Source organism: Sphingomonas sp. P4_D12 (assembly GCF_056401895.1).
In genome coordinates this window covers 1-108,850 of the sequence record NZ_JBFUIL010000008.1, presented here as the reverse complement: position 1 = coordinate 108,850, position 108,850 = coordinate 1, and the positions used below count along the sequence as shown (strand labels likewise).

117 protein-coding genes, 4 tRNA genes and 1 pseudogene (1 of these 122 cut by a window edge) are annotated in these 108,850 nt (G+C 64.9%); 43 read left to right on the top strand and 79 right to left on the bottom strand.

Annotated elements, in window-relative coordinates; all coding sequences use genetic code 11:
- The 8 genes from dnaN to AC1DSD_RS16805 form a co-directional block, all read right to left on the bottom strand.
- Nucleotides 1-1,269 carry the 5' portion of a DNA polymerase III subunit beta gene (gene dnaN / locus AC1DSD_RS16840; protein WP_478031708.1) on the bottom strand. It extends 24 nt beyond the left edge of the window, so only the first 1,269 of its 1,293 coding nucleotides appear in the window; it begins with the start codon at nucleotides 1,267-1,269; its stop codon lies beyond the left edge, outside the window.
- Nucleotides 1,259-1,552, bottom strand: a complete 294-nt coding sequence (locus AC1DSD_RS16835) for a hypothetical protein (RefSeq protein WP_478031707.1) — start codon at nucleotides 1,550-1,552, stop codon at nucleotides 1,259-1,261. Before AC1DSD_RS16835 ends, dnaN begins: the two co-directional genes overlap by 11 nt.
- Nucleotides 1,549-2,016: a DUF4326 domain-containing protein gene (locus AC1DSD_RS16830; protein WP_478031706.1), complete on the bottom strand. Its 468-nt coding sequence runs from the start codon at nucleotides 2,014-2,016 to the stop codon at nucleotides 1,549-1,551. Before AC1DSD_RS16830 ends, AC1DSD_RS16835 begins: the two co-directional genes overlap by 4 nt.
- Nucleotides 2,013-3,152 carry a hypothetical protein gene (locus tag AC1DSD_RS16825; RefSeq protein WP_478031704.1) on the bottom strand — a complete coding sequence of 380 codons (1,140 nt, stop codon included), beginning with the start codon at nucleotides 3,150-3,152 and terminating at the stop codon, nucleotides 2,013-2,015. Before AC1DSD_RS16825 ends, AC1DSD_RS16830 begins: the two co-directional genes overlap by 4 nt.
- A complete protein-coding gene (locus AC1DSD_RS16820) occupies nucleotides 3,149-3,322 on the bottom strand; it encodes a hypothetical protein (RefSeq protein WP_478031702.1) in 174 nt (57 codons plus the stop codon). Before AC1DSD_RS16820 ends, AC1DSD_RS16825 begins: the two co-directional genes overlap by 4 nt.
- A 58-nt stretch (nucleotides 3,323-3,380) precedes the next feature.
- The gene (locus AC1DSD_RS16815; protein ID WP_478031700.1) at nucleotides 3,381-3,689 is read right to left on the bottom strand and encodes a hypothetical protein; all 309 of its coding nucleotides are present in this window, start codon (nucleotides 3,687-3,689) and stop codon (nucleotides 3,381-3,383) included.
- An 83-nt stretch (nucleotides 3,690-3,772) separates the two neighbouring features.
- Complete coding sequence (locus AC1DSD_RS16810; protein ID WP_478031699.1) at nucleotides 3,773-4,270, bottom strand: phage regulatory CII family protein; 498 nt, start codon at nucleotides 4,268-4,270, stop codon at nucleotides 3,773-3,775.
- A 34-nt stretch (nucleotides 4,271-4,304) separates the two neighbouring features.
- Entirely contained in the window at nucleotides 4,305-4,592 is a 288-nt protein-coding gene (locus AC1DSD_RS16805; RefSeq protein WP_478031697.1) for a hypothetical protein, read from the bottom strand.
- A 101-nt stretch (nucleotides 4,593-4,693) separates the two neighbouring features.
- On the opposite strand from AC1DSD_RS16805, the gene AC1DSD_RS16800 reads away from it, so the two are divergent.
- Entirely contained in the window at nucleotides 4,694-5,437 is a 744-nt protein-coding gene (locus AC1DSD_RS16800; RefSeq protein WP_478031696.1) for a S24 family peptidase, read from the top strand.
- A 1-nt stretch (nucleotide 5,438) separates the two neighbouring features.
- Here AC1DSD_RS16800 and AC1DSD_RS16795 read toward each other — a convergent pair whose 3' ends face one another.
- Nucleotides 5,439-5,825 (bottom strand): hypothetical protein, encoded by a 387-nt coding sequence (locus tag AC1DSD_RS16795; protein WP_478031694.1) that lies wholly within the window; start codon nucleotides 5,823-5,825, stop codon nucleotides 5,439-5,441.
- Nucleotides 5,826-5,967: 142 nt separating this feature from the next.
- Here AC1DSD_RS16795 and AC1DSD_RS16790 point away from each other — a divergent pair, with 142 nt between their 5' ends.
- The 5 genes from AC1DSD_RS16790 (at nucleotide 5,968) to AC1DSD_RS16770 (ending at nucleotide 9,790) form a co-directional block, all read left to right on the top strand.
- Nucleotides 5,968-6,402, top strand: a complete 435-nt coding sequence (locus AC1DSD_RS16790; protein ID WP_478031693.1) for a hypothetical protein — start codon at nucleotides 5,968-5,970, stop codon at nucleotides 6,400-6,402.
- Between the two features lie 145 nt (nucleotides 6,403-6,547).
- Nucleotides 6,548-6,763, top strand: a complete 216-nt coding sequence (locus AC1DSD_RS16785; protein ID WP_478031692.1) for a hypothetical protein — start codon at nucleotides 6,548-6,550, stop codon at nucleotides 6,761-6,763.
- Entirely contained in the window at nucleotides 6,763-7,509 is a 747-nt protein-coding gene (locus tag AC1DSD_RS16780) for a hypothetical protein (RefSeq protein WP_478031690.1), read from the top strand. Before AC1DSD_RS16785 ends, AC1DSD_RS16780 begins: the two co-directional genes overlap by 1 nt.
- Nucleotides 7,499-7,984, top strand: a complete 486-nt coding sequence (locus AC1DSD_RS16775) for a hypothetical protein (protein ID WP_478031688.1) — start codon at nucleotides 7,499-7,501, stop codon at nucleotides 7,982-7,984. The genes AC1DSD_RS16780 and AC1DSD_RS16775 overlap by 11 nt, the downstream gene beginning before the upstream one ends.
- Nucleotides 7,985-8,071: 87 nt before the next feature.
- On the top strand, nucleotides 8,072-9,790 hold the full coding sequence (locus AC1DSD_RS16770; protein WP_478031828.1) for a recombinase family protein: 1,719 nt from the start codon (nucleotides 8,072-8,074) through the stop codon (nucleotides 9,788-9,790).
- On the opposite strand, the gene AC1DSD_RS16765 is transcribed toward AC1DSD_RS16770, so the two are convergent.
- From AC1DSD_RS16765 to AC1DSD_RS16750, 4 genes are all read right to left on the bottom strand, one after another.
- Nucleotides 9,747-9,823: transfer RNA gene (locus AC1DSD_RS16765), tRNA-Met, on the bottom strand. The genes AC1DSD_RS16770 and AC1DSD_RS16765 overlap by 44 nt on opposite strands.
- Nucleotides 9,824-9,878: 55 nt before the next feature.
- The gene (locus tag AC1DSD_RS16760) at nucleotides 9,879-10,391 is read right to left on the bottom strand and encodes a 2'-5' RNA ligase family protein (protein ID WP_478031687.1); all 513 of its coding nucleotides are present in this window, start codon (nucleotides 10,389-10,391) and stop codon (nucleotides 9,879-9,881) included.
- A gap of 8 nt (nucleotides 10,392-10,399) precedes the next feature.
- Nucleotides 10,400-12,337, bottom strand: coding sequence for a potassium transporter Kup (locus tag AC1DSD_RS16755; RefSeq protein WP_478031686.1), 1,938 nt, complete (start codon nucleotides 12,335-12,337; stop codon nucleotides 10,400-10,402).
- Nucleotides 12,338-12,476: 139 nt separating this feature from the next.
- Complete coding sequence (locus AC1DSD_RS16750; protein WP_478031685.1) at nucleotides 12,477-12,920, bottom strand: Lrp/AsnC family transcriptional regulator; 444 nt, start codon at nucleotides 12,918-12,920, stop codon at nucleotides 12,477-12,479.
- A gap of 126 nt (nucleotides 12,921-13,046) precedes the next feature.
- Here AC1DSD_RS16750 and ald point away from each other — a divergent pair, with 126 nt between their 5' ends.
- On the top strand, nucleotides 13,047-14,153 hold the full coding sequence (ald, locus tag AC1DSD_RS16745) for an alanine dehydrogenase (RefSeq protein ID WP_478031684.1): 1,107 nt from the start codon (nucleotides 13,047-13,049) through the stop codon (nucleotides 14,151-14,153).
- 40 nt (nucleotides 14,154-14,193) lie between these two features.
- On the opposite strand, the gene AC1DSD_RS16740 is transcribed toward ald, so the two are convergent.
- Nucleotides 14,194-14,838 (bottom strand): tetratricopeptide repeat protein, encoded by a 645-nt coding sequence (locus AC1DSD_RS16740; protein ID WP_478031683.1) that lies wholly within the window; start codon nucleotides 14,836-14,838, stop codon nucleotides 14,194-14,196.
- Nucleotides 14,838-15,215, bottom strand: coding sequence for a cytochrome c-type biogenesis protein (locus AC1DSD_RS16735; RefSeq protein ID WP_478031682.1), 378 nt, complete (start codon nucleotides 15,213-15,215; stop codon nucleotides 14,838-14,840). Before AC1DSD_RS16735 ends, AC1DSD_RS16740 begins: the two co-directional genes overlap by 1 nt.
- Before the next feature lie 69 nt (nucleotides 15,216-15,284).
- On the opposite strand from AC1DSD_RS16735, the pseudogene AC1DSD_RS16730 reads away from it, so the two are divergent.
- A pseudogene (locus AC1DSD_RS16730) lies at nucleotides 15,285-15,593 on the top strand (GIY-YIG nuclease family protein).
- A gap of 47 nt (nucleotides 15,594-15,640) precedes the next feature.
- Here AC1DSD_RS16730 and AC1DSD_RS16725 read toward each other — a convergent pair.
- From AC1DSD_RS16725 to AC1DSD_RS16700, 6 genes are all read right to left on the bottom strand, one after another.
- Entirely contained in the window at nucleotides 15,641-16,168 is a 528-nt protein-coding gene (locus AC1DSD_RS16725; RefSeq protein WP_478031680.1) for a redoxin family protein, read from the bottom strand.
- Complete coding sequence (locus tag AC1DSD_RS16720) at nucleotides 16,165-18,096, bottom strand: heme lyase CcmF/NrfE family subunit (RefSeq protein ID WP_478031679.1); 1,932 nt, start codon at nucleotides 18,094-18,096, stop codon at nucleotides 16,165-16,167. Before AC1DSD_RS16720 ends, AC1DSD_RS16725 begins: the two co-directional genes overlap by 4 nt.
- Nucleotides 18,093-18,527, bottom strand: coding sequence for a cytochrome c maturation protein CcmE (ccmE, locus tag AC1DSD_RS16715; RefSeq protein WP_478031678.1), 435 nt, complete (start codon nucleotides 18,525-18,527; stop codon nucleotides 18,093-18,095). The genes AC1DSD_RS16720 and ccmE overlap by 4 nt, the downstream gene beginning before the upstream one ends.
- Nucleotides 18,528-18,633: 106 nt before the next feature.
- A complete protein-coding gene (gene ccmC, locus AC1DSD_RS16710) occupies nucleotides 18,634-19,356 on the bottom strand; it encodes a heme ABC transporter permease CcmC (protein WP_478031677.1) in 723 nt (240 codons plus the stop codon).
- 272 nt (nucleotides 19,357-19,628) lie between these two features.
- Entirely contained in the window at nucleotides 19,629-20,681 is a 1,053-nt protein-coding gene (locus AC1DSD_RS16705; RefSeq protein ID WP_478031676.1) for a Leu/Phe/Val dehydrogenase, read from the bottom strand.
- Between the two features lie 103 nt (nucleotides 20,682-20,784).
- Nucleotides 20,785-20,861: transfer RNA gene (locus AC1DSD_RS16700), tRNA-His, on the bottom strand.
- Nucleotides 20,862-20,942: 81 nt separating this feature from the next.
- On the opposite strand from AC1DSD_RS16700, the gene AC1DSD_RS16695 reads away from it, so the two are divergent.
- From AC1DSD_RS16695 to arsH, 6 genes are all read left to right on the top strand, one after another.
- A complete protein-coding gene (locus tag AC1DSD_RS16695; protein WP_478031675.1) occupies nucleotides 20,943-21,623 on the top strand; it encodes a prolyl hydroxylase family protein in 681 nt (226 codons plus the stop codon).
- A gap of 293 nt (nucleotides 21,624-21,916) precedes the next feature.
- Nucleotides 21,917-24,559 carry a TonB-dependent receptor gene (locus AC1DSD_RS16690; protein ID WP_478031674.1) on the top strand — a complete coding sequence of 881 codons (2,643 nt, stop codon included), beginning with the start codon at nucleotides 21,917-21,919 and terminating at the stop codon, nucleotides 24,557-24,559.
- A gap of 127 nt (nucleotides 24,560-24,686) precedes the next feature.
- On the top strand, nucleotides 24,687-25,034 hold the full coding sequence (locus AC1DSD_RS16685; protein WP_478031672.1) for an ArsR/SmtB family transcription factor: 348 nt from the start codon (nucleotides 24,687-24,689) through the stop codon (nucleotides 25,032-25,034).
- Between the two features lie 35 nt (nucleotides 25,035-25,069).
- Nucleotides 25,070-25,501 (top strand): arsenate reductase (glutaredoxin), encoded by a 432-nt coding sequence (arsC, locus tag AC1DSD_RS16680; RefSeq protein ID WP_478031671.1) that lies wholly within the window; start codon nucleotides 25,070-25,072, stop codon nucleotides 25,499-25,501.
- Nucleotides 25,498-26,166, top strand: coding sequence for an aquaporin (locus AC1DSD_RS16675; RefSeq protein ID WP_478031670.1), 669 nt, complete (start codon nucleotides 25,498-25,500; stop codon nucleotides 26,164-26,166). Before arsC ends, AC1DSD_RS16675 begins: the two co-directional genes overlap by 4 nt.
- 90 nt (nucleotides 26,167-26,256) lie before the next feature.
- On the top strand, nucleotides 26,257-26,979 hold the full coding sequence (gene arsH, locus AC1DSD_RS16670; protein WP_478031669.1) for an arsenical resistance protein ArsH: 723 nt from the start codon (nucleotides 26,257-26,259) through the stop codon (nucleotides 26,977-26,979).
- Nucleotides 26,980-27,015: 36 nt separating this feature from the next.
- On the opposite strand, the gene AC1DSD_RS16665 is transcribed toward arsH, so the two are convergent.
- The 14 genes from AC1DSD_RS16665 to lon all read right to left on the bottom strand — a co-directional run bounded on the left by AC1DSD_RS16665 (nucleotide 27,016) and on the right by lon (nucleotide 39,013).
- The gene (locus AC1DSD_RS16665) at nucleotides 27,016-29,376 is read right to left on the bottom strand and encodes a hypothetical protein (protein ID WP_478031668.1); all 2,361 of its coding nucleotides are present in this window, start codon (nucleotides 29,374-29,376) and stop codon (nucleotides 27,016-27,018) included.
- Between the two features lie 41 nt (nucleotides 29,377-29,417).
- Nucleotides 29,418-29,735 (bottom strand): hypothetical protein, encoded by a 318-nt coding sequence (locus AC1DSD_RS16660; protein ID WP_478031667.1) that lies wholly within the window; start codon nucleotides 29,733-29,735, stop codon nucleotides 29,418-29,420.
- Nucleotides 29,732-30,925 (bottom strand): hypothetical protein, encoded by a 1,194-nt coding sequence (locus AC1DSD_RS16655; RefSeq protein WP_478031666.1) that lies wholly within the window; start codon nucleotides 30,923-30,925, stop codon nucleotides 29,732-29,734. The genes AC1DSD_RS16660 and AC1DSD_RS16655 overlap by 4 nt, the downstream gene beginning before the upstream one ends.
- A gap of 13 nt (nucleotides 30,926-30,938) precedes the next feature.
- Nucleotides 30,939-31,292 carry a hypothetical protein gene (locus AC1DSD_RS16650; protein WP_478031665.1) on the bottom strand — a complete coding sequence of 118 codons (354 nt, stop codon included), beginning with the start codon at nucleotides 31,290-31,292 and terminating at the stop codon, nucleotides 30,939-30,941.
- 19 nt (nucleotides 31,293-31,311) lie between these two features.
- Nucleotides 31,312-31,881, bottom strand: a complete 570-nt coding sequence (locus AC1DSD_RS16645) for a RebB family R body protein (protein WP_478031663.1) — start codon at nucleotides 31,879-31,881, stop codon at nucleotides 31,312-31,314.
- A 1-nt stretch (nucleotide 31,882) separates the two neighbouring features.
- Entirely contained in the window at nucleotides 31,883-32,092 is a 210-nt protein-coding gene (locus AC1DSD_RS16640; RefSeq protein WP_478031662.1) for a RebB family R body protein, read from the bottom strand.
- A 32-nt stretch (nucleotides 32,093-32,124) separates the two neighbouring features.
- The gene (locus tag AC1DSD_RS16635) at nucleotides 32,125-32,403 is read right to left on the bottom strand and encodes a RebB family R body protein (RefSeq protein WP_478031661.1); all 279 of its coding nucleotides are present in this window, start codon (nucleotides 32,401-32,403) and stop codon (nucleotides 32,125-32,127) included.
- Between the two features lie 82 nt (nucleotides 32,404-32,485).
- Nucleotides 32,486-32,737: a RebB family R body protein gene (locus tag AC1DSD_RS16630; RefSeq protein WP_478031660.1), complete on the bottom strand. Its 252-nt coding sequence runs from the start codon at nucleotides 32,735-32,737 to the stop codon at nucleotides 32,486-32,488.
- 44 nt (nucleotides 32,738-32,781) lie between these two features.
- Nucleotides 32,782-33,063, bottom strand: a complete 282-nt coding sequence (locus AC1DSD_RS16625) for a RebB family R body protein (protein WP_478031658.1) — start codon at nucleotides 33,061-33,063, stop codon at nucleotides 32,782-32,784.
- Nucleotides 33,064-33,141: 78 nt separating this feature from the next.
- Nucleotides 33,142-33,444, bottom strand: a complete 303-nt coding sequence (locus tag AC1DSD_RS16620; RefSeq protein ID WP_478031656.1) for a RebB family R body protein — start codon at nucleotides 33,442-33,444, stop codon at nucleotides 33,142-33,144.
- 197 nt (nucleotides 33,445-33,641) lie between these two features.
- A complete protein-coding gene (locus AC1DSD_RS16615) occupies nucleotides 33,642-35,267 on the bottom strand; it encodes a helix-turn-helix domain-containing protein (protein WP_478031654.1) in 1,626 nt (541 codons plus the stop codon).
- 639 nt (nucleotides 35,268-35,906) lie between these two features.
- Nucleotides 35,907-35,981, bottom strand: a tRNA-Val gene (locus tag AC1DSD_RS16610).
- Nucleotides 35,982-36,100: 119 nt separating this feature from the next.
- Nucleotides 36,101-36,373, bottom strand: coding sequence for an HU family DNA-binding protein (locus tag AC1DSD_RS16605; protein WP_066585106.1), 273 nt, complete (start codon nucleotides 36,371-36,373; stop codon nucleotides 36,101-36,103).
- Between the two features lie 243 nt (nucleotides 36,374-36,616).
- A complete protein-coding gene (gene lon, locus AC1DSD_RS16600) occupies nucleotides 36,617-39,013 on the bottom strand; it encodes an endopeptidase La (protein ID WP_478031652.1) in 2,397 nt (798 codons plus the stop codon).
- 94 nt (nucleotides 39,014-39,107) lie between these two features.
- Between lon and AC1DSD_RS16595 the strand changes: the two genes are divergently transcribed.
- Both AC1DSD_RS16595 and AC1DSD_RS16590 read left to right on the top strand, forming a co-directional pair.
- Nucleotides 39,108-40,805: a M1 family metallopeptidase gene (locus AC1DSD_RS16595; RefSeq protein ID WP_478031826.1), complete on the top strand. Its 1,698-nt coding sequence runs from the start codon at nucleotides 39,108-39,110 to the stop codon at nucleotides 40,803-40,805.
- Between the two features lie 41 nt (nucleotides 40,806-40,846).
- The gene (locus AC1DSD_RS16590) at nucleotides 40,847-41,452 is read left to right on the top strand and encodes a methyltransferase family protein (protein ID WP_478031650.1); all 606 of its coding nucleotides are present in this window, start codon (nucleotides 40,847-40,849) and stop codon (nucleotides 41,450-41,452) included.
- Between the two features lie 278 nt (nucleotides 41,453-41,730).
- Here AC1DSD_RS16590 and AC1DSD_RS16585 read toward each other — a convergent pair whose 3' ends face one another.
- From AC1DSD_RS16585 to clpP, 5 genes are all read right to left on the bottom strand, one after another.
- Nucleotides 41,731-42,312 carry a GNAT family N-acetyltransferase gene (locus AC1DSD_RS16585; RefSeq protein ID WP_478031648.1) on the bottom strand — a complete coding sequence of 194 codons (582 nt, stop codon included), beginning with the start codon at nucleotides 42,310-42,312 and terminating at the stop codon, nucleotides 41,731-41,733.
- Complete coding sequence (locus AC1DSD_RS16580) at nucleotides 42,309-42,554, bottom strand: DUF1272 domain-containing protein (protein ID WP_478031646.1); 246 nt, start codon at nucleotides 42,552-42,554, stop codon at nucleotides 42,309-42,311. Before AC1DSD_RS16580 ends, AC1DSD_RS16585 begins: the two co-directional genes overlap by 4 nt.
- A gap of 133 nt (nucleotides 42,555-42,687) precedes the next feature.
- Nucleotides 42,688-43,959, bottom strand: a complete 1,272-nt coding sequence (gene clpX / locus AC1DSD_RS16575) for an ATP-dependent Clp protease ATP-binding subunit ClpX (protein WP_478031644.1) — start codon at nucleotides 43,957-43,959, stop codon at nucleotides 42,688-42,690.
- Between the two features lie 104 nt (nucleotides 43,960-44,063).
- Entirely contained in the window at nucleotides 44,064-44,375 is a 312-nt protein-coding gene (locus tag AC1DSD_RS16570) for a ribosomal protein L7/L12 (protein WP_478031642.1), read from the bottom strand.
- Between the two features lie 21 nt (nucleotides 44,376-44,396).
- Nucleotides 44,397-45,074 carry an ATP-dependent Clp endopeptidase proteolytic subunit ClpP gene (clpP, locus tag AC1DSD_RS16565; protein WP_478031640.1) on the bottom strand — a complete coding sequence of 226 codons (678 nt, stop codon included), beginning with the start codon at nucleotides 45,072-45,074 and terminating at the stop codon, nucleotides 44,397-44,399.
- A 164-nt stretch (nucleotides 45,075-45,238) separates the two neighbouring features.
- On the opposite strand from clpP, the gene AC1DSD_RS16560 reads away from it, so the two are divergent.
- Both AC1DSD_RS16560 and AC1DSD_RS16555 read left to right on the top strand, forming a co-directional pair.
- A complete protein-coding gene (locus AC1DSD_RS16560) occupies nucleotides 45,239-46,264 on the top strand; it encodes an SDR family oxidoreductase (RefSeq protein ID WP_478031639.1) in 1,026 nt (341 codons plus the stop codon).
- Entirely contained in the window at nucleotides 46,261-46,650 is a 390-nt protein-coding gene (locus AC1DSD_RS16555; RefSeq protein WP_478031637.1) for a DOPA 4,5-dioxygenase family protein, read from the top strand. Before AC1DSD_RS16560 ends, AC1DSD_RS16555 begins: the two co-directional genes overlap by 4 nt.
- Before the next feature lie 89 nt (nucleotides 46,651-46,739).
- Here AC1DSD_RS16555 and AC1DSD_RS16550 read toward each other — a convergent pair whose 3' ends face one another.
- From AC1DSD_RS16550 to AC1DSD_RS16535, 4 genes are all read right to left on the bottom strand, one after another.
- The gene (locus tag AC1DSD_RS16550) at nucleotides 46,740-47,195 is read right to left on the bottom strand and encodes a hypothetical protein (RefSeq protein WP_478031635.1); all 456 of its coding nucleotides are present in this window, start codon (nucleotides 47,193-47,195) and stop codon (nucleotides 46,740-46,742) included.
- A 69-nt stretch (nucleotides 47,196-47,264) separates the two neighbouring features.
- Nucleotides 47,265-48,191 (bottom strand): glycosyltransferase family 2 protein, encoded by a 927-nt coding sequence (locus tag AC1DSD_RS16545; protein ID WP_478031633.1) that lies wholly within the window; start codon nucleotides 48,189-48,191, stop codon nucleotides 47,265-47,267.
- A gap of 224 nt (nucleotides 48,192-48,415) precedes the next feature.
- Nucleotides 48,416-50,074, bottom strand: coding sequence for a trigger factor (tig, locus tag AC1DSD_RS16540; RefSeq protein ID WP_478031631.1), 1,659 nt, complete (start codon nucleotides 50,072-50,074; stop codon nucleotides 48,416-48,418).
- Nucleotides 50,075-50,136: 62 nt separating this feature from the next.
- Nucleotides 50,137-50,221: transfer RNA gene (locus AC1DSD_RS16535), tRNA-Leu, on the bottom strand.
- A 108-nt stretch (nucleotides 50,222-50,329) separates the two neighbouring features.
- Between AC1DSD_RS16535 and AC1DSD_RS16530 the strand changes: the two genes are divergently transcribed.
- Nucleotides 50,330-50,497, top strand: coding sequence for a hypothetical protein (locus AC1DSD_RS16530; RefSeq protein ID WP_478031630.1), 168 nt, complete (start codon nucleotides 50,330-50,332; stop codon nucleotides 50,495-50,497).
- 5 nt (nucleotides 50,498-50,502) lie between these two features.
- Entirely contained in the window at nucleotides 50,503-50,721 is a 219-nt protein-coding gene (locus tag AC1DSD_RS16525; protein ID WP_478031629.1) for a hypothetical protein, read from the top strand.
- 23 nt (nucleotides 50,722-50,744) lie between these two features.
- Here the strand turns inward: AC1DSD_RS16525 and AC1DSD_RS16520 are convergent, their stop codons facing one another.
- The 6 genes from AC1DSD_RS16520 to AC1DSD_RS16495 all read right to left on the bottom strand — a co-directional run bounded on the left by AC1DSD_RS16520 (nucleotide 50,745) and on the right by AC1DSD_RS16495 (nucleotide 55,687).
- Nucleotides 50,745-51,602 carry a hypothetical protein gene (locus AC1DSD_RS16520; protein ID WP_478031627.1) on the bottom strand — a complete coding sequence of 286 codons (858 nt, stop codon included), beginning with the start codon at nucleotides 51,600-51,602 and terminating at the stop codon, nucleotides 50,745-50,747.
- A gap of 8 nt (nucleotides 51,603-51,610) precedes the next feature.
- Nucleotides 51,611-52,225, bottom strand: a complete 615-nt coding sequence (locus AC1DSD_RS16515; protein WP_478031625.1) for a hypothetical protein — start codon at nucleotides 52,223-52,225, stop codon at nucleotides 51,611-51,613.
- A gap of 102 nt (nucleotides 52,226-52,327) precedes the next feature.
- Nucleotides 52,328-52,981, bottom strand: coding sequence for a peptidylprolyl isomerase (locus AC1DSD_RS16510; protein ID WP_478031624.1), 654 nt, complete (start codon nucleotides 52,979-52,981; stop codon nucleotides 52,328-52,330).
- Between the two features lie 95 nt (nucleotides 52,982-53,076).
- Complete coding sequence (gene gatB, locus AC1DSD_RS16505) at nucleotides 53,077-54,564, bottom strand: Asp-tRNA(Asn)/Glu-tRNA(Gln) amidotransferase subunit GatB (protein ID WP_478031622.1); 1,488 nt, start codon at nucleotides 54,562-54,564, stop codon at nucleotides 53,077-53,079.
- A gap of 39 nt (nucleotides 54,565-54,603) precedes the next feature.
- Nucleotides 54,604-55,218: a hypothetical protein gene (locus tag AC1DSD_RS16500; protein WP_478031621.1), complete on the bottom strand. Its 615-nt coding sequence runs from the start codon at nucleotides 55,216-55,218 to the stop codon at nucleotides 54,604-54,606.
- Nucleotides 55,219-55,249: 31 nt separating this feature from the next.
- On the bottom strand, nucleotides 55,250-55,687 hold the full coding sequence (locus AC1DSD_RS16495; RefSeq protein WP_478031825.1) for a response regulator: 438 nt from the start codon (nucleotides 55,685-55,687) through the stop codon (nucleotides 55,250-55,252).
- A 133-nt stretch (nucleotides 55,688-55,820) separates the two neighbouring features.
- On the opposite strand from AC1DSD_RS16495, the gene AC1DSD_RS16490 reads away from it, so the two are divergent.
- Together AC1DSD_RS16490 and rsmD are read left to right on the top strand one after the other, a co-directional pair.
- On the top strand, nucleotides 55,821-57,149 hold the full coding sequence (locus AC1DSD_RS16490) for a pseudouridine synthase (RefSeq protein ID WP_478031620.1): 1,329 nt from the start codon (nucleotides 55,821-55,823) through the stop codon (nucleotides 57,147-57,149).
- Nucleotides 57,150-57,686 carry a 16S rRNA (guanine(966)-N(2))-methyltransferase RsmD gene (gene rsmD, locus AC1DSD_RS16485; protein WP_478031619.1) on the top strand — a complete coding sequence of 179 codons (537 nt, stop codon included), beginning with the start codon at nucleotides 57,150-57,152 and terminating at the stop codon, nucleotides 57,684-57,686.
- Nucleotides 57,687-57,842: 156 nt separating this feature from the next.
- Here rsmD and AC1DSD_RS16480 read toward each other — a convergent pair whose 3' ends face one another.
- The 4 genes from AC1DSD_RS16480 to AC1DSD_RS16465 form a co-directional block, all read right to left on the bottom strand.
- Entirely contained in the window at nucleotides 57,843-59,306 is a 1,464-nt protein-coding gene (locus AC1DSD_RS16480) for a flavin-containing monooxygenase (protein WP_478031617.1), read from the bottom strand.
- A gap of 213 nt (nucleotides 59,307-59,519) precedes the next feature.
- Nucleotides 59,520-63,728 (bottom strand): translocation/assembly module TamB domain-containing protein, encoded by a 4,209-nt coding sequence (locus tag AC1DSD_RS16475; RefSeq protein WP_478031615.1) that lies wholly within the window; start codon nucleotides 63,726-63,728, stop codon nucleotides 59,520-59,522.
- Nucleotides 63,728-65,944: an autotransporter assembly complex protein TamA gene (locus tag AC1DSD_RS16470; protein WP_478031613.1), complete on the bottom strand. Its 2,217-nt coding sequence runs from the start codon at nucleotides 65,942-65,944 to the stop codon at nucleotides 63,728-63,730. Before AC1DSD_RS16470 ends, AC1DSD_RS16475 begins: the two co-directional genes overlap by 1 nt.
- Nucleotides 65,945-66,018: 74 nt before the next feature.
- On the bottom strand, nucleotides 66,019-66,480 hold the full coding sequence (locus AC1DSD_RS16465; protein WP_478031611.1) for a MarR family winged helix-turn-helix transcriptional regulator: 462 nt from the start codon (nucleotides 66,478-66,480) through the stop codon (nucleotides 66,019-66,021).
- 131 nt (nucleotides 66,481-66,611) lie between these two features.
- On the opposite strand from AC1DSD_RS16465, the gene hppD reads away from it, so the two are divergent.
- Both hppD and hmgA read left to right on the top strand, forming a co-directional pair.
- Entirely contained in the window at nucleotides 66,612-67,676 is a 1,065-nt protein-coding gene (gene hppD / locus AC1DSD_RS16460; protein WP_478031610.1) for a 4-hydroxyphenylpyruvate dioxygenase, read from the top strand.
- Nucleotides 67,677-67,833: 157 nt separating this feature from the next.
- Nucleotides 67,834-69,117, top strand: a complete 1,284-nt coding sequence (hmgA, locus tag AC1DSD_RS16455) for a homogentisate 1,2-dioxygenase (protein ID WP_478031609.1) — start codon at nucleotides 67,834-67,836, stop codon at nucleotides 69,115-69,117.
- Between the two features lie 9 nt (nucleotides 69,118-69,126).
- Here the strand turns inward: hmgA and AC1DSD_RS16450 are convergent, their stop codons facing one another.
- The 7 genes from AC1DSD_RS16450 to AC1DSD_RS16420 all read right to left on the bottom strand — a co-directional run bounded on the left by AC1DSD_RS16450 (nucleotide 69,127) and on the right by AC1DSD_RS16420 (nucleotide 73,779).
- On the bottom strand, nucleotides 69,127-70,644 hold the full coding sequence (locus AC1DSD_RS16450) for a hypothetical protein (RefSeq protein WP_478031608.1): 1,518 nt from the start codon (nucleotides 70,642-70,644) through the stop codon (nucleotides 69,127-69,129).
- A gap of 82 nt (nucleotides 70,645-70,726) precedes the next feature.
- On the bottom strand, nucleotides 70,727-71,155 hold the full coding sequence (locus AC1DSD_RS16445; protein WP_478031607.1) for a hypothetical protein: 429 nt from the start codon (nucleotides 71,153-71,155) through the stop codon (nucleotides 70,727-70,729).
- Between the two features lie 82 nt (nucleotides 71,156-71,237).
- On the bottom strand, nucleotides 71,238-71,636 hold the full coding sequence (locus tag AC1DSD_RS16440) for a DUF1801 domain-containing protein (RefSeq protein WP_478031606.1): 399 nt from the start codon (nucleotides 71,634-71,636) through the stop codon (nucleotides 71,238-71,240).
- Between the two features lie 20 nt (nucleotides 71,637-71,656).
- Nucleotides 71,657-71,884 carry a hypothetical protein gene (locus tag AC1DSD_RS16435; RefSeq protein WP_478031605.1) on the bottom strand — a complete coding sequence of 76 codons (228 nt, stop codon included), beginning with the start codon at nucleotides 71,882-71,884 and terminating at the stop codon, nucleotides 71,657-71,659.
- Nucleotides 71,885-71,918: 34 nt separating this feature from the next.
- Entirely contained in the window at nucleotides 71,919-72,329 is a 411-nt protein-coding gene (locus AC1DSD_RS16430; RefSeq protein WP_478031604.1) for an SRPBCC family protein, read from the bottom strand.
- The gene (locus AC1DSD_RS16425) at nucleotides 72,326-72,649 is read right to left on the bottom strand and encodes an ArsR/SmtB family transcription factor (protein ID WP_478031602.1); all 324 of its coding nucleotides are present in this window, start codon (nucleotides 72,647-72,649) and stop codon (nucleotides 72,326-72,328) included. Before AC1DSD_RS16425 ends, AC1DSD_RS16430 begins: the two co-directional genes overlap by 4 nt.
- A 56-nt stretch (nucleotides 72,650-72,705) precedes the next feature.
- On the bottom strand, nucleotides 72,706-73,779 hold the full coding sequence (locus AC1DSD_RS16420; protein WP_478031601.1) for a winged helix-turn-helix domain-containing protein: 1,074 nt from the start codon (nucleotides 73,777-73,779) through the stop codon (nucleotides 72,706-72,708).
- A gap of 86 nt (nucleotides 73,780-73,865) precedes the next feature.
- Between AC1DSD_RS16420 and AC1DSD_RS16415 the strand changes: the two genes are divergently transcribed.
- Nucleotides 73,866-74,462, top strand: coding sequence for a hypothetical protein (locus tag AC1DSD_RS16415; RefSeq protein ID WP_478031600.1), 597 nt, complete (start codon nucleotides 73,866-73,868; stop codon nucleotides 74,460-74,462).
- A 71-nt stretch (nucleotides 74,463-74,533) separates the two neighbouring features.
- Here the strand turns inward: AC1DSD_RS16415 and AC1DSD_RS16410 are convergent, their stop codons facing one another.
- Both AC1DSD_RS16410 and AC1DSD_RS16405 read right to left on the bottom strand, forming a co-directional pair.
- Nucleotides 74,534-75,589 carry a serine hydrolase domain-containing protein gene (locus AC1DSD_RS16410; RefSeq protein ID WP_478031599.1) on the bottom strand — a complete coding sequence of 352 codons (1,056 nt, stop codon included), beginning with the start codon at nucleotides 75,587-75,589 and terminating at the stop codon, nucleotides 74,534-74,536.
- A gap of 263 nt (nucleotides 75,590-75,852) precedes the next feature.
- Nucleotides 75,853-76,188, bottom strand: a complete 336-nt coding sequence (locus AC1DSD_RS16405) for a hypothetical protein (protein WP_478031598.1) — start codon at nucleotides 76,186-76,188, stop codon at nucleotides 75,853-75,855.
- A 201-nt stretch (nucleotides 76,189-76,389) separates the two neighbouring features.
- Here AC1DSD_RS16405 and AC1DSD_RS16400 point away from each other — a divergent pair, with 201 nt between their 5' ends.
- Complete coding sequence (locus AC1DSD_RS16400; RefSeq protein ID WP_478031597.1) at nucleotides 76,390-77,847, top strand: amidase; 1,458 nt, start codon at nucleotides 76,390-76,392, stop codon at nucleotides 77,845-77,847.
- A 37-nt stretch (nucleotides 77,848-77,884) separates the two neighbouring features.
- Here AC1DSD_RS16400 and AC1DSD_RS16395 read toward each other — a convergent pair whose 3' ends face one another.
- Entirely contained in the window at nucleotides 77,885-78,229 is a 345-nt protein-coding gene (locus tag AC1DSD_RS16395) for a DUF2794 domain-containing protein (RefSeq protein WP_478031596.1), read from the bottom strand.
- On the bottom strand, nucleotides 78,229-78,918 hold the full coding sequence (epsC, locus tag AC1DSD_RS16390) for a serine O-acetyltransferase EpsC (protein WP_478031595.1): 690 nt from the start codon (nucleotides 78,916-78,918) through the stop codon (nucleotides 78,229-78,231). Before epsC ends, AC1DSD_RS16395 begins: the two co-directional genes overlap by 1 nt.
- Nucleotides 78,919-79,079: 161 nt before the next feature.
- Between epsC and AC1DSD_RS16385 the strand changes: the two genes are divergently transcribed.
- On the top strand, nucleotides 79,080-79,850 hold the full coding sequence (locus AC1DSD_RS16385) for a sulfite exporter TauE/SafE family protein (protein WP_478031824.1): 771 nt from the start codon (nucleotides 79,080-79,082) through the stop codon (nucleotides 79,848-79,850).
- A gap of 5 nt (nucleotides 79,851-79,855) precedes the next feature.
- Here AC1DSD_RS16385 and AC1DSD_RS16380 read toward each other — a convergent pair whose 3' ends face one another.
- On the bottom strand, nucleotides 79,856-80,368 hold the full coding sequence (locus AC1DSD_RS16380; RefSeq protein ID WP_478031594.1) for a MarR family winged helix-turn-helix transcriptional regulator: 513 nt from the start codon (nucleotides 80,366-80,368) through the stop codon (nucleotides 79,856-79,858).
- A gap of 99 nt (nucleotides 80,369-80,467) precedes the next feature.
- On the opposite strand from AC1DSD_RS16380, the gene AC1DSD_RS16375 reads away from it, so the two are divergent.
- The 8 genes from AC1DSD_RS16375 (at nucleotide 80,468) to AC1DSD_RS16340 (ending at nucleotide 90,433) form a co-directional block, all read left to right on the top strand.
- Nucleotides 80,468-80,950, top strand: a complete 483-nt coding sequence (locus tag AC1DSD_RS16375) for a DUF3237 family protein (protein ID WP_478031592.1) — start codon at nucleotides 80,468-80,470, stop codon at nucleotides 80,948-80,950.
- Between the two features lie 9 nt (nucleotides 80,951-80,959).
- A complete protein-coding gene (locus AC1DSD_RS16370; protein ID WP_478031591.1) occupies nucleotides 80,960-82,627 on the top strand; it encodes a CocE/NonD family hydrolase in 1,668 nt (555 codons plus the stop codon).
- The gene (locus AC1DSD_RS16365; RefSeq protein WP_478031589.1) at nucleotides 82,624-83,073 is read left to right on the top strand and encodes a DUF3237 domain-containing protein; all 450 of its coding nucleotides are present in this window, start codon (nucleotides 82,624-82,626) and stop codon (nucleotides 83,071-83,073) included. Before AC1DSD_RS16370 ends, AC1DSD_RS16365 begins: the two co-directional genes overlap by 4 nt.
- Before the next feature lie 42 nt (nucleotides 83,074-83,115).
- Entirely contained in the window at nucleotides 83,116-83,895 is a 780-nt protein-coding gene (locus AC1DSD_RS16360) for an IclR family transcriptional regulator (protein WP_478031588.1), read from the top strand.
- A 132-nt stretch (nucleotides 83,896-84,027) separates the two neighbouring features.
- Nucleotides 84,028-86,499 carry a TonB-dependent receptor gene (locus tag AC1DSD_RS16355; protein WP_478031587.1) on the top strand — a complete coding sequence of 824 codons (2,472 nt, stop codon included), beginning with the start codon at nucleotides 84,028-84,030 and terminating at the stop codon, nucleotides 86,497-86,499.
- Between the two features lie 63 nt (nucleotides 86,500-86,562).
- Complete coding sequence (locus AC1DSD_RS16350) at nucleotides 86,563-87,516, top strand: TauD/TfdA dioxygenase family protein (RefSeq protein WP_478031585.1); 954 nt, start codon at nucleotides 86,563-86,565, stop codon at nucleotides 87,514-87,516.
- A complete protein-coding gene (locus AC1DSD_RS16345; protein ID WP_478031583.1) occupies nucleotides 87,513-89,141 on the top strand; it encodes a thiamine pyrophosphate-requiring protein in 1,629 nt (542 codons plus the stop codon). The genes AC1DSD_RS16350 and AC1DSD_RS16345 overlap by 4 nt, the downstream gene beginning before the upstream one ends.
- The gene (locus AC1DSD_RS16340; RefSeq protein ID WP_478031581.1) at nucleotides 89,138-90,433 is read left to right on the top strand and encodes a spinster family MFS transporter; all 1,296 of its coding nucleotides are present in this window, start codon (nucleotides 89,138-89,140) and stop codon (nucleotides 90,431-90,433) included. Before AC1DSD_RS16345 ends, AC1DSD_RS16340 begins: the two co-directional genes overlap by 4 nt.
- A 4-nt stretch (nucleotides 90,434-90,437) precedes the next feature.
- Here AC1DSD_RS16340 and ahpD read toward each other — a convergent pair whose 3' ends face one another.
- Together ahpD and AC1DSD_RS16330 are read right to left on the bottom strand one after the other, a co-directional pair.
- On the bottom strand, nucleotides 90,438-90,959 hold the full coding sequence (ahpD, locus tag AC1DSD_RS16335; protein ID WP_478031580.1) for an alkylhydroperoxidase, AhpD family: 522 nt from the start codon (nucleotides 90,957-90,959) through the stop codon (nucleotides 90,438-90,440).
- Nucleotides 90,960-91,125: 166 nt separating this feature from the next.
- Complete coding sequence (locus AC1DSD_RS16330) at nucleotides 91,126-91,671, bottom strand: peroxiredoxin (protein ID WP_478031579.1); 546 nt, start codon at nucleotides 91,669-91,671, stop codon at nucleotides 91,126-91,128.
- A gap of 156 nt (nucleotides 91,672-91,827) precedes the next feature.
- Here AC1DSD_RS16330 and AC1DSD_RS16325 point away from each other — a divergent pair, with 156 nt between their 5' ends.
- A complete protein-coding gene (locus tag AC1DSD_RS16325; protein WP_478031578.1) occupies nucleotides 91,828-92,730 on the top strand; it encodes a hydrogen peroxide-inducible genes activator in 903 nt (300 codons plus the stop codon).
- A gap of 97 nt (nucleotides 92,731-92,827) precedes the next feature.
- Nucleotides 92,828-93,457: a fasciclin domain-containing protein gene (locus AC1DSD_RS16320; protein ID WP_478031577.1), complete on the top strand. Its 630-nt coding sequence runs from the start codon at nucleotides 92,828-92,830 to the stop codon at nucleotides 93,455-93,457.
- Between the two features lie 208 nt (nucleotides 93,458-93,665).
- On the opposite strand, the gene AC1DSD_RS16315 is transcribed toward AC1DSD_RS16320, so the two are convergent.
- From AC1DSD_RS16315 to pgsA, 3 genes are read right to left on the bottom strand one after another with little or no spacing between them, the layout of a single operon-like run.
- Nucleotides 93,666-94,106: a molybdenum cofactor biosynthesis protein MoaE gene (locus AC1DSD_RS16315; protein WP_478031575.1), complete on the bottom strand. Its 441-nt coding sequence runs from the start codon at nucleotides 94,104-94,106 to the stop codon at nucleotides 93,666-93,668.
- A complete protein-coding gene (gene moaD / locus AC1DSD_RS16310) occupies nucleotides 94,103-94,363 on the bottom strand; it encodes a molybdopterin converting factor subunit 1 (protein WP_478031573.1) in 261 nt (86 codons plus the stop codon). Before moaD ends, AC1DSD_RS16315 begins: the two co-directional genes overlap by 4 nt.
- Complete coding sequence (pgsA, locus tag AC1DSD_RS16305; RefSeq protein WP_478031571.1) at nucleotides 94,363-94,914, bottom strand: CDP-diacylglycerol--glycerol-3-phosphate 3-phosphatidyltransferase; 552 nt, start codon at nucleotides 94,912-94,914, stop codon at nucleotides 94,363-94,365. Before pgsA ends, moaD begins: the two co-directional genes overlap by 1 nt.
- A 419-nt stretch (nucleotides 94,915-95,333) precedes the next feature.
- Here pgsA and AC1DSD_RS16300 point away from each other — a divergent pair, with 419 nt between their 5' ends.
- Complete coding sequence (locus tag AC1DSD_RS16300) at nucleotides 95,334-96,620, top strand: MFS transporter (RefSeq protein WP_478031570.1); 1,287 nt, start codon at nucleotides 95,334-95,336, stop codon at nucleotides 96,618-96,620.
- A gap of 24 nt (nucleotides 96,621-96,644) precedes the next feature.
- Here the strand turns inward: AC1DSD_RS16300 and AC1DSD_RS16295 are convergent, their stop codons facing one another.
- Both AC1DSD_RS16295 and AC1DSD_RS16290 read right to left on the bottom strand, forming a co-directional pair.
- Nucleotides 96,645-96,809, bottom strand: a complete 165-nt coding sequence (locus tag AC1DSD_RS16295; RefSeq protein WP_478031569.1) for a hypothetical protein — start codon at nucleotides 96,807-96,809, stop codon at nucleotides 96,645-96,647.
- 112 nt (nucleotides 96,810-96,921) lie between these two features.
- Complete coding sequence (locus AC1DSD_RS16290; RefSeq protein ID WP_478031567.1) at nucleotides 96,922-97,983, bottom strand: ornithine cyclodeaminase; 1,062 nt, start codon at nucleotides 97,981-97,983, stop codon at nucleotides 96,922-96,924.
- Nucleotides 97,984-98,102: 119 nt separating this feature from the next.
- Here AC1DSD_RS16290 and AC1DSD_RS16285 point away from each other — a divergent pair, with 119 nt between their 5' ends.
- Nucleotides 98,103-98,522: an Lrp/AsnC family transcriptional regulator gene (locus AC1DSD_RS16285; protein ID WP_084250018.1), complete on the top strand. Its 420-nt coding sequence runs from the start codon at nucleotides 98,103-98,105 to the stop codon at nucleotides 98,520-98,522.
- 466 nt (nucleotides 98,523-98,988) lie between these two features.
- Here the strand turns inward: AC1DSD_RS16285 and AC1DSD_RS16280 are convergent, their stop codons facing one another.
- Genes AC1DSD_RS16280 through AC1DSD_RS16265 form a run of 4 tightly spaced genes read right to left on the bottom strand, consistent with a single transcriptional unit; the run spans nucleotide 98,989 to nucleotide 102,909 of the window.
- Nucleotides 98,989-99,381: a cupin domain-containing protein gene (locus AC1DSD_RS16280; RefSeq protein WP_478031565.1), complete on the bottom strand. Its 393-nt coding sequence runs from the start codon at nucleotides 99,379-99,381 to the stop codon at nucleotides 98,989-98,991.
- Nucleotides 99,378-100,739 carry an NAD-dependent succinate-semialdehyde dehydrogenase gene (locus tag AC1DSD_RS16275; RefSeq protein WP_478031564.1) on the bottom strand — a complete coding sequence of 454 codons (1,362 nt, stop codon included), beginning with the start codon at nucleotides 100,737-100,739 and terminating at the stop codon, nucleotides 99,378-99,380. Before AC1DSD_RS16275 ends, AC1DSD_RS16280 begins: the two co-directional genes overlap by 4 nt.
- Entirely contained in the window at nucleotides 100,736-101,776 is a 1,041-nt protein-coding gene (locus AC1DSD_RS16270; protein ID WP_478031563.1) for an isocitrate/isopropylmalate dehydrogenase family protein, read from the bottom strand. Before AC1DSD_RS16270 ends, AC1DSD_RS16275 begins: the two co-directional genes overlap by 4 nt.
- Nucleotides 101,773-102,909 (bottom strand): PepSY-associated TM helix domain-containing protein, encoded by a 1,137-nt coding sequence (locus tag AC1DSD_RS16265; RefSeq protein WP_478031562.1) that lies wholly within the window; start codon nucleotides 102,907-102,909, stop codon nucleotides 101,773-101,775. The genes AC1DSD_RS16270 and AC1DSD_RS16265 overlap by 4 nt, the downstream gene beginning before the upstream one ends.
- Nucleotides 102,910-103,079: 170 nt before the next feature.
- Between AC1DSD_RS16265 and AC1DSD_RS16260 the strand changes: the two genes are divergently transcribed.
- Nucleotides 103,080-104,531, top strand: coding sequence for a serine hydrolase domain-containing protein (locus AC1DSD_RS16260; protein WP_478031561.1), 1,452 nt, complete (start codon nucleotides 103,080-103,082; stop codon nucleotides 104,529-104,531).
- A gap of 12 nt (nucleotides 104,532-104,543) precedes the next feature.
- On the opposite strand, the gene AC1DSD_RS16255 is transcribed toward AC1DSD_RS16260, so the two are convergent.
- Nucleotides 104,544-105,338: a class I SAM-dependent methyltransferase gene (locus tag AC1DSD_RS16255; protein ID WP_478031559.1), complete on the bottom strand. Its 795-nt coding sequence runs from the start codon at nucleotides 105,336-105,338 to the stop codon at nucleotides 104,544-104,546.
- A gap of 140 nt (nucleotides 105,339-105,478) precedes the next feature.
- On the opposite strand from AC1DSD_RS16255, the gene AC1DSD_RS16250 reads away from it, so the two are divergent.
- Nucleotides 105,479-106,153 carry a hypothetical protein gene (locus AC1DSD_RS16250; RefSeq protein WP_478031558.1) on the top strand — a complete coding sequence of 225 codons (675 nt, stop codon included), beginning with the start codon at nucleotides 105,479-105,481 and terminating at the stop codon, nucleotides 106,151-106,153.
- A 409-nt stretch (nucleotides 106,154-106,562) separates the two neighbouring features.
- On the opposite strand, the gene AC1DSD_RS16245 is transcribed toward AC1DSD_RS16250, so the two are convergent.
- Nucleotides 106,563-107,210 (bottom strand): TetR/AcrR family transcriptional regulator, encoded by a 648-nt coding sequence (locus tag AC1DSD_RS16245; protein WP_478031557.1) that lies wholly within the window; start codon nucleotides 107,208-107,210, stop codon nucleotides 106,563-106,565.
- Between the two features lie 106 nt (nucleotides 107,211-107,316).
- Between AC1DSD_RS16245 and AC1DSD_RS16240 the strand changes: the two genes are divergently transcribed.
- Together AC1DSD_RS16240 and AC1DSD_RS16235 are read left to right on the top strand one after the other, a co-directional pair.
- The gene (locus AC1DSD_RS16240) at nucleotides 107,317-108,210 is read left to right on the top strand and encodes an NAD(P)/FAD-dependent oxidoreductase (RefSeq protein ID WP_478031555.1); all 894 of its coding nucleotides are present in this window, start codon (nucleotides 107,317-107,319) and stop codon (nucleotides 108,208-108,210) included.
- A 22-nt stretch (nucleotides 108,211-108,232) separates the two neighbouring features.
- Nucleotides 108,233-108,706: a methyltransferase family protein gene (locus tag AC1DSD_RS16235; RefSeq protein ID WP_478031553.1), complete on the top strand. Its 474-nt coding sequence runs from the start codon at nucleotides 108,233-108,235 to the stop codon at nucleotides 108,704-108,706.
- Nucleotides 108,707-108,850 lie beyond the last annotated feature (144 nt).

The following is a 108,850-nucleotide window of genomic DNA, read 5'->3' as shown; positions in this document are numbered from 1 at the left end:
GTACAGCCCGCGCGCGTCGTCATTGGCGTCGCGGATCAGCACCGGGCCCGCCGCGTCGCTCAGCTCGAACCGCGCGGTGTCGCCCTGGATGCGGCCGAGCATCTCGACCAGATACTGGCCGTTGAACCCGACGGTCAGGTCGGCGCCGTCATGGTCGCACGGCGATTCCTCGCTCGCCTCGCCCATCTCGGGCGACCGGCAGCTGATCGTGACCAGGTCGCGCGTCAGGTCGACGCGGATCCCGCGTTCCTTGCCGCTGGTCATCACCATCGCCCGGTCGACCGCCGCCGCCAGCGTCTTCGGGTCGATCAACAGGATATTGCCGTTCGCGCTGGGGATCACGCGCGTGTAATCGGGGAACTGGCCGTCGATCAGCTTGGTGGTCAGCACCACCTCGCCGAAATCGAACACCGCCTTGCCGGTGCCGATCGCGACGTCGACCGGGCCCTCTACCCCATCGAGCATCTTGTCGAGCACGCCGATCGCCTTGCGCGGGATGATCACCCCGTCGAGCGCACCGGCGCCGTCGGGCTGGGGCAGGTCGAACCGCGCCAGGCGATGCCCGTCGGTCGCCACCCCGCGCAGCACCATGACGACGCCCTCGCCGTCCCCGGTCGGCCCGCGCGCCTCGGTCGCGTGGAGATAGATGCCGTTGAGATAATAGCGCGTTTCCTCGGTGCACATGGCGAAGCGCACGCCGTCGATCAGCGCGGCCAAGTCGAACGCGGCGAGCTCGAACTGGTGCGCGAAGGCATCGGCGATCATCACCGGGAAATCCTCGATCGGCAGCGTCGGCAAGGTGAAGCGCGCGCGGCCGGCGGTGACCAGCATCTTGCCGGGCGTCAGGGTCAGCGTGACCAGCGCCTCGGCATCGATCTTCTTGACGATCGCCTCGAGCGTGGCCTCGTTGACCGTGGTGGCGAACGCGGGCGCATCGCTATCCTGCTCGACGTCGATCATCCGCACGCATTGGAGGTCGAGGTCGGTGCCGGTCAGCGACGCCCGCCCGTGCACCGCCTCGATCCGCAGGTTGGACAGGATCGGGATGGTGTTACGCCGCTCGATCACCGCGCCGATCCCCGCCAGGGCCGCCTTCAGCGTGCCCGCGGCGACCGAGATGACGCGGGGCGGGCCGTCGGGCGCGGGCGGCGTGTCGGCCTTGCGGCTCCGCTTGGGCTTGGGCGGATCGGACGGGGTTTCCGTCTCGACCGTGTCGGCATTGTCCTCGGGCGCGGTGGGGGCGTCGGGCGCCAGCGGTTCATCGGTCATGTTGGTCTCCATCGGAATCGGCGAGGCCGGCGCGGATCGATTGCGCCAGGCCGATGATCAGTTGCCCGGCGTTGCGGGCGAAGTCGGGATCGTGCTGGTGCTGGCTGATCGGTGCTTCCCACGACTCGCGCTTGCGCGGGCCGGCGATCAACCGCGCGGCGAAAGCGTCGAGATAATCGGCATCGCGCCGCCGCTGCGCCGCCTCGCCCGCGGCGAAGGCGTCTGTCAGATCAGTGTCGCGATCGAGCGGACGCGACGATGCTGCACAGCCGCCGTCGGTCATGGCTGCACCGGCGCGTTGGCCAGCGCGCCCAGCACGTCGACATGGCAAGGCGAGCAGTCGGCGCACTCGACCCCGAACGGCTTGCCCTCGGCATGCGCCGGACACAGCCCGCACCAGCAAGCGAGGTCGCGCCCGCGCAGATCGTCGATCGCGGGAGGCGTCGGGACGGCGATGGTGTCGCCGTGCAGCATCACGTGCAAGTTGCCGGCAAGGACCTCGACCCCGGACGGCGCCAGCGGCCCCGCCAAAGGATCGAGGCCTCGCCAGCGCCGGTAGAGCTCGACCGCGCACGCCGTCCGCCCGACGCGATCGCCGCGAAAGCCCAGCGACACCGCGATCCAGGTCAGGTCTTTCTCGCGGAACGGATTGCCCTGCTTACCCGGCCGCGCGCAATTGACCGCGCCCGCGGGAAGCCGGAACCCCTTCGCGCGCGACAGGCGGATGCGTTTCGGCGCGCCGGTCATGGCTGCACCGCCGACAGACCCGCCTCGATCACGCGGACCAGCATCGTCGCCGGGGTGGTCTCAGCCGCCCGCGCCTGGCCAATCACCCCGCGCAGCAGCTCGGGCCACTTGCGCCGCAGGAACACGAACGCATCCTCGGGATCGGCGAGCAGCGCCGCCTGGAGCCCGACGACATTGGCCGACAGCGGTGCCTTGACCGTGCCCGTGCATTTCGCTTGCCGCCGCCGCGCCCCCATCGCCACCGCCTCGGCATTGATCTCGTCGATCAGGTTCGAGCGCCGAACCTCGTCCGGCGTCGTCCAACCAGCCGAAACGTCCCCCGGCGCCGCGGCCCGCGACGCTGCCGCCATCTCGGCCGCTTCGCGCTCGGCAAGCTCCAGGTCAGACGCATGCACCTGGTCACGCGTCGTGCCGTCCGGCCAACGCGCCATGAACGCGCGGATCATCCGCGCCGTCTCGGGGCGCGCCGTCCGCCGTGCGCGCAGCGCGCCGACAAAGCCGTAAGTGTTCAAGGGCACCGCGCCCGCGACGTCCGCCGTCGGTCGCAAAGCGGACACGGCGGGATGGGTGTGGCCGGGGACTTCCAGGAGGGGGGAGGAGTCCCCGGCCGCCGCGACGTCACCCTGCTCGCATCCGGGGTGGACGAAGGGCTCGGTCGCGGGTTCGATTGCTGGCGGTTTTACGGGTCTGCCAACCGTGCCGTCTGTTTTGTGCGCTATTGCCTGCCGGGCCGCGCGACCCGACTCACGCTGGGGAGGACGGCCCCGCCCCGCTGCCTCGGAAACTGGTGCAGTCTCTCCCGCTGTCGCGTCCATAAGCTCAGACGTTGCAGCCGATGTCCGGGCATCGGCACCCCTACTCACGGGCTCCACGGGGGTTTCGGCGCTGTTGGCAACAGCCCCCGCTTCATCACCCGCTTTCGCGCGGTATTCCTCCATCATCGACGCGCTCAATTCGAGCGTGCCGAACTTGATCTTGCCGGCGTTGCGCAGCGACCGGATCGCCTCGTTCGCCTGCCCGCTCGACAGCCGGCTGTGCTTGGCGACCAGCGTCACGGTCCAGCGATCCCCGCCATCGGGCGGCGGCAGACGCAGCGTCGCGACGACGGTGCGCTGGTTGGCCTGGGCCGCGCTCATGCCCGCAACCCCTTGGCCAGCCGCCACAGCAATATCGGCGCGACCGTGATGCACAGGATAAGCAGCACGATCAGCGCGAGCGCGATCATCGCCATGTCGGCCAGCCAGGCGCGCGCCCGGCTCACCACCGCGGCACGCCGAACGAGCGCCACCACGCGGCGATCGCGCACGCCGCCTTCGCCGCGCTGACGGCGACCAGCAGCACGATCATGGCGAGCAGCCAGCCCATCACGCGCCAACCCGCACATACGGGCGCTTCGCCGACGGGTCCTTCTTCGGGTCGGTCAGCGGGCGCGACGATCGCTCGGCGAGGTAGAGAAACTTGTGCGGTTCGAGCCGTTGCTGCTTGAGATAGACGAAGCCCAGTGCCTCATAGTCGCGCAGCGCCTGGGCGACCCCGGGACCGGCGAACATCTCGGCATTGTAGCCGACTGCGTAGGGCACCACCGCGTGTGGCTGCGCTTCCGCGATCCAGGCACGCAGATCGGCCGGAGTCATGCGGTAATGCGCGCCCTTGACCGCCGGGAGCGTCGGCATCGTGCTTGCGATCTCTTCCCCACTCACCCCGATAACCCCTTATGCCAGATGGAATTTGCTGCCCGCTCGATCGCTGCGCCCGATCAGCCGGGCGGCGGGGGCGGTCGCAGCTTCGCCAGCGCACGCCTCAGGCTGGCGACCACGTCGGCCAGCTCGTCGGTCTCGCGCATCGCGTCCTCGATCTCGCGTGGCGCCATATTGGTCGACGCCGCCATCCGGCTCGCCAGCGCCTTGATCACGTCGCCCGCCTCGGCCGCGATGCTGCCGACCAGCATCGGCAGGCTCGCCTCGTCGCCGGCATCGCCCGCCGGGACCAGCACGAACCCCTGCCGCCGCGCCAGCGCGCGGGTGATATGCGGATGGCCGGGCCGCCCGGTGCCGTGATCCTCGATCGTCGCGACCTGATCGATGCGAAGGAACACGCGGGTCGTGCGCGAACAGGCGTCCGACAGGACCGACTGCAGCGCCACGCCGGCGCGGTACATGCGAGACTGCCCGCCAGCGGCGTCCATCGCCGAGTCGGTCGCGATCTTGAGGTCGAGCTCGTCGTGGCTCAGCGTCTGGGTGCGGTCGATCGTCATGAGCGGTTCTCCGCGGATGCGAGATCAAGGAACGTCATGCCGCCTCTCCCATCCGGTTGATGGCCGGACTGGAGCTATCGGGCGACGTCGCCCCGCCCTCCCCGCTATTCGCCGCATCCTGTTCGGCGATGAACCCGAGCAGCTTGTTGGCCAGCGTCAGGCTGACCGACCGGCCGCCGCGAAGATTGGTCAGCAAGGCGCCGTCGCCGGTCGCGTCGAGGCCAAAGCGAGTCGCCGACATGCCGGGCGTGCGCTCGAGGAAATCCTCGATCTTCTGCAACAGCGCCTTGTTGGGGTCGGAACTGGGAAGGATATTGGTCATGGGAGCGGTGGCTTAATGAGATATTTCCAATGACGCAAGTGGCCATTGCGGAAATTTCTTCACCTGCCCCTGTGGCGGCGCATGGGATATTCCCAACGCCGATGGCGGACCTCCCCACTTCCAACGACCCGTCGCGGCTGTGGCAGCTGTTCGATTCGATCAAGCCGGCCGAGCTGAGCTGGGCCGAATGGGCGCGGCGATCGCGCGTCTCGGCCTCGTTCTTCACCGACATCCGCCGCAAGGGCACCACCCCGGGCTATGCCACGCTCGGCCGCGTGCTCGGCGTCGTCGGCATGACGCTGTCCGACTTTCACACGCTCGAGCAGGAACGCGACGGTGCCCCGCTGATGGCGCTGCATTCGCCGCGCACGCCGTTCACGTCACCGGGCGATCCGCGCGACGTGCCAATGCTCGGCACCGCCCAGGCCGCCGATTTCCAGGTGCTGGCCGACGGCACGCCGCTGTTCGCCGAACAGATCGACGTCCACCTCGACGAGGTGATCGACATGGTCCGCCGTCCGCCGGCGCTGAAGGATCGCAAGGCGGTCTATTCGCTGACCGTGCGCGGTGTCTCGCTCAAGCCCAAGTTCGAGGATGGCGACCCGATCTATGTCGACCCCGAACAGCGCCCGGCGATCGGCGACATCGTCATCGTCCAGATGATGACGCGCGACGAGGATGGCGAAGGCCGGGTCGCCAGCGTGCTGATCAAGGAACTGGTGCGCCGCGCCGCCGACTATATCGAGCTCGAGCAATATAACCCGCCGCTGCGTTTCCGCGTCGCCGCGCGCGATGTCGCCGCGATGCACCGCTGGGTGCCATGGCGCGACCTGGTCAGCTTCTAGCCTAGAATTTTGTCCGCACCTCGGGGAAGCCGGTGAACGGGCCCGCCTCGCACCGCCCGGCCGACTTTGCATAGAAGCGCGCGCCGTCGCGTCCGCTCGCCGTCAGGATCGTCTGCTCGCCGCTGTCGCGCTCGATCACGTTGATCGAATAGTCGGTCGCGCCCGGCGCGGGATTGCCCCGCTGGTCGAGCGTGATCCGTGCCGGCTGCACCTCGTAGATCTCGCGCACCAGCCGGCACGCATCCTCGCAATAAATGCCGTGCGCGAGATCGACCCGATAGACGATGCGATAGGGCGTCGATCCGTCCTGTGCACCGCCCTGCACCGTCGCGATACCCGTGCACACCAGATTGAACGCGGACCCTGCCGCCACCGCCGCAAGCCACATGGCGCGCCTCTCCAACACTGTCCCGCGGCGAGAGACTAGCACGGCGCCCCCAGAACCTCGTCGCAGACTTTTCCAATGTCGTAGTTGACGCATTGGATATTTCTCATTATCCACCGCTCCCGTTGAACCAACGGAGGGCATCATGCTCAAGGCATCCGCAGACTTTCCCTATCCCGGCAGCGAGGCGTTGCTCGGCGATCGCCGCGTCAAGATCATCCGCACCGAGCGCGACGGGCGCCGCCTCGTCCAGGGCATCGGCCGCCCCCAGCTGACCCGCACGGTCGAGCTCGACCAGCTGAGCGATGCCAGCCTGCCCGACGATCCGCTCGGCCGCTGGTATGGCGAGCGCGTCACCAGATCGGTCGGCGACCAATTGCCGACCCCGACCGCCGACCTCTATCGCGACTTCGCCGGCTTCCTCCGTGCCCGCGGCGTCGACGACACCCGCATGCCGACCCGCCACGCCTTCGCGCATTTCCTGTCGCTCAAGGGGCACACGACGACCGTGCGCCGCGTCGACGCCGGCAATCACCGCTGCGTCGACCTGCAATTGCTCCCTCTCCTGGTGGCCGCGTGATGGCGAATCACATCGTCGGGCTCGGACGCTACTTCGTCTACATCGCTTGGCACGGACGCGCCGCACCGATGCGTAATTGGGGGTATCAAGGGCCCTGCGATGGCCTGCGCATACGGTCGCTCCTTCTGTTCTGGACAGAGATCAGTTGGGGACGGCAATGACCGCGCTCGACCTCCCGCCGCGCGAGCGCCCGGCCGATGCGCCGGCGCTGACCCCGATCCGCCCTTGCCGCCTGCGCCAGCCCGACCTGCCGTCGCTCGCCGAGGTGATCGTCGACCGCGTGACGCTCGGCGTGGTCGCGGCGATGGCGCTGATGTTCATCGCCCAGGGCGCCCGCGCCCTGCTCGCGGGGTGGCTGTGATGGCCGCCGAGCCCGACGCCACCGCGCCCGCCCGCCAGGCGATCGCCGAGGCACTGACCGCCATTGCCACCCGCGAACCGCAGCGTGCCGCCTATATCGCCGGCCTCGCGACGCAGATCCGCGACGGCAAGCCGTGCCTGCTGCCGTCGTGGCTGGTGGTGGAGATGGCGGCGTCATTGACCATGATCGCGACAGACAGCGCGCCCAGTTTAAAAGCCGGTGATCGCGTCAGCCACCCCGAATTCGGGCTGGGAACGATCGACCATCTCGATCAGTACGAGTCACCCGTGGTGCTATTCGACGGGCGAAGAAGCTTTCCGGACGAAACGCGGATGGTGATCTTCGTCGGCTGCGCATGTGATGAACTTGCGATCGCGGAAATGACCACCGTTGAAGGGCTGGGCGCGGACGTGCGGGCGCGGTTGCTCAACCTTGAAGATGCCGCCGAACATGCGTCCGAGCCGCTGTCCAGCGAATTGCTGGCGATCATTGACGCCGTTCGCGCCGAACCCGCCACCGCGCAGGGGGATGTACGGGGGCTAGACGTTCGCCAGATCGCAGCGATCAACGAAGCTGCCGAGTTCCTTGATTCGTGCGCTGGCGAGGAACTGGAAGTCGACGGCAAATGCGCGCTTGCCTTGGTGGAGGAATTGCAGGCCGCTTTCTTCGACGAGGACCAGCATGATTGCTTCCATCTGGAAGTGCGCGCCGCCCTCGCAACACTCGGAGCGCCCCATGCAGCATGAGGCGCCGGCAGGCCACAGCGATTGGTCCGATCTCGCCAAGGTCGCCGCGCGCCTCCACGCCGATCGCGCCGGCGTACTCCCCGCCGATGACCCCCGCGTCGAGCGTATGGCGATCGTCGCCGCCGTCTGGCGCGCCGTCACAACCCGCGCGCCGATCGACGCCCCCGCCGCCGACTGGCCCGCGATCCGCGCCGACCTGGCCGAGACCTTCCACCGCGCCGCCGACCGGGCCACGCGCGCACCAGGTGACCTCGCCATCCACCACACCCGCGATGCCATCGCCGCGATCGCCTGGCATTTCGATCCGGTCTCGCCGAGGATCGACACTCCGCAGATCGTCTTCTGCCACACCACCACCCTGGCAATCCGCGCGCGCATCGCTGCCGCGCGCCGCGCGCCGTCGTCGCCAGCGCTTCCCCAGTCCGTCCGCCAACGCAGCCAGCCCGCCGGCCCATTGTTCGGCGCCGCCGCGTGACCTTCGCCTTTGCGCCTCCGTCGTTATCGGGTGACCTGATCCTCGATCTCGCGCTAGCCATTGCCGAGGACATGGCCGCCGAGGATCATGCGGCCGAGTCGAAACGCCATGGAGCCGTTCCGCATGCCGCCCAAATCAGCCCCGCGCGTCGCGATCTACGCCCGCTTCTCCACCGACCTGCAGAACGCGCGATCGGCCGAGGATCAGCTTCGCGTCTGCCGTGATCATGCCGAGCGCCAGGGCTGGCAGGTCGTAGAGGTCTATTCCGACCTCGCCATTTCCGGCACCACCAACAACCGCCCCGGGCTCAATGCCCTGCTCGCCGCCGCCGACGCCCGCGCGTTCGACGTCGTGCTAGCCGAGGCGCTCGACCGCGTGTCGCGCAACCAGGCCGACACCGCGCATATCTTCCAGCGGCTGCAATTCGCCGACGTCCGGCTGTGCACGATCAGCGAAAGCGAAGTGACCGAGCTCCACGTCGGCATGCTCGGCACGATGAACGCGCTGTTCGTCAAGGAACTGGCCAGCAAGATCCGACGCGGCCAGCGCGGCGCGGTGTCGCGCGGACGCGTGCCGGGCGGGCTGTGCTACGGCTATCGGCCGGCGCCGGTGCTCCACGCGGACGGCAGTGTCGAGCGCGGCCACCGCGTGATCGTCGAGGCGGAGGCCGCAGTGATCAGGCGCGTGTTCGCCGAGTCGCTGGCTGGCGACAGCGCCAAGGCGATCGCCAAGCGCTTCAACCGCGAGGGCCTGCCGGGGCCCAGGGGCGGGCAATGGTCGGCATCGACGATCAACGGCTCGCGCGGCCGGGCAAACGGCATCCTGCACAACCCGGCCTATGCCGGCCGCATCCATTACAACCGCGTCCGCATGGTCAAGGACCCCGAGACGCGCCGCCGCATCAGCCGGGTCAACAAGCTCGAGGACCGCGTCGAGGAAATCGCCGAGCATCTCCGCATCGTCGCCGAGGCCGACTGGCTGGAAATCCAGCGCCGCCGCGAGGCGCGGTCGCATATCCCGTTCAACCGCCAGGTCCGCCCGCGCCACATGCTGTCGGGACTGGTCACCTGCGCGCGCTGCGGGGGCAGCTATTCGGTCGCCAGCAAGGATCGCTGGGCGTGCCGCAACCTGCGCGAGACGGGCACGTGCGACAACCGCCGCCGCATCGCCACCGCCGACCTCGAGCGGCGCGTGCTGGCCGGGTTGCAGGATCAGCTGCTCGCCCCCGATGTCCTTGCCGCGGTCGTCAAGCGCTATCACGACAAGCGTGCCGAACAACGCCGCGCCATGGCGGGCGGGCTGCGCGCCGCCGAACAGGCCGTCGCCGATCAGCAGTCCGCGATCGCGCGCCTGGTCACCGCGATGGCCGACGGCATGGACATGGACGTGTTCAAGCCCGAGCTGGCCAGGCGCCGCGAATTGCTGGCGATTGCCGAGGCGCAACTCGCCGAGCACCAGGCGCTGGCCCCGATCATCCTCCACCCGCAGATCGTCGCGCAATACAAGCGCCGCATCGACATGATCGGCAGCGCCATCGTCAAGGGAGATCGCGCCGCACGCTTCGTGCCGGTGATCCGCAGCCTGATCGAGCGCGTGACGATCGACGACGACCCGGCCGCCCCCAACGGCGCGCGGGTCGAGGTCCTCGGCAGCCTCGCCGCGGTGCTCCGCATCGCGGCCGGCGAACAAGCACCAGAACGCCACGCCATCGTCATGGAAAAGGGCCCCAAGGCCCGCCGGACGTCCTCCCGGACTGTCCAGGTGGTAGCGGAGGAGGGACTTGAACCCCCGACCCCAGGATTATGATTCCCGTGCTCTAACCAGCTGAGCTACTCCGCCCCGAAAGGCCCGCGTTGCCGCGAGCGGCGGCCTATAAGTAGCGCTCCCGACGCGGTCAAGCGACCATGTGGCGAGAGAGCTTTTCCCAGGGTCCGCCGCGATAATACCAGCTGGCGAAACCCGCGATCTCGAGCGACCGGGGTCGGAAGTCGGCCTTGAGCCGGTCGAGCAACGCCCTCGCCTCGCTCGGCTCGACCTTGTTCTGGATCGTGACATGCGGGCGCCACGGCGTGCGGTCCTGCGGCGTCAGCAGGTCGGCCCAAAGATCGGCAAGCCAGGCACGGCGGTCCTCCAGTTCGGCGGAGTCGATGCGATAGGCAACGCCGCGGCCGAGCGAGATCGGTCCGGCGATCCGCGCGGCCGGCGCCCCTTCCCGCGCCAGCTCGCCCAGCCGCTGCCGCACTTCGTCCGCCAGCGACGGCGGCAGATGGTGGAACATCGTCAGATGGGCGGGGAGCAGATTGCGCTCGGGCGGAAAATGCGCGCGGCGCTGCGCGTCGAGCCACGCCTGGTCCTCGCGTCCGATCACCGCCGTGACGATGATCGGCGCGGGCGCCGGCGCGGTCATTAAGCCGCTCAGATCTCGACCTGGCTCCCCACCTCGACCACGCGATTGGTCGGCAGGCGGAAGAATTCCATCGCGCTTTCGGCGTTGCGGAGCATCCAGGCGAACAGCTTTTCGCGCCAGATCGCCATGCCGGGCTTGCTCGACGGCAGCAATGTCTGCCGCGCGAGGAAGAAGCTGGTGTCCATCATCTTGAACTTGTCGCCGCAGCCGGTGACCAACGCCAATGCCGCTGGCACGTCGGGCTCCTCCATGAAGCCATAGCGCAGCACCAGGCGGTGGAAGCCGTGTCCGAGATGATCGAGCTTCACCCGCTCGGCCTGACGCACGAACGGCACGTCGGCGATCTTCACCGTCAGCAGGATGATGCGCTCGTGCAGCACCTTGTTGTGCTTGAGGTTGTGGAGCAGCGCGTGCGGCACGCCATCGGCCGTCGAAGTCATGAACACTGCAGTGCCGGGCACGCGCGTCGCCGAAGTGGCGGCCGACGAGATGAACACCTTGATCGGCATCGCCGCCTCGCGCAGCCGCGCCATCATCAGCTGCCGCCCCTTGGCCCAGGTCGTGAGGATGGTGAAGACGATCAGCCCGACCAGGAGTGGGAACCAGCCGCCGTCCGGGATCTTGGTGAGGTTGGCAGTCAGATAGGCGCCGTCGACCAGGAAGAAGAGCCCGAGCAGCGGGATCGCCGCCCATTTCGGCCAATTCCACAAGCGGAACAACACGACCGCCAACAGGCAGGTATCGATCGTCATCGCGCCGGTGACGGCGATGCCATACGCGCTGGTCAGGTTGGAGGAGGTGCGGAAGAACAGCACCAGGATGATGACCATCGTCATCAGCATCCAGTTGATCAGCGGGATATAGATCTGTCCGGCCGTCGCCGCGCTGGTATGCTCGATCCTGAGGCGGGGCACGAAACCGAGCTGGATCGCCTGCTGCGTCACCGAGAAGGCGCCCGAGATCACCGCCTGCGACGCGATCACGGCGGCGGCGGTGGCCAGGATGACCAGCGGTAGCTGCAGCCAGACCGGCGCGAGCAGATAGAACGGACTTTCCAGTGCCTGCGTCCCGTCGCGCGTCAGCAGCGCCGCCTGCCCCATATAATTGAGGATCAGCGCCGGGAGCACGAAACACAGCCACGACATGCCGATCGGCTTGCGTCCGAAATGCCCCATATCGGCATAGAGCGCCTCTGCACCGGTCACCGCCAGCACCACCGACCCCAGCGCGAGGAACGCGCGGACGGGATCGAGCAGGAAGAATTCGACCGCATAAGTCGGTGAGAATGCCCACAACACTTCGGGCGTCTCGGCGATGCTGAGCGCGCCGAGCAGCGCGATCGTCAGGAAATAGAACAGCATGATCGGGCCAAAGAACAGCCCCACCCGCGCCGTGCCGCTCTGCTGGATCGCGAACAGGAAAATCAGGATCGCGATCGCGATCGGCAGCACGAAATGCGCCATGCCGGGCTGCGCCACCGCAAGGCCCTCGACCGCCGACAGCACCGACACCGCCGGGGTGATCATCGAGTCGCCATAGAAGAGCGAGGTCGCGAATACGCCGAGCAGGACGATCCCCGCGGTCCATCTCTTGGTCTGCGCCTTGCTGGAAATGAGCGCGAGCAGCGCCAGGCTGCCCCCCTCGCCCTTATTGTCGGCGCGCATGATGATCGCGACGTACTTGATCGTCACCACCACCATCATCGACCAGAACATCAGGCTGGTGACGCCCATGATGTGGGCATGATCGAGGCTGAGCTTGTGATGCCCGGCGAAGGTCTCGCGGAAGGCATAAAGCGGGCTGGTGCCGATATCGCCGAACACGATGCCGATCGCGCCGACGGCGAGCTTGATCAGCCCGTCATTGCCATGCGCATGCGCGTGCCCGGCGTGCGCGTCATCGGCGTGCCCGTCGGTTACTGCGATGGAAGGAGTGGCTGCGCTCACGGCAGTCGCCGCGCGTTCGCACGAAAGGTCATGATGACCGTATGAAGCCCCTGTTTACGGTGGCGGCGCCCTAGCATTGCACAGGAACGCCCGCAACGACGCATTGGATGCGCTGGCTCGTTATGGGTCAGCCGGCCGCTCACGGGCGACGGATAACCTCGCGAATGACGAAATGCGACGCCAGCCGCGTCACGCCCGGCAGGCGCGACAGCGTCTCGCGGTGGATCCGCTCGAAACTGTCGTCGCGCGTCACCTCGACATGGAGCATGTAGTCGGCCTCGCCGCTCATCAGGAAACAATCGCGTACTTCCGGACATTCTTTAATCTCTGCCTCGAATGCCGCCATCGTCTCCTGCCGCTGGTCGCGGAGCGTGACGTTGACCATGACCACCGCGGGGTGCCCCCGCGCCTCATGCGACAGCACCGCGCGAAACCCAGCGATCAGCCCGCGGTCGCACAAGCTGCCGACGCGGCGATGCGCCGCGCTTCCCGACAGGCCTACCGCCTCGCCGAGTTCCGCACTTGTCAGGTCCGAATTGACGACGAGTTGTTTGAGGATCTTGCGATCGAGATGGTCGAGCATTTTTCTCTCACAGGTATATAATCACGCAAACATATCCTGCCAGGGGCCGCATCTGTCAAAAAAATTGCGAACCTCTCTCGGCTTTTCGGCGCTATTTGCATGACAACCCCTTTCAGGAGAGTTCGCATGCGAGTCGGTGTCCCCAAGGAAATCAAGAATCACGAATATCGCGTCGGCCTGACCCCGTCGTCGGTCGCCGAGCTCCACGCCGCCGGCCACGAGGTGATCGTCGAGACCAAGGCCGGCATGGGCATCGATTTCGAGGACCAGGCCTATATCGACGCCGGCGCGCGGATCGTGCCCGACGCCAAGACCGTGTTCGCCGAATCGGACATGATCGTGAAGGTCAAGGAGCCGCAGCCGCAGGAAGTGGCAATGCTCGAGCCTCGCCACGTCCTCTTCACCTATCTCCACCTCGCCGCCGACAAGCCGCAGGCCGAGGGCCTGATGAAGTCGGGCGCCACCTGCATCGCTTACGAGACCGTCACCGCGGCGCGCGGCGGCCTGCCGCTCCTGAAGCCGATGTCTGAGGTCGCCGGCCGCATGTCGATCCAGGTCGGCGCGCATTATCTCGAAAAGGAACAGGGCGGCCGCGGTGTGCTGCTCGGTGGTGTTCCGGGCGTGGCGCCGGCCAAGGTCGCGATCCTCGGTGGCGGCGTGTCGGGCATCAATGCCGCGCAAATGGCGGTCGGCATGCGCGCCGACGTTACCATCTACGACATCAACAATGACCGCCTGGCCGAGCTCGACATGTTCTTCTCGAGCCAGATCAAGACGCAGTACGCGTCGAAGGCGGCGATCGCACAGGCCGTCCGCAACGCGCATCTGGTGATCGGCGCGGTGCTGGTCCCCGGGGCGGCGGCGCCCAAGCTCGTCACGCGCGACATGGTCAAGACGATGAAGCGCGGCTCGGTGCTGGTCGACATCGCGATCGACCAGGGTGGCTGCTTCGAGACCAGCCATGCCACGACGCATGAGGATCCGGTGTTCGAGGTCGACGGCGTGATCCATTATTGCGTCGCCAACATGCCCGGCGCGGTCGCGCGGACCAGCGCGTTCGCGCTCAACAACGCCACCCTGCCCTTCGCGCTCAAGCTCGCCAAGCTCGGCGCGGAAGGGGCGATGAAGGCGGACCCACACCTCGCCAACGGCCTCAACGTCTATAAGGGCAAGATCACGCACGAAGCGGTGGCCGAAGCGCTCGACCTTCCGTTCGAGGCCTGGCACGCCTGATCGGGCGAACAAGCCCGCTTTGACGATCCGCCCCGCGCGCTCAGCGTTGGGCGGATTGCTCGCGGGCGATTTCGGCGAGCAGCATGTCAAGCAAGGCCAGCCGCCGCACGATCTCGTCGCGATAGCTGGCATTCTTGGGGGTCAGATCCAGCGCGTGCTTCCATAGCGGTCGCGCCTTGGCGAATTCACCGGCGCGAATATAGGCCAGGCCGAGGAACAAGGGCGGCCCCGGATTCTGCGGTGACAGCATCATCGCGCGGCGATAGGCGAGCAGCGCCGCGGGCGACACCACGCCGCGATCGTGCAGCGCGATGACGTTGCCGAGTTCGCTCCACATCGCCGCATTCCGCGGGGCATAATCGACCCCGCCGGTCAGCGCGCGCGCGGCGAAGTCGGGATCGCCATTGGCCAGCGCGACGTCCGAAATCCCGAAATACATCGACTCGCCACCGAAGCGGCCGAAGAAGGTATCGCGCAGCCTCTTATAGGCTTCGCTCGGCGGCAACTTGACCGCATCGGCCGCCACGGGTTGCGCCGCGAGGTCGGGCTGCCCCTGCCAGGCATAACCGGCCGCGCCCAGCATCAGCGCGGCACCGGCCAGCGGCCACAGCATCCGCGGCAGGCGCAACACGGCAAGCAATGCCGCCGTGGTCAGCCCGATCAGCGCGAGCATGATCCAGCCCATCAGCGCTTCCTCCTGAAGCTCGACCGCGCGATCGCGATTCCGATCGCGAGCAGCACGAACGGCGCCGCCCAGAGCGGCCAGGTCGCGCCGCCCAGTGGCGGGTCATAGCTGATATAATCGCCATAACGCTGGATCAGCCAGGCACGCACCTGCTCCGGACTCTCGCCGCTCTTGATCCGTTGCCGGATCAGCGAGCGCATATTGGCGGCGATGTCGGCATTGCTGTCGGCGATCGATTGCCCTTGGCATTCGACGCAGCGGATCGTCCCCATCAGCGCCTTGGCCTGCGCCTCCTGCGCGGGGTCGCTGAGCTGGGTGTCGGCGAGCGGCGCCAATTGGGCGAGCGCCGGTGTGGCGATCAGAAGAGCCAATATCATCTCGGATCGCTCTCCTCCATCGTCATGCCGGGCTTGTCCCGGCATCCACCGTGCCGCAGATTCACGGCCATGCGAGAGCGCGATCCCTGCGTTTACATCATGGCCAGCGGTTTCAACGGCACGCTGTATATCGGCGTGACGTCGAACCTTATCGGCAGGGTCATGCAGCATCGCGACGGGATCTTCGAGGGTTTCACCAAGCGATACGGTGTCAAACGCCTCGTCTGGTTCGACACGGCCGACACGATGGAGGTCGTGATCGCCGCCGAGAAGCGGATCAAGAAGTAGCCGCGCGACTTCAAGAAGAACCTTATCGAGCGCGACAATCCCAGATGGGAGGATCTCGCCGTCGGACTCGGCCTCCCGCCCCTGGGATAGTGGCGCGGTGGATGCCGGCACAAGGCCGGCATGACGGTTGGAGAGACTCATCGCATCCCCCGCCACGTCTTGAGAATGTCGTCGACCTGATCCGGCTGCAAATTGCTGACATATTGCCGCACGATCCGCCCGCGCCCGTCGACCAGGAAGGTCTCCGGCACGCCCGACGATCCCAGGGCGATCTGCACCTGGCTGGCCTTGTCGTTGCCGATCCGCTGATAGGGATCGCCGTTGCGATCGAGAAATTTCTGCACCGCCTCGGGCGTGTCGTTGATCGCCACACCGTCGATCGCCACACCGGCCGCTTTCAGCTTCATCAGCTCCGGTGCCTCGGCGATGCACGGCACGCACCAGCTGGCGAAGACATTGATCAGGCGCGGCTTGCCGCCGCCGAAGCTGGTGCGCGCGACCCCCGGCTTGGCCGGTAGCATTGCGGGCAGCGCGAAATCGGGCAGCGGCTTGTCGACCATCGCCGAGCGAACGGTACGGTCCGCCGGCTTGAACAGGCCGAGCGCGACCAGCCCGAACAACGCCGCGAACAGCACGAGCGGCAGCCAGAGCAGCACGCGCCTCACGCCACCTCCTCCTCATAGTCTTCGTAAACTGCGCGCTTGCGGCGCCGGATCCGACCGAAGAACGACAAGACGCCGCCCAGGCCGATCAGGCCCCCACCCAGCCAGATCAGGGTAACGAACGGCTTCCACCACAAGCGGACCTGCCATCCGCCTTTACCGTCGGGCTGACCGAGCACCGTGTAGAGCTGGCCATCAAGCCGCGTCGCGATCGCGCTTTCGCTGGTCGATGTCGGCGGGCTGGCAAAGAAGCGCGACTCCGGCGACAGCATGAACGGTGCGCCCTCGCCGCGGCGAATGCTGAGATCGGCGGCGATCGCCGACCAATTCGGTCCGACCACCGGACGGATACCGGTCATCGTCACCAGATACGGCCCGACTGACCGCGTCTCGCCCTGGCGCAACACCGCCAGGGTCTCCTTGGTGAAGGCGCTGTCGCTCGCCATTCCGGCCAGACTGACCGCGACGCCCAGATGCGCGACCACCATGCCCCAGGTGAAGAGCGGGGTGCGACGTAAGTTGCGCCCCCATAACGGCGCGACGCTCGCTACCGCGAGCCCCGCGGCCAGCACCAGCGCCGCCAGCGGCAGGAGTCCCGCACCCCAGGCGAATGGCACCAGCACGATCAGCGCAGCGCACGACGCCGCGACCGGCCAGGTCACGCGTTTGAGCAGTGCCTGCGGCTCGTCGCGCCGCCAGCGCAACAGCGGCCCGATCGCGATGAACACGGCCAGCGCCAGCGCGACCGGCCCCGCGGTCTTGTCGAAAAACGGCTTGCCGACCGACAATTGCACGCCCCAGCCCGCCGCGGCGAGCGGATAGAGCGTGCCGATCAGCACGATCCCCAGGATCACCGACAGGAGCAGGTTGTTGACCACCAGCGCGCCCTCGCGGCTGACCAAAGCAAAGGTGTTACCCTGCCGGACGGTGCCGATCCGCGCGGCGAACAGCACCAGCGCACCGCCGATATAGATCGCCAGCAACGCCAGCAGGAACGCGCCGCGCTTCGGGTCGACGGCAAAGGCGTGGACGCTGGTCAGGATACCCGAGCGGACCAGGAACGTCCCGATCATGCTCATCGAAAAGGCGACTACCGCCAACATGATCGTCCAGGCGCGCAAGCCATCGCGCGTCGCCAGGACCGACACCGAATGGAGCAAGGCGGTTGCTGCCAGCCACGGCATCAGGCTGGCATTCTCGACCGGATCCCAGAACCACCAGCCGCCCCAGCCGAGCTCATAATAGGCCCAATAGCTCCCCGCGGTGATGCCGATCGTCAGGAAGATCCAGGCACCGAGCACCCAGGGACGCATCGCGCGGGCAAAGGCCGGACCGACATCGCGCGTGACCAGCGCGCCGACCGCGAACGAAAAGGCGACCGAGATGCCGACATAGCCGACGTACAAGGTCGGCGGATGGAACGCCAAGCCGGGATCCTGAAGCAACGGGTTGAGGCCGTTGCCGTCGGGGGGCGACGGAAACAGCCGCGCGAACGGGTTCGAGGCGAACAGCAGGAAGGCGTAGAACCCCATCGCGATCAGTGCCTGCGCGCCGATCGTCGCGTTGAGCGTCCGTTGGTCGAGCCGCCGCTCGAAGATCGCCACCGCCGCACCGGCCAGCCCCAGGATCGTCACCCAGAGCAGCATCGACCCTTCGTGATTCCCCCAGGCGCCGGCGATCTTGTAGATCATCGGCTTGAGCGAATGGCTGTTCTCGGCGACCAGCAGCACCGACATGTCGGACTGGACGAACACCAGGATCAGGCACAACATCGCGAGCCCGGTCAGCAGTCCTTGCGCGATCGCCACCGGGCGTACGGCGCGCGCCATTTCCGCGCGGCCGCCGAGCACGGCGCTCGACGCCAGCACGAGCTGCAACACCGCCATGACGGCGGCGAGCCACAACGCGGCCAGTCCCCCCTCGGCGATCATTGCTTGAGCGACCTCGTCTCGTGCAGCTTGCCGGCCATTTCGGGCGGCTGATATTTCTCGTCATGCTTGGCGAGCAAGTTGGTCGCGACGAAGCTGCCGTCGGGCTGGAATTGCCCCTCGGCGACGACGCCCGATTTCTCGCGAAACAGATCGGGCACGATTCCCTTGAAGCTCACCGGCGTAGTGGCGGCGCCATCGGTGACGACGAAGTCGAGCGTCACGCCGTCGGCGGCGCGCTTGATCGACCCGGCCTCGACCAGACCGCCGAGCCGCACGGCCTTGCCCAGCGGCAACCCCTGCTTCTTGACGTCGGACGGCGCGTAGAAGAACGACGCCTGGTCCTTCAGACCCGACAAAGCGAGCCCGCTTGCCCCCGCAATCGCCAGGACCGCCAGCCCCGCGAGCCACAATCGTTGATGTTTTGGCTTCACGTGCGCTCGCGCTCCGCGGCACGCATCGCGACATAGCTCCACCCGAGCAGCGCGATTGTCGCGCCGAGCGTGAGGCCATACGCCGCCGCGACGAACAGCCACTGGTTCATGCCGCCATCCTCCGCATCCGCGCCTCGCGCCGCTCGCGCGCCAGCATCGCGCGCATCCGCATCAGCACGATGCCCGCGAACAGGAACGTGAAGCCCGACAGCGTGAACCAGAGCGGCCACAGCATCGAGGAATCGATCGTCGAGCTGGTCAGCCCGATGCTCTCGCCCTGATGCAGCGTGTTCCACCACACCACCGAATAGCGGATGATCGGCAACAGCACGGTGCCGGCGATGCCATAGATTGCCGGCAGCCGCCCGTCGCCGCCGCGATCGGCATCGGCACGGGCCAGCGCCATGTAGGCGAGATAAACGAAGAACAGCAGCAACATGCTGGTCAGCCGCCCATCCCATTCCCACCACGTGCCCCAGGTCGGCCGTCCCCAGATCGATCCGGTGGCGAGGCACAGGAACGCGAACACCGCGCCCGGCAAGGCGATTGCGCGCGCGGCGATGCGCGCCAGCGGATGCCGCCAGACGAGATAGGACAGGCTGGCGATCGCGATCCCGCTCCACCCGCCCATGCCGAGCCACGCGGTCGGCACGTGGATATAGAGGATCCGTACGCTGTCGCCCTGCAGATAATCGGCCGGCGTCTGGGTCAGCCCGGCCCAGCAGCCGAACACGGTCAGCAGCACGCCCGACAGCAAGAAGGCCGGCGTCAGCGGACGCGCCAGACGCAGGAAACGCGCGGGATTCGCAAGGGCATGAAGGCTGGCCACGATGGCCGAGGCGAATAGGACAAGATGTGCGCGGTGTCACTTAAGAGTTGAGACGGATTGACTAACCGCACGCCACCTTGCGCGACTTCGCCTTACCCCGCCCGATCAACCGCCAAAGAGAGCCGTCGCCCCAGCGAAAGCTGGGGCCTCGTGCCGCAAGCACGCGCGATCACGAAAAGACCCCAGCTTTCGCTGGGGTGACGGAGAAAAAATGAAGGCCGCCATTCTGTTCGAGGCGAAGAAGCCGTCCGCCAAATAGCCGGGTGGCGCGCTTACCCCCGCCCGATCAGCCGCCGCGCGATCGCGTCGGCCACGTCCGAGGCCGGCTGGCCGGTGCGGTCGCTTTCGTCCCACACTTCGATCAGGCGCTCCGGAATCCGCGCGATGCGCGCCTCGACCTCGGCGCGGTCGCCCTGGCCGAGATATTCGAGGCCGACATTGATGATGCCGCCGGCATTGATCACGTAATCGGGCGCATAGAGCACGCCGCGCCCGTGGAGCCGCGAGCCGTCCTCGCGCGTCGCGAGCTGGTTGTTGGCCCCGCCCGCGATCACCTTGGTGTTGAGCGCCGCGATCGTCTCGGCGGTCAGGATCGCGCCCAGCGCGTTGGGGCTGACGATATCCGCCTCCAGCGCCAATATCTCTTCGGTTGGCACCGTCGCGGCGCCAAGCTCGGCGGCCAACGCCTTCGCCTTGTCGCCATTGACGTCCGCCAGGGTCAGCTTCGCGTCGTCCGCCGCCAGCAACCGCGCCAGTCCGCCGCCGACACTGCCGACTCCCTGGATCGCGACATGCACGCCGGCCATCGAATCGACGCCCAGCCCACGCTTCGCCGCCGCCCGGACTCCTTGATAGACGCCGCTCGCGGTGAACGGACCCGGATCGCCGCCGGCGCCACCCGCCGCGACCGGCAGGCCCGACACGTGCTTGGTGCGCGTCGCGATGATTTTCATGCTCGCTTCGGACATGCCGACATCCTCGGCCGTCACATAGCGGCCGCCGAGCGACTCGACCGCGGCGCCGAATGCCTCGAGCTGGGCTGGGCTGATCGCCTCGCCCGGCGTCGATGCCAGGACGACGCCTTTGCCGCCACCCAGCGGTAGGCCCGCCATGGCATTCTTATAGCTCATCCCGCGCGACAGCCTGAGCGAGTCGGTGATCGCGCGATTGGCATCGGCATAATGCCAGAAGCGCACCCCGCCCGCCGCCGGGCCGAGATGGGTCGAATGCACCGCAATGATCGCGGTCAGCCCCGCTGCAGGGTCGCGAAACAGGTGGACGCCCTCATGGTCGTCGAAATCGGGAAGGTCCCAAACGGAAGTCATGCTGGCTCCGGCGTGGCAAAGAAAATTACGAGGCCGCGTAATATTCTTCTAGAGCGGCGATGGCCAGCCCGAATGCGCCGTGGGCGCGAAATGGCTGGAATAATGGGGCGACCGACGGGACTTGAACCCGCAACATCCGGCATCACAAGCCGACGCTCTAACCAATTGAACTACGATCGCCGTAGAACGCGCGCCCCTAGCGGCACCGACCGGTGCAGGTCAAGGCTGACGACGCCGGATGATTTGGTTAGGCTCGGCATCATGTCGTCCGCCGATGTTTCTTCTCCGGTCAATCTCGGTTCCGGTCACCCGTCCGAGCCCGTCATCGCCCATATCATGGCCCAGCCGGGCGTGCAGCGCACCCCCAGCCCCAAGCTCACCCTGTTCCAGCGGCGCGGCTTCGTCACGCCCGATCTGTGTCAGGCGTTGATCGCGTTGATCGATACGCAGCGGCGACCTTCGACGGTTTCCGATTACAATGGCGACTCCGCTTTTCGGACGAGCGAAACCTGCGACCTCGACGCGGCGATTCCGATCGTCGCCGAGCTCGAACGGCTGATTATCGATTTCATCGGCCTCGACCCCACGCATGGCGAACCGATCCAGGGTCAGCGTTATGCGGTGGGCCAGGAGTTCAAGGCGCACACCGATTATTTCGAGCCAGGCGGTGTCGATTTCCACACCTTCACCTCGGTCGCCGGCAACCGCACCTGGACCGCGATGATCTATCTGAACGAACCCGATGCCGGCGGCGCGACGCGGTTCAAGACCATCGACAAGATCGTCCAGCCCGAGACCGGCAAATTGCTCTGCTGGAATAATCTGCGCCCTGACGGCAGCCCCAATCCGAGCACCATCCATCAGGGCATGAAGGTCCGCGCGGGCACCAAATATGTCATAACCAAGTGGTTCCGCGAACGCCCCTGGGGCTGGGCGTCGTGACATTTTCGAGCATCGCGCGGAAAGCGGGCGCCGGATTTTCCCCGAAAAACGACGCAACCAAAGATAATTAGAGCAGCGTGCGTGCTCCCAATCACGTGTTCCCAGTCCGGGACCGTCACAAGACTTTCATCAAACAGCCACGACTGAGTCACGCAAGTGCAACTGCGCCGACGCAATCCACCCATAGGGGCCAACGCGACGATGTGGCGGGCGGGAATCACCGACTCGCTGAACGATCGTCGTGAACGGACGGACGGCACACAGCCGCCGCATCATCCTGTGGAGCTATTTAAATGGGGATCTCGACCTTGCGGAGCACGCTGCTGGCCAGCGCGCTGATCGCGGTTACCGCTACGCCGGCTTTTGCCGCCGAAGACCCGAAGGCGCCGGCGGCGACTCCCGCCGCCGCGCCGCAGGACGCCGCCGCAGCGCCTTCCGACCAGACCGCCAACAACGACGGCCTGGCCGACATCGTCGTCACCGCGACGAAGCGCACGACCAACCTTCAGAAGACGCCGATCTCGATCAGCGTGCTCGACAGCCAGGCGCTGACCGAACGCCACGTCCTCAGCCTGTTCAACCTGGCCGACGGCTCGGTGCCGTCGCTGCGCGTCGCCACGTTCGAAGCGCGCCAGTCGGCGCTGACCATCGGCATCCGCGGCATCGTCCCTTACGACCAGAACCAGACTGCGCGTGACGGTGGCGTCAGCGTCTATATCGACGGCGTCGCGCTCGGGAAGACGCAGGGCCTCAACGCCGCTCTGTTCGACATCGAGCGGATCGAAGTGCTCAAGGGCCCGCAGGGTACGCTGTTCGGCCGCAATACCGAGGGCGGCGCGCTGTCGCTGGTGACCAAGGCGCCGACCGGCGAACTCGGCGGCCGTATCGAAGGCGGCGTGGGCAATTATGGCAGCCGCACCGGCGAAATCCATCTCGACCTGCCGGCCTTCTACAACATCGCGATCAAGCTCGATGGCGTCTACCAGCACCAGGATCCGACCGTGAAGGATCCGCTCGCCGGCTCCACCGGCTGGAATTTCTACGATCGCAAGGGCGGCCGCGCCGCGGCGCGCTGGACCCCGTTCGAGGGTTTCACTGCCGACATCGCGTACGATTACGCCAAGGACGAGAATACGCCGAACTTCAGCCAGCTGCTGAACTACAATCCGAACCACTACACCGTCGGCACCTATACCAATCCGCAGACCGGTGTGCTCGGGACGTCGCTTTTCATTCCGGGTACGGGCGCGGCCGCGCCGATCGCTTGCGGCGGCACCATCACCGCAGCCCAGGCCGCGGCGGGGAAGCCCGCCTGTATCGCCCCCAAGGCGCCGCTCGTCGGCGTGCATCCGGAGCGCCAGACCGTTGCCGATGTCGGCGTGCCGCAGCAGCCGAGCGTCGACATCACTCACGGCGTTTCGGCGAACCTGAAGTATAACGTCGCGCCGTGGCTGGAATTGCGCTCGATCACCGCCTGGCGCGGTGTGAAGACCGATCAGTGGGACAATTCGGGCGGCCCGGAGCGCAGCTCCTTCTCACCGTTCGTCTTGAACACGGCCAATCCCACGGCGCTCAACACGACCGGGACGTTCAGCCGCTACAGCCTGTCGTTCCTGCAGCAGCACCAGTTCAGCCAGGAATTCCAGGCGGTCGGCAGCTCCAACGGCTTCGATTATGTCGTCGGCGCCTATTATTTCACCGAACACGCGACCGAATATGCGGCTACCCCGCTGACTAATCAGTGGAACGCCGACGGCACAGCCTATACGATCCGCAGTCCGATCGTCACCGGAACGGTGACGGGGGCCAATTCGGGTTATCAGCCCTATGCCGCGTCGTGCAACAATACGCTTGCCGCCACCGTGCCGCAGTTCGCCAACAGCTGCCAGTTCATCACGCGTGCCAGCGAAGCCTATGATCACAATTATTCGGTGTTCGGCAATCTGACCTACACGCCGCAAGGCGCTGACTTCCTGCACTTTACCGCTGGTGGCCGCTGGACCAAGGACAAGCGCCGTGGCCGCTTGTACGTGGTCAACAATGCGCCCCAGGCGTTCACCTTCTCGAACGACATCAGCCGCTTCGATCCGATGTTCAACCTGGCGTTCGATGCGACCAAGGACGTTCATCTCTACGCCAAATATTCGACCGGCTTCCGCGCCGGCGGCGCCAACGATCGGTCGCAGAGTTTCAACGCCTTCGGCCCGGAATCGGTCAAGTCGTATGAAGTCGGTGCGAAGATGGAGTTCCTCGACCACCGGGTTCGCTTGAACCTGGCCGGCTACATCATGGACCGCAAAAATACGCAGTTCGACTTCGATCTGTTCGATACCAACGGCAGCAGCCCGACCAACGGCTCGCATATCGAGCAGACCCAGAATGCGGGTACGAGCAAGATCCGCGGCATCGAAGCAGATCTGACGGTACGGCCGGTCGCCGGGCTGACCCTCGCCGCCTCCTATGCCTATACCTATTGGAAGGCGCCGAGCGCGGTGAACTCGATCACCGGCGGTCTGCCGCAGCAGCTCTACATCGTCTACACGCCGAAGAACGCGGCGTCGGGCTCGATCGATTATTCGGTACCGATCGGCAAGGGCGACACGGCGATCAGCCTCCATCTCGACGCCAATTATGCGAGCAGCCAGTACAGCTTCCAGCTCGAGCCGACGAAGACCGATCCGAGCTTCGTCGTCAACGGCCGACTGGCGCTGACCGACATCGCGATCAACGCGAGCAACAAGGTCACGCTGTCCGTGTGGGCGCGCAACCTGCTCGACCACACCTATGTCTATCGCCGCTCGGCAGCGAACTCGACGCCGGTCCTCAACTATAACGGGACCACGCTGGTTTCGACCAACTATGGCGGCATCCTTGGGGACTACGGCAATCTTAACGCGCCGCGCACCTGGGGCTTCGAGCTCAGCGCGAAGTTCTGATCGCAAGGTCAGGATAAAAGGGGAAAGGCGGCTTCCGGAAGGAGGCCGCCTTTTTTGTGCTTTTCACCCGACCGGCACATTCTGCCTTCCTATTTCGCGTTATTTCCTATATCGCGGAAATATGGAAATGAAGACCGCCGTGATGGCCCTCTCCGCCCTCGCGCATCAGGGCCGTTTGTCCGTGTTCCGTATGCTGGTGCAGGCGGGACATGAGGGCATTCCAGCCGGTGAGATCGCCCGCCGGCTGGACGTGCCGCCCAACACTCTTTCAGCCAATCTGACCATCCTCAGCCATGCCGGCCTGATCGACAGCGTCCGCGACGGACGGTCGGTCATCTATTCGGCGCGATACGAGGCCATGACGGCGCTGCTGGAATATCTGATGGAAGATTGCTGCGGCGGATCGCCGGAAATCTGCGCGTCGCTCGCCGACACGCTCCTGCGCGGCCGCTGCGGCACCGCGGGCACGACATAAGCACTGAACCTATCGACATTTTGCGAGGTGAGATCGTGACCGACATCATCATCTACCACAATCCCGACTGCGGCACGTCGCGCAACACGCTGGCGATGATCCGCAACGCCGGCATCGAGCCGCACGTCATCGAATATCTCAAGACGCCCCCCTCGCGCGCACTGCTGTCGCAACTGATCGAGCGCGCCGGACTGACGCCTCGCCAAGTGTTGCGCGAGAAGGGCACACCTTATGCCGAACTCGGTCTTGGCGACGAGAGCCTGTCGGACGACGCCTTGATCGACGCGATGATGGACCATCCGATCCTGATCAACCGCCCGCTCGTGGTGTCGCCGCTTGGCGTGCGCCTGTGCCGTCCTTCCGAGGTCGTTCTCGACATCCTGCCGGCACCGCAGCGCGGCCCCTTCGCCAAGGAAGACGGCGAACTGGTCGTCAACGCCGCCGGCCACCGCATTCACTCGTCGTGACGCGGCGGGCTATTCTCGCCGAAGCACTCGGCAGCTTTCTTCTGTTCGCGACAGTCATCGGCTCCGGCATCATGGGCGAACGGCTCGCGGGCGGGAACGTCGCGATCGCGCTGCTCGGCAACACGATCGCGACCGGCGCCATCCTCTTCGTGCTCATCACAATGCTCGGGCCGGTCTCGGGAGCGCACTTCAATCCGGCCGTAACCTTGGTCATCCGATTGCGCGGCGAGATCAGTAGCCGTGTGGCAATGGCCTTTGTCGCGGCTCAGCTTGGCGGCGGTATCCTGGGTGTGTGGGTCGCGCACCTGATGTTCGACCTGCCCATCCTCGAACTGTCGACGAAGGCCCGTGCCGGACCGGGCCAACTGACGGGCGAAGCAATCGCCACGTTCGGGCTCATCCTGACGATCCTGGGGACCGTGCGGATGCGGCCGACTGCCGTTTCCACAAGCGTGGCGCTTTATATTAGCGCTGCTTACTGGTTCACTTCCTCGACCAGCTTCGCCAATCCGGCGATCACCGTCGCCCGGTCGCTGAGCGACAGTTTCGCCGGAATTGCCCCGGCCTATGTTCCGGGGTTCATCGCAGCGCAACTGGCCGGCGCGATCGCGGCCCTCTTCGTGGGCAGCGTGCTCTTCGCGGGGCCGTCGCACGAGACTTCGTGAACGGCGTCACGTTTTCGCGCCTTGCTCAACGACACCAAGATTTCTTGCGTCTGGCCCTTCCAGCGCCGCCTCTTTCGTCAAGGAGCTCAAATGAGCCACGTCCGCATTCTGCCTGATCCCCATCACCTCCCCGCGCTCGATCCGACCTTCGCGATGCCACGACCTGGGCTCGGGCTTGGCGACGATCAGCCGCCACCGCGTATTCTCTTGCTCTATGGCTCGCTGCGAGAACGCTCATTTTCGCGCCTCGCGGTGGAAGAGGCGGCGCGGCTTCTCCAGTTTTTCGGCGCGGAAATCCGGATTTTCGACCCTTCCGATCTCCCCCTGCCCGATCAGATACCCGGCGACGATCATCCCGCGGTCAACGAGCTCCGCGACTTGTCGATATGGTCGGAAGGCCATGTCTGGTGCAGCCCCGAACGCCACGGCCAGATCACTGGCCTGATGAAAGCGCAGATCGATCATCTGCCGCTCGAGTCGAAGGGCATGCGCCCTACCCAGGGGCGTACCCTCGCGGTGATGCAGGTGTCCGGCGGATCGCAATCGTTCAACGCGGTCAACACGATGCGGCTATTGGGGCGATGGATGCGGATGTACACCATCCCCAACCAATCCTCGGTCGCGATGGCGTATAAGGAGTTCGACGAGGCCGGCCGGATGAGACCGTCCAGTTATTACGATCGCATCGTCGACGTGATGGAGGAACTGGTCCGCTTCACCATTCTACTGCGTCCGCACGCGGGGCAATTGGTCGATCGTTACTCGGAACGGAAGGCCGCCGGCATCGCCGTCGATCCGGTCGCCGACATTTGATTGGCGACACCGAAAACGGCCCCGCAAGCCCGTGCGCTAGGCGCGCGCGGTCATCAGCATCTCGGTCAGCGCTGCGGCGGTATGCCGAAGCTCTCTGCGCCGGGCATATTCGACGATATGCGCCGCGCGGCTCTGATACTCGACGATCAGGTCCCGTAGGCCGAGCACTGGCAGGCCCCAGATGAAGCTCAGCAACGGCCGCTCGCGCACGCGCTTGGCAACGATCTCGATCGCCAGTGGATGATAGGGGCCGAATGGTTCGATCGTCTGCGGATCGGCCCAGAAGATCCTGAGAGTCCCCGGCACGGTTTCGTCGAGGTAGAATAACGGCGCCGGCTGCGCGGCGATATAATTGCGTACCAGTGGCGCAACCAGTTCGACCGCGGTCGCCGCGTTGATGTGCGCGCCCTCGAAATAGAGCCCGATCGATACCGTCGCCACTTGCTCAAGCTGGGCATTGACGGCGTTCTGATATTCGGCGTGAAGCCTCGCCCCCAGGCTGCCGCCAATCGCGAGCTGCACGTCATATTCGCTTTGCTGGTTGAACACCGAGGCGTCGTAGACCGTGCGGATCAACGCTTCGATCGCGTCGCGATGCGCCGCGATCAATGCCGCCCGACCGGCGAAATTGGCCTGCAGCCGATCCGACATCCACTGACCGAACCCGATCGCATCGGCCATCGGCGCGGCATTGACCGGCAGGGTGAAGCGGAAATTGGGCGGATAGTCGGCCAGCACCTCTTCGTTTGGCATCCACTCGGCAAAGAAGGCCGCAAATTCCTGCGCGAGGCCGGGGTCGCTGCGCATCTCATAGGCGACCGCGAATTCGTCGAGCAGCACGATCAAGGCATAGCGCAACGCCTCCTGTGCGGGTGGTAATTGCTGCGCCACGAACGCGGTCAGCACCGGCGCCACCACGTTCCAGATGGTGAGCGGGATCGATTGCATCGCATGGACAATGACCACGGCGGCCTCATCGCGATCGAGCAGCTCGGCCAGACGTTCGATCCGCTTGCGCGCCTTGCTTGTCGCGCGCGATTCCCTGGCGAAGAATTCGCGGATCATCGTGACATATTCGTCGACATAATAAGCATAACCGGGGATCGGCATGCCCAGTGTCGGACGGATGATATTGTTGTGCAGTTGCGCCCATTGCTCGCGCAGCTCGATCGTGTCGCGGCGCGGCATGCCGACATCGATCAGCTCGGCTTTGCACGCACGGGTGAACGCATTCTCGTAGCTCGGCGGCACGTCGGGCGCCTCGTCGACATTGTCCCACGGGGGCTCGGGCGCGTCGTCGGCGAACGGATCGGGCGGCGCGGGCGGCGGCACCGGCAGCGCCTGGAGCGCGGCGGCGTTGGCCGACAGGATCGAATAGAATTCGTCCTTCATCCGCACCAGAGTTTGCAGCACCTGGTTCGAGACGTCACAGTAGAGCGCGTACCAGTCGCCGGGTGCCAGATTGGGGTCGATCAGGATCTGCGTGTCCCAATCGTTGCGCGCATTCTGCGGCTGGCCGAACAAATAGGCGAGCGCGCGGCCGCCCTTGAGGAAGAAGCGCGTATGCTGGTTGGGATCGACCTCGCTGATGGCGAATTCGAGATCGATCATCGCGCGCTCGAGCCACGCGGAGAGCCAGGCCTGGGCATTGAGGATGCCGGTCAGCGCGCTGCTCGCCAGGACCACTTCATCCTCGGTTACCGGCGTGTTGGAGCGGACGCGATAGGCGACGAGTAACCGCGACAGATAGAAGGGCTCGATCACGTAGAACATCTGCACGCTGGCATCGCCCGCCACGGCACGTTCGAGCAGGGTCAGCGCGTTGCCGATATTGGTCAGCACCGCGGGCGCGGTGCCGGCAGCCTGGATCAGCGCCGATGCCTGGTTGATCGACGGGGCATTGACCTGTTCCGGATTGGCCGGCGGCAGGAACGGCTCGCATACCCGCCACGCAGCCGCGCGGGCATCGGCGACGCGGGTCGCGAGCAACGGCGCCGGAATCCCGGCATTGTACATGTCCTTCGCCGCGTTCAATTCGGCCCGGGCATGGCGCAAGGCGTCGCTCGGCAGCGGAAAGCGCTGGCCGCGATACGGCCGGTCGCGCTCGACCCCGAGCAGGCGGGGCGAACCGGCCTGGAAGAAATAGAAACCGGCGAGCGCGGCGGATTCGAAGGCGCGTTTCTCGATGGGATCGTTGCCGAGCCGCTCGGCGTCGCGGACGATCGACTGATATTGCGTCTCGAGCGCCTGCATCGGATGGATCGCACCCGCTTCCCAGCCGAACGCCGCATCATGCTGCGGGACCAGGACGATCGGCACCTGCGACTGCGCGGTGGCCATGGTGGCGACGTGCGCGAGCGCCTGGAGCGCGGCATCGCCGGCAGGTGGAAAGGCCATGCCGCTACTCCTTCATTCGATTCGCGGAGCCTGCCGGGACGTCATTCCGCCTCCCGCTCCGCTTCGCTGGCGCGATTCTCCGCGCGCCCGGCGCGCGCCATCGCGCGCTCGACCTCGATCTGGGCCTGTTCGACGGACTTGCGTTCGAGCCGTTCGGTCTCGCGCATCGCCGTCGAGGCAGCGCGCATGTCGGCCCCGGCCAATGCCGCATCGGCCTGCCGCATCGCGCCGTCGGCATGCCGCATCGCGGCGTGGACCTGGGTCATCGCGATCGCCAGCGCCTGCGCGCGATCGGTCACCGGCCCGTCCCGATCGGGATCGTCCGGCATATCCTTTTGCCAGCGCTTCTTGTCGCTCATTTCTTGACGCTCCCTTTGCGCCGGCGGATGACCTTGGGCCGCGTCACCGTGCGCGACGCGACGCGCGATGCCGGCCTTGGCGTTGCCGGCGAGGCTGGCTTGGCCGGCCGGGAAGGACTGGCCGGGCGCCCCTCGGTGTCCTGCACGCGCAAGGGGCGTTGCCAGGCGAACTGGGCGAGCGTGATCACGCCGGTCGGGCCGAGCCGGATGACGGCTTCCTGGGTCGGAGCGACGATCGGGAACAGACAGGTCGCGCCGTCCTGCCCCATCGCGCCGCGCCCGATCCCCTGCAGTCGCACCAGCTGCTGGGCGCGGTCGAGATAATCGCGCACGATCAATTGGGCGGCGAGGCCTTCCTCGTTCGCGAAGCCGGTATTGGCCACGATCTGCTGCACGCCCTGCGACACGCGCAGGAAGCCGAGCTGGCGGCCGTTCATCAACCAGTCGATGATCGCCCCTTCGACCTCGAGCGGCGACACCAGTCCGGCAACCTCAGGGCAATCGAGCGCTTGGAACATCAGCGGCGCGATCGAGTAGACCGCCCGCAGCGCGCGCTCGCGGCGGTCCGCCGGGGTATCGCCGGGTTCCCCGACGACGGCGATATGATCGATGAAAGTGCGGAAATAATCGACGAATTCGGGCGGCGAATAGGCCTGCGACACCGCGAAGCTGGCGGCTTCGAGGCGCAGATCGGGCGTCCCCGGGTCGGTGATGTACGGGCTGCGGGCGAGACCGAGCAGTGCCAGAGTGTCGTCCAGGTCCATCGCCTGGAACATGGGTGCCGGCGCGACCTCGAGATTGTCGAGCAGGGTCGCGACCGCCGCCAAGTCGTTCTGCGTGGCCAGGCTGTGCCGCGCGAGCATCTTGACCAGGTCGGGATTGGCCGGCTTGACCTCGCCGATCGCGGCGCGGGCGAGCAATTGCAGCTCGGCCGGGTTCATCGTCATCAGCTTGACCGGCGCGACCATCAGCCCGATCGCATCGATCAGAATGTAGCGCGTCGCGTGGAGGCCGGGCTGCACCGCGGCGACCAGCGCGCTCTCGTCGCGGAAATGATAATGCGCATCGGGCGTGCCGATCGCATAATCGAGCCATTGCAGGCCGCCGTCGATCAGCCCCAGCACACGACGGCCGGTCTCGGACAGACCGAAGGCGCCGTTGAGTGGTTTGTTGGCGATCTTGACGGTCATGGCATCACCGCTTTCAGATGTGCTGGCCGGCGGGGAAGGTCTTCAGGATTTCCCCCGCGGCGGCGCCGATCGCGCTGAAGTCCGCGATCGCGTTCGTCATGATCGACTGCGCGCTGTCGAGGGTCGGCTTGTATTGCTCGACATTGCCTGTCGCGAGGATCTGCGCGAGCGCGACGCCCGCCGCGGTGGTCGCCATCGTCGACACGTTGCGCAACGCATCGGCCGCGTCCTGCACGGCGAGCGCGGTCGATTGTGCGACCGACTGATACGCCTTGCCCGCGCCGCTGGTCAGTACCACGCCCTGGGTAAGCGTGGCGGTCTGCGTCTGCTGGAGGATGTCGACGATGAGCGGATTGACCTGAGCCATGATGTCTTCCTGCTATTGTCTATTTGGCGGCGCGTGCGCGCGTCCGCACGGGTGCCGGTGTCTTGGCGGGGCGGCTGCGCTTCGCCTGCGCGGGCGTCGGTGACGGTGCGGGGGATGGGGCCGGCGCGGGCGGGTTGAGCGCGGCGAGCGCCGCATTGATCTGCTTCGCCAGTGACTTCAGCACGGCCGTGGCGGAGTTGACGTCGGAGCTCTGGGCCTCGGCCGCGAGCACATCGATCGCCGCGCCGGCATCGACGCCCGCGACCGCGATCGCCTCGGCATCGGTCAGCCCGCCCGGGGGTACCGGCAATGGCTGCAGACCCGATGGGGGAACCACATACGGCACCAGCGGCGGCAGGATCGGGAAAGGCGTCTGCAGCATTTTGGCGCATGCCGAGGTGACCGCGGCCGACCCGACCATGCTCGACGATTGCTGTCGGCTGATGGCGTTGTACATCGACATGCCCATCGTCTCGGCCATCACGACATCGAGCATCGCCGCCGACTGGGCCGGGGCATGACCGCTGTTCAGTGTGACGACGTCCGCGACGGACTCGACGATCTGATCGTTCACCAAATACTCAGGCATCTTATGTCGCCCCTAGTTCGAAAATGACCGCCACGACCTTCACGGTCGCGGCCTCGCCGATCAGTTGCCCGCGCTGCTGCGCGGTCACCGCATTCCCCATCGCCACGCCGATGCTATTGGCCATCGCGATGTACGTCATGGCCATCGCGGCGGACGGGGCTTCGCCGATCGTCAACACCGTCCCGGGTACGAGGCCGTTAAGCATGGCCATCGGCGCCGCGCCCGGGGATCAGTCGATCGTGTTCAAAGCAGGCCGCGGCGGAAAATTCCCGTGGTCGCGGTCCCTGTCGAGCCGATGTCGACCGAATAGAGCGTCTGCAGCCCCTGGGTGGTCGACGCCTGCGAGGTGACGAAGCTCTGTTGTTGCTGGTTGGACGCATTGTGCGCGGCATTCGACAACGCCTGGCTGGTCGCGACGAACAGATTGCCCGTCGCCATCGACGGCGAATCGCCGATCAGCAGCGTGTTCGCCTGGGTGATCGAATCGGTGATCGCGCTGTTCACGTGGCTGGGAAAGGCCATTGGGAAGTCCTTTTCGGTGATGGCGGACGTGTGGTGCCGCCGGTTGATCGATCATGCCGAGCACTGCTGCCGGCAACTCAGCTCAAGTCTTCGGTCCGGCGCCGCCGGTCTGGATCGCGTACAGCATGGCGACGCCTGCCGTGGTCGCGGCCTGCGCCGCCATGTTCATCTGCTGTTGTGCGAGCGTGGCATTATGAGCGGCGTTGGCCAGCGCCTGCGCCGTCGCCTGATAGAGGTTGCCCATCGCAACCGCCGGAGCGGACCCCAGCGTTTCGACATTGGCCTGCGTGACGGAATCCGTGATCTGGTTGTTCACGGCTGTCGGATACGCCATCTTCTACCTCTGCCTTCGACTGAACGACACGTCGCCGCCCAACATCACACCAGGCTGCCCGATTTCAGGATGTCCTCGGTCGCGACGCCGGTCGACGCGGTATCGAGGGCGTACAAGGTCGCGACGCCCATCGTCGTCGCGGCCTGGCCGGTGACGAAGCTCTGCTGTGCGGCATTGGTCGCATTGTGCGCGGCATTGGCGAGTGCCTGAGCCGTCGCTTGGTATAGATTGCCCATCGCGATCGCCGGCGCATCGCCCAGCACCTTTACGTTGGCCTGGGTGACGGAATCGGTGATCTGGTCGTTGACGAAGGTTGGAAATGCCATGTCTTACTCCCCAAGAATAGTGACGAGCGGCGAAGCCGGGCGTCGTGAAATTAACCGGCCTCGGCGCGGTCACATGCCTCAGACGAGGCTGCCGGGACGCGGGCTGTTGGCGGCCGAACGGAAGATGTCTTCGGTGGCGACGCCGGTCGATGCGGTGTCGAGTGAATAGAGCGTCGCAACGCCCATGGTCGTCGCCGCCTGCGCTGTGACGTAGCTCTGCTGCTGCGCATTGGTCGCATTGTGCGCGGCATTGGCCAGCGCCTGAGCCGTCGCCTGATACAGATTGCCCATCGCGATCGCCGGGGCGTCGCCAAGAACCTTGGTGTTCGCCTGGGTGATCGAATCGGTGATCTGGTCGTTCACATGAGTTGGGAAAGCCATCGGAACCTCTTTCTGCAATGGGGCCGCGGCGATCGGTTGGTCGATCGATCGGACGGCGCGATGGTGTTCCGATCGCGCGGCGATTACTTGGACGAACCCGAGAATGTGTGCGGCGGATACGTAGCCCGGCGAAGCGCGACCCCGCTTGAAACGCTGTCGTCGGTCAGCGATTGCGCCGACTCGGCCAACGTTTTCGATCACTCGGCTGGATCGCTCGCCGACTCGGACAAAAACGATGACAAGGTAGCCAGCGGCGCGACTCGGTGCGCGGCGCGGCGGAACTCGCGCGGGCTCTGTCCGACGATGCGGCGAAAGCTGCGCTCGAAATAGCTCAGATCGGCGAATCCGACTTGAAAGGCGACGTCGGTGACGCTGGCGGCCGGGTCCGCCGCCAGCTGTTCGCGCGCCTTCAGAATACGGATGTGGCGGAGCAGCGATTTAAACGGTGCGCCGACAACGCTCCGGAACAGAGCACTCAGATGCGACGGACTGACGCCCGCCAGTGTCGCCAGTTCGGTCAGCACCACCGGTTGGTCATAGCAGCGGCCGAGATGCGCAAGCGCCCGCCGCAAGGCGACATGGACGTCATACGAGTCGCCCTCCTCCGGGCTAACCGCCCGGCGGGCCCAATGGTCGAGAGACGACACGTCCGCCTCTGTCTGGGCGATCGAGCGCAAGGCCGGCGCCGCAATATCGGGCAAGGCTATGTGCGGCGCGTAAAGCCGAATATCGACGTCACGGATCGGCGTCGCGCCGGTCATCGTCGCGACACGCGCGACCACGCGCTCGACTTCCGACAGGTTTTCCGGCCAGCCATAAGCGCGACAGGTGTCGATAAACACGTCGGTGCGCTTGATATCGACCTGATAGCCGAGCCGCGCGATAGCGTCACAAACGAGGGCATCGATATCCTCGGAGCGATCGCGGATCGGGGGAATCGTCGCGATGAGAAAATCCAACTCGGTCGCCAAGGTGCGGGAAAAGCGCCCTGCCGCAACCTCGTCGCGCAGGTCGGCAGTCGTCGAAGCGATGATCCGAATGCTGGAAAGCGGCGTCGCCGTCGGCCGTTGCGCGATGCGCGAAGGGAAACTCAGCAGCAGCGCGTCCTGCAGCGGCGCGGCAAGTTCGTCGACATTGGCAAGAAACAGCGTGCCGCCGTCCGCCGCCGCCAGCCACTCGGGCGGCAGCCCGTCGGGACGAGCGCAATCGACCTGCACGAACGCCCCGTCCGCGCGGGGGCCACAACAATGGATCGCCGTCGCCAGCTGGAATTTTTCCGTACCGAATTCGCCGCGCAGCGTTACCGGCAAGGGACTCGATGCGGCGATCTCGATGAAGCGATCCAGGTCGCGCAACGCACGGCTCAGCCCGACAAGCCGCAGCGGCTGGCCCCAGCGCTCGCGCGACCAATGTTCGAGCTGATACCGTTTGGCGAGCCTGCCGCATTGCTGGGCGAATTGAGCCAGAAGAACGGGCAGCGGACCATCCAGGTCGCGCGGATCCTCAAACTGCGTCCGGAGTGTGCCGATTGACCGGCCGGCAAAGGTGATCGCGAACGGAAGGAAAGGCGCCCCCGCCCGATCTTGTCCGGCCGCGCGTGCATGACTGTCGCGCGCGGCGGCTTGCCAGCGCGATGCCAATCCTTGCCGTCCCCGCTGCTGGCGCAAAACCCACATGCCATCGAGCTCGAGTTCGAGCGACACCAGTCGCGCCTGGATGACAAGCGCGCGGGTCAATCCCTCGAGCAGTTCCGGAAGGTCGCGGAACGATCGGTTGACGCTAGCGACAAGTTGGTCACCGAAATGTTCACTCGTAAATGCCACGAGCGTCTCCGAAATGAGTTCGACAACGCTCGTGGGCTACGAGTAAATCGCGCTGGGTTATTGACCCACAGCAAGCCCACCGCAATAGTGAATTATCTCAGTAATGAACCATTTAGAATGGTTAACATGCCTTTTGGAAATGCATTAGGGCATCGAAAATGCGCCGCAACGATGGGAAAGAACTAGCGTTCCGGCAGACTACAGGTACGTCAGATCGACGCTGCCTGATAAGGTTGGCTTCGTGTCTTTCAGCGAACTCGCGGCGGCTAGCTGCCGCAGGATCTGATCCATCAACGAAACGAAGGGTGCAATGTCAGCTCTACCCGGCATGCATCTCAGAATTTCAACGCAGCGTTAGGTTGGTGTATTCGCACCTGCCCGCGATTTTCGAACCAGTGCGACGATCACAACGCTTCCTGAGCCATCGGCATGAACGCAGGGCAGCTATCGGTTACGGCGCATCGGAAGCCAATGGTCGGATGTCGGCCAAACCCCGGCTTTCGAAGCGGCGGCGAGAGAAGATCAAATTTATAGCGGAACGCGACTTTTGTTTCGCTTGGAGTGCGAGGCGATCGCGCCCTCGTTCTTCATGCGTTTTTCATGGGCCACGCCACGTTTCCAGCTAAGTGTCTGAAAACATGGTGGGCGCGACAGGGATTGAACCTGTGACCCCACCCGTGTGAAGGGTGTGCTCTACCGCTGAGCTACGCGCCCGATCGCGAGCCGATCCCGGCATCGCAAAAGGAAGGGGGCGACGTTTAGCGCCGCCCCGTTGTCATCGCCTTAAGACGATCCGTTCGATCTTGTCCAGCCCCCGAAAGGACCGGCCGGGATCAGTTGACCGAATCCTTCAGACCCTTGCCGGCCTTGAACTTGGGCTGGGTCGATGCCTTGATCGTCATGGGCTCGCCGGTACGCGGATTGCGGCCGGTAGATGCCTTGCGCTTCGAAACCGAGAAAGTACCGAAACCGACCAGGCGAACCTCGTCGCCTTTCTTGAGCGCGCCGCCGATCACGTCGAACACGGCCTCCACGGCCTTGCTGGCATCGCCTTTGCTGAGGCCTGCCGTGTCGGCAACGGCGCTGATCAGCTCCTGCTTGTTCATCGTCCTCGAAACCCCCGTTTAGAGTGCGTTACACGTTTGCTACTGGAATAAGACTCGCGGCCCGAGGCCGGGCGCGCAGTAACGCTGCTCCGGGCGAACGAGTCAAAACAAATCCGCCGCAACCTCGACCGTAACGATCGAATTTGCGGCGGATCGTTTCGTCGCGTCCCGTTTCAGCACGCATCACTTGGTTTCAGCAGAGCTGAAACGGCCGCGGTGCCGGCCCAGCAGAGCCGCAAACGATTAATGCGGGAGCTCCCCTGCCTGGGCGATGTTCGCCGGCGGCTGCGCCGCCAGTTCGTCGGCCTCGGTCCAGTCGATTGCTTCGAGCGGCTGGGTCAATGCGAGCCGCAGCACTTCGTCGACATGCTCGACCGGGATGATCTTGAGTCCCTTGCGGATATTCGCCGGAATCTCGACGAGGTCCTTCTCATTGTCCTTGGGAATCAACACCGTCTCGATGCCGCCGCGCAACGCCGCCAGCAGCTTTTCCTTCAAGCCGCCGATCGGCAGCACGCGGCCGCGCAACGTGACCTCGCCGGTCATCGCGATCTCCCGCCGCACCGGCACGCCGGTCATCGTCGAGACGATCGAGGTGACCAGGCCAATGCCGGCCGACGGACCGTCCTTGGGCACGGCTCCTTCGGGCAGATGGATGTGGATATCCTTGCGCGCGAACAGGCTGGGCTTGATGCCGTAAGACGGCGCCCGCGCCTGGACGAAGCTCATTGCCGCCTGGACGCTTTCCTTCATGACGTCGCCCAGCGTACCGGTCGTCTTGACCATGCCCTTGCCCTGCACGGTGACGCTCTCGATCGTCAGCAATTCGCCGCCGACCTCGGTCCAGGCTAGTCCGGTGACCGCACCGATCTGGTTTTCGGTCTCCGAAAGGCCATGGCGATACTTCAGCACGCCCGCGAACTCGTGGAGGTTCTCCGGCGTGATCGTCACGCTCTCGACCTTGCCTTCGAGGATCTGGCGCAAGGCCTTCCTGGCGAGCTTGGCGATCTCGCGCTCGAGCGTGCGAACGCCCGCTTCCCGCGTGTAGCGCTGGATCAGCGCGCGCAGGCCTTCATGGGTCAGCGTGAACTCGCCGTCCTTCAGCCCATGCGCCTCGACCTGCTTGGCGATCAGGTGGCGTTCGGCGATCTCGACCTTCTCGTCCTCGGTATAGCCTTCGAGCCGGATGATCTCCATGCGATCGAGCAACGGCTGCGGCAGGTTCAAGGTGTTCGCGGTGGTCACGAACATCACGTCCGACAGGTCGATGTCGATCTCGAGATAATGGTCGTTGAACTTGCTGTTCTGTTCGGGGTCGAGCACCTCGAGCAGCGCCGACGCCGGATCGCCGCGGAAATCCTGGCCCAGCTTGTCGATCTCATCGAGCAGGAACAGCGGGTTCGACGCGCCGGCCTTTTTCAGGTTCGACACGATCTTGCCCGGCAGCGAACCGATATAGGTCCGCCTGTGGCCGCGAATCTCGGCCTCGTCGCGCACGCCGCCCAGCGACTGGCGGATGAACTCGCGCCCGGTCGCCTTGGCGATCGACTTGCCCAGGCTGGTCTTGCCGACACCGGGAGGGCCGACCAGGCACAGAATCGGGCCCTTGAGCTTGTTGGTGCGCGCCTGGACCGCGAGATATTCGATGATCCGGTCCTTGACCTTCTCGAGCGCATAATGGTCCTCGTCGAGCACCGCTTGCGCCGCCGCGATATCCTTCTTGAGCTTGGACTTCTTGCCCCAGGGCAGACCGAGCAGCACGTCGAGATAATTGCGCACGACCGTGGCCTCGGCCGACATCGGCGCCATCGTCTTCAACTTCTTGAGCTCGGCGGTCGCCTTGGTGCGCGCTTCCTTGCTCAGCTTGAGCGTGGCGATCTTCTGCGTCAGCTCGGCGATCTCGTCGCCATCGCCTTCATCAGCCTCGTTGCCCAGCTCGCGCTGGATCGCCTTCAGCTGCTCGTTGAGATAATATTCGCGCTGGGTCTTCTCCATCTGGCGCTTGACCCGCGACTTGATCTTCTTCTCGACCTGCAGGACGCCAAGTTCGCCTTCCATGAAGGCATAGACCATCTCGAGCCGCTTCGACTGGTCGAGTTCGACCAGCAGCGCCTGCTTCTCGGCGACCTTGATCGCGATATTGCCGGCGATCGAATCGGCCAGCCGCGACGGCTCCTCGATTTCGCTCAGCTGCACCGCGGTTTCCGCCGGCAGCTTGCGGTTGAGCTTGGAATAGGATTCGAACTGATCGACCACCGAGCGCATCAGCGCCTGGATCTCGACGCCCTTCACGGCCTCTTCCTCGACCCGCGCGATCTCGGCGGTGAGGTGGTCGCCGCCGCCCGACAATGCCGTCAGCGTGGCGCGCGCCTTGCCCTCGACCAGCACGCGGACGGTGCCGTCGGGAAGCTTCAGCAGCTGCAGGATCGTCGCAACGACGCCCATGTCGTACAGGTCGTCGCGCTGCGGATCGTCCTGCGCGGGGTCGAGCTGCGCGACCAGGAAAATCTCCTTGTCGGCGGCCATCGCGCTTTCCAGCGCGGCTACCGACTTGTCGCGGCCGACGAACAGCGGCACGATCATGTGGGGAAACACCACTATGTCGCGCAGCGGCAATACGGGGAAGGATTGGACGGTCATGGATACTCCGGAGGCGCCCAACCAGGGCGCTTTTGTCTTTCTATATGGGAAGCGTGAGCATTCCATCAATCTCCCGCGCTTGTTCGTCCCCGGAATGGTGGGGATAAGCCTGATCGCCGCCGCCGCGGCGGGCGCCGCAACGCTGCCCAAAAAGGGCGAACCGCCGCTGACGGCGCAGACTCAGCGATCGGGCGGGCCGGTCGATCCAGACCAGGCGAAACTGCAGTTCGATACCGCCGATCTGTCGTTCGAGGTGCTGCCCGACACCGAGCAACTCAAGGCCGTGGCGGTGGAGAGTTTTACGCCCAAGGCGCCGGCCGACAAACTGGTGATCGATCTCGACAAGAATCTCGGGCCGAGCGCGATCGCGATCGACGGGCAGAAATTGCCGGCGAGCGCCTGGTCGAACCCGGATGGGCGGCTGACGATCAAGCTCCCGCGAACCTATGCGGCCGGCGAGCGCGTCACCGCGACGATCGTGTATGGCGGCGTCCCGCATGTCGCGGTCAACGCGCCGTGGGACGATGGCGTGGTCTGGTCGAAGACCAAGGACGGCCGGCTGTGGTTCGCCACGACGAGCGAAGGCTATGGTTGCGACATATTGTGGCCGTGCTTCGACTTTCCCGAAGGCGAACCGGGCAAGGTCGCGCTCCACATCACCATTCCCAAGGGGCTGAAGGCGCCGTCCAACGGCGTGTTCAAGGGCGTCGACACGGGAGCCGATGGCCGTGAGACGTGGAACTGGGAGATCAAGCACCCCAACACCTATGCGATCGCGCTCAATGTCGCGCCCTATGAGGTGATCTCCGCTGACTATAAAAGCCGTTTCGGCAACACGATTCCGATGTTCTACTGGTATTTGCCGGGCGAGGAAGAGCAGGCGAAGAAGCTGTTCGCCGAATTCGCGCCAACGCTCGATTTCTTCGAAAGCAATGTCGGCCCCTACCCGTTCGGCGACGAGAAGCTCGGCGTGGTCGAGACGCCGCATCTCGGCATGGAGCACCAGACGATCAACGCGTACGGCAACGCCTATAAAAAGGCGCCCGAGGGCTTCGATTGGCTGTTCCAGCACGAATTCAGCCACGAATGGTTCGGCAACCAGGTGACCGCCGCCAATTGGGACGATTACTGGATCCACGAAGGCTATGGCGAGTATATGCAGCCGGCCTATGGCCTGTGGCGCGAAGGCTATGCCCGCTACGCGACGATGCTGGACGAACAGCGCAACAAGATCGTCAACGCCGTACCGATCACGCGCGGCCGCTGGATCACCGAGGAAGAGGTGTACGAGCCGACCAAGGGCGGTCCGGGCGGCGACATCTATTACAAGGGCGCGTGGATGCTCCACACCTTGCGCTGGCTGATCGGCGACAAGCAATTCTGGGACGTGACGCGGCTCGAAGTCTATGGCCGCCCCGATCCCAAACCAGGCAATTTCATTCCGCGCTTCAGCTCGACCCGCGAGTATGAGGACAATGTCAGGAAGGTTACCGGCAAGGACCTAGACTGGTTCTTCGACATCTATCTGCGCAAAGCCGATCTGCCCGAGCTGGTCGAAGCGCGCAGCGGCGACAAGCTCAACCTGTTCTGGCTGACTCCCGACAACCTCCCCTTCCCGATGCCGATCGAGGTGCTGGTCGACGACAGGTTGATGAAGGTCGACATGCTCGACGGCACCGCGACGATCGACGTACCCGCCGGCGCGCATGTCGTGGTCGACCCCTATGCCCGCGTGCTGAAACGATCGCGCGCGGTTGAGGATTATCGCGCAGGGCTCAAGCTGAAGCAGTAAGTGTGTTGCCATAATAATACAGTTGGAGCATGATAGGCCCGATGCCGCACGCTTTCCCAAACGACGCAGTCGCCCTGCCCGGGCTTGCCGCGATCATGCTCGGTTTCCTTGCGTTCTTCATCGCGCTGATGGCGGCGCGGCATCGGGCGACAAAGGTCGGCACCACGCCCTTGTCGCAACGCGCCTCGATCACCTGGCTCTGGATCGTCGTCCAGGGAATCGGCATCGGCGTGTCGGGCTTTGGCCCCGTCCGCGTCGAACTCGATCCGCTGTCGGTGAAAGCTATCATCGAGGCGCTCGTGGTCCTTGCGCTGATGTTGGGCGCCGTATGGTTGTTCCATGCCTCCTCGCGCGCGATGGGCAAGAACTGGGCATTGGTTGCCCGCACGCTGACCGACCACACGCTCGTCCAGAGCGGCCCGTTCGCGGTCGTGCGCAACCCGATCTATGTCGCGTTGTTCGGGTTCATGATCGCGATGGCGATCGCGTTCGGCCACACGCGCAATTTGATCGTCGGCGTGCCGCTCTACGCGCTCGGGACCTGGATGCGCGTCGCGCATGAGGAACGGCTGCTGAGGACGCAGTTTGGGGCGGCGTATGATGACTATGCGGCGCGGGTGAAAAGGTTCGTGCCGGGGGTTTTCTAGGCAGACTTCCCCTCTCCCCTTGTGGGAGTTTGGGGTCGGCCCTGCCCCCGGCAGGGCCTAAACAATACGGGGTATTGTTTACCCCAAACTGGTTGCGCAGACTTGGGTCGCGCCCTTGCGTGGCCCTAGTCGAAGCTGGGTGAGGGGTAAGCGGTCGCTCTCGCGACCGCGCGAAGCTGCGCTTCGCTTCCCCTCATCCAACTGCGACTAGCGAGCGAGCTCGCAAGTCTCCGTATCCTTCTCCCACAAGGGGAGAAGGTTTGGAACGCCGATCAGCCTTACGGCCTCGGATTCAACATCGACCAGAATTTCGGCCCGCCCTTGGGCACGTGCCATTCGTCGATCACCTCGAACCCGAGCGACTGATAGAGACTGACATTGCGCGGCGTCGCGGTTTCGAGGAACGCTGGCATGCCGTCCTCGCGCGCCTTGGCGAGCCCCTGGCGAATCGACGCCGAGCCCAGCCCCTTGCCCTGATACGCGGGATCGACGCCGGCGATGTGCAGATACCAATAGGTCCCCGATGGATGATGCGCGTCGATCGCGTCGCCCACGCGCATCGCTCGCACCAGCGAGGACCCGAAGGCGCCGATCAACGGGAACAATTGCTTGAGCATCTCGAGCTTGCCGATCTCGGCCTGCCCTGGCCGCCGCCACAAGGTCGCCGCTTCACCGCTCCCGGTCACCAGCGGCATGCCGCCGGCATCCTCGTCGAAGATCAGCCGGAACATGCGCGGCAGGCGCTTCACTCGCTCGGCGCGGTCGGGAAAAATGTACGACGTCGCCGGATCGTCGGCGAAAGCGCGCGCGAGCGTCAAGGCGACGGCGTCGCGATCCGCCCTGGTCGCCACGCGAATCATGCCGCTTTGCAACCTTCGGCCTTGAGCACCCGCTTGGTCGATGCCGGATAGCGTTCGAGCATCGCCGCCGGACGGATCGGCCGCGGCACGAAATTCCCGCCGCAATTGGGACACACACCGCCGAGCACGCCCTCGGCGCACTCCGCGCAGAAGGTACATTCGAACGTGCAGATGCGGGCGTCGGGGCTGTCGGCCGGCAAGTCGCGGTCGCAGCATTCGCAATTCGGTCTCAGGTCGAGCATCGCCCCTCCAACGAAAACGGGCGCCGGTCGAAACGATCGGCGCCCGTGTCTAATTATTTATGGTCGCATCGCTTTTTGCGGAAAACCGGCAACCACTTTTCCCCGCGATGCTCCAGCCCATCGAAACTCCGGATCAGGCGGCGTCGCCAGCCTTTTCCTTTTCCTTCTTGGCATAGACGCGGATCGGATCCTTACGGCCCTCGACCACGTCCTTGTCGATCATCACTTCGTCGACGCCGTCCATGCCGGGCAGGTCGAACATCGTGTCGAGCAGGATGCCTTCCAGGATCGAGCGCAGTCCGCGCGCGCCGGTCTTGCGGTCGATCGCCTTGCGCGCGACCGTCGATAGCGCATCGTCGGTGAAGCCCAGCTTCACGTCCTCCATTTCGAACAGCTTCTGATACTGCTTGACCAGCGCGTTCTTGGGCTCGGACAGGATCTTGACCAGCGCCGGCTCGTCGAGATCCTCCAGCGTCGCGATCACCGGCAAGCGGCCGACGAATTCGGGGATCAGGCCGAACTTCAACAGATCCTCGGGCTCGACCGACTTCAGCACTTCGCCCGTGCGACGCTCGTCGGGTGCCGCGACATGCGCGCCGAACCCGATCGACTTGCCCTGCAGGCGATCGCCGATGATCTTTTCGAGGCCGGAGAAGGCGCCGCCGCAGATGAACAGGATGTTGGTCGTGTCGACCTGCAGGAATTCCTGCTGCGGGTGCTTGCGGCCGCCCTGCGGCGGAACGCTCGCGGTCGTCCCTTCCATCAGCTTGAGCAATGCCTGCTGCACGCCTTCGCCCGACACGTCGCGCGTGATCGACGGATTCTCGGCCTTGCGGCTGATCTTGTCGATCTCGTCGATATAGACGATGCCGCGCTGCGCCCGCTCGACATTATAGTCGGAGGCCTGGAGCAGCTTGAGGATGATGTTCTCGACATCCTCACCGACATAGCCGGCTTCGGTCAGCGTCGTCGCATCGGCCATCGTGAACGGCACGTCGAGGATTCGTGCCAAGGTCTGCGCGAGCAACGTCTTGCCGCACCCGGTCGGGCCGACCAGCAGGATGTTCGACTTGGCGAGCTCGACATCGGCGCCCTTGGCACCGTGGTTGAGCCGCTTGTAATGGTTGTGCACCGCGACCGAGAGCACGCGCTTGGCCTGTTTCTGGCCGATCACATAGTCATCCAACACGTCGCAGATTTCCTGCGGCGTGGGGACGCCACCGTCCTTCTTGGAGACCAATGCCGACTTCGTTTCCTCACGGATGATGTCGTTGCACAGCTCCACGCACTCGTCGCAGATAAACACGGTCGGGCCGGCGATGAGCTTCCTCACTTCGTGCTGCGATTTCCCGCAGAACGAGCAATAAAGTGTGCTCTTCGAATCGCCGCCATCTAACTTTGGCATTCAATCACCTCGTCACGCGCGGATACGGGCGCGTACCGTTTTCGGGCGCATATGTTAGCGCACCACCGTAAACCCACAATAAAAATCACGTCGCCTTAACCGCGTTACCGCGACGGCAGGACGGGTCGCCGCATTTCGTCGACCGCGTCCTTGGCCTCTTTCAGTCCCGATCCCGTCGCTTCGCGGACCAATTTGATCGCGTTGATCACCTGACCATTGGCCAGCAATCGTTCGACCTCCACGCGAGTTTCGCTCGATAATTCCAGCTTTTGCCTGGCCGGAACCGCCACCCGCTGCACGCGCGGTCGTGGCGCCGCCATCAAATCGTCCGAGCGACCGCGCGGCCGCATCGCCATGACCGCCAGGACCAGAAAGACCAGTCCCGCCAGAATCAGCAGGGGCAACGGAATGAACATTCCCCAGCCCCTGCCGCAACCTCAAGCCGCCTGCGCCTGGTCGTCGGCCGGCGCCGGACGCTTGTCGAACACTTCGTCGACCAGGCCGAATTCCTTGGCCTCATCTGCTTCCAGGAACTTGTCGCGGTCCATCGACCGCTCGATCACGTCGAGCGGCTGGCCGGTATATTTGGAATAGAGGCCGTTCATCCGCTCGCGGATGCGCAGGATTTCCTTGGCCTGGATCTCGATGTCCGATGCCATGCCCTGGGCGCCGCCCGACGGCTGGTGGATCATGATCCGGGCGTTGGTCAGCGCGACCCGCATGCCGGGCTCGCCCGCCGCGAGCAGGAAACTGCCCATCGACGCCGCCTGGCCGATGCACACCGTGCCGACGCGCGGACGAATATATTGCATCGTGTCGTGGATCGCCATGCCCGCCGTGACGACGCCGCCCGGCGAGTTGATGTACATGTAGATGTCCTTCTTCGGATTCTCCGATTCGAGGAACAGCAACTGCGCGGTGATCAGCGAGGCCATATGGTCCTCGACCGGGCCGACCAGGAAGATGATCCGCTCACGCAACAGCCGCGAATAGATGTCGAAGCTGCGCTCGCCGCGGTTCGACTGTTCGATGACGATCGGCACGAGGCCGCCGGTCACGGGGTCGACGCGGAAGCCGGGAGGAGCGAATTGGCCGGTTTCGAAGGGATTGTGCATGCGAAGTCTCTCGGGTCCTTATGCCTTGCTTGCACCCTACATCGGCGCTCGCCCGGCGGGGCGCAAGGGGGCGCAACGGTGAACGGCGACGCGGCGCGATTTTCCGCGTCTTGCATCGCCATCGCGGCAGGCCCACGTCTCCCATATGAGAGGGAGCGGCTGAGATGAGCATCATTCTGGTCACGGGTGGGTCGGGCTTTGTCGGCGGGCACGTCATCCTGCAATTGCTCGAGGCGGGGCACGATGTGCGCACGACGGTGCGATCGCTGACCAAGGAACAAGCGGTGCGCGATACGCTCGCCCGGGCCGGGGCGAAGTCTCTCGACCGGCTGACCTTCGTCGCTGCCGATCTCAACCAGGATGCCGGCTGGGCCGAGGCCGTCGACGGATGCGACTATGTCCAGCACGTTGCCTCCCCCTTCCCGCTCGCCCAGCCCAAGGACGAGAACGACCTGATCCGCCCCGCGGTCGACGGTACGCTCAGGGTCCTGAGGGCCGCGCGCGACGCCGGCGTCAAGCGCGTCGTCCTGACCTCGTCCTTCGCGGCGATCGGCTATGGCCATGGCGACCAGGCCGCCGCTTACACCGAAACGGATTGGACCAACGTCGATGGCCCGGCGGTCCAGCCCTATATGAAATCCAAGACGCTGGCCGAGCGCGCCGCCTGGGACTTCGTCGAGCGCGAAGGCAACGGCCTCGAACTCGCCGTGGTCAACCCGGTCGGCATTTTCGGGCCGGTGCTCAACGAGGACCTGTCGACCTCGATCGAGATCATCAAGCGCATGCTCGAAGGCGGCCTGCCCGGTGCGCCGCGGCTCTATTTCGGCGTGGTCGACGTGCGCGACGTCGCGGGGATGCAGATCAAGGCGATGACCGCGCCGGAAGCGAAAGGCGAGCGCTTCCTCGCGGTCGCCGGCGATCCGGTATCGATCTACGACATGTCGGTGATCCTGCAGCAGGGAATGGGCGAAAAAGCGGCGAAGGCGAAACTGCGCCAGATGCCCGACTGGCTGATCCGGGTGATGGCCTTGTTCAATCCCCTGGCGCGCGAGGCGGCACCCCGTGTCGGCATCCGCTCCGCCGCGAGCAACGCCAAAACCCGCGAGCTGCTGGGCTGGCAATTCCGGTCCAACGAAGAGGCGATCGTCGCGTCGGGCGAAAGCCTGATCAAGCTGGGGATCGTGCGATGAACGACAATGCGCCCTGGCATGCGCACATCTATTACGACGCGTCCGAGCGCGCCGCCGCCGAAGCTTTGCGCGCAACCTTCGCCGACATGATGGTCGACGACGTCGCGCCGATCCTGTTCATCGGACGAATGACCGATGGCCCGGTCGGCCCGCATCCGATCGCGCAGTTCGAGATCCATTTCTCTGCCGTTGCCGGTGCGCTGGTTGCTCGCGCGATAGAAACAACCGGCCTACGCGCCCTGGTGCATCCGCTGACCGACGACGATGTCGCCGATCATACCACGCTCGCGCACTGGATCGGCCAGCCGCTCGATCTCGACATCAGCGTGCTCGACCCGCCGGGGCATAACCAGGGAGTCGCGCGGTTCGGGATCAGCGATTTTTGAGGACGAGTAACGGTGTCTGCCGACGACCCGATAGCAGACATTCACCGTGTGGTGGCGGACGCAGCCACCACCCGTGGCAAACGGTTGCGTCAGGCGGCGGAGCAATCGACCTTGGGTATTTTTATAGATTGTCCGTCGGAGATAAGCCCAAGCGATGGCGGACGATTTCGAGCAATAAACACTGGAATCAATTCGCCGAATCGATAGTCTCTGTAAGCGTGGAGCCGGCCATTGCCATCGGTCTTAAATGAAAATCCCCCGACGGCATTGATAACGTATCCCTCTTTGCCGGGTTCTACAGACATCCTAATAGGCCCTACCGCACCGCCATCGACCGATATCACTCCCGGACTGACGCGGATAAGTGGGGAGGTGTTTAGACGGTAGCAGCCGTTCAACGTCGAGATCGGTGGCAATGCAGGGGCCACCAGCGCGATTAGGCCAACGACAAACGCAAGGCCGGGCAAAAGAACAAGCGCAAGTCCACGCCACAGCGCGAACTGCGTCGCCCGCTCTCTTGCCAACGCTGCTTCGCTATCAGTCACATTCAATTGTTGCATGGGTGGGATTGACCGTCCAGCCGCACCAATGTCTGCTTTCCACTAATAGCGGACTCAGCCACCTGGTGCCGGATGCCCCAAATACGCCAGCCGCCTAACCTCGCGCCGCCCACGCACCACGGTGTCGAGGATTAGGCCCGCGAAGAAGCACAATGCCGCGAGGATGATCAGCCCGGTCGCCATAATCGCCGTCGGCAGACGCGGCACCAGGTGCGTATGATAGTACGTGATCGCCAGCGGGATGCCGAGCACCAGCGCCAGTAGCGCGAGCAGCCCGCCGATCGCGCCGAAGAACAGCAACGGCCGCTCGATCCGGTACAAAGTGACGATCGTGTTGAGGATGCGGAAGCCATCCGAATAGGTCGACAGTTTCGACGCCGATCCCTCGGGCCGCGCGAAATAGCGCGTCTCGACCTCGCCGACCGGCATGCGCAGTTCGAGCGCGTGGACGCTGATCTCGGTCTCGATCTCGAACCCGCCCGACAGCACCGGGAAACTCTTCACGAACCGTCGCGAGAATACGCGGTAACCCGATAGAATATCAGTGAAACTCCGGCCGAACAATTTGGCGAGCATGCCGGTCAGCAGCTTGTTGCCCATGACGTGGCCGCGGCGATAGGCGGCATCGTGCTGGGTCACCCGGCTGCCGACCACCATGTCGAGCTGCTCGTCGATCAGCCGGCGGACGAGCTGTGGTGCCGCCTCCGCATCATAGGTCGCATCGCCATCGGCCATCACATAGATGTCGGCATCGACATCGGCGAACATGCGGCGGACGACATTGCCCTTGCCCTGCATGCGCTCGGATCGCACGATGGCGCCAGCCGCGCGTGCGACCTCGATCGTGCGATCCTTGGAATTGTTGTCGTAGACGTAGATCGCCGCGCTTGGCAGCGCGGCGCGGAACCCCGCCACCGTCTGGGCGATCGCGGCTTCCTCATTATAGCAGGGCAGCAGGACTGCGATGCGTGGTTCTGTCATCTAACCCTGGTCCCGTAAGCTCCCTCGCCCCTGGACAGGGGAGAGGGATACCGCAGCTTGGCAGCTTGCTGCCTAGCGGAGGTTGGGAGAGGGGTCGAGCGGCGCTTTGCGCAGCGCGCTCGCGGAAGCGAGCGCTCACCCCTCTCCCAGCTCCGACTAAGGGCCGGCTAGCGCCGGCCCAAGTCTGCGCAACCCTCTCCCCGTCCGGGGAGAGGGAGATGGGGTCACTTCTTTGCCGGGGCCTTCTTCGCGGCCGGCTTCTTGGCGGGCGCTGCCTCGGCGGGTTCCGCCTTGGCGGCCGGAGCCTTCTTGGTCGCGGCCTTCTTGACCGGTTCCTCGGCCTTCAGCTCGTCGGCGGGCGCCTCGACCTTTTCATCGGTCTTGGACGGCGCCTTCTTGGTCGCCGCCTTCTTCACCGGCTCCTCGGCCTTGGCGGCATCAGCCTTGTCGGCCTTATCCGCCTTGGCGGCGGGAGCCTTCTTGGCCGCGGCCTTCTTCGCTTTGGGCTTGTGATTGTCGTGGTCGTGATGATGCGTGCCGGTCGCGAAACCGTCTTCCGACTCGATCGCTTCCTCGAGCTGGGCGCGAGTCACTTCGCGGTCGGTGACGTCCGCGGTCGAGAACAGGAAGTCGACGACCTTGTCCTCATAGAGCGGAGCGCGCAGCTGGGCGGCGGCCATCGGCTCGTTGCGGATATATTCGACGAAGCGCTGCTGGTCCTGCGGCGAATATTGCATCGCCGCCTGGCTGATCAGCCGGCTCATTTCCTGGTTGGTGACCTCGATGCCGTTGGCCTGGCCGATTTCCGACAGCAGCAGGCCGAGGCGCACGCGGCGTTCGGCGATCGCCTGGTAATCCTCCCGCTCGGCTTCCATCTCGGCCAGCGCCGCCTCGGGATCGGGCTCGTGCGTCGCTTCGTGCTTGAGCTGCTCCCAGATCTGGTCGAACTCGGCGGCGACCATCGACGGCGGCACCGGGAAATCATGGCCCGCAGCGAGCTGGTCGAGCAGCTTGCGCTTCATGTGGGTGCGGGTCAGGCCGTTGAGCTCCTGCTCGATCTGGCCCTTGAGCAAACCCTTGAGCTGCTCGAGATCGTTGAGGCCGAGCGACTTGGCCAGGCTGTCGTCGATCTTGGTCTCGCCCGCGGTCTTCACCGACTTGACGGTCAGGTCGAACGTCGCCGGCTGGCCCTTCAGCTCCTCGGCGGGATAATCGTCGGGGAACGTGACCTTGATGGTCTTCTCGTCGCCCGCCTTGACGCCGACGACCTGGTCCTCGAACCCGGGGATCAGCCGGCCGGAGCCGATCTCGACCGCCATGTCGGTGCCGGTGCCGCCTTCGAACGCGACGCCATTCTTGTCCTTGCCGACGAAATCGAGCGTGACGAGGTCGCCCTGCTTGGCCTTGTAGCTGTCCTTGGTGTCGTCCCAATTCTTCTGCTGCGCAGCGAACTTCTCGAGCTGCGCCTGAATCTCTTCCTCGCCGGCCGGGACGGTCAGGCGATCGAGCTTGATCGCGTCGATCGCGGGCGTGGGCACGTCGGGCAGGATTTCGAGTTCGACCTTGAGCTCGGCATCCTTGCCCTTCTCATAGTCGTTCTCGAGCTTGACCGAGGGCTGCATCGCGGGACGCAGTTTTTCCTTGCCGATCAGGGTCTGGATGCCTTCCTGGATCGCTGCGTTGAGCGCGTCCTGGGTCAGCGCCTCGCCGTGCATCTTGCGGACCAGATTGGCGGGTACCTTGCCGGGCCGGAAGCCGGGCATGCGGACCTGCGGGGCCACGCGCTTCACCTCGGCGTCGACCTTGGCGTCGATCTCCTTGGCGGTGATCGTCAGCGTGTAGGCGCGCTTGAGCCCTTCGTTCAACGTCTCGACAGTCTGCATTTCAGGCCTTCATCTTTCCGGAAAATCATTTGGTGGCCACCCCGCCCCAAAGGCGCGGGGACTGGTGCGGGCGAAGGGACTCGAACCCCCACATCTTGCGATACTGGAACCTAAATCCAGCGCGTCTACCAGTTCCGCCACGCCCGCCAGAGGACCGCCGGTCGGCGGCGTCTATAGCAACTGCGGCACCGGGAGCAACCCGCTTGGCAACTGACGGCATCACAAAGGCGTTAAAGGTGTGAAAGGAATTCCACCATGGCCACCAATCCATCGCCCGAAACGCCCCCACCCGAAATGCCCCCCGAGCCGAGCCAGCCGGCGCAACCGACGCCCGCCCCGCCCGAAATCTCGCCGCCGATGCCTGACATCGACGTGCCCTCACCAGGCGAACAGCCCACCGGCCCCGCCAACCCGCAAGGATGATCCCGATGACCGATCAAAATACGCAGGCCGCCGGCGAACGCGAACGCGATATCCGCAAGGGTGACACGCGCAGCGACCTCCAACAGGAAGTCGAGGCGCGCAAGGACGCGGTCGAACGCGGCGAAGGCGGCCCGGAGCCCGAGACCCTGACCGCGCCCGGCCTGTTCTCCGGCAATGCCGGGACCGGCGGAGAGACCAAGAACCAGGACGACGACGCGCAGTAGCGAGTCGCCGCCTTCGCCGCCGGTCAGTTCGCCGCGGTCAGATCGACGATGCGATCGCGGTCATAGCGCATCACGCCCGGAATCGCCGGCATCCGATTGATCGGCAGCCCGAAATAATTGGGCAGCTTGCCGACTGGCCGGAACCGCGCCGGCACCACATGGGCACCGCTCAGTCGCGGATCGATTGCGACGCTGGTGCCGGCCGGCACCAGAAACGGCCCGTCCAATATCACGGGCGCCGACGAATCGCCTTCGGGACGCTTTACCGACAGGTTGGCCTTGGCCGCGATCACGCCGAGATCGACGATCTCGCCCGCCTTCGCCGTGAAGGCGACGCTACCCATGCAGAAACAACTGCCCGTCGCGCCGCCATTGGGTACCGTGGCGAGCGGTCCGTAAATGCGATATTCGCCGGGCGTCAGTTCCTGAAGATAGGTCGACAGGCCGCCATCGGCCTTGGCGAAACGATTGATCGGCCCGATCGAGACGCCGGCCAGCAACGGGAACGGCGTGAACTGGAAGTTCGCCTCGGTGGGCTCGATCGGCTTGTCGGGCAATGGCGGCAGCACCGTGCCCTTGGGCGCACTGGCTTTATCCTTCACCGCCGCATCATATTCCGCCTGTTTCTTGACGTATTTGCCGTGTGCCTTGGCCAACGCGTCGGCACGGAACTTGTCATAGGTGGCCTGGTCGTCGGCAGTAGGTACTTTCATCAGATAGAGCGGGACCGCCATGTCCGCCCGCAGCATGACATAAGCCTTGGTCGAACTGAGCGCGACGCTAGGCTTGTCCTTGACCGCGGCGGTTTCGACGAAGACCGGCGCCTTGTCCTTTGCCGCCGCGGGAACGGCGAGCGAGAGCGCGATCAGGGCGCTAGGCAACAATGTCTTCATAGCCCCAGAACCTTCCCCTGCAGCTTGCCCGACGAAGCGACCAGTGCCTGTTGCTTGAGGTAATGCTGGCGCTTCTCCTCGTTGACGCCCGACAGACCTTCCTCGAAATTGAAATCGTCCCACAGCGCCCTGGGCAAACCGTAGCGGTCATAGCCCTTGAAGTTCATGCACGTGCGCATGTTGATCCGACGCAGTCGGCGCTTTTCGGCCGAGCCGAAGATCGCCGTCGCCACCGCGCTGCCGATCGCACCGCCGAGCGCGCCGGCCATCGTCCCGGTATAGGGATAGGGTACCTGTATATCGCCGACCCCGCTCTGCAGGCCGCGTGCATAATTGTCGCATTCGGCGATGTCGCCATAGGCCGTGGCGAAATCCGTATCGGCACGATGAAAGGCGTAATATTTGTCGAAATCCGCGACCTCTGTACCGTCCGACGTATAATCGAGCTTCGGCATCGTTACCGATTGCGCCTCGGCATTGGTGACCGTCGAGGCGCCGAATGGCGACGCGCTATCGACCAGATAAACGGCTTTTTCCTGCGCAGCGGCCGGCGCACTGCCGAATGGCAGCGCGACCATGACCGCGACGGCGGCCAAATCATGCATTTTCATGCGATCCCCCATTTTGGATGCGGCGAATCGCCGCGTCCCCCAAGGCGCACCATAACCGGCGGTAAAGGCCGGACAAGTAGTGTCGGAACCCGGTGTAGCCGGTCAGCCCTTGGGCAGCCTGCGGGCACTCAGCACGCGTACGGGTGCCGCCGGAACCTCTCCCTTGAACGACCCGCGCACCGTCGCATTAGGATCGATCGGCGCGTCGAAAATCTTGAGCACCACGTCCATGCCGTCGACCACGCGGCCGAACGCGGCATAGCCGAGGTTGGTCTTGGTAGCGTCGTCGGGCTTGGTCGGATCGGCATCGAACGAGGGCTGGTCGCCGACGCTGACCGTGAAGTCGCCGCGCGCCGATCCCGGCGCCAGCCGCGCGGTCGAGAGCGTGCCGTTGAGATGTTTCAGCCCGGTGATCGTGGTCGGCTCGTGCTTGATCGGCGGTAGCGTCCGCTTGGGATCGCCATTGGTCCCGAACTGCACGAAGCCGAATTTATCGGCCACCTTGCAGGTGCGATAGAAAGTGATGCCGTCGAGCTTCTTCTGGTCGACATAGCGGAGGAAATTGGCGGCGGTGACGGGCGCTTTCGCCGTCTCGACCTCGACCGTGAAGCTGCCGGCGGTCGTGGTGATCTGAACACGCGGCAATGCGACGGCCGGCGTCGGCGCGACCGCAGGGATCGGCGCAGGTGCGGGGCTCGTCTGCGCCAGCACGGGCGCCGCCAACAGGCCCAGTGTCATGGTGATCAGTCGCCGCATCGTCCTCACTCCTTTGGGAGCCAGCCTATTTCGCCGTGCACGTGGCGGCAACTGCCCTCAGTGGCAGACGCCGCCAACCCGGACGACAATCTGCCTCAGGACAGCGCCTTCTTCAGCAACTCATTGACCACGCCCGGATTGGCCTTGCCCTGCATCGCCTTCATCGTCTGGCCGACGAAGAAGCCGAACAGGGCCTCCTTGCCGCCGCGATACTGCTCAAGCTGATTCGGATTCTTCGCCAGCACGTCGGCGATCACCGCCTCGATCGCGCCGGTGTCGCTGGTCTGTTTGAGCCCGCGTTCCTCGACGATCTTACCCGGCGCGTCGCCGGTCTCGAGCATCACCTCGAACACCTGCTTGGCGAGCGTGCCCGACAGCGTGCCGTCGCCGATCAGCGCGAGCAGTTCGGCCGCCTGGCCGGGCGAGACCGGCGATTCGGTGATGTCCTTGCCCAGCCGATTGAGCGCGCCGAACAGTTCGGACGACACCCAGTTTGCCGCCGCGACGGGCTTGGCGCCCTGATCGAGCAAGGCGTCGAACCAGCGCGCGATCTCGACCTCAGCGGTCAGCACGTTGGCCTGATAGGGCGTGATCCCCTGCCCCTCGTACCGCGCGCGCTTGGCGCCGGGCAGTTCGGGCAGACTCGCGCGGCACGCTTCCAGAAACGCGTCGTCCAATTCGAGCGGCAGCAAGTCGGGATCGGGGAAATAGCGGTAATCGTGCGCGTCTTCCTTCGACCGCATCGACCGCGTCGTGCCGGTGTCGGGATTGAACAGCCGGGTTTCCTGGACGATCTTGCCGCCCGATTCGAGCACATCGACCTGACGCGACGCCTCATGCTCGATCGCCTGCATCACGAAGCGGATCGAGTTGACGTTCTTGGTCTCGGTGCGCGTGCCGAATTCGTCACCCGGTTTGCGCACCGACACATTGACGTCGGCGCGCATCGACCCCTGGTCCATATTGCCGTCGCACGAGCCGACATAGCGCAGGATCGAGCGCAGCTTGGTCAGATAGGCGCCCGCTTCGGCCGGCGAACGCATGTCGGGCTTGCTGACGATCTCCATCAGCGCGACGCCAGAGCGGTTGAGATCGACGTACGACCTCGTCGGATGCTGGTCGTGCATCAGCTTGCCGGCATCCTGCTCGACATGGATGCGCTCGACGCCGATCTTTTTGGTCGCCTCGGCCTCGCCTTCCAGCTCGATCTCGACCGCGCCCTCCCCGACCAGCGGATGGTAGAGCTGGCTGATCTGATACCCCTGCGGCAGATCGGCGTAGAAATAATTCTTGCGGTCGAACCGCGACCATTTGTTGATCTTGGCATCGATCGCCATGCCGGTGCGCACCGCCTGGCGGATGCATTCGCGATTGGGCACGGGCAGCATGCCCGGCATCGCCGCGTCGACCAGCGACACTTGCGTATTGGGCTCGGCGCCGAATTCGGTCGCCGCGCCGGAGAATAATTTGGCCTGCGAGGTGACCTGCGCGTGGACCTCGAGTCCGATGATCACTTCCCACTCGCCGGTGGCGCCGTGGATGCGGTAGGTCGAGGGAGCGGCAGTGCTGAGCGGTTCGGTCATGCCGGCCGAATAGCCTTAGCGGCACGCGGGCCGCAAGGCTCAGGACATCGGATAGACGTCCGAACTCCGGATCCAGCCGCTGACCGGCTTGCCGCCACCGAGGAAATCGACCTGAAGCCAACCCGGCCGCCGGGCGCGGATGCCAAGGCCATCGCCTTTCACGACATAGCTTTTGCGCGGCACAGCGTTGGCCGGGCTATCGTATAAATGGGCGCGGGCGCTCTTGATCACGGCCACCGCCACCCAGGGATAGGCCGTCTGGAGGGTGAATTCCGCCGGCTGATCCTTGTCGGCGAAATGCTGGACGTTCCAGCAGCCACCATGCTCCGTCGCCAGCCGGACGCTGAGGCTCCCGTCACTTTCCCGCGACAGCGTTCCCATGACCACCTCTTCGGGAGTCTCCGGAAAGTAACTGCGGATCGCGCCGTTCACCTTGCCGGAAAAATAGAAGATGCAGTTGAATCGCCCATTGCCGGTCGACGATTGATAATAGCCGCGGACGATATGTGATGCCGGGTCGACGGCGATCAGCATGTCTCCCCCATAATTGCCGCTGGCGATATTGCTGTCGGTTACGGGACGCGAACTCGCGGGAGAGGCGGTGGCGACCGCCAGGAAAGCAATTCCGGCCAGCGTCCGCATCAGTCCGCCCATCGTACCCTCCCCTGTCTTCGCGGCTTTATCGCTACGCCGCGGCTTCCTGATCGAACAGCGAGAAGCCGCGCGGCAGGCGGCGTGGGCGCGGGCGCCCCTGGATCTGCCCGTCGATCGCTGCGATCGCGGCGATCAGGTCGGCCTGGCGATAGGGTTTGGCGAGGCAGCCGCGGGCAAAGGCGCGACCCCCTTCGGGGCATTCGCCGGTGACGAAGACCACCGCGACGCCGCGGGCATGTGCCGCCCGCGCAACCTCGATCCCGCTGCCATCGGCCAGGGTGATATCGACAAGAACGAGATGGACATCGACACCGGACGCCAGCACCGCGATCGCGTCGGCGATGCGGTCAACCGTGGCGACGACCTCGAATCCATGCTCGATCAGCGCATGCTCGTTCTCGAATGCGATCAACGGCTCGTCCTCGCAGACGAGGAGGCGCGTAATGACTCTTTTTCCGTGTCCGAACATCATGATCGTTCAACCCAGTCGCGCGCAGATCGTTTCGTCAGCGCGTCGTTACGTGTGCGTGGCTTAACGCCCGGCAACGGGTAGGGTGTAAATTTTCCCCCGCTCCCCAGCCATTCGGTATATTGGCGCGACCATGCCTCCCTCCAAGACTCCCGACGATCAGCGGATCGCAAAAATGTTGGCGCGTGCCGGAATCGCCTCGCGGCGCGAAGTCGAACGCATGATCGCCGAAGGCCGCATCGCGATCGACGGCGTCGTCGTCGAAACGCCCGCGACGCTCCTGACCTCGCTCGCCGGCGTCACCGTCGACGGCAATCCGGTGCGTGAGGCGGAAGCCGCGCGGCTGTTCCTCTATCACAAGCCCAAGGGCCTGCTGGTCACCGAACGCGATCCGGCGGGCCGCCCGACGATCTACGATCGCTTGCCCAAAGCACTGCCGCGGCTGGTCCCGGTCGGCCGGCTCGACCTCGCGACCGAGGGGCTGTTGCTGCTGACCACCGATGGCGGGCTCAAGCGCCAGCTCGAGCTACCCGCGACCGGGGTCGAGCGCGTCTATCGCGCGCGGGCCTATGGCACCGTCGCCCAGTCACAACTCGAGGACCTGATCCACGGCGTCGAGATAGAGGGCGTCCGCTACGGATCGATCGACGCCAATATGGAGCGGCGCACGGGCGCCAACTTCTGGATCGAACTCAAGCTGACCGAGGGCAAGAACCGCGAGGTGCGGCGCGTGCTCGAATATCTCGGCCTGGAAGTTAGCCGGTTGATCCGCACGCGCTACGGCCCCTTCGTGCTCGGCGACTTACCGATGGGGGCGATCGGCGAAGTCCGCGCGCACGATATCGATTCGTTCCGCAAGGATCCGACCCGACTCGATCTGCCGCAACCCGCGCGCAAACAGGTCAGCGAACTTTCGAGCCCTTCGCCTTCAGCTGCATCACACCCCGCTCGGCCGAAACCAGCGGGCAATTCCCGCGCCCGCAACGAGCCTGAGCAGCGACGCTGGCAGACGGCAGCGCCTCGCGCCGCTCGCCCGGCATCTTCGGCGACGCACCAGCGACCGCAGCAAGACGCCCAGCATCGTTCGGAGCACGCGCGCGACGCGGCCGATCGGGCTCCGTTCAGGGGCCGCAGCACGCGCACTTCCTCGCCCGACGACGTGCCGCGGCCAGCGACGGGCAAACGCCCGCCCAAACCCAAAGCGGGCCCGCGCCAGCGCGCCGACGGAACGCTGGCGACCCGCTCGACCGGTGCGCGAAGCGATCGCTCGCGCAATTTTCGCAACGACCGCAGCGATCGTGACACGGCCGAACGGCCAGTGCGTCCGGCTCGCCCTGCTGGTGCGACTTCCTCGCGTGGCCCCGCGCGCCCTTCGGCGCCGTCGCGTCCCTCCGGCCCATCGGGCTCGCGTGGCCCTTCCGCCCCCCGCGGCGGACCGCGGCCGCCGCGAAAGCCGCGCTAGATGCGGATCATCGCCGGACAGTGGCGCGGCCGCCCGCTCGTCGCGCCAAAGGGTGACACGACTCGCCCGACAGCGGATCGCACGCGCGAAGCCCTGTTCTCGATGCTCACCAGCCGGCTCGGCAGTTTCGAGGAGCTTGCCGTCGCCGATCTGTTCGCCGGTTCGGGCGCGTTAGGCCTCGAAGCCTTGTCGCGCGGTGCGACGTCCTGCTTGTTCGTCGAGCAGGACAAACCCGCGCTCGACGCGCTGCGCACCAATATCGCCAAGCTCGGTGCCAAGGCCGATGTCCGCGCGCAATCGGTCATGGCGCTCGGGCCAGCGCGTGCGCCGCTCGACCTGATCCTGATGGATCCGCCTTACGGCACTGGGGCCGGCATAGTGGCGCTCGACAAATTGGCGCGGCTCGGCTGGGTCGGCCCGGCGACCTGGATCAGCATCGAAACGGCGAAGAACGAAAAGATCGAGTTGGCGGGGTTCGAGGTCGACGCCGACAAGACCTACGGCAAGGCGCGGGTGACACTGCTCCGACAAGCCTGACCGTCATCCCAGCGAGAGCCAGATCGTCACCCCAGCGAAAATAATCCGTCACCCCAGCGAAAGCTGGGGTCTCCAGCAGTATCGCGATGCCGCTTGAGACCCCAGCTTTCGCTGGGGTGACGACTAGCTCCGACGGTTACCTCCAACGGTTATTTCCTAAGCCGCCTTCTTCGCCGGCTTCGGCACCGGGTTGGAGAATGTCATCTCGTCATCGACCGACCCGAACTTCAACGCCATCAAATCGCGAACGTAATTCTGGTGGACCCGCCACGGCTTGCGGTCGCCTTGGCGCGGAAATTTGTCGATCGAGCGCTGGACATAGCCCGAGGTGAAATCGAGGAACGGCTCCTCCCCCACCGGCGCTGAGGGCTGCGGCGTCGCCTGGCGCAGCCCGCGCTTCCGCATCGTGTTGAGCAAGCGACAGACATAGGCACAGGTCAAATCGGCCTTCAGCGTCCAGGACGCGTTGGTATAGCCGAACGAGGACGCCATGTTCGGGATGCCCGAATACATCATGCCCTTGTAGTTGATCGTCCGCGATAAATCCTTGGCCTCGCCGTCGACCGAGAATTGGACATCGCTCAGCAACTGCAGTTCCAGACCCGTCGCTGTCACGACGATATCGGCGGGAAGCGTTGTGCCGGACTGGAGGCGAATGCCGTCGGGCACGAACCGCTCGATCGTGTCGGTCACGACATCGGCCTTACCCTCGCGGATCGCGCGGAACAGGTCGCCATCGGGCACCAGGCATAGCCGCTGGTCCCATGGATTGTAGCGCGGAGTGAAATGCGTCTCGATATCGTGATCGGGCAGCTCGGCGCGGACCATGTCGATGATCCGCTCCTTCGCCTTGGCCGGATATTTCCGCGCCTGGTTGAAGAAGAACAGCCCGAACAGCACGTTACGCCAGCGCACCAGGCCATAGGCCAATTTGCCGGGCAGCTTGGTGCGCAGCCAATTGGCCAGCTTATCCTCGGCCGGCCGCGCGACGATATAGGTCGGCGACCGCTGCAGCATCGTGATGCTTTCGGTCTGATCGGCCATGGCGGGAACCAGCGTCACCGCGGTCGCGCCCGAGCCGATCACCACCACTTTCTTGCCCGAATAATCGAGATCCTGTGGCCAGAATTGCGGATGGACGACGCGTCCCTTGAAATCCTCGACGCCGGCAAAATCGGGCGAATGACCCTTGGCGTAATTGTAATAACCCGAGCACATGAAGAGGAAATTGCAGGTCAGCGTGATCGGTCCGTCGGCGGTATCGGCCTCGACGGTCCAGCGCGCCTCCTCGGTCGACCAGGACGCTTTCTTGACGTGGTGATTGTAGCGGATGTGCTCGTCGATGCCGTATTGGGTCGCCGTTTCCTTGAGGTATTTCAGGATCGCGGGTCCGTCGGCGATCGCCTTCGCATCGGTCCACGGTTTGAACGAATAGCCCAGCGTGTACATGTCCGAATCCGAGCGGATGCCCGGATAGCGAAACAGGTCCCAGGTCCCGCCCATCTGCGGCCGCCCCTCCAGGATCGCATAGCTGCGGTCCGGGCTCTGCGATTGCAGATAATAGCCGGCACCCACGCCGGAAATGCCCGCCCCGACGACGAGGACGTCGAAATGCTCCATATGTCTCACCTCTCCGCCATACCGGATATTCGATTCCGGGCGGGTTGCAAAGAGGCTGTTTACATGGGTGTCAGTTAGAAGCGGCCGACGCACCTCAATCCGTCGTCACCCCGGCCTTGTGCCGGGGTCCACTTCTCCAAAACCGAGATGGGGTGTTGTTGCGCGGTGGATGCCGGGACAAGCCCGGCATGACGTTCGCGATTGGGGAAATCGTCAGAAATCCTTCTGATATTTGACGCTCGCGCCAGTCCCGCTGAACGACCCCGTCTGCGACAGGATGCTGAGGCTCTTGGTCAGCGCGATCTCCAGCTGGGTCGCGGTGAAGCCCTTCGCGTCGGTGATGATCTCCACATAGATATTGTCGGTGATGTACTTGCCCGCCGCGAGTGCCGTGCCGCGGCCGCTGGCCTGGTCCGCGCCCAGGATCCGCAGGCGGTCGATGCCGGCAGCCCCGCGCAGCTTGCCGAGCGGATTGAGGCCCCCACCCCCGCCACGCAGCGAATTGAGCGCGGCGGCAAGCTGCAGCGCCTCGATCGCCGACAGATTCTGCGGGCTCGATCCGAACAGCAAACGACTCAGCACTTCGTCCTGCGGCAAGGCGGGCGACGAGGTGAAGGCCACTTGCGGACGCTGGCCGGTGCCGGTGATGTTGATGATCGCGTTGATGCCGTTGGTCGTGGTCGAGGCGGAGATATCGAGCGTCGGGTCGGACAGCACGCCACCGCTGAAGCGGACGTTACCGCGATTGATGTCGAACCGCTTGCCCGCGAAATTATAGGTACCGCGCACGATCGTCGCGCTGCCATTGACCTTCGGCGTCGTCGCGGTGCCGGACACGCGCATCGCCAGACTCCATTCGGATTCGAGGCCCATGCCCTCGACAAAGACCTGGTCGTTGGCGCGGATGCGGATATCGAGCGCGAAATTGCTCGGCGGCTTGGGCGCGATGTGCGGCCGCGGCGGGTCGCTCTTGCGGCGGATGCCCTTGAGTTCCTCGACTTCGGCCTGTCCCTGATAGACCACCTGATAGCGGGCGTTGGGAATGGTCAGGTCGCCCTTGACCAGTCCGCCGTCCTTGCCGTTGGTCACGGTCAGCGTGCCGGTGGCGGTTGCTCCGAGCGAATCCCCGCTCGCCAGCGTGGCCCTGTTGAGTTTCGCCGTCAGGCTCATCGGGAAATTCTGGTCGGCCGACAGGCCGACCCAGCCGCTCGCCTCGACCGTGCCGTCGCCCGCTTTCGCGTTGAGTTGGCTGATGTCGAACCGGTCGTTGGTGAAGCGACCCGCGAGCTTCATCTGCGTCAGCTTGGTGCCGTAATTCGAGTTGATATAGGTCAGATTGTCGCCGCGCACGATGCCGTTGAGCTGCGGCGTGCCCAGCCGACCGGAGAAATCCGCCGCGACGACTACCCCGCCAGCGACCTGCTGGCCCGACAGGCCAGAGAGCGAGAACAGCACGCCGGACGGCCCGTTATAGCGGATCCCGCCCGACAGCGGCGCGGCATAGAGCCGGTCCATCCAGCTCGCGCCGCCGCCCAATGGCGCCAGCCGCGCCTGCAAGCGGCCGACCGTCGTCGCCCCGCGCTTGACCAGCGCGCGCATATCCCCGCCCGCCTCGGTCAGCCGGCCGACCACCTGGATATCGACCGGCTCGGACACGATCACCGCGCTCGATCGCGTGAAGTTCGTGATCGTCAGACGCGTATCGATATTGGGCACGTCCGCGCCCGCGGCCTGGACGTAATCCACGCTGCCGGTCGCGCTGCCGTCGATGCCGAGATTGGGGAACAATGCATTGGCCACCGACAGATCGAGCTTGTCGAGCCGCGCCTGCATCGACAGCCCCTTGCCATAAGAGCCGGCGATCCGGGCGCTGCCCTTGTCGAAATCGACCTGGCTCGGGAGCAGCCGGTATTCGCCGTCCAGCGGCTCGATCTGCGCCGCCCGCGGCGTACGGAAGCCGATCCCGTTGGCCTTGCCCGATACCGCCACCAGCCACAATTTGGGCTGGAGCCGGGCATTGATGCCCATGCTGAACGGCACGCCCGACGACCCCGCCAGCACTGCCTGGGCGGTACCGCTGCCGTTCGAATAATCGATCTTGGCGCGTGCCGCCTGGAACACCGTCGCGCCATAGCGCATGTTGCCGACCTGGATGTCGGCCAGCACGCGCGGCGCGTTCGGGTAGAGCACCACGCTGGCGCTGACGATCGCGCGCCCGATGGTGAAATCCAGATTGCCCGGGATCGTGGCGTTATAGGCGCGCGCGGCGATGTCGGCGCGCTGCACCTTACCCTCCGCGCCGAGCGTGGCGGTGCCGTTGATCCCCGATCCGGCGAATTGCAGCTTGCCCGCGAATGGTCCCGCCGCGGTCTGTTGCAGCGCACCGGTCAGGTTCATGCCCGCGAAGGTACTGCCCTGATTGACCTGGATCGCCAGCGTCTTGCCGCTGCGCACCAGCACGTTGGCGGCGAACGGCCCGTAATTGGTCGTACCCTTGGCGACGATGGCATAGCCGTCGCCCTTGCCGCGGATCGTGGCTTCGAGCCCGGCAAGGCCGACGCCGACGCCCGGGCGCGGTGCGTGAATGACGATCACTGGTGCGGCCGCCGTCCCGGTTACCCGCGCGTTGATCGGGCCGTAATCCTTCGAATGCGCGTCCCCGCTGAACGTGATCTGGCCGTCGGGGCGATAGCTGCCGGACCCGCGATAGATGCTGAGGCGCGGCGCGGCGAGCTTGACGTTGGAGAAGGTGAAGACCCCGTCGGTGCCATAGCCGATATCGCTGGTGACGATCGCCTGGCCGCCGAGGAAGCTTTCCGCGCCCGAATTGAAGATGCGCCGCGTCCTCGCCGCGATCCGCCCTTTGATCCCGAAACCGCCCTTGGGCATCGACACCAATTTGGCGTCGGTGGTCAGGTCGACGATGCCGATCCCGTCGATCGTGTAGTTGTTGACCCGCCCCTTCAGCGCGCCGGTATAATGGCCGCTGGGCAGATCGGCGACGACGATCGCGGTGGCGTCGATCTTGTCGGATTTGAGCTTCAGATTGTCGGACAGAAGCTTGCCGTTGGAATAGGCGAAGTCACCGACCGCGGTGACATTGGTCAGCAAGGCGCCCGCTGCCGCGTTCATTCCGGTGATGCGGCGCGCCCGCGCATTGACCGGGATCAGGACGTGCTTGGCATCGACCGTCGCTTTGCCCGACGCGGTCAATCCCTCGAGCCCAGTACCGCCGAATGCGATCGACGCGGCGCTGAGATTGTAGCCGATGGTCGGGGTCGCGAACGGCCCGTCGAGCGTCCAATGCGTCATCACGTCGCGCCCGGACAGATTGGGCAGCATCGCGCCCGGCGTCAGCAATCGCGCGTCGATCACGAAATTGCCGAACTTGTTCTCGCCGAGATCGAGCAGTCCGCTCGCTGCCACTGCCAGCGCGTCCGACTTGAGCGTCATTCGCGTCGTCGCCTTGCGCTTCTCCAGGGTCGAGACGATGTCGACGTTCAGCCCCGGCGCGGTCAGCCGCTCGACCGGCCCTTTCAGGTACAGCCCGGGATGGGTCACACCCTTGATCGTGAAGGTGCCGTTCTGCGCGCCGAGATCGAGATCGGCGAGCGACTGGCCGTTGAGCGCGGCGACGCCCTTCCCTTTCCACGACTTCCAGTCGCCGGCGCCGCTGATGCGGATCGCCATTGGCGCCTTGACCCCGGTCATGCTCGCGGCGACGCCATCGGCGGGCGCGTCGAACCTGACGCGGATGCCGAGCTTGTTCGCGTCGGGCTGGGCGTCGAGCACCAGCCGCAACCGATCGCCACCGGCAACCCCCGGCCCGCGCACCGCATCGGCATTGGCGATCAGTTGCGCGCGGCGGTCGGCGATATGCGCGACGCCGTCGAGCCGGATGATGTGTTGCTGTCCAGTCACCGGCGCCTTGAGCAGCAGCCGGTCGACCTTCAGGCTGCCGATATCGATATCGATATCGGGCAGGATCGGCGTGTTCGGCGCGCTGGGCAGTAACGACGGCGACCGGTGCATCACCACGGTCGGCGCGGCCATCGAATTGACGTCGATATGGTTCCACAGGAACTGGAACGGGTTCCAGTCGATCGTCGCGGTCGGCGCGGTCAGGAAAATCCCCTGGGGATCGCTGACCCTGAGGTCGAGCAATTCCATCTTGCCGTAGATCGAGCCGCGGATCCGCCCGACCTTGATGTTGAGCCCGGTTTCGGTCTTGTAGCTTTCCAGCCGCGAGACGATGAAGCGGTGGCCGGGCGCGGTGTCGAGCCCGAAATAGACCATCGTCAACAGCGCCAGGATCGCAACGCACAGGATGACGATGCCGCGCGCGAGTTGCAGCCACCACGGCCGCTTCACCACGATGATGTCGCTCTCGGGAGTCTCGACTGGGGTGGTTTCGTCGACCATCAGAAGGCCTGACCGATCGAGATGTAGAGCGCGATCCGCGAGTCACCCTTGCGCTTGTTGAGCGGGGTCGCGACGTCGACCCGGATCGGCCCGAAATTGGTGTAGAACCGCCCGCCTATGCCCGCGCCGAATTTCCAGTCGGTGAATTTGGGCATCGAGCTGGCGTAGGAATTGCCGGCATCGATGAACGGCACGATGCCGTAATTGCCGAACCGATAGCGGGCCTCCAGCGCGAATTCGTTGACGCTGCGCCCGCCGACGGGATCGCCATTGGGATCGAACGGCCCCAACCGCTGATAGCCATAGCCGCGCACCGACCCGCCACCGCCGCCATAATAACGCCGCGACGGCGCGAGGTCGTCGCGCGCGATGCCCAGGATCGATCCGACTCGCCCGCGCCCGGCGATCACGATGCTGCTCGTCACCGGATAATAGACGCTCGCGTCGATCTGGGTGCGGGCATAGGGACGGATCGGCCCGCGCACCGATGTTTCGGGGCTGAGCGTCAGTTTCAGACGATAGCCCTTGGTCGGATTGAGCAGATCGTCCGACGTATCCCATTGGATGTTGAGCGGCAGCGCGGCGATGAAATAGGTGCCCCGTTGGCGCTTGCCGGCGTTGAAATTATAGACGCTTTCGTTGGTCCCGGTCAGCTCGAAGCCATAGCCATACGTGATCCTTTTCTGCCAAATCGGCGTCGAATCGTACGAGACGCGGCCGAACAGCGACAGGGTCGCGGCGTCGAAGGCATCGTAATTGTTATGCCCCGCGCTGAGCCCGAACGACAGCGTGCGATCGCGCTGATTCCAGTTCGAGCGGCGGAAAGTGACCGTGCCGCTCTGTTCCTGCGTGCCGGCGACCGCGCCGACGATGAACGCGCCTTCGGGCGGGAAAGCATTGCGCGCGGTGAAGGTGCCTTCGAGCTTGATACCCTCGCCGGTGCTGTAGCCCCCGGTTGCCGCGATCGACCGCGTCCGCCCGACCCGCTGGGTCACCGCCAGGTCGACGATCCGGGTACCGTCGGGCGCGGTCTTGCCGGTATCGACCGGCTCGACCGTCACGGTCGAGAACAGCCCCGTCGCGACCAGCGCTTTCCTGAGATCGTCGACCTTTTCGGTGTCGTAGAGCTGGCCCGGCTTGAAGCGGCGCAGGAGGCGGATGTGATCGGGTCCGAAGGCAAGCCGCCCGCTCGTACTGACATCGCCGAAGCTCGACCGCGGTCCGGTGTCGACCGGCAAGGTGTAATCCCCGGTAAAGGCGGCATCGTCGAGCAGGATATCGCGTGTGCCCAGATGCACGAACGGATAGCCGTTACGCCCCATCTCCAGCGTGACATTGGCCTCGGCGCCCTGCACCCGGACCGCATCGATCGGCTCGCCGACCCTGAGCGGTAGGTTTCTGGTGATCAGGTCGCCCGGCACCACCGGCTGCGAATCCACATTGATCGACGCGAACGTATATTGCTTGCCCGGCACCGCGTTGATCACCACGCGGACGCGGCCGGGCTGGTTGGGGATGCTCTCGACCGACGACAAAGCGGTTGCGTCATAATAACCGCGCGAATGCATCAGCCGCACCGCCAATGCCTCATCCTCGCGTCCGCGTGCCGCCACCATCGCGGCATTGGCCGCCTTGCCGCCGCCCTTCTTCAATGACGAGAAGGTTTTGAAATCACCGTCGAGGCCGAGGTCGCCGAGACCGTTGACGACCGTGTCGTAGCGTATCTCCGCGCTCTTGCCGCCCGGCACGTCGGCGACTTCGGTCACCGGCGTCGTATTGTAGCTGTCGAGCGTCGGCAGCGGCGCGGCGAGTTCGGGCGCGGGCTCGGGTGCCGGCGGCAGCGTTCCCGGCGGCACGTCGGGCGCGGGCGTTGCTGGCGGCGTGATGCTGGGCGGCGCCTTGTCCGCGGTCTGCGGGGTGAACGGGGCTTCCTGCGGGATCGGCTCGAGCGGCGCGTTGATGTCGTTCGACAAAGGCGGCAGCGACTTGTCGAACTGGTCGTCGGGCACGATCGGCTTGTCGCCGAGCGGATCGCTGGTCGGGGTCGGCACCGGCTTGGGCTCGCCCGATTGCCGCGCCTGTTCCTGGCTCGAAGGGTCGGCCGGCGCGCTGCTGTCGGTGCGCGCCGGCGGGTTAGTCTGTTGCGCGACCAACGCTCCGGGAACAACGGCGCACGCCGCGATAGCCAGACAACAATGCGATACAAGACGCGACACGACGGCCCCTTTTCGGGGATCGTCCTTCGCCCCCTTCGCGCCTGCCAACGCGCCACAGCCCGATCGGTTCACCCTCAATCCGCTCCGACGCCTTCGGGCGCGACTTCGCTGGCCGCCGCTTCGATGCGATCGAGCATCGCCGACAAGGCAAGACGTTCGCTGGCGTCGAGCTGTTCGAGCACCTTGGCCTCGAGCTCCAGCGCCTTGGGCGCGACCTGATCGTAGAGCAGCCGGCCGGTGGCGGTCAGCGCGAGCAGATGCGATCGCCTGTCGCCTTCGTTCGGCGCGCGCGCGACCAGCCCGCGCTCGACCAAAGCCTGCGCCGCCCGGCTCACCGTCACCTTGTCCATCCGCGTCGCCACACCCAGCGCCTGCTGCGTGATCCCCGGCCCTTCCGCAATAACCGCGATCAGGCGCCATTCGGGGATGCGCAGCCCGAACAGCCGGTCATAAGCGGTCGCGATCGCCGCGGACACGCGGTTGGACACGACCGAGAGCCGGTAGGGAAGGAACTGATCGAGCTTCAAATCGGCCATTTCCGGGCACTTTGCGGTGTTCGCCCGCGCGAAACAAGCGTTGCGTGACATGCGTTCGGGACGGTGGACGCCACCACTGAAACACGATATAGTTTCATCTGAAACGACTTTTCCCCCTGGAGCATGTTCCGATGACCGACGCGCACGACAATCCGATGGGCCTGGACGGGTTCGAATTCGTCGAATTCACCTCGCCCGACCCGGAAAAGATGGCCGATCTGTTCGAGAAAATGGGCTTTACCCATGTCGGCACGCACAAGTCGAAGAATGTGCGCCGCTATGCCCAGGGCGACATCAACTTCCTGCTCAACATGGACGATGCCGGCCAGGTCGCTGGCTTCCGCAATGCCCACGGCCCGAGCGCCAACGCGATGGCGTTCCGCGTCGCCGATGGCGAAAAGGCGCGCGACCTCGCGCTGGAGCGCGGCGCCACCGAAGTGAAGGGCGAACACGGCCCGGGCGAGCTCGACATTCCGGCGATCGAGGGAATCGGCGGCGCCAACCTCTATCTCGTCGATGCCAAGTCGAAGATCTACGAGACCGATTTCGTCCCCACCGGCGCCGGCGTCGACGACCATTCGGTCGGGCTGCACACGCTCGATCACCTGACCCACAATCTCAACCGCGGGCGGATGGATTATTGGGCGAATTATTACGAGCGGATCTTCAACTTCCGCCAGATCCGCTATTTCGACATCGAGGGTCAGTCGACTGGCCTGTTCTCCAAGGCGATGACCGCGCCCGACGACAAGATCCGCATTCCCTTGAACGAAAGCCAGGACGAGCATTCGCAGATCGAGGAATTCATCAAGGATTATAAGGGCGAAGGCATCCAGCATCTGGCGCTGGCGACCGACGACATCTTCTCGACGATCGACCAGCTGCGCGCCAACGGCATCCGGTTCCAGACCGCGCCCGACACCTATTTCGACCTGATCGACAAGCGCCTGCCCGGCCATGGCCACGACGTCGCCGAGATGCGCAAGCGCCACATCCTGATCGACGGATCGCCGGAGACCGGCGGTGGCTTGCTGCTGCAGATCTTCACCGAGAACATGGTCGGCCCGATCTTCTTCGAGATCATCCAGCGCAAGGGCAATGACGGCTTCGGCGAAGGCAATTTCAAGGCGCTGTTCGAGAGCATCGAACTCGACCAGATTCGCCGCGGCGTCGTGCCGGCGAAGGCGGAGGCTTGATCAATACAGCCCCTCCCTTTCAAGGGAGGGGTTGGGGTGGGTCGCGAGCACAGCGAGCGTCCTGCCGTAGAACCGAAGCGACGCCGGGGCATCGAGCCCCGTCGCCGCTGCCCCACCCCTAACCCCTCCCCTGAAGGGGAGGGGCTGGAGAGTAGCGATGCCCGACTACCAAACCGGCTTCGGCAACCATTTCGCCACGGAGGCGATTCCCGGCGCCCTCCCGGTCGGCCGCAATTCGCCGCAAAAGCCCGCTTTCGGCCTCTACACCGAACAGCTGAGCGGCACCGCCTTCACCGCGCCGCGCCACGAGAACCGCCGCACCTGGCTCTACCGCCTGCGTCCCTCGGCCGCGCACCCCGCCTTCATCCGCTATGAAGGCGCCAAGCGCTTCGCCCCCGGCCTGAGCAAATCCCCCCTCGCCCCCAACCGCCTGCGCTGGCGGCCGCTCGAAGAGGCAACCGACGCCGACTGGCTCGACAGCCTGACGACGATGGTCGTCGCCGGCGACGGCCCGCGCACCCAGGCGGGGGTGGCGATGCATCTCTATCACGCCACGCGCGACATGACCGACCGCGCCTTCGCCTCGGCCGATGGCGAGCTGCTGATCCTGCCCGAGCAAGGTGCGCTGCTCCTGCTGACCGAAATGGGCCGGATCGACCTCGCGCCGGGCCAGGTCGCGGTGATCCCGCGCGGCGTGCGCTTCCGCGTCGAACTGCCCGACGGACCCGCGCGCGGTTATGTCGCCGAAAATCACGGCCAGCCGTTCCGCTTGCCCGACCTCGGCCCGATCGGATCGAACGGCCTCGCCAATCCCCGCGATTTCGAGACCCCGGTCGCCTGGTTCGAAGATCGCGAAGGTGATTTCGCGCTGATCCAGAAATTCGAGGGCGCGTTGTGGGAAACCCAGCTCGGCCGCAGCCCGCTCGACGTCGTCGCCTGGCACGGCAATTACGCGCCGTACCGCTACGATCTCACTCGCTTCAACACGATCAACACGGTCAGCTTCGATCATCCCGATCCGTCGATCTTCACCGTGTTGACCTCACCTAGTGACGTGCCCGGCACCGCCAATGCCGATTTCGTCATCTTCCCGCCGCGCTGGATGGTCGCCGAGGACACGTTCCGCCCGCCCTGGTTCCACCGCAACACGATGAGCGAGTGTATGGGCCTGCTCTACGGCGCTTATGACGCCAAGGCCGACGGCTTCCGCCCCGGCGCGATGTCGCTCCACAACCAGATGTCGGGCCATGGCCCCGACCTCGCCTCGTGGAAAGGCGCCAGCGACGCCGAGCTCAAGCCGCACAAGATCGACGGCACGATGGCCTTCATGATCGAGAGTCGCTGGGTGTTCCATTGCACTGACCATGCGTTGGAAACGAGCGCGCTCGACGAGGATTACGATCAGGTCTGGTCGGGATTCCCCAAGGCGGAATTGCCCTAGCGCTAACGATCAATCGTCGTCTTCGTCGCCTTTGGTCAGAAGGGCCTTGGCCTCCTCCGCCTTGCCGGCATCGATCAAGTGCAGTGCATCAAGCGGGATGTTTTTGGCGCGCAGGCTGTGCGGAGTGAAGGCAATTGGCTGGAGCAAGGTGCGCGCAGTGGCCGCGTCGCCGTCCAGCAGGAATTGCTTGGCGAGCGCCATGCGGACATCGTCGCTCTCCGGCGCCAGGACGGCGGCGCGCATCAGGCCTTTGATCGCGCCCGGGCTGGGCTTGGTCTTGGCGCTGACGAAGCTCATATAATAGAGATAGAGCGGCATGACCTGATTGGGATCGGCGCGGTTCGCCTTGAGAAACCAGGCACGGGCTGCCGTCCACACAGCGGGATCGCTGGCCTTCGCTTCGTGTGCCCGGGCGATCCCAACGCTTCCCTTCTGGAGGAGCGCCAATACCGAATTGGGATCGACCGCCAGTGCCTTGTCGGCCGCCGCGTCGGCCTTGTCGAAGCGCCTCGCCACCGTCTCGATCTCGGCAAGCTGTGCCGCGACCACCGCGTCGTCGGGATAACGCTTAGCGATGCCTTGCGCGCTCTGAGCAAGACCGATGCGATACAATTTTGTCCCACCGGTCCGCATCGCGGCATAGACCGGCAGCATCGCCGCTTCCCCGGGAGTCAGCGTCGTGACGACGGCGGACACCGGTTTGCCCGGCGGGACCCGAAGCGGCGCCAGAAGCAGACTTCGTCGATAGCCGCTGAGTTCTTTGTCGAGCGCCGCCAGATCGCCGAACGCCTGTTGCGCGGCCTTGAGGCTCGGCACGCCTGCGTTCATTGCCGAGAGATAGGCGGCAAGCTGGCCACGACGCTCCGGCTTGAGCATCAGATAATGGGTCAGTAGCCATCCATACCCATAGATCAGATCGGGATTGTCGCCATATCCGTACTGGTTCGGATCAAACAACCGCTTCAGCGACGGTTTGGAACCGTTCAGCAACCCGTCGCCACGGTAATTGGCCGGATAGCCGATGATCAGCGACCCGTCCTTTTCGAATGACGTGTTGGCGTTGAATTCGGCGAAGCCTTCCTGGAACCAATAAGGATAGGCGATCGGAAAATTCGTCGATACGAAATGGTGGGTATATTCGTGCAACAGCAGTGCCTGTGAACTCCACCCTCCCGTCTTTGCCTTGCGATCGATGTTGGGAAGGTGGAGCGTCATGATGAACGAGCTGTCGGTCCGCGCCGAATAGAAGCCTGCCGTGGCGGGACAGCGGCACGCAGCAAAGAACAGGCCTTCCTTGAACGCGTAGATGGCGACGGGGCGCAGATGCTGATCGGGGTTGTCGGGCACGCCGTAGAGCAGGCGCAGCGCCGCATCGAACCGCTCCAGCCGCACCGCGAAATCGCGCGCATTCTCTTCACTGTCGTCGATTGTCAGGATGAAATGATCGGTTCGCGCGTGCCGCCATTCCGCCCTCGCTGGCGACATTATCGCCAGGATGAGCCCGATCATCACGATCAGCCTGCGCATTTTTCCCCCTCGAGAAACTACCCCGTTTCCGCATGATAGGCGAACAATAGCGGTCGAGGAAGGGGCGCGGCCCGCAGGGCCCTCAGGCCGGCAACACCGTCATCGCTCGCCAGCTTATCGCGATCAACACGGCCGCGAGCACCAGCACGCCGATCATCATAGCGAGGCTGCGCCGACCGGTAATGATCATCCACAATCCATAGGTGATCGATCCAAGCCCGAACACGATCACCGCGGCGAACACGGTCAGGATCGTCTTTCCCTGCTCCGCGGTGCCGGTGAAGGTGGTGCCGCCGGTCAAGTCCCCGGGGTGCGCCATTGCGGGGGCGAGCACGGTCCAGAGATAGCTCATCAGCCCGACGAGGAAGACACCGCAGGCGAGCAGCAACCAGCCCAGCGCGCGTATCGTGCGCGGCGTCCGCATCTTGCCGCCGCAATTGGGGCAAGGGTTGACGGTCCCCTCGACCTTGGTGCGGCATGACGGCGCAAGACAAGTGCTGAAGGCTGGCATCGATTTCCCCTTTTTGAACCGAGCGGTAACCAGCCGGACAATCGCACGACGGGTTGACGAGTCAACGCCGGGAAATCGACATTCAGCGCTTCTTGCCGCCCCCGTTCGCCGCTGATGCCGCGCGGACCAGTGCCTTGAACGCTTCCTCGTCGATCGCGTCACCCTCGTGGAAGTCGATCGCGCGGCGGACATTGCCGTCCAGGCTCGAGTTGAACAATCCTTTGGGGTCGTCGAGCGCCGCGCCCTTGGCGAATGTGGTCTTGACGCCGTTCTTGTAGGTCTCGCCAGTGCAGGTGATCTTGCCATTGGCGTACCAGGTCGGCACCCCGCGCCATTTCCACTCCTCGACGACATCGGGCTCGGCATCGCGGATCAGGACACGAATCCGCGCCAGCGTCGCGCCGCGCCAGTCGCCCAGCGACGCGATCCGGTCATCGATCAATTCGGACGGCGATTTGGCGTCTGCTTCGGTCGTGGCCATCATTCTTCCTTCTCGATCGCTCAGGCGGCGTCGCGTGCGGGCGACGCCGTCCGGCTCTTCGCCAGATAGGGCAGCGCGAACATATAAAGGCCGGTTATCATCAACAGGATCAACGGAAAAAGTGCTGTCAGCCCGACCCATGTCGCCTGGCGGCCCAGCACCAGCATGACCGTATTGAAGATCACCGCCACCACGAAGACGATCGACGTCCAGCGGTGAAACTGCCGAATAGCCGAATTCCCGTTCATCCCTTCCTCCCTATGTGCTCGAAAAACATGCCGATCAGTCGATCCGCGCCACGACCTCGTCCAGATTGGCGAGGAATTTCTGCCAGCCGAACTTGGCGCCGGCGAAGGCCTGCTGCTGATCGGGGCGGAAACCGGCCTGCTCCATGCGCACGTGCGTGCCGGCGGCCGATGGCGTCAGCGTCCAGGTGACCACGCTCTCCAGCCCCATCGCATCCCAGCTATAGGCGAGCGCCCGCTGCGGCTCGACCTCGAGCACCTTGCAATCGACCGATCCCCAATCGCCGCTCAGCGTGAAGCGGTGATCGAGCGTCGGCACGAAATCGTTCTTCATCAGCCATTCCGCGATCAGATGCGGCTGGGTCAGCGCGCGCCAGAGCTTGTCGGGCGCATGCGCGAACTCGCGTTCGATCACCACGGAACGGGTTTCGGTCGAAGTCGTCGTCATTGGTCCATCCTCTTGAGCAAATTATCGAGATCGTCGAACCGGCTTTCCCAGAATTCGGTCATCTGGCTGGTCCAGTCGACGAGGGGTGCGAGCGCCTGCCGCCGCGCGGTATAATGGGTCTGGCGCCCCTCATGCCGATCGAGCACCAGCCCGGCCTTTTTCAGCACGCCGAGATGCTTGGACACCGCCGGCTGCGAGACACCTGCCATCGCGGTCAGTCCGCCCACCGTCTGCTCGCCGCCACGGCACAGCCGCTCGAAAATCCCACGACGCGTGGGATCCGCCAGGGCGCTGAAAATAACGTCGTGTTGAGTCGACATAAATATATAACTCGCTGGCTATGGATACGACCCATAACCGCGAGGTTATATATCAGTCAAGTGGTGACGTGCAGCCGCTCGCGCGCCCGAAGCAATGCGCCGACGATGCAGGCAGCGAACAGCGCGCCCTCCACGCCCCCGGTCACGACTTGTGTGACCAAACCGAAGTCCTGATCGCCCACCAATATGCCCAACTGACCGAGCCGCAGGTGCGAGCCAGGAAAGGTTCGCGCCAGCAGATCCAGACTGCCGCCCATCAGCCTCCCGCCCAATAGCGACACCAGCACGCCACCCACCGCTCCGACCAGACCGGCGACAGCGATCCTGCGCCGCATTGAGCCCGATCGCGGCCGGCCGGCCAGCCATGCGCCCAGCCCCACCGCGCCACCGAGCAACAGCCCCTCGGGCGCGCCGGCGATGCCGCCCGGCGATCGGCCGAGCAGCAAGCTGAACGCATCGAGGCCAAGTAGCTTGACGATCCCGCCGATCGCCATGCCGCCAAGCGCTCCACCGACGATGGTCGACCAACCGCGCCGGGTGAAACCAGCCGCGGCAATCCCAAAGCTCACGCCGGCGCCGCCGACCAGCGCCACCACGATAGTCAGCCACAGCAGCACGAACAGCACCGACGCCCCGCCGCCGGACTCGAGCGGCTGCGATGCTGCGACGAAGCCGTAGAACAGCCCGCCGATCGCGCCGGCGATGCCGGCCCCGATCGTTCCCGCGCCGCCGAGCAACACGACCTCACGCCAGGAATAGGAAGAGGTCGGCGGTATCGGGGTCGCCGCTGTCGGCTCGATGCTCGCCTGCTCTACCCAGTCGACCGGCGCGACGAAACGATAGCCGTGCTTGGGAATGGTTTCGATGAAGCGCGGATTGGCCGCGTCGTCGCCGAGTTGCCGCCGCAGCGTCTTGACGCATTGGGTCAGGGCTTCGTCGGTGATCGGCACGCCGCGCCACACCTCATCCAGGAAGCGATCCTTGGTGACGAGCTTGCCGCTTTCCCGCAGCAACAGGACGAGCGCATCGAAATAGCGTGCGTTGAGTTCGACCACGGCGCCGTCGCGCATCAGCCGGCGCTGGGCCGGGTCGAGCTCGAAACCGTCGAAGCGAAAGCTGCCGGACGCCATTTTTCAGCGAAACCTCAGGAGTTGCTCATGCCGCTCACCGGCGAGTCCGTCAGGATGATGTCTCATTCAAGCATGGAGGCGACGTGATGGCAAAGGCGATTGAGCGCGGAGGTGGAATGAACCCCTGGAGGGTTGCGGGCTGGAGCATCGCCGCGCTGCTGCTGCTGTTGCCGCTGGTGGCGATGCAATTCACGCGTGAGGTCAACTGGACGCCATTCGACTTCGCTTTCGCCACGGTGATGATTGGTGGAGTCGGCATCGCGTTCGAGTTGACGGTCAGAGCCACACGCAACAATGCCTATCGCAGCGGGGTCGCGATCGCGCTGGCCGCAGCGTTCCTGCTCATCTGGATCAACGGCGCGGTCGGTATCATCGGCGACGAGGATAACCCGCTCAACCTGCTCTATATCGGCGTCATCGCCATCGCGTTCGGCGGCATGGCCTGGGCGCGCTTCCGGGCGAGTGGCGTGTCACACGCGATGACGATGGCGGCGATCGCCAATGCCGCGGTCGGCGTGGTCGCGGTCTTGGCCGGCCGAAATGAGCCGCCCGGTATCGTCGGACTGATCGTGCTGAACGGCTTCTTCGTCTTGCTGTTTCTGGGGGCGGCGCGGTTGTTCGGCATCGCGGCGGCAAGCGGCGGTACGCCGAACGAGGCCTATCCGAGCACCGACGCTTCGTGATCGCAACGCCACGCTATTTTGTGTCGCGGTTAGCATGCCTCCACGTCCGGAGATGTCATGCGCGTAACGGATTAATGCGAAGAACGCTTCGGGATAAGCTTATGGTAGATTTCTTCGCTGATGAGTTTGGCACTCACGCCCTCGACATTGCTCAAGACGATTACCGTTACATCTGACTCCGGGTAATAGGCCATTTCGCTGTTGAACCCATTGATATTGCCGCCATGCTCGATCTGATGAATGCCATCCCTAACGTGATTCCAGAGACCAAAAGCATATTCGTCCTTCACCGGCTCCGTCATAAGCTTGCTATCTTGCGGCGACAGAATCCGGCCCCCAAACAGCGTGCGCTCCCAAGTGAGCAGATCGCGGCCCGTAGCCACCAGGCCGCCGGCCGAGAATGGAACGCTTTCATCCATGTAGTTGGCGTTAGACAACGCGTTCGCCTCATTGCGATAGCCATCGGCACGGTGTGGCATGATCCGATTTACCGAATCGAACGCCGTCCCTTTCATTCCCAGCGGCGCAAAAAGGGTCTCCCGGAGAAAGACCGCATAAGGTTTCCCCGACACGTCTTCGATTAATTTGCCGAGAACCAAATAGTTCGTGTTGCTGTACCGCCATTTTGACCCTGCCGCGAATTCGGGGCTCTTATCCGCCACCAGGGCTATCAGCTCGCCCGGCTTGGTCGGTTGGCGGGATACGGCCGAAAATCTCGGATCGCTGGTATAGTCCGGCAATCCCGCGGTCTGATCGAGTAATTGCTGGACAGTCACCTTGCTCCACGTCGCCGGAAGGTCGGTAACATAGGTAGAGACGGTCGCGTCGAGTGCCACCTTTTTGTCGGCAACCAGCTTCATCACGGCAGCCGCTGTAAATTGCTTCGTCATCGAGCCAATGCGAAAGCGCGTATCAGGCGCAAAAGCGACGTTCCATTCGACATTGGCGTAGCCGTAAAAGCGATCAAACAGAATGGTGTCGCCCTTCGCTACAAGGACTTGCCCCATGAACGACTTGTCAGCCACGTGCGCTGAACGATCGCATCCAGGTTGGCGGGTGTTATCAACGTCGTGGGGAGCGGCGCCGTGCCGGCCATCAGAGCAGCGGCTACCGTGCTCTTGATCCATCCCATCCCAATTCCTCTCTGGTCGTCGACTGCCGCTCAAAGGCATCACTCGGATCATGGGAAGTCAATCACTGGAGGCGATCCGCCCGTCGGCAAATGGCGAGCGTCCGTTAAAGGGACTTCGGAATCGGAGGCTGCCGTTCGCCTTTCCACCCACTTCGCGCCGTTCGCGGTGGGCAAAGCGAGCCGGCGGGAAGTACCCCAAAAGGCTATCGCGCCGCTTTCCACCAGGCAGAGCCTTTCGTCTGCGACCTCAAGATTGGGCTATAGATATCCATAGGTTCGCAGCAGATAGGTAGTGCCCAGCATTCCGCCGAACCCTGCCACGGTGCACGCTAGAGCTATCAAATTGCCGAAAAGGGTCAGGCGCTTCTTCTCCGCGTTACGCGTCAGGGCTTCCGTTCTCGCGCCGAATATCATCATCGTCAGGCCGATTATGATCAGCGGTCCCACCAAGAAGGAAGCGAGCGACCAAGTGCTGATCTCAGGAACACCCTGCTCGGCCAGCCGGAGGCGATCGAAAGTGGTGGGCCATGATATCGCAGCGCCGGCCAAAACGCAGGCAATGCCGGCAAGCCGGGTTTTTACATCGGGATTCATCCATCTCTCCGGTAAAATGCGCTACCGAAGCTATGCTATCGAGTGACTATTACGCCAGCAATCGTAATTGCTTGCCGCAGGCGTATCAGCAGGTTTCCACCATTCTCGAACGTCTCCGTTCGACCGCGACCCTACTGTTTCCGGGGCAGAGTGGTTTCGGTTCTCCCTTGAGGAAGCAACGTAATCGAGCAAGGAGGCGCGATGAAGTTCACTGAATATGCGGCCCACGATGCCGTCGGCCTGGGGGAATTGATCCGGCACGGTGAGGTCTCGCCGCTCGAGGTCGTCGACGCCGCGATCGAAGGCATCGAGCTTTATGATCGCGAGATCAACGCCGTCGTCTATCGCGCCTTCGACGAGGCGCGGGCGGCTGCGGCCGGACCGCTGCCGGAAGGTCCGTTCACGGGTGTTCCCTTCCTGGTGAAAGACTTGCTGCTGCAGGTGGAGGGTTGGCCGCGTACGTCGGGCAGCCGCTACGCCGCGAATGCGGGCTTCACGGATGCCCAGGACAGTGGCCTGATGCGCCGCTACCGGGCGAGCGGGGTCGTCCCCCTGGGTAAGACCAACCTTTCGGAGTTCGGGATCGCCGGCACGACGGAAGGGGCACTGTTCGGGCCCTGTCGAAACCCCTGGGACCTCGGACACATTGTCGGCGGATCGTCGGGCGGTTCGGCGGCAGCGGTGGCGTGCGGCATGGTGCCGATGGCGCATGGCGGCGATGGCCTTGGCTCGATCCGGATTCCCGCCTCATGCTGCGGCCTGGTCGGGTTGAAGGTGACGCGCGACCGCAATCCGGATCTGCCCGACGGCTACGATTTCGCGCAAGGCAATGTCGTAGAGCACGTGATCACCCGCACTGTCCGCGATACCGCGGTGATGCTCGACGTGACCGGCAATCCGGAGCCGGGGTCGCCCTATGCCATCCCGCCGAAGGAACGGCCCTATGCGGACGAAGTCGGGCGCGATCCGGGACGGCTCCGCATCGCGTGGTCGGGCGGGACGCCGCTCGCGCGCGCGATTCATCCCGACGTGCAAGCAGCGCTCGAGGATACCGCGCGATTGCTCGACGGGCTCGGCCATCACGTGGAGGAGCGCGCGCTCGGCACCAATACGCTGAGCGACTATGTCGCCAATCTGCCGCTTGCCGGCGCGAACTTCGCTGCCGGCATGAAGCGGATGATCGAGGCGATTGGGCGCGAGCCGGCAGCGGACGAGCTGGAACCGCTGAGTTGGGCAGTACTCAACGGCGCGCGCTCGGTGTCGGGTGTCGACGCGCTCTACAGCGCGCAGGAACGCCGGATGCGAGCCCGAACGACGCTTCGCTTTTTCGAGGATTGGGACGTGTTCCTATGCCCGGTGATGGGCACTCCACCGCCCAGGATCGGCTATCTCGATCCGATCAACGTGTCGGCGGCAGACATCCAGACGCGAAATGGCGAGGTCTATCCTTTCGCCGCCCCGTTCAACTTCACCGGTCAGCCCTCAATCTCGCTGCCGCTCGGCCAATCGCGTGAGGGTTTGCCGATCGGAATGATGTTCTCGGCGCGTTACGCCGACGAAGCGACACTGATCCGACTTGCCGCCCAGCTCGAACAAGCCTGCCCGTGGCATGATAAGCGACCGAAGCTCGGCGGGTGGGTAAACGGCGAGCAAACTTGACCGCCGATTCTCGGGGGCGCCGTTTATGGCTCCCGGCCTAATCCTCGATCAGCTTCATCAGCCGCCGTTCGATCGGCGCCAGCACCGGGCCGAGTTCATGGCCGCGCTTCACTACCTGGCCATGTTCGGCGATCAGCGCCCACATCCCCTGGCGATTGCGCAGATCGGGGCGTTTCTCGATCCTGAATTCGGGGCGCTCGGCGGTGCGGCGGAACGCGGCGAACACCGCCGCGGCGTGGCCGAGCTCGATCGCATAATCGCGCCAATGCCCGGCGGCGACCATGCGACCGTACAGGTCGAGGATGCGGGTGAGTTCGAGCCGCTCGAAGCCGATCTGGCTTGGTTGGCGGCCAGACAGCGGAAACGGCGTGACCGTTCCCATCAGGCGCGATCACGCTCCGGCAACTGGGCAGGCTCGTGTTCAGCAAGCAAGGCGTCGAGCCGCTTGCGCAATGTCTCGATCTCGCAGCGGAGCAACTCGACCTTCTGCGTCTGCGGATCGAATATCTCGCTGCACGGCGTGCCGTAGGCGAGGAACGGCTTTTCGCCCTTCCCTTCGACCATCGTCGGCCGCGCCGGGATGCCGACCATCACCGCGCCCTCGGGTACGTCGCGCGTGACGACTGCATTGGCGCCGATCCGCGCGCCGACCGCGACCGTCACCGGCCCCAGCACCTGGGCGCCGGATCCGATGATCACATTGTCCTGGATCGTCGGGTGGCGCTTGCCGGCGACGCCGTCTGCGGGATTGGTCCCGCCGAGCGTGACGCATTGATAGATCGTGACATTGTCGCCGATCACCGCCGTCTCGCCGATCACGGTGAAGCCGTGATCGATGAAGAAGAACTTGCCGATCTTGGCACCCGGATGGATGTCGATCGCGGTGAAGAAGCGCGCGATATGGTTCACCCAGCGCGCCAGGAAAAACAGCCGCGCATTGTACAAGGCATGTGCGATACGGTGATAACCGAGCGCCCAAACGCCCGGATAAAGCAGGATTTCCACGTTCGATCGTGGCGCTGGGTCGCGCGCCCGAATCGAGTCGAGATAAGCCCTGAGGCCAGCAAGCATTGGCGCGTCCCCTTCGCCGATTTCGCTATATCTAGGACGCCCGGCTGACGATTTCCATAACCGCCCTGTCGCAACTTCGTCGGAGAAAAGCCCATCTTTGTTGTAGGAATTAGGTTCGCGCGTCATGCAACGGACAGGGCCCCGGGGAGTTTGCGCTGTTGATGGTCGATGTTTCGCTGGCCTCGATCGAGGCGATCCTGCCGTTCATCGCGATCGGGTTCGCCGCACAATTGGTCGATGGCGCGCTGGGCATGGCGTTCGGCCTGATCAACTCGACATTGTTGATCAGCGTGATGGGCCTGCCGCCGCGCGTTGCCTCGGCCAGCGTCCATGCGGTCGAGACCTTCACTACCGCGGCGTCCGGCATCAGCCATGTCCTGCACCGCAACGTGAACTGGCGGCTGTTCGCGCGGCTGGTGATCCCCGGCATGATCGGCGGCGTGCTTGGCGCCTATGTGTTGTCGTCGGTCGACGCCTCGATCGCGCGGCCGTTCGTGATGGCCTATCTGAGCGCGATCGGCCTTTATCTGCTGTTTCGCGCCTGGCGCGGTCGGGTCGAACCGAGGACGCCCAAGGTGATCGAACCGCTCGGGCTGGTCGGCGGCTTTCTCGACGCGGCGGGTGGCGGCGGCTGGGGTCCGGTGGTGACGAGCAACCTGCTGGTGCAAGGCGCCTCGCCGCGCGAGACGATCGGCACGGTCAACACCGTGGAATTCTTCCTGACGACGACGATCTCCGCGACGTTCATCTTCACCTTGGGATTCGCCGCTTTCACCCTGCAGACCTTGGGTCTCCTGATCGGCGGGCTGCTCGCGGCGCCGCTGGGCGGGTGGCTGGCCAAGAAGGTGCCGGCGCGTCCGCTGATGGCGATGGTCGGCGTGCTGCTGACGCTGACCAGCGCGTTCTCGATCTATCAGGCCCTGGCGCGGTAGCGCTCTTAGACGTCGAACATCTGCGGGGCGCTGTCGATGACGCGGCGCGTGACCTTTTCCAGCGCGGCATTGAGCGCCACCCGCTCCGCGTCGCTCAGATCGGTGAGCCATTGCTCATAGAATTTGCCCCGCGCTCCGCGGATGGCGGCGTGGACCGACTTGCCCGCTTCGGTCAGCGACACCAGGCTGCTCTTGCGATTGCGCGGATTGGCCTCGCGCTGGACGAAGCCGCGCTGCTCGAGTGACGCGACGGCCCGGCTCACTTCGGCCCGGTCCGAATAGGCGACGCTGGCCACTTCCGCGGCGCTGCACTTCCCGATCATTTCGACATGCGTCAGCACCCGCCATTCGGCGAGAGAAAGCTGTGCCGTATCCCGGACATGCTGCGCCGTAACCCGATCGATCATCTTGCTGAGCAAAAGGATGCGATAGGGAATGTGCGAGGGGCCGAATTCGAACGATGGTCGGCTGGACTTCGCCTCCGTCGGTGGTTCGGTACGGATGATCTTCTGCTGCATCGCGATTTTGTAGCCGCCAGAATCGCTATTGTCTTCTCGCCGTGAGGTATCGCGCCTGATCGTTGACAAATCAACAAATGCGGCGTTTATCCGCTGTCCATGAGCGGACACCATCCTTTCGCGCCGGGGCTCGACTACGCCTTCACCATCTCGATCACGCTGTCGAAGCCCTATTGGATCAAACCCGGCGCGCGCGGCGACACGCGCGCAGCAATCTACGCAGCAGAGGGCACGGTTGAAGGGCCGCGGCTCAATGGTCGCGTGGTCCCCATGTCGGGCGGCGATTTCCCGCTGTCGCGGCCGAACGGCGTGATCGATTTCGACGCCCGTTACCTGCTCGAGGCCGACGATGGCGCGATCATCTATCTCGAAAATCGCGGGTTTCGCTGGGCGCGAAGCCCCGAGATCGCCGAGAAGATGCGTCGCAACGAGCCGGTGTCGTTCGACGATTATTATATGCGCGTCACCCCGCGCTTCGACGCGCCGGCGGGTCCGCATGAATGGATGTCGCAGCACGTGTTCGTCGGCGTGGCGGAAAAGGTGCCGAACGCCAACCGGATCCATTATTTCGTCGTCTTGTAGGGAGGCAATGTGCGTTTTCGGCCGCTGATGCGCGCGGGGAGCGACCCTTTCGGTCACCCCACCAAGCCGCCTTTGCCGCCGGCCGACTTCTCCTGCCGGACCGAACGCGGCCTGACGATCGAGCGCAATTGCCGCATCCCCTTGCGCGATGGGGTGGAAATCTTCGCCGATCTCTATCGCCCTGAGGGCGCGATGGCGAACGTGCCGCTGCTGTTGGCCTGGGGCCCTTACGGCAAGCATGCGCTGACCAACCGCGTCTTCTGGCCGCGCTCCGGCGTGGACCCGGAATGGCTGTCGGAGCTGACCCCGTTCGAAGGGCCAGACCCGGTCTGGTGGGGCGGGCACGGTTATGGCGTGGCAGTGGTCGACCCGCGGGGCGCCTGGCTGTCGGGGGGCGATTTCCACCACAATGGCATCCAGGAAGCGGAGGATTGCGCCGACGCGATCGAGTGGCTCGGCCGATTGCCCTGGTCGAACGGACGGGTCGGGATGACCGGCGTGTCCTATCTTGCCAACATCCAATATCTGGTCGCGCCGCTGCGCCCGGGGCCACTCGCCGCGCTCAATCCATGGGAAGGGTTTTCCGACTGGTATCGCGAATTCGCCTATCATGGCGGCATATTGGAGACGAACTTCCTGCCGCGCGCCTGCGACAACATCCAATGGTCGCTCAATCGCACCGAGGATAGCTGGGCCAATATCGTCGCCCACCCGCTGATCGACGATTATTGGCGCTCGAAGGAGCTCGACCTGGAGGCGATAGGCCAGCCGGCTTATGTCGTCGCCAGCTGGTCCGATCAGGGGCTGCATTTGCGCGGCACGATCGAGGCGTGGCGCCGGATGGGATCGGCCGAGAAATGGCTCGACATCCATGGCCAGAAGAAATGGGCGCATTATTACCGGCCCGAGAGCCGCGCGCGCCAGCTCGCCTTTTTCGACCATTATATGCGCGACCGGCCCACGTCCCTCGCCGCCTGGCCGAAAGTGCGGATCGAGGTGCGCGAACGGCATGGCGTGGCCGAGGAACGCGCGGAGAATGAATGGCCGCTCGCGCGCACCGACTATCGCCGGCTCGCGCTCGACGCGGCGAGCGGTACGATGGACGACGATGCGCCGAGCGAAAGCGAGGTCCGGTATCCGGCATCCGACGGGCGCATCTGCTTCGACTATCTTTTCGCCGAAGCGACCGAGATCACCGGCCATGCCAGCCTGAAGCTGTGGGTCGAAGCGGTCGGGAGCGACGACATGGACCTGTTCGTCGCCCTGCAGAAGATCGACGCGGCGGGCGAGCCCGTCGGCTTCACTTTCTACGCCTTCTATGAAAACGGTCCCGTGGCGCTTGGCTGGCTGCGCGCCAGTCACCGGGCGCTCGACCCCGAGCGTTCGCGCCCGGAACGGCCGGTCCATCGACACACCAGCGAAGACCGGCTCGCGCCCGGCGACTGCGTGCCGGTGGAGATCGAGATCTGGCCGTTCTCGGCTCGCTTCGCGGCGGGCGAGACATTGCGGTTGATCGTCGCGGGGTCGGACATCTATCCGAAGGAGGAAGGCGTGATGCTACCGTTCCCGCTTCACCAGCAGACGCGCAATGCCGGCACGCATATCATCCGCACCGGCGGCGCCTTCGATTCCGCGATCCTGCTTCCCGTCATCCCGTCAAAGGACTCCTCGCAATGACCGCCGCGGACTGCACGCTCGAGCATGTTTTCGACATCGAAGTCTTGTTCGGCGCCGACCGGCACATCTTCGGTCCGCTGCCCGGCGGCGGCAGCCAGGGCTATACCCCAGCGATCGGCGGCACGATCAGCGGACCGCGCCTTTCGGGCCGCGTGGTTCCGCATAGCGGCGCCGATTATGCCCTGGTCCGCGACGACGGCACGGTCGAACTGAGCGCGCATTACATGCTGGAGGCGGATGACGGCACGAGCATCTATATCCAGAATCGCGGCTACCTCGTGCGGGCCGCCGCCGGCAGCGCGCAGCCATCCTATTTCCGCCTGACGCCTTATTTCAGGGTCCCGGCGGGGCCGCACGACTGGCTGTCGCGCACCGTGATCGTGGGCGGCGGCGAACGGCGGACGGCGCCCGATCGGTCGCTGTTCCGCTATTACGCCCTGGTGTGACGGGATGAGGCAAAGCGGCCCGCTCCGAGCTATGGTCCGCCGATGAACTCGACTGGACCCAAGGCACCGAGCGGTGCAGCCGACAGGCTTGCCTATCTCCTCAAGCTCGTCGCCGCGGGACCGCCTCAGTTCACGCTCGGCGAGCTGGCGGCCGGCGCCGGCTTGCCGGCAAGCTCGGTTCATCGCCTGCTCCAGGCGCTGGTACGATCGGGCCTGGTCGAGCGCGGCCATGGCCAATCCTACCGCCCCGGGCGCGAGCTGCATCGCCTGGCCTCGCAGCTCGTGGCGCGGTTCGACCTCGTCCGCTGCGCGTCGCCACTGCTGGAGGAACTGGTGACCCAATGGCACGAAACGGCGGTCTTGTGCACCTACAGCCCGTCGGCGCGCGCCGCGATCATCGCCGATGTGGTGATGACCCCTCACCCGCTGCGCTTCGCGGTCGAGCGCGGGCTTGAGGTTCAATTGCCTTGGGGATCGCTTGGCCACGCCATCCTCGCCTTCCTGCCATATGGCGACGCGGAAGCGATCATGCGCGAGGCCAAGGTCGGACCGTTAAGCGGTCGCCCGCGATCGTCGCGCCCGGAGATCGAGGCGGAGCTGCAGCAGATCCGCGAACGGGGCTTCGCCCGCTATTTCGATCCACGCTATGACATCGCCGGTATCGCGGCGCCCGTGTTCGGCGCCTTTGGCGAGATTTTGGGCTGTCTCGGCGTGACCATGCCGTCGAAGCGATACCAGCTCCATCTCGAAGACGATCTCGCCACGGCAGTGCGCGCATCCGCCGAGACCCTGAGCTCAATGGCTGCGATCTCGCACAGCTGATCACGCATCTTCCGTATTCCGGAATTGAGCTTCCGGAATTTGGAATTGCCTTGACAGTTGATTGTTCAACATGTCCATCTCCACTTCGGCGATGCCGCAAAGGCACGCGACGAACCCTAGGGGGGATGCACTATGGCAATTCGATTGACTGCGCTCCGTGCGGCTACTTCGATCCTCGCGCTTGCCGGCTCCGTGTCCGTCGCAGCACCCGCGCTGGCCCAAGACACACCGGACGCCAGCGCACAGGATCAAAAGGACAGCCAGGCGCCGTCCAAGGACGACATCGTCGTGACCGCGCAATTCCGGTCCCAGCGGTTGCAGGATGCGCCGCTGGCGATCACCGCGGTGTCGGGAGCCATGCTCGAAGCGCGCGGCCAGACCAGCATCGCCGATATCGGCAACCAGGCGCCCAACGTCACGCTGCGCCAGGCGCCGGCAACCTATGGCCCGGCGGTCGTCGCCTATATCCGCGGCGTCGGACAACGCGACACCAGCTTTGCGCTCGAGCCCGGTGTCGGCCTCTATATCGATGACGTCTATCTGCCGACGTTGCACGGTTCGCTGCTCGACCTGATCGATCTCGACCGGGTCGAAATCCTGCGCGGCCCGCAGGGTACGCTTGCCGGGCAGAATTCGATCGGCGGGGCGATCAAGCTCTATTCGAAGAAGCCGGACGGCAAAGGCGGCGGCTATGTCCAGGCGACCTATGGCGCCTATAACCGGGTCGAACTGCGCGGCGGCGCCAACTTCACCATCCTGCCGGACCTGTTCGCGCGCGTCTCCGGCACGGCGGTCCACAAGGATGGCTACATCACGCGCTACGATTATGCGTGCACGCATCCCGGCACGGCGATTCCGTCGACATTGGTCAATTCCCAGTCGTGCAAGCTGGGGACCGAAGGCGGCAAGGACTATGTCGCGGGGCGCCTGGCCTTGCGGTATGAGCCGAGCAGCAACGTGACTCTCGATGTCGTGGCCGACATCACGCGGGACGACAGCGAGGCGGGACCGACGACCCTGCTTTATGTCGGGCAGAACGCCAATCCCGGCGTCGCCAACACCGGATCTGCAACGACGGGGACATCGGTTCCCGCTTATACGCTCAATGGCGTGCGGTACGGAACGTCCACCGGATCGCAATTCATCAGCTATTCGCCGTTCGGCAATTACGCGCAGGATACGTTCAGCTCCAGCCCGTACATCAGTTACGAAAATTACATGGAACTCAAGCCGCGCGACGGATCGGCACCTTGGTCCGCCCCGATCAAATCGGCGATCAATTCCTGGGGCGTGTCAGGAAATCTGAAAGTCGATCTGTCGCCCGATTTCAGCATCACGTCGATCACCGCCTATCGCAAGTTCGATGGCGTCTACTCTTCGGCCGATGGATCGCCCTTCTCGCCGACCTTGCAGGCGAGCCAGATCTACAATCGCCAGTTCAGCCAGGAGCTCAGGCTCAACGGCAATATCGGCTCGGCGTTCAACTTCACCGTCGGCGGCTATTATCTGCACAAGCGCAGCCAGAACATCACGCGCGTCACCCTCACGACGCTCAACTTCATCGAGAACAACAAGATCCCGGCGACCACCAAAGCCGTGTTCGCCAATGGCGATTGGGAACCCCTCAAGAACCTGCATCTGGTCGGCGGCATCCGATATACCGACATGACCAAGAGCTTCATTTACGGGCGCAAGGGGATTCCCGGATCCTCGACGGGAGGCGCGACGCCGCCGTCGATCGCTTCGCTCGACGGCCTGGTCGGGACATTCAAAGGCAATCGCGTCGATTGGCGCGCCGTGCTCCAATATCGCTGGTCGGACGAGATCATGACCTACGCCCAGGTTTCGACCGGCTTCAAGAGCGGTGGCGTCAATCCGCGGCCGTTCTTCCCGGCCCAGGCGCTGGCGTTCGGACCCGAGACGCTGACCGCGTATGAGGCGGGATTCAAGAGCGACCTGTTCGACCGTCACGTACGGCTGAACGTCAGCGCCTTCCTCAACAAATACAATGATATCCTCGTTACCGTCGCGAGTTGCCCGCTGCCGGGCGTACCGGCGGCGCCGTGCGCGCTTCCGCTCAACGCCGGCAAGGCGGACGTGAAAGGCGCGGAGGCCGAATTGACGCTGCGCCCGGTCGAGGGCTTCACCATCGATGCGTCGCTTGCCTATCTCTACTTCAAATACACCTCGATCTCGGCGACCGCCGCGACCTCCGGCATCGGCATCGAGGACAAGGGGCAATATATCTCGCCCTGGCAATGGAGCCTGGGCGTGCAATATGATTTCGAGTTCGCCAGTGGCGCCAAGCTGACGCCGCGGATCGACGTCGATCACCAGGATTCGTTCAATCGCAACGCGAACAATGTCGACGCCGTGACTGGCGGCAAGGACATCTTCGGCGAAGTGAAAGGACGCACGCTCGTCAATGCGAGGCTCACCTTCCGGACGCCGAAGGACGATTGGTCGCTCGCGATCGAGGGCCGCAACCTCACCAATAAACTCTATTATACCGATATTTTCGACAATCGCGGGTCCACCAATTCGATCCAGGGTTCACCGGGCGAACCGCGGACATGGGCCGTCACCCTAAAACGGAAATTCTGAGCCGCGGCGAAACAGCCCTGCCACCACCCGCTCGCCTCGATTCCGAATCCAGTGGAGTTTGCCATGGTCTCTCAGCCCAACCCCATCGCCACCGCAGCGCCAAGCGGGCCGATCGTCGCGGGGCTGCCCATGCCCGATTTCCGCCGGATCGGCGTGAAGCCGATTTCGGGCGCGTGCGGATGCGAGATCAGCGGCGTCGACCTGCGCCAACCGCTCGACGACGAAACGCTCGCCGAGGTGATGAAGGCGTTCGAGCATTTTCTGGTGATCCTGTTCCGCGACCAGGATCTGACGCCCGAGCAGCACAAGCATTTTTCCCGCTATTTCGGCGAGATCACCGAACTGCCCCAGGCGCCGATCTATGACGGGCATCGCGACATGCAGGAGGTGCGCCGCGAAGCGCACGAGCCCGAAAATGTCGTGCCGTCGTTCGAGCATTTCCACACCGACAGCCCGTTCCTGCTTCAGCCACCCAAATGCGTCGTCATGCGCGCGCTGGAGGTGCCGCAATGGGGTGGCGATACGGCGTTTTCCAACGCCTATCTCGTCTACGAACATATGTCCGACGGGCTGAAGACGCTGCTCGACGGACTTCAGGTAGTGTATTCGGGCAAGGACATCTGGGCAAAGAACGCCAAGCTCGCACCCGACAAGCGGCTGCGCCTGCGCGAGAGCCATGATTTCACCGAGGACGAGCTCGAAAATGTCCATCCCGCGGTGCGCGTCCATCCGGTGACGGGGCGCAAGGCGCTGTTCGCGACGACCGCTTACTTCAAGCGTTTCGTCGGATGGAGCGAGGAGGAAAGCCGGGCCTTGCTCGCCTATCTGCAGAGCCTGGCCCAGCACCTCCATTATCATTGCCGCGTGAAATGGGAGAAAGACACGCTGATCGTGTGGGACAATCGCTTCACGCTCCACCGCGGCGTGCATGATTTCAAATATGAGCGGCGGCATCTGGTCCGCACCACCGTGATCGGTGAGCGGCCCCTTGGTCCATCGGACCTCGAGCGATCATGAAGGTCAGCGCGGCGATCGCGGAAATACTCGCGCGCGAAGGGATCGACGTCATCTTCGGCTATCCGCGCAATGCCGTGCTCGAACAGGCGGCGGCGATCGGCATCCGCCCGATCATCGTCCGCCAGGAGCGCACCGGCGTGCACATGGCCGACGCGCTGTCGCGGCTCTCCCGCGGACGGCGGATGGGCGTGTTCGCGATGCAGCACGGGCCCGGCACCGAAAACGCCTATGGCGGCGTCGCCCAGGCCTATTCGGAAAGCGTGCCGATATTGGTGCTGCCGCAAGGCTATACGCGGCGGCTGGCGCACGTGCCCGACAATTACAACGCCAGCATCTCGATGCGCGACATCACCAAGACTTGCGAGCCGATCCTGCGCGCCGAGGATACGCCCGCCATCCTGCGCCGCGCGTTCACCGCTCTCCGCAACGGTCGCCTTCGCCCAGCGCTCGTCGAAATGCCGTGGGACGTGCTCGACGAGGAACTCCCCGAACCGCTCGATTACACGCCGGTCGTCACCACCCGCAGCGCGCCCGATCCGGAAGCAATTGCCCGGGTGGCGGATCGCCTGGTCGCGGCAAAGCGGCTGGTCATCCATGCCGGGCAAGGCGTGCATTGGGCCGAAGCCTATGCCGAATTGCGCATGCTCGCCGAATTGCTCGGCGCGCCGGTGTCGACCAGTCTGGAAGGCAAGAGCGCGTTCGACGAGACGCATCCGCTAGCGCTCGGCTCCGGCGGCGCGGCCATTCCGGGACAGCTCCGCCATTTCCTCGACCGCGCCGACCTGATCCTCGGCATCGGCTGCAGCCTGTCCGAAACCGCCTTCGGCGTGGCGATGCCGGCAGGTGCGGCAATCGTTCACGCAACGCTCGATCCCGCCGACATCAACAAGAGCGTGCCCTGTATCGACGCGCTCATCGGCGATGCGAAACTGACGCTCGCGATGCTGGTCGCGGCCTGTCGCGACCGGCTGGACGGCTCGCGCAATCCCGGCCCGGCCGCCCGCGAGATCGCCGAGGTCGAAGCCCAATGGCTCGCCCAATGGCTGCCGCTGCTCGAAAGCGACGATACCCCGCTCAGCCCCTATCGCGTCCTGTGGGACCTGCAGCGCACCGTCGATGTCGCCAATACGATCATCACGCATGATGCGGGGTCGCCGCGCGATCAGCTCTCGCCTTTCTGGACGACGACGTCGCCGCTCAGTTATATTGGCTGGGGCAAGACCACCCAGCTCGGCTACGGCCTCGGCCTGGCGATGGGGGCGAAGCTCGCCTGTCCGGACAAGCTATGCATCAACGTCTGGGGCGATGCCGCGATCGGGTTCACCGGCATGGATTTCGAGACGGCGGCGCGCGAGCGGCTGCCGATCCTGTCGATCCTGCTCAACAATTCGGCGATGGCGATCGAGCTGCCGATCATGCCTGTCGCCACCGAGCGCTTTCGCGCGACCGACATTTCGGGAAATTATGCCGATTTCGCGCGTGCGCTGGGCGGTTATGGCGAACGCGTCACCTCGCCCGACGAGATCGTCCCGGCCATCCGGCGCGGGATCGCGGCGACCGAAGCCGGGCAGCCGGCGCTGCTCGAATTCATCACCGCACAGGAAACACGGGCATCGCGCTTATGAGCAATTCCGGCGAGACGCGGCGCTGGCCCTGGTCGGCGACCTGGCCGTTATTCGTCCTGACGCTGGTTTCGGTGTCGAACTATCTCGACCGTTCGCTGCTCGGGCTAGCGCTTCCCGCGATAAAGCGCGAACTGGGGTCGTCCGACACCGTGCTGGGCTTGGTATCGGGACTCGCCTTCATCCTCTTTTACTCGTTGCTCGGCATTCCGATCGCCTGGCTGGCCGATCGCGCCAACCGGCGCAACATCATCGCCGCGGGTCTCGCTTTCTGGAGCGTGATGACAGCGTGCACGGGATTGATCGGCGGCATCTGGCAATTGGCGGTGGTGCGGCTGCTGATGGGCGCCGGCGAAGCCTGCGGAACAGCCCCATCCAATTCGCTCATCGCGGACCGTTTTCCGGCGGAACGGCGGCCGCTCGCGCTGGCGTTGTTCGGAACGGCTTCGCCTTTGGCCTTCATCCTGTTCTTCCCGCTCGCGGGGTGGATCGCGCAAACCTATGGCTGGCGCGCGATGTTCATCGCCATCGGGCTGCCAGGACTGTTGCTCGCGCTGCTGGTGATCTTCACGGTTCGCGAGCCGGAACGGACCGTCCCGCCTCCCCCTCGCCTGCCGATCGCCAGTTCGCTGCTCACCGACCTGCGAGCGCTCTTCGCCAATCGCTGCTTCACCTGGATCTTCGCCGGCGTGACGCTGATGGGGGCGAACGTCTGGGCATCGGGGGCCTGGGTGCCGTCCTTTTTCATGCGCGTGCACCATCTGGGCGTCAGCGACGTCGCCAACATCATCGGCCCGACGCGCGGGTTCATCGGCCTGTTGGGCATCTTGATCGGCGGCGTGCTGATCGATCGTCTACCCAAGGAGCGCATCGCCTGGCGGGTCGGCCTTCCCGCCATCGCCTGCTTGCTGGCCGGCCCCGCTGAGGCCCTGTTCCTGCTCGGCAATTCGCATTCGGCCTGGCTGGGCGGGTTCGCGCTCAGCAGCTTCTTCATGCTGATCCATCAGGCGCCGATCTACGCCGCGGTGGTGAACATCGTCGGCGAGCGGCGCCGTGCGCTCGCCACGGCAGTCATCCTGCTCGGCGCGAGCCTGATCGGCGACGCGGCCGGCCCGACCGCGGTAGGCGTGCTCAACGACCTGCTTGCCCCGCGTTTCGGCGACGAAGCCATCCGCTATTCGATGCTGATCGTCGCCGCTACGCCGGTGTTCGCCGGATTCTGCTTCCTGCGGGCGGCAACCCTCTATGCCGCGGCGGCAAGTGCTGGCCCGAAGGAAGCTGGCGCGACGAGCTAGCGCTTTATGCTATCGCTGCATGCACCGTCGCGACGGCCTTCATCACCGCCGCCCAGCGCACCGCGTCCTGGATCGCCTGCGCCGTCACTCCGGCCTTCTTGAGCACATTCTCATGCGCGTCGATGCACAAGCCGCAGCCGTTCATCGCGCTGATCGCCAGGCTGAACAGCTCGAAATCGTCCTTCTCGATGCCCGGCGCGCCGATCACGTTCATGCGCAGCTTGGCCGGCATGTTGGCATATTCCTTATTCCCGGCGAGGTGGGTGAAGCGGTAATAGACATTGTTCATCGCCATCACCGCCGCCGCCGCGCGCGCCGCGTTGGCGGCTTCGGGTGACAATTTGCCGGTGACTTCCGCCTCGGCCGCTTCGACCAGCGGCTTGTAGCCGGAGGCGTGCGCGCAGGCCAGGATCAGGCCGTATTTGCGCTGATCGCCGAGCGACGCTTCGTTGAGCAACGACCCGACATTGAGCCGGATATCTTTGGCGAAATCGGGCAGCGACTGGGCGAAATCCTTGAGCGACATGCGATATGCTCCTCGCGGCGGTGATCGCCGTCGTTGGGATAAGCGCCCCGGCCGAAGCCGGGGCGAGAGATCGGGAAAGGGTGGCGCGGGGCCGAGGGGGGGAAAGACCCCGCGCCGGGGGATACGGCCCCTGATTCAAAAAGGCCGCATCTGTTAGACGAAGTCGTTAGGCGGCAACCTTGAGGACATCGTCGCCTTTATTCCAATTGCACGGGCAGAGCTCGTCGGTCTGAAGCGCATCGAGCACGCGCAGCGTCTCCTGCGGGTTGCGGCCGACATTGAGGCCGTTGACCTGCACCGCCTGGATCACGCCGTCGGGATCGACGGTGAAGGTGGCGCGATAAGCGACATTCTCGTCGGCATCGAGGATGCCCAGCGCAGAAGCGAGCTTGCCGCCATTGTCGGCGATCCACGGAAAGTCCGCGGCCGCCAGGTCCGGATCCGACTTGCGCCACGCCAGGTGGACATGGCTGGTGTCGGTCGAGGCGCCGATCAGCACCGCGTCGCGATCCTCGAAATCGCCCTTGAGCTGCGAATAGCCGACGATCTCGGTCGGGCAGACGAAGGTGAAGTCCTTCGGCCAGTAGAACACGATCTTCCACTTGCCGGGAGCGGCGGTGGTGACGTCGATCGTCTCGCCGGCGGGCAAGGCGTCGACGCCCTGCTGGACGGGAACGGTGATAGCGGGGAACTTGTCTCCGACGGTCAACATGATTCTGGGCCTCCTGCCTGAATTGGGGTCGGCCTTCTTGGACATCCTCTCGGGGACAGGCGGGCCTTCAGGCCTCTTTCGTTCGAGCCGCATATAGGCTGGCTTTTAAACGATCCAATAGGTTATTTAGCCGTTGTTGATCGATTGAGGCGATGAATGAGTACTACCTATCTTCCGACGCTGAAGCAGCTGCAATATCTCGTCGCCTTGAAGGACCATGGCCATTTCGGCCGCGCGGCCGAGGCGTGCTTCGTCACCCAATCGACCATGTCGGCGGGGATTCGTGAGCTCGAGACATTGATCGGCGTGACCCTGGTCGAGCGGACGCGGCGTGTCGTCCGGTTCACCCCACTGGGCGACCGTATCGCCGACAAGGCGCGGCGGGTGATTCGCGAGGCCGAGGAACTGGGCGACATGGCGCGCGCCGCCGGGCGTCCCTTGTCGGGAGAGATGCGAATGAGCGTCATCCCGACGATCGCGCCGTTCATGCTCCCCCACATCCTGCCGGCGCTGCGCCGAGACTATCCGGACCTGAAACTGTTCCTGCGCGAGGAGACGACGGGCACGGCATGCGAAGGCCTGCATAACGGCCGCACCGACTGCGTGCTGCTGGCGCTGCCTTATGCCTGTGGCGAGGTGACCGCGGCGCGGTTGTTCGACGATCGCCTGTTCGTCGCCTTTCCCGATGCCGAGCTGCCCAATCCTCCCGCCATGATCGCGGCAGCCGATATCGACGAGAACCGATTGCTGCTGCTCGAGGACGGGCATTGCCTGAAGGACCATGCGCTGGCCGCCTGCAACCGGCCCGAACTGGGCGCGCAGGCGATGATGCTGGGGACCTCGCTCCACACGATCGTGCAGATGGTCGACAATGGATTGGGCGTGACGATGCTGCCCGAAATGGCGGTGCAATCGGGCATATTGGACAATACCGCGATCTCGGCGCGGCCGTTGGCGGGGGATCACGCCACCCGCACCATCGCGCTGGTCTGGCGGCGCGCATCGCCGCGCGAACGCGACTTTCGGCTGTTGGCGGACATCCTCAAGGCGGCGGCCTGACGCTTTTCCGCGTCGGGCGATGGGAAACCGAACGGCCATCCGCGCGTATCCTTCAGGACACCCGGCACGGGTGCACCCATGAAAGGATGCTCATAGAATGAAGCTGTTACGTATCCCGGCGCTTGCTCTCGCGCCGGTCCTTGCCCTTCCCGCCTTCGCCCAGACCACGCCTGCCGCTCCGCCGGCCGGCCCAGCACCTCAGACCACAGCGCCTGCTCCCGCAGCTGCAGCCGCTCCTAATCCTTCGGTTGGTGGCGCGGCGATGGACGCCAGCAAGACCATCATCGCCAACGCCTCCGCCGCGCCCAACCTCTCGACATTGGTCAAGGCGATCACCGCCGCGGACCTGACCGCCACCTTGTCGGGTCCCGGGCCGTACACCGTGTTCGCACCGACCGACGACGCCTTCACCCGGCTGCCGCCCGACACGCTCGCGCAACTGATGAAGCCCGAGAACAAGGCGCTGCTGGCCAAGGTGCTGACCTACCACGTCGTACCCGGCACGATCGATTTCACCCAATTGAAGGCGCAGATCACCGCCGGCAACGGCACCGCTACCTTGACCACCGTCGCCGGCCAGCCGCTCAAGGTGACGATCACCGGCAATAACGTCGTCACGCTGACCAGCGTCAACGGCAATGTCAGCTATCTGGAGACGCCCGACGTCCACCAGTCGAACGGCATCGTCCACGTCGTCAACGGCGTGCTGCTGCCCAAGCTGAACTGATCTCGGCAGAAATCAGCCTTCCAATCCCCTCCCGCCAGGAGGGGCTATCGCATAAGGACCGGTATGGCGGTGAGGCTGCCACGATTGGCTTCCACCGTCATGCCGGCCTTGTGCCGGCATCGCTGATGGATGTGCGGCACAGTGGATGCCGGCACAGGGCCGGCATGACGAGGAGGGAATGGCCCGAACATATCTTCAATAGCCGCGGTCACTGTTTCCAGCGGTCGGCGGCGTGAAGATCGCTGTCGCGCTCGCCGACCCAGCGCGCGTCCTGGCCACGCGTCTCCCGCTTCCAGAACGGCGCGTCGGTCTTGAGCCGGTCAATCAAAAAGGCGCACGCCTCCAACGCCCCGGCGCGATGGGCCGCCGCGGTGCCGACAAAGACGATGCGTTCGCCCGGTTTCATCGCGCCGACGCGATGGATGACCGTCGCCGCCGCCAGCGACCAGCGTTGGACTGCTTCCGCCGCCAGGTCGCGCAGCGCCTTATCGGTGGCGTCGGGATAATGTTCGAGGAACAGTTCCTCCACCCCGTTATCGTCGCGCACCAGTCCGGTGAACGTCGCCACCGCGCCGCCTCCGGCGCGTTCGAGTGAGTCCAGTTCGGCGGCGACGTCGATCGCCGCATCGGTGACGAGAACCCGGATCATCCGCCGGTCACCGGCGGAAACAGGGCGATTTCGCGCGCGCCGACGATCGACGCGTCGAGCGGCACGAACAGCTGATCGACCGCCGCCCTGAGCTTGGTCTTGTCGCCGAGCGCTTCGGCATAGCCGCCGCCGCGCGCCGCGAGCCAGTCGATCAGCCCGGCGACGTCGGCTATCTCGGCTGGGGGCGTCGCGCGTTCGTGGCCGGTCCCGATGCTTTCGCGCACCCAGGCGAAATAGAGCAGGTCGATCGCCGCCATCAGTCCATGTGCTTCAGGCCGGCGCGCAGATAATCCCACCCGGTGACCAGGGTGAGCGCGGCGGCACCCCACAAAGCGACCAGGCCGATGCTATGGACGATCGGCCAGCCAGGGAGCGCCCCTGCCAGGATCATCGCGCCGAGCGCGACGAGCTGGAGCGTCGTCTTCCATTTAGCGAGCTGCGACACCGGGACCGAGACTTGCAGGCCGCCGAGGAACTCGCGCAATCCCGACACCATGATCTCGCGCGCCAGAATGATGATCGCCGCGATCACATGCCAGCCGCCGATGTCGCGCGTCGCGACCAGCATCAGGATGACGGCCGCCACCATGATCTTGTCGGCGATCGGATCGAGGAAGACGCCGAGCTTCGACACCGTCCCCTGGGCGCGGGCGAGATAACCGTCGAGATAATCGGTCAAGGCGATCAGCGCGTAGAGGACGAAGGCGAACGCATAGCCGAGCTCCCAGCCCGGCCACCACAGAAAGGCGACGAGCAAAGGCACGCCGAGGATGCGCGACAGGGTAAGGATGTTGGGGAGCGTCCACATGATCGTTATCCCTAGGACGCCCGGCGGGAACCGGCAACGCCCCGGATCGAGCGGTGGAGGCAATCGCCTATCGAGCTTGCGTGGTGAACTGGCTCGTTTGTCGCATTTCGCATCCCCTCGACGCCGGGAATACGCCGCTCATTATCGAGGTGATTCCGCGTCCACCTTCGTCATGCCGGGCTCGTCCCGGCATCCACCGTGGTACCTGACCAACGGCCGCTGGATGCGCGGCACGGTGGATGCCGGCACAGGGCCGGCATGACGGCGGAAGCGAAGGGTGTGTTGGGGCCGGGCGCAATCGAGCGCTAGCGGCGATTTCAGGACGCCAAACCACATTTACCAATTGAACGATTGTCGCGGCCTATGCCCCTCCGCTAAGGGACCGGCTTCTTTCGCCACGACGGGGCCCCAAACTCGTAATGCATAGTGCGCTCGGCTTGTTGAAGGAGCGCCGATTCCTGCCGCTGTTCGTCACGCAGTTCCTCGGTGCCTTCAACGATAATCTGTTCAAACAGGCGATGGTCATCGTCGTGGTTTATCAGATTTACAACAACCCACAGTACGAACAGAGCTTCACCGCGCTTGCCACCGCGATCAGCATCGTACCCTTCTTTCTGCTGTCCGCGCTTGCCGGCCAGCTCGCCGATGCCAACGACAAGAGCAAGATCATCCGCATCGTCAAGACTGCGGAAATCGTCATCATGGTGGTCGGCGGCGGCGGGCTATTGCTCGCCAAAGCGGGCCACACCGCCATCGGCATGGCGTTCATGCTGACCGCGGTGCTGGCGCTCGGCATCCATTCGACCTTTTTCGGCCCGATCAAATACGCGATCCTGCCGCAGCATCTCGAAGAGGATGAAGTGCTGGGCGGCACCGGGCTGGTCGAATCGGCGACCTATCTGGCGATCCTGCTCGGTACCGTGCTCGCCGGCTTCATGAAGGTTGAACATGCCGTCATCGGCACGCTGGTCGTCGCGGCGATCGGCTGGTTCGCCGGACGGAAGGTCCCCCCGGCTCCCCGCGTCGGGCCCGAGCTCAAGATCAACTACAACCCCTTCACCGCCTCGTGGCGGCTGATCAGCGGGACGATGCACATCCCCCGCCTGTTCCTGGCGATCTGCGCGATCAGCTTCTTCTGGACGATGGGCGCGGTGCTGATCATCATCTTCACGCCGCTGGCCAAGAACGTGCTGACCGCCGACAAGCATGTCGCGACCTTACTGACCGCTTTATTCTCGATCGGCATCGCGATCGGATCGGTCGCGATCAACTCGCTGCTCAAGGGCCATACCTCGGCCAAATACGGCCCCGCCTCGGTGCTGATCATGGGCGCGTTCGTCGTTTTGTTCTCGCTCCTGTGCAAGACGTGGCCGCCCGCGGTCGGCCATTATTACGGCTGGCTCGAATTCATCGCGATGCCGCGCGCGCTGCTGGTGATCGGCGCCTTGATGGGGATCGCTATCTTTGGCGGGATGTTCGTCGTGCCGCTCTACGCCTTCCTGACCACCACGGTAACCAAGGACGAGACGTCGCGCACGGTCGCCGCCAACAATGTGGTCAATTCGGGATCGATGGCGATCGGCGCGGCGATGGTCACCGCGCTGTCGCATGCCGGGGTGACCCCGACCAATATGCTGTTCGTCGTCGCCGCAATGTGCCCGATATCGGCCTGGCTCGCGCAGAAGCTGCACAAGGCCTGCGACTGAGCGGAGGCCCGCCAGCGCGGGCTGTCAGAGAATGAGCGTGTAGATGCAGATGAAGAAGGCGGTGAAGCTCATCACGAAGAGCTTCAGGTCGCCATCGTCATTACGTCGCAACGTCTCCCCGCCAAGGCCGAGCCGGCGGCGGAAGGAATGGCTGGCCCCACGCGGGGCGATTTCGAGATACCCTGGCATAGGCAGCAGTTAACGCGCCGTTTACGATTTCGGCCATCGTTAAGATTGGTTAACCACTGTCCGTGAATGGGACGGTCGCGGAAGGAACTTTCTGCCAGCCGTCGGGCGATACTCACGCTTGGCGAGCAAGCACGGTTTCGGTGTCGCCCGCCATCGTCGATCCGGCTGCGGCAAGCACGCCGAACAGGTCGCGCGGATCGCTCGGCCGCGCGAGCAGGTCTATCGTGCTGTAGAGGCCCGCCTCGCCCACCACGTCGTCGAGATAGCGCAGCGCCGAGAAATCCTCGATCGCGAAACCGACCGAATCGAACAGGGTGATCTCGTCGCGATGCGCGCGGCCCGGCGTTTCGCCGGCGATCACGCGCCACAATTCGGTTGCCGGAAAGTCGGCCGGCTTCTGCTGGATCTCGCCCTCGATCCGCGTCTGGGGCAGATATTCGACGAACACGCTGGCGCGGTCGAGGATCGCCTCCTGCAATTCGGTCTTGCCCGGGCAATCGCCGCCGACCGCGTTGATATGGATTCCCGAGCCGATCATGTTGTCCGACAGGATCGTCGCGCGCTTCTTGTCCGCGGTCACCGTGGTGACGATGTCGGCACCCTCGACCGCTTCCTGCGCGGACGGCGCCACCGTGATGGCGAAATCGCGGCCGGCCATGTTGGCGCGAAACTTGGCGGTCGCGGCGGGATCGACGTCATAGATGCGCAAGCGGTCGATACCGAGCAAGGCGCGAAACGCCTCCGCCTGGAATTCCGACTGCGCGCCCAGCCCGATGATCGCCATCGTCCGCGCCCCGGGCCGGGCGAGATAGGTCGCGGCCAGCGCCGACATCGCCGCGGTGCGGAGCGCGGTCATGATTGTCATCTCGGCGATCAGCCGCGGATAGCCGGTCGCGACATCGGCCAGCACGCCGAAGCCGGTCACCGTCTGCAACCCCGCCGCCTGGTTGGCGGGATGGCCGTTGACATATTTGAACCCGAAATCCTGTTTGTCGGCGATCGGCATCAGCTCGATCACCCCGCCGGGCGAATGGCTGGCGTAGCGCGGCGATTTGTCGAATTCGGGCCAGCGGCCATAATCCGCGGCGATATAATCGGCGAGCTCGCGGAGCAGATTGCCCAGCCCTTTGCGCCGGACCAGTTCGACGACGTGACCTACCTCGACTAAGCGCATGACCCTCATCCTTTCGAGCGAGGATGCTAGGCAGGCGAACCGCTGCGCATAATTGCATTATCGCTGGATAAAAATACAACGATGGCGCAGAATGCTCAGCGGCAAGGAGCATATCGATCATGCAGGAGCTCGACTCGACCGACCGGCGGCTGATCGCCGAATTGCGCAAAGACGGCCGCGCGCCGATGGCGCAACTCGCGACGCGCATCGGCATCTCGCGCGCGACGGCCGAGAAGCGCGTCGCGCGGATGGTCGAGAACGGCACGATCCTGGGCTTCACCGTCCGCGCGCGCGACGAGACATCGAGCATCCGCGCCGTGATGATGATCGAAGTGGCGGGCCGCGCCACCAGCGCGGTAATCCGCAATCTGAAGGAAATCCCCGAGCTCCACACGCTCCACACCACCAATGGCGGCTGGGACCTGATCGCCGAATTGCGCGCCGATAGCCTGGGCGATTTCGACCGCGTGCTGCGCGAAGTGCGGCTGATCGACGGCGTGCTGAACAGCGAGACAAGCTTGCTGTTGAGTTCGGCTTGAGGGAAAAGCCCTCTCCCGCCTGCGGGAGAGGGGTGGGTGAGGGTCTTCTTTCTTCTTCCAAGCGGCTGGAATTCGAGAAGAAGTAAGAAGACCCTCACCCTCCCACCGCTACGCGGCGGGCCCCTCCCTCTCCCGCGAGCGGGAGAGGGGGTAAAAGGCCGGCGGACAGCCTCTACCGCTCTTCATCAATCCGCATCGTCGTCCGGCCGACAGTTTGAGCGATTTCGACTGCGTGCTGCGCGAGGTGCGGCTGAGCGATGGGGTGCTGAATGGCGAGACGAGTTTGTTGTTGAGTTCAGCTTGAGGGGGAAAGCCCTCTCCCGCTCGCGGGAGAGGGTTGGGTGAGGGTCTTCTTTCTTCTTCCAAGCGGCTGGAATTCGAGAAGAAGTAAGAAGACCCTCACCTTCCCACCGCTTCGCGGGCCCCTCCCTCTCCCGCAAGCGGGAGAGGGATAAATCGAACCCCGTTACCGCTCCTCGTCGATCCGCGTCGTCACCCCGGTCGCGACGATCGTCCGTGTCGCGTCGATCGAGGCATAGGTCCAGAAGATTGCCATCTCCTCGCTGTCCGAAATATTCCGAAAGCAATGCGGGATTTCCGCGGGGATCCAACTCGTGTCGTTAGGCGCCACTGGATGGTCGGTCCCGTCGATATGCGCGACGCCATTTCCCGACAGCACCACCACGCATTCCTCGCAATTATGCGTGTGGAGCGGCACCGCCGCACCCGGCGCGATCCTGGTGATCCCGGTCAGCATCGCGCGCGATCCGCGGCCGGCGGTGACCAACGGCGTGGTGACGATGCCGCCGCCGCGATCCTTGACCGGCAGGCCTTGGGGCGTGAGGACGATCGGGGTCATGCGGCGCTCCGGATGGTCTTGGCGTTGGTGAATTCGCGTAAGCCCAGGTCGCCGAGTTCGCGGCCGTAACCGGACGCCTTGATCCCGCCGAACGGGACGCGCGGGTCGGACGCGACCATCGCGTTGACGAACACCGCGCCGGCATCGATCCGCCGCGCGAGATCGAGCCCGCGCTGCGTATCGCGCGTCCAGATCGAGGCGCCGAGCCCGAACGCGGTGCGGTTGGCGAGCGCCACCGCTTCCTCGGTGTCACGCGCCCGGATGATCGCGGCGGCAGGGCCGAACGTCTCTTCGTCGAATGCGGCCATGCCCGGCACGACGCGATCGAGGATAGTCGGCTGATAGAAGAACCCTGCCCCCTCTCCCGCCGCGCCGCCGATCACCGCGCGCGCGCCGGCCGCGACGCTGCGCTCGACCTGATCGGCGATCGCCGTGCGCAGACTGGCGCGCGCCAGTGGTCCCAGCGTGGTGCCGTCGGCAGTCGGATCGCCCAGCACCAGCGCGCTCGCCTTGGCCGCGAACGCCTCGACGAACGCATCGGCCACGGCCGCATCGACGATGAAGCGCTTGGCGTTGACGCAGCTCTGCCCGGCATTGGTGAAGCGCGCGGTCACCGCCATCGCCGCGGCACTCTCGATATCGGCATCGGCCAGCACCACGAACGGATCCGACCCGCCGAGTTCGAGCACCTGCTTCTTGAGCGCATGGCCCGCCTGCCCCGCGACGATCATCCCGACCTGGGTCGAGCCGGTCAGCGTCACCGCGGCGATGCGCGGATCGGCGATCAACCGGCCGACCGTCTCGGGCTCGACGCGCAAGCTGGCGAACAGCCCTTCGGGCGCGCCGGCCCCGGCGACGATCCGCTCGATCGCCATCGCGCATTGTGGGACGTTGGCGGCATGCTTGAGGATCGCGCCGTTCCCGGCGGCGAAGGCTGGCGCGAGAAAGCGCACGACCTGCCAGATCGGATAATTCCACGGCATGATCGCCAGCACCACGCCGAGCGGCTCATAGGCAACGAAGGCGCCCGGCGCACCAGCGACCGGCGCATCGGCGAGCATCCCGGCGGCAGCATCGGCATAGAAATCGCAATTGAACGCGCATTTCTCGACCTCGGCGCGCGCCTCGGCGATCGGCTTGCCCATTTCCTCGGTGACTAACGCGGCCAGCACGTCGCGCTCCCGCCGAAAGCCCTCCGCCAGGCGTTTGAGCAGCGCGCGGCGCTCATCATGCGACGTCCAGCGCCATGCGCGCTGCGCTGCGACGGCGCGGTCAAGCGCGGCATCGACCGCACGGTCGTCATGGAGCCCAAATTCGGCGATCGTCGCGCCGGTCGCGGGATTGATCGTCAGGTTCATAGCGCGGCGACCACTGCTTGTGCGAAGGCCTCGGTGCCGAGCGGCCCGCCGACATCGCGCGTCCGCATCTGCGGATCGTCGAGCACGCGATCGACCGCGCGCTCGACCCGCGTGGCGGCATCGGTCAGCGCCGCATCCGATGTCCGTCGTCCCAGCCAGTCGAGCAGCATTGCCGCCGACAGGATCAGCGAGGTCGGGTTGGCGATGCCCTTGCCGGCGATATCGGGTGCCGAACCGTGCTGCGCCTGCGCGACGCAGATATCGTCGCCGGCATTGATCGATCCGCCCAGCCCGAGGCTGCCGCTCAGTTCCGATGCTTCGTCGGACAGAATGTCGCCGAACATGTTAGTCGTGACAATCACGTCGAACCGCGCCGGATCGCGTACCAGCAACGCCGCGGCGGCATCGACGATCACCTCGTCGAGCGTCACCGTCGGGAAGTCGGCAGCGACCGCGCGAACTTCGCGCAGGAACAGGCCGTCAGTCAGCTTGAGCACGTTCGCCTTGTGCACCACGGTCAGCTTGCCCGAACGCGCCGTCGCGATCTCGCATGCCGCGCGCGCTACCCGGCGCGACGCCGCACCGGTGATCTTTCGGATCGAAAAGGCGCTGTCGGCGTCGGGCATGAATTCGCCCGGACCGGCGTACATCGAGCGGTCGGCGTAGAAGCCCTCGGTATTCTCGCGCACGATGACCAAATCCATCGGTTGGCGGAGAATGCTGAGCCCTTCGCGCGACCGGCAGGGCCGGACATTGGCGTAGAGCTGAAACCCGGTGCGCAACGCCGCCGACGGATTGGGCTGGCCGGCGGGATAGGTGTAATGCGACACCGGCCCCAGGATCACGCCATCGGCTTGCGGCACTGCCGTCATCACCGCCTCTGGCAGAGTCGAGCCTGATGCCGCCAGGCTGGCCTCACCGATCGCCATCTCGTCGAAGGTCACGCCGCCGCTCGTCGCCGCGCGCACGACCGCGATCGTCGCGGCGGTGATCTCGGGCCCGATCCCGTCGCCCGGCAACACCAGCAATCGCGTCATTGACCGACAACCTTCATCGCAACTTTCTCCCGTTGATCTTGGGCGCGCGCGGCTTTGCGCGCCCGCTCGCGCCGCGTGCGCGTGAACCACAGCCACAATCCGCTGAGCGCCATGCCGAACAAAGTGAGGCCGGTGAGCAGCATGATCGCTTGGGTCACCGCTCCGCCCCACAATCCGGTGTGCACGGTGTAGACCCAGTCGAGGAACTCGGCCCCGCCCGATTGCCTGCCCGCAATGTAATGGGCGAGCTCGCGGCCGTCATAGCGGTTGAAATAGATTTGGTTGGTACCGTCGGCGCGGATCGTATGATTGCTGCCCAGGAACACCGCGACGACGCGGCCGCCACTCGAAAAGCGCAATTGGCGAAGTGGCGTGTCGCCATAGGCCGCCTTGGCCCGCACGATCAGCGGATCGACCGGCAGCATCGTCGCGCCGTCGCTCTTGGCGACCTTGGGCGACGGGCGGCTTTCGGTCTTCGCCACCAGGTTCATGCCCGCGCGTACCTGTTCCTTCCACACCATCAGCACACCGGTGGTCGCCGACATCAGCAGGATCACCGCGACCCCGCCGCCGACCGCGCGGTGCAAGGTCCGCCAGCGCAGATCATTGTTGCCGTCGAGCTTGACCCGGAACCCCTGCTTCAGTCGCTTTCGGCCGGGCCACCAATAGGAAAAGCCCAGGATCGTCAGGAACAGCAGAGAGACGCCCTCGATCCCGATCAGCGTCTCCCCGATCGGCCCCGACAGCAATTGCTCGTGGATGTTGAAGATGAATTCGAGCGGCCAGGCGGTGGCGGTGCCGTCATGGACGACATGACCGTCGAACGGATCGATCGCGGTCAGCCAGCGTGCCTTCTTGATGGTCGATTTGACGATCACTGCCTGATTGGCGGCGTCGGGAAATTCGACGCGCGTCAGCTCGGCATCGGGGTGCGCGCGATGAAATGCGTCGAGCAGAACCTGGACCGGCAACCGCACCGGACGCTCCGCTACGATCAGCGACGGCACCACGACCGGCTCGAGCGCATCGCGAAACGCCATGACCGCGCCGGTCAGCCCCTGCACCATCAGGAACAGCCCGACCGTCAGGCCGAGCCAGCGGTGCCATTTCAGATAGGTTGGTTTTCGGATCACGCCGCACCCAAAAGACAGAGAGTCGGAACAGGCGCGAGACGACGCCCGAGCCCGTTCGCGGTCGATAGGCAAATTTTGAACTATTGACAAGAATAATACAAAATCATTGACGATGGACCGGGCGGACGGTAACCGTTCGAGACCCTTCAGCCCCTGTCCGGGACCCCTTCGTGGCCTCTTCTCTTCCGTCTGTTGCAACCCCTTCCCCGGACGGCCTGCGCCGCGGCTCGCCGTCGAGCGCGGGGGTCGATTCGCGCGAAATCCTGGGGTTCATCGACGATGCCGAGGCGGCCGGGCTGGAGCTCCACAATCTGATGCTGTGGCGCGACGGTGTGGTGGTCGCGGAGGGCTGGCATTGGCCGTATAGCGGCGACCGGCTGCGCATGACGCATTCGATGACCAAGAGCATCACTGCCTGTGCGATCGGCATGCTGGTCGATGCCGGGCGGCTGACGCTCGATCAGAAAGTCGCGCCACTGTTCCCCGAAGTGACGCTCGATCCGGACAGCCCGGCAGCGCGGATGACGGTCGAGGATTTGCTGACGATGCGCTCGGGCCAGGGCACCGAAGTGTCGGGATCGATCTGGCGCGGCATCGCCACCAGCTGGATCGCCGAATTCTTCCGCATCCCGTTCGACCACGAGCCGGGCACGACCTATGTCTATTCGAGCGCGGCCAGCTACATGCTGTCGGCGATCGTCACGCGCGTTACCGGACAGACGACGTTCGACTATCTGAAACCGCGGCTGTTCGATCCCCTGGGCATCACCAATATCCGCTGGGATGTCGGCCCCGACGGGATCAACCCCGGCGGCAACGGGATCAGCTTCACCACCGCCGACGGCCTGAAGCTTGGCATCCTGCACGCGCAACGCGGCCTGTGGCAGGGCCAGCGCATCCTGTCCGAACGCTGGGTGGCCGAGGCGACCCGGATCCATGCCGGCGAACCGGGCGACCAATATGGCTATCACTGGGTAGTCGGCGACGGTTACTTCGCCATGCTCGGCGTGTTCGTCCAGATGGTCCGGGTGTTTCCGGGATCGAACGCCGTCCTCGCTTTCAACGCCGCGATGGACGAGAGCAAGGTCGTGACGCCGTATCTCGATCGGCACTTTCCCGCCGCGTTCAGGAACGGCACCGATGCCGCCTCCGATGCCGCGTTGGCCGAACGCCTAAAGGGATGGAGCGAGCGCCCCTCCTTCGTCTCGACCGCACCGATCGATCCCACGGCTTTCGCCGGGCGCTGGACGATGGCGCCGAACGACAAGGGGCTGGCCGGGCTAGCCTTCGACTTCGGTCCAGACGAAGCGCGCATCACGCTGAGCGACGGCGAAGGCGAGCATCGCCTGACCGCCGGGCGCGATGGCTGGACGATCGCCCCCGCCTATCTGCCCGGCGCCGACCTTCACCACGGCTATCGCATGGAGGGCTTGCCGATCGCGGCCGCGCTTCGCTGGATCGCCACCAACAGGATCGAACTGGTCGTCCACTTCCTGGAATCGGCATTCCGCGACACGTTCGTATTCGAGGTCGACAGCGACCGGCTGACAATGGACCGTTCGGTCAACATCAACTCCGGCGCCCGCGCCTGGCCGACGATGACGGCGGTGCGGGCGAGTTAGGCCGAGGAGGCGCTATTTCGCGCGGCCCGTCACGGCGTTTGCCCGCGACGAATAGGTAATGCGGCCCGCGCTGTCCGATCGCACACGAGTGCGCATACGGGCTTTCAGCCCCGCTTTGTCACTATCGCTCATGTCGCGGGTGGCCTGGGTCATACCGATGGCGATCTCGACCGAGCCCCAGAAGTCGTCGAAATCCTCGAAAGTGCGAGATACCGTGATCTCGCTCGTCGCGACATCGGTCAGGCCGGCATCGAGCCATAGCGAACGAAGCGCATCCATGCGCGACACCTCGGCGCTTGGCGGCAGCAAGGGCTGGATGCCTGACGAGCGCATCTCTTCCTGGAGCGCGGCCATCGGAAATCCGCCGGGCTCGAGCAGATCCCAGACATACGCCGAAATCGTGCCGCCGGGTCTCACGACCCGCACCATCTCGGCCACGCCCTTCGCCGGATCAGGCACGAAGAAGATGACCAGCGCCATGACCGCGGCATCGAAGCTATGGTCGTCCACCGGCAGCGCGGTCGCATCGCCCTGCAGGAACTTGGCAATGCCGGCCTGATGGCGAGAGCGTGCGAAAGCGAGCTGCCCTTCCGAAGGGTCGACACCGACAATCTCCGACGGCGCGCAACGCTCGACCAGCAACTCGGTAAAGGCACCGTTGCCGCAACCGACGTCTATCCAGCGCAGCCCGGTGGCGGGCGCCAGCCAATCGACGAAGTCCTCGCCGACCAGGCGACTCCACACGCCCATCATGCGCTCATAGGCCGCGCCATCATCGAACCGTATCTGGTTGTCGCCCATCGTCATGGCCTCCATCCGTAAGGGATCGCTCATATCCAGGTGGAGAGCAACAACTGGGATCGACAGCTTTGCGAGATCGCAGATCTTGATAACCCGGCGTGGTACTGTATTGTTGCAGTATAACAGTAGCCTTCAAGAGGGATGAAATGGCGATACTCTCGACGGTCATCGCGGCGGTGCTCGCCGCAGCCGAAGTCGCTTCCGCCCAGTCCGTGCCGCCGCCGTCGGCATTGGTCCGGGCGCATTCCGTAGCGAACGCCGCCGAGCACATCATTGTCCGCGTGCCGAAGACCGCGACCTACGTCGGCAGCGACCGTTTCGACCTCGACGGCGTTGCCGATGCTGAAGTGCATGTGTTCGCCGAGGCCGACGCGAAGAAGCACCTGAAGAGGCTCTACTGGATCCAGTTCGAACATTATCTGCCGAGCAAGCCGGATCTCGCACACGATTACACGAGCGACCGGCGGACGCAGCAGTGGGGCACGACGACCTGGCTGCGCGGGGGGCCGTCTTCGACCTCCTCACCGTCCCGGCCCGGGTCGGACACCGAGCATGTCCGAGCAATCCTCAGCCGAGCCGGCTACACGGCGTCGCCTGGAGTCATGAGCCTGCGCATGGTGCAGCTGCTCGACGACCCCAAGGGCACCGGCCATGGACGCGACGAGTTGATGCTCATCTACAGCGAGGACTTGGCGCCGACCGGCAAGACGCTCGCGGAACTGACGACCGACGGCAAGCCGAACGCGAGCTGGGCGCCCCTTGAGAAGGGGCTGATCGAACGGGCAACGAAGGCCTTCTCGGTGGAGCGGAATCCTCGATGATCGCGGGTCGATCCCGGGCGAACGAATTCGCGCTATCCAATTTTCTTGGAATTACGGTGACGGGAGCATAAATCCCTAAAAGATAATTCGGTATTGTCGCACCCGTCACCGTAATTCCAACGCTCGACCAGCAACTCGATAAAGGCACCGTTGCCGCAGCCAACGTCTATCCAGCGCAGCCCGGCGGCGGGCGCCAGCCAATCGACGAAGTCCTCACCGACCAAGCGACTCCATGCGCCCATCATGCGCTCATAGGCGCACCGTCATCGAACCGTATCTGGTTGTCACCCATCGGCCTTGCCTCCATCATCGCTCTTCATATTCCACGGGGCCCAGATAGCCCAGTGTCGAGTGTCAGCGCCTCGGGTTGCAGGAGCGCTCGAGGCAGTCGAACCCATCCCCGTCTGGGCTATCCGCCCGCATGGTCGTCGCCACCGTGCGCGGCGATGAACATGGCGACGGCCGACCGGCAGTAGGATTCGATTTCGTTGTCGTCCGCTGCTCTCTCCTCATCGAAGCGTGCGATAAGCAGGAGATCGGATCCCTTGAAAAGCGCGGCAAACAAGCGGGCGGACCAGAGAGGATCGGGCACATTCAGCGCCCCCTTCGCGTGTAACTGACGCAACAGGCCCTCGATTTGGGCGATGACATGGGCTGGGCCGGCTTCGTAATGGACCTTGCTGAGCGACTTTTGATTCGTCTTGTCGGCCATGACCATGGCTTCGACGCTGCGGACGTCCGAGCGCAACAATGTGCGAAGCAGGGACGATCCCGCCGCCATGAGCTGGTCTTCGGCCGAACCGTCGACGCCTTCGAAAAAGGCCTGTGGTACGAACTGTTGGCAGCGAGCCGCCATGGCCGCGCTGAACAGCGCCTCCTTGTTCTCGAAGTGCCGATAGATGCTGAGCTTGGATATCTTCGCCCGCTGGGCGACCTTGTCCAAGGTCGTCGCTTGAAAACCCAATTCCACAAAAAGTTCGTACGCGGCATCGACGATCGTTTGGCCAAGCGCCTCGTTGGCGGGCCGGCCGCGCCGGGCCTGGTTGCTTTCGGTCACGACAATTCCAGTACTTGACAGTATCCAAATCCTGCATTACGATACCACACAGTTTCTAAAATGTGCAAGCCAGGCCCAGCACAGCCACAACTCGGAGCCCATCACCATGGATGACGTCATCATCATCGGCGGCAGCTTTGCCGGCCTCGCCGCCGCCCTGCAGCTCGGCCGTGCCCGCCGCAAGGTCACCGTTCTCGATACCGGCCTGCCGCGCAATCGCTTCGCCGGCCACTCGCATGGCCTGCTCGGGCACGATCACAAGCCACCGCTGGAAATCCTGGCCGAGGCGCGGCAGCAGTTGGCGCGCTATCCCACGGTCAGGCTGGTCAATGCCCGGGCCGACAGCGTTTTCGGCACCATCGACGATTTCTCTGTCATCACTGACGATGGCGAACGCCTTGGGGCGCGCCGCCTGATCCTGAGCTATGGCGTCGTCGACCAGATGCCCGATGTTCAGGGCTTTGCCAAAGGCTGGGGCAGGTCCATCGTGCCCTGCCCCTATTGCGACGGTTTCGAAGTCGCCGGCCAGCATTGGGGTCTCGTCTGGTCCGGCCCACAGTCGCACAATCAGGTCAGGCTGTTTCACGATTGGACCGACACGTTGACGGTCTTGGCCGATGGTCACGAAATTGCATCCGATGTCCGGGCCGATCTGGCGCGCCGCGGTATACCTGTCGTCGATGGCCGGATCGCCGAAATCGCCCATCTCGGGGACCATAATGCCATCGTCATGCTCGATACCGGATCCAAGGTTGCGGTCGACATCCTGTTCGCGCATCCGCGCAACAAGCCGTCGGCAAGCCTGCATGAATCACTGGGCCTCGCCACGGTCGATACGCCCCTCGGCATCGTCCTCAAGGTCGACGAGCGCCGCGAAACCAGCATGCCCGGCATCTACGCCGCGGGCGACCTCACCAACCCCGTCTTGCCCTCGGTCACCACGGCATCATGGCAAGGCGCGATGGCGGGCATCTTCGCCCAACAGTCGATGCTGGTTTGAAAGCAGAGATTGGAGGATGAGCATGGCCGTCGAACCGGACAGCGCGGGTGTGCGCTTCCCTCCGCCCTTCGTCTATCTGGGAGCGCTGCTGTTGGGGCTGGCGGCGGAGCGGTTCGTCGTCCTGCGCTCTTTCGGCATCGACTGGCGGTTGCTGCTCGCGACGGGCGCGCTGCTGTTCGTTGCCGGCGCGGCGATAATGCTTGCCGCGGCGGGGCTGTTCCGGCGGCTGGGCACCAACATTCCGCCGGCGCAGCCAACGACCCTCATCGCAACGACCGGTCCTTATCGGTGGACCCGCAATCCCATGTATCTCGGCATGGCGCTTGTCTATGCCGGCCTTGCGATCGGCTTCGACGGGCCGATTGCCTTCGCCTTGCTCCCGTTGGTGCTGATCGCGATCCAGACGCAGGTGATCGCCCGCGAGGAGCGTTATCTCGAGGCGAAGTTCGGCGACGACTACCGCCGCTACAAGGCCGAGGTTCGCCGCTGGCTCTGACTATTCCGCCGCTGCCGCCTGCGGGGCCTTCTGATGAACCAGCACTAGAGTTTGTTTCAGCAAAGCTGAAACGGTAGCGGTGCCGGCCCACTCCCCCACCCGGCCTCCCATAGAATACCCTGATTGGGAGGCCGGGTGGGGGAG

Bases quoted from the DNA above. Each gene is read 5' to 3' on its own strand.
- AC1DSD_RS16435 (WP_478031605.1), bottom strand. From the start codon at position 71,884: ATGAACGGGAATTCGGCTATTCGGCAGTTTCACCGCTGGACGTCGATC.
- arsH (WP_478031669.1), top strand. From the start codon at position 26,257: ATGAGCCACGTCCGCATTCTGCCTGATCCCCATCACCTCCCCGCGCTC.
- AC1DSD_RS16560 (WP_478031639.1), top strand. From the start codon at position 45,239: ATGAGCATCATTCTGGTCACGGGTGGGTCGGGCTTTGTCGGCGGGCAC.
- tig (WP_478031631.1), bottom strand. From the start codon at position 50,074: ATGCAGACTGTCGAGACGTTGAACGAAGGGCTCAAGCGCGCCTACACG.
- AC1DSD_RS16355 (WP_478031587.1), top strand. From the start codon at position 84,028: ATGGCAATTCGATTGACTGCGCTCCGTGCGGCTACTTCGATCCTCGCG.
- AC1DSD_RS16690 (WP_478031674.1), top strand. From the start codon at position 21,917: ATGGGGATCTCGACCTTGCGGAGCACGCTGCTGGCCAGCGCGCTGATC.
- AC1DSD_RS16270 (WP_478031563.1), bottom strand. From the start codon at position 101,776: ATGACGCGATTGCTGGTGTTGCCGGGCGACGGGATCGGGCCCGAGATC.
- AC1DSD_RS16580 (WP_478031646.1), bottom strand. From the start codon at position 42,554: ATGCTCGACCTGAGACCGAATTGCGAATGCTGCGACCGCGACTTGCCG.
- AC1DSD_RS16490 (WP_478031620.1), top strand. From the start codon at position 55,821: ATGCCTCCCTCCAAGACTCCCGACGATCAGCGGATCGCAAAAATGTTG.
- AC1DSD_RS16450 (WP_478031608.1), bottom strand. From the start codon at position 70,644: ATGCGCAGGCTGATCGTGATGATCGGGCTCATCCTGGCGATAATGTCG.
- AC1DSD_RS16720 (WP_478031679.1), bottom strand. From the start codon at position 18,096: ATGATCGCCGAGGGGGGACTGGCCGCGTTGTGGCTCGCCGCCGTCATG.
- AC1DSD_RS16420 (WP_478031601.1), bottom strand. From the start codon at position 73,779: ATGGCGTCCGGCAGCTTTCGCTTCGACGGTTTCGAGCTCGACCCGGCC.
- AC1DSD_RS16650 (WP_478031665.1), bottom strand. From the start codon at position 31,292: ATGGCTCAGGTCAATCCGCTCATCGTCGACATCCTCCAGCAGACGCAG.
- AC1DSD_RS16475 (WP_478031615.1), bottom strand. From the start codon at position 63,728: ATGGTCGACGAAACCACCCCAGTCGAGACTCCCGAGAGCGACATCATC.
- AC1DSD_RS16350 (WP_478031585.1), top strand. From the start codon at position 86,563: ATGGTCTCTCAGCCCAACCCCATCGCCACCGCAGCGCCAAGCGGGCCG.
- AC1DSD_RS16480 (WP_478031617.1), bottom strand. From the start codon at position 59,306: ATGGAGCATTTCGACGTCCTCGTCGTCGGGGCGGGCATTTCCGGCGTG.
- AC1DSD_RS16655 (WP_478031666.1), bottom strand. From the start codon at position 30,925: ATGACCGTCAAGATCGCCAACAAACCACTCAACGGCGCCTTCGGTCTG.
- AC1DSD_RS16825 (WP_478031704.1), bottom strand. From the start codon at position 3,152: ATGAGCGCGGCCCAGGCCAACCAGCGCACCGTCGTCGCGACGCTGCGT.
- lon (WP_478031652.1), bottom strand. From the start codon at position 39,013: ATGACCGTCCAATCCTTCCCCGTATTGCCGCTGCGCGACATAGTGGTG.
- AC1DSD_RS16465 (WP_478031611.1), bottom strand. From the start codon at position 66,480: ATGGCCGATTTGAAGCTCGATCAGTTCCTTCCCTACCGGCTCTCGGTC.
- AC1DSD_RS16400 (WP_478031597.1), top strand. From the start codon at position 76,390: ATGAAGTTCACTGAATATGCGGCCCACGATGCCGTCGGCCTGGGGGAA.
- clpP (WP_478031640.1), bottom strand. From the start codon at position 45,074: ATGCACAATCCCTTCGAAACCGGCCAATTCGCTCCTCCCGGCTTCCGC.
- AC1DSD_RS16605 (WP_066585106.1), bottom strand. From the start codon at position 36,373: ATGAACAAGCAGGAGCTGATCAGCGCCGTTGCCGACACGGCAGGCCTC.
- AC1DSD_RS16320 (WP_478031577.1), top strand. From the start codon at position 92,828: ATGAAGCTGTTACGTATCCCGGCGCTTGCTCTCGCGCCGGTCCTTGCC.
- AC1DSD_RS16365 (WP_478031589.1), top strand. From the start codon at position 82,624: ATGACCGCCGCGGACTGCACGCTCGAGCATGTTTTCGACATCGAAGTC.
- AC1DSD_RS16515 (WP_478031625.1), bottom strand. From the start codon at position 52,225: ATGAAAATGCATGATTTGGCCGCCGTCGCGGTCATGGTCGCGCTGCCA.
- AC1DSD_RS16660 (WP_478031667.1), bottom strand. From the start codon at position 29,735: ATGAGCGACAAGAAGCGCTGGCAAAAGGATATGCCGGACGATCCCGAT.
- AC1DSD_RS16570 (WP_478031642.1), bottom strand. From the start codon at position 44,375: ATGTTCATTCCGTTGCCCCTGCTGATTCTGGCGGGACTGGTCTTTCTG.
- AC1DSD_RS16240 (WP_478031555.1), top strand. From the start codon at position 107,317: ATGGATGACGTCATCATCATCGGCGGCAGCTTTGCCGGCCTCGCCGCC.
- AC1DSD_RS16410 (WP_478031599.1), bottom strand. From the start codon at position 75,589: ATGGATCAAGAGCACGGTAGCCGCTGCTCTGATGGCCGGCACGGCGCC.
- epsC (WP_478031595.1), bottom strand. From the start codon at position 78,918: ATGCTTGCTGGCCTCAGGGCTTATCTCGACTCGATTCGGGCGCGCGAC.
- AC1DSD_RS16280 (WP_478031565.1), bottom strand. From the start codon at position 99,381: ATGACCCCGATCGTCCTCACGCCCCAAGGCCTGCCGGTCAAGGATCGC.
- AC1DSD_RS16440 (WP_478031606.1), bottom strand. From the start codon at position 71,636: ATGGCCACGACCGAAGCAGACGCCAAATCGCCGTCCGAATTGATCGAT.
- AC1DSD_RS16705 (WP_478031676.1), bottom strand. From the start codon at position 20,681: ATGACTTCCGTTTGGGACCTTCCCGATTTCGACGACCATGAGGGCGTC.
- AC1DSD_RS16810 (WP_478031699.1), bottom strand. From the start codon at position 4,270: ATGACGATCGACCGCACCCAGACGCTGAGCCACGACGAGCTCGACCTC.
- AC1DSD_RS16425 (WP_478031602.1), bottom strand. From the start codon at position 72,649: ATGTCGACTCAACACGACGTTATTTTCAGCGCCCTGGCGGATCCCACG.
- AC1DSD_RS16315 (WP_478031575.1), bottom strand. From the start codon at position 94,106: ATGATCCGGGTTCTCGTCACCGATGCGGCGATCGACGTCGCCGCCGAA.
- AC1DSD_RS16590 (WP_478031650.1), top strand. From the start codon at position 40,847: ATGCCGCACGCTTTCCCAAACGACGCAGTCGCCCTGCCCGGGCTTGCC.
- rsmD (WP_478031619.1), top strand. From the start codon at position 57,150: ATGCGGATCATCGCCGGACAGTGGCGCGGCCGCCCGCTCGTCGCGCCA.
- AC1DSD_RS16345 (WP_478031583.1), top strand. From the start codon at position 87,513: ATGAAGGTCAGCGCGGCGATCGCGGAAATACTCGCGCGCGAAGGGATC.
- AC1DSD_RS16555 (WP_478031637.1), top strand. From the start codon at position 46,261: ATGAACGACAATGCGCCCTGGCATGCGCACATCTATTACGACGCGTCC.
- AC1DSD_RS16385 (WP_478031824.1), top strand. From the start codon at position 79,080: ATGGTCGATGTTTCGCTGGCCTCGATCGAGGCGATCCTGCCGTTCATC.
- AC1DSD_RS16835 (WP_478031707.1), bottom strand. From the start codon at position 1,552: ATGACCGACGGCGGCTGTGCAGCATCGTCGCGTCCGCTCGATCGCGAC.
- AC1DSD_RS16595 (WP_478031826.1), top strand. From the start codon at position 39,108: ATGGTGGGGATAAGCCTGATCGCCGCCGCCGCGGCGGGCGCCGCAACG.
- AC1DSD_RS16620 (WP_478031656.1), bottom strand. From the start codon at position 33,444: ATGGCTTTCCCAACTCATGTGAACGACCAGATCACCGATTCGATCACC.
- AC1DSD_RS16625 (WP_478031658.1), bottom strand. From the start codon at position 33,063: ATGGCATTTCCAACCTTCGTCAACGACCAGATCACCGATTCCGTCACC.
- AC1DSD_RS16235 (WP_478031553.1), top strand. From the start codon at position 108,233: ATGGCCGTCGAACCGGACAGCGCGGGTGTGCGCTTCCCTCCGCCCTTC.
- AC1DSD_RS16330 (WP_478031579.1), bottom strand. From the start codon at position 91,671: ATGTTGACCGTCGGAGACAAGTTCCCCGCTATCACCGTTCCCGTCCAG.
- AC1DSD_RS16495 (WP_478031825.1), bottom strand. From the start codon at position 55,687: ATGTTCGGACACGGAAAAAGAGTCATTACGCGCCTCCTCGTCTGCGAG.
- AC1DSD_RS16740 (WP_478031683.1), bottom strand. From the start codon at position 14,838: ATGGGCTGGATCATGCTCGCGCTGATCGGGCTGACCACGGCGGCATTG.
- AC1DSD_RS16275 (WP_478031564.1), bottom strand. From the start codon at position 100,739: ATGAACCTGACGATCAATCCCGCGACCGGCGCGACGATCGCCGAATTT.
- AC1DSD_RS16750 (WP_478031685.1), bottom strand. From the start codon at position 12,920: ATGCTCGACCATCTCGATCGCAAGATCCTCAAACAACTCGTCGTCAAT.
- AC1DSD_RS16285 (WP_084250018.1), top strand. From the start codon at position 98,103: ATGCAGGAGCTCGACTCGACCGACCGGCGGCTGATCGCCGAATTGCGC.
- AC1DSD_RS16360 (WP_478031588.1), top strand. From the start codon at position 83,116: ATGAACTCGACTGGACCCAAGGCACCGAGCGGTGCAGCCGACAGGCTT.
- AC1DSD_RS16510 (WP_478031624.1), bottom strand. From the start codon at position 52,981: ATGCGGCGACTGATCACCATGACACTGGGCCTGTTGGCGGCGCCCGTG.
- AC1DSD_RS16645 (WP_478031663.1), bottom strand. From the start codon at position 31,881: ATGCCTGAGTATTTGGTGAACGATCAGATCGTCGAGTCCGTCGCGGAC.
- AC1DSD_RS16255 (WP_478031559.1), bottom strand. From the start codon at position 105,338: ATGACGATGGGCGACAACCAGATACGGTTCGATGATGGCGCGGCCTAT.
- AC1DSD_RS16295 (WP_478031569.1), bottom strand. From the start codon at position 96,809: ATGCCAGGGTATCTCGAAATCGCCCCGCGTGGGGCCAGCCATTCCTTC.
- AC1DSD_RS16780 (WP_478031690.1), top strand. From the start codon at position 6,763: ATGGCCGCCGAGCCCGACGCCACCGCGCCCGCCCGCCAGGCGATCGCC.
- AC1DSD_RS16830 (WP_478031706.1), bottom strand. From the start codon at position 2,016: ATGACCGGCGCGCCGAAACGCATCCGCCTGTCGCGCGCGAAGGGGTTC.
- AC1DSD_RS16805 (WP_478031697.1), bottom strand. From the start codon at position 4,592: ATGACCAATATCCTTCCCAGTTCCGACCCCAACAAGGCGCTGTTGCAG.
- AC1DSD_RS16380 (WP_478031594.1), bottom strand. From the start codon at position 80,368: ATGCAGCAGAAGATCATCCGTACCGAACCACCGACGGAGGCGAAGTCC.
- AC1DSD_RS16445 (WP_478031607.1), bottom strand. From the start codon at position 71,155: ATGCCAGCCTTCAGCACTTGTCTTGCGCCGTCATGCCGCACCAAGGTC.
- AC1DSD_RS16635 (WP_478031661.1), bottom strand. From the start codon at position 32,403: ATGGCCTTTCCCAGCCACGTGAACAGCGCGATCACCGATTCGATCACC.
- AC1DSD_RS16640 (WP_478031662.1), bottom strand. From the start codon at position 32,092: ATGGCCATGCTTAACGGCCTCGTACCCGGGACGGTGTTGACGATCGGC.
- AC1DSD_RS16790 (WP_478031693.1), top strand. From the start codon at position 5,968: ATGCTCAAGGCATCCGCAGACTTTCCCTATCCCGGCAGCGAGGCGTTG.
- AC1DSD_RS16525 (WP_478031629.1), top strand. From the start codon at position 50,503: ATGACCGATCAAAATACGCAGGCCGCCGGCGAACGCGAACGCGATATC.
- gatB (WP_478031622.1), bottom strand. From the start codon at position 54,564: ATGACCGAACCGCTCAGCACTGCCGCTCCCTCGACCTACCGCATCCAC.
- AC1DSD_RS16585 (WP_478031648.1), bottom strand. From the start codon at position 42,312: ATGATTCGCGTGGCGACCAGGGCGGATCGCGACGCCGTCGCCTTGACG.
- AC1DSD_RS16735 (WP_478031682.1), bottom strand. From the start codon at position 15,215: ATGATATTGGCTCTTCTGATCGCCACACCGGCGCTCGCCCAATTGGCG.
- AC1DSD_RS16530 (WP_478031630.1), top strand. From the start codon at position 50,330: ATGGCCACCAATCCATCGCCCGAAACGCCCCCACCCGAAATGCCCCCC.
- AC1DSD_RS16250 (WP_478031558.1), top strand. From the start codon at position 105,479: ATGGCGATACTCTCGACGGTCATCGCGGCGGTGCTCGCCGCAGCCGAA.
- AC1DSD_RS16770 (WP_478031828.1), top strand. From the start codon at position 8,072: ATGCGGCCGAGTCGAAACGCCATGGAGCCGTTCCGCATGCCGCCCAAA.
- AC1DSD_RS16665 (WP_478031668.1), bottom strand. From the start codon at position 29,376: ATGGCCTTTCCACCTGCCGGCGATGCCGCGCTCCAGGCGCTCGCGCAC.
- AC1DSD_RS16405 (WP_478031598.1), bottom strand. From the start codon at position 76,188: ATGAATCCCGATGTAAAAACCCGGCTTGCCGGCATTGCCTGCGTTTTG.
- AC1DSD_RS16325 (WP_478031578.1), top strand. From the start codon at position 91,828: ATGAGTACTACCTATCTTCCGACGCTGAAGCAGCTGCAATATCTCGTC.
- hmgA (WP_478031609.1), top strand. From the start codon at position 67,834: ATGCCCGACTACCAAACCGGCTTCGGCAACCATTTCGCCACGGAGGCG.
- AC1DSD_RS16775 (WP_478031688.1), top strand. From the start codon at position 7,499: ATGCAGCATGAGGCGCCGGCAGGCCACAGCGATTGGTCCGATCTCGCC.
- AC1DSD_RS16340 (WP_478031581.1), top strand. From the start codon at position 89,138: ATGAGCAATTCCGGCGAGACGCGGCGCTGGCCCTGGTCGGCGACCTGG.
- hppD (WP_478031610.1), top strand. From the start codon at position 66,612: ATGACCGACGCGCACGACAATCCGATGGGCCTGGACGGGTTCGAATTC.
- AC1DSD_RS16800 (WP_478031696.1), top strand. From the start codon at position 4,694: ATGGCGGACCTCCCCACTTCCAACGACCCGTCGCGGCTGTGGCAGCTG.
- AC1DSD_RS16815 (WP_478031700.1), bottom strand. From the start codon at position 3,689: ATGCCGACGCTCCCGGCGGTCAAGGGCGCGCATTACCGCATGACTCCG.
- pgsA (WP_478031571.1), bottom strand. From the start codon at position 94,914: ATGTGGACGCTCCCCAACATCCTTACCCTGTCGCGCATCCTCGGCGTG.
- AC1DSD_RS16545 (WP_478031633.1), bottom strand. From the start codon at position 48,191: ATGACAGAACCACGCATCGCAGTCCTGCTGCCCTGCTATAATGAGGAA.
- AC1DSD_RS16375 (WP_478031592.1), top strand. From the start codon at position 80,468: ATGAGCGGACACCATCCTTTCGCGCCGGGGCTCGACTACGCCTTCACC.
- AC1DSD_RS16430 (WP_478031604.1), bottom strand. From the start codon at position 72,329: ATGACGACGACTTCGACCGAAACCCGTTCCGTGGTGATCGAACGCGAG.
- ald (WP_478031684.1), top strand. From the start codon at position 13,047: ATGCGAGTCGGTGTCCCCAAGGAAATCAAGAATCACGAATATCGCGTC.
- AC1DSD_RS16630 (WP_478031660.1), bottom strand. From the start codon at position 32,737: ATGGCGTATCCGACAGCCGTGAACAACCAGATCACGGATTCCGTCACG.
- AC1DSD_RS16300 (WP_478031570.1), top strand. From the start codon at position 95,334: ATGCATAGTGCGCTCGGCTTGTTGAAGGAGCGCCGATTCCTGCCGCTG.
- AC1DSD_RS16290 (WP_478031567.1), bottom strand. From the start codon at position 97,983: ATGCGCTTAGTCGAGGTAGGTCACGTCGTCGAACTGGTCCGGCGCAAA.
- AC1DSD_RS16685 (WP_478031672.1), top strand. From the start codon at position 24,687: ATGAAGACCGCCGTGATGGCCCTCTCCGCCCTCGCGCATCAGGGCCGT.
- AC1DSD_RS16760 (WP_478031687.1), bottom strand. From the start codon at position 10,391: ATGACCGCGCCGGCGCCCGCGCCGATCATCGTCACGGCGGTGATCGGA.
- moaD (WP_478031573.1), bottom strand. From the start codon at position 94,363: ATGGCGGCGATCGACCTGCTCTATTTCGCCTGGGTGCGCGAAAGCATC.
- clpX (WP_478031644.1), bottom strand. From the start codon at position 43,959: ATGCCAAAGTTAGATGGCGGCGATTCGAAGAGCACACTTTATTGCTCG.
- AC1DSD_RS16795 (WP_478031694.1), bottom strand. From the start codon at position 5,825: ATGTGGCTTGCGGCGGTGGCGGCAGGGTCCGCGTTCAATCTGGTGTGC.
- AC1DSD_RS16695 (WP_478031675.1), top strand. From the start codon at position 20,943: ATGTCGTCCGCCGATGTTTCTTCTCCGGTCAATCTCGGTTCCGGTCAC.
- AC1DSD_RS16415 (WP_478031600.1), top strand. From the start codon at position 73,866: ATGGCAAAGGCGATTGAGCGCGGAGGTGGAATGAACCCCTGGAGGGTT.
- AC1DSD_RS16500 (WP_478031621.1), bottom strand. From the start codon at position 55,218: ATGGGCGGACTGATGCGGACGCTGGCCGGAATTGCTTTCCTGGCGGTC.
- AC1DSD_RS16395 (WP_478031596.1), bottom strand. From the start codon at position 78,229: ATGGGAACGGTCACGCCGTTTCCGCTGTCTGGCCGCCAACCAAGCCAG.
- ahpD (WP_478031580.1), bottom strand. From the start codon at position 90,959: ATGTCGCTCAAGGATTTCGCCCAGTCGCTGCCCGATTTCGCCAAAGAT.